Genomic DNA, 115343 nt, shown 5'->3' with positions numbered 1-115343 from the left:
AATAGCACTGCGCGTTCCGGTACTCCTTTTGCTCTTGCTGTTTTAATATAATCTTGTTCCTCCTCTTCCTCCATCGTCTGGCATGTATACCTTGCAATAACAAAGGCTGGATACATACTTAAGAAAAAGATTGCAAGCAAAACATTGGAAAGCTTATCATCTCCGTACATATCAATTCTTGGCAATCCATGCCGCATTCCAATAAACAGCAATGTCTGTACTAAGAAAATGAGAAAGAAATCCGGCACAGATTGCCCTAACCATGTCGCTCCTCTCCAAAAAAAGCGACCGATTTTTCCACGATACTTATAATCCAGGATACCTTTACATATCCCCATAACAATACTTAGCAACAATGCCGGAAACAAAATAATAATGCTTTTTTTGAAGTAGAACTTCAGTTCCGTTTCTACACGCTGATCCCGATCTGTTTTGCCTAAACCTTTATATTTCTCCACAGTATGCAAATAATTCTTAATATTTTCTTTATAATTTTCCCATTTAAACTGATAATACATGACGTCCCGATAACTATCATCTCGATACGTACCTGTATCTCTAGGAAATAATATTATTAATATGAGAATAATAGAGATGCAGCACCAAAGTAATAAACTTCCTAGCAGTCGAATCATTAGTCTCAACATTTTTACCTCCTCCCTAATCAATCATTATGACATTAAACCTATCGTTACCATAACCAAACCAGTAAGTAGGGAGCATAGAGAGTGCAGCAAAAAGCACCATAAACCAAGTTTCTGTCCTTCTCTTATTGGAAAACGAATATAAAACTCCTTGGGCTGATTGGATATGAACTGCCCTTTCAGCGAGAAATATAACACCCAATACTCCCGCAAAAACTGGTATTAAACCTGTAGCTAAAAAGAACCAAATTCTTCTCCCTTATTTATTCATGCGAAGGATTGCGATCGTTAATCCTATTAAAAGAAGCAGCAATAAAATAAGTAAGCACCATTTAAACCATCTCTCCGTGTTTCTCTTATTTGAAAGTGAATGGATGATCCCCTGTGCAGGTTGTATTCTTACTGCTTTTTCAGCAGGAATAAACGCTCCTAGGAATCCAGCTATGACAGGGATAATTCCTGTTAAAAGTAGAAAAGTTAGATTCTGGGTAGGAAGTTGTCTATACATCCCCCACATTATCAAAAAGGCTAGCCCTATACCTAGAATTCCAGCAATGATACCATTGAATAAACCTTCCCAATAGATCAAAATTCTTATCCAATGGTTTTGCCAACCTACTGCTCTTAATAGTGCTATTTCAGGTTTCCGTTCAGTGATGTTTTGCCACATCAATTCAGCAGTTGTTAAAATGGCAATCGCAAAAGCTACTCCCATCGCAATATAATGGGATGGACCTACTTGCATTGCGACGAAATCTCCTAGTAAAGAAGTATATAGTACCCCTTGCAATTTAAATGTGATACACAAAAATAAACTAAGCAAGGCTGTTGGTAATGCCATGGCAACTATTGATAAAACGGAGCGTTTCCAATGTCCTAAAAAATGATTTACAGCCATCGTAAAACTGCCCCTGGATTGAATAAAGCGATGGGCTTCTGCAGTAATTTCACCAGTTCTCATTGCCTCATATGGTTTTATTCTGCGTGTTAAATAGGCTGGTCCAATCGCACCGAGCCAATAAATAACGAGACCGAATAATCCAGAGAATAGAAAACGTACGAAACTGGTCTCCTCCCCTTTCATCACTAACAGCCACCCTAAGATTAGCCATGAAATAATTGCTACAAAACTTCCTATAATAGTAGATTCTAAAAATAGTAGCTTGGAAATTTGGTTAGGTCTCCAACCAATTGCTAATAATACGGCGAACTCTTTACGTCTTGCATAGAGAGTTACTAAGCCAGAAGCTAAAACATAGACAACAGCGACAGCCATCACACTAGCGATTATCCCTGAAAAACCTACTTGAGTTTCATGATAAATCGTAAATGCCGCCCCAATGTTCACCCAAGGTTGTTCCATCCACCCCAGCTCTTTTTGGTTATTAATTGCCGGTACGTGAGTCAATACTGTTTGTGGTGATGACCCTAATGTGATATCAGTAATTAAACCTGTTTTCTCATGAATTTCCTTTGCTATCCTTTCGAGCTTTTGTTGACTGGTATTATTTAAAGACTTTACACCTGCAACTTTAATTCGTATAGCTGAAATAGGCTTCTTTCCGACAATTTTTTCTGCGGCTTCAATCGTTGTTAATATGGATGGCGGCTGGCTCAAAAGATCATTTGTACCATCGCTAGGAAGAATTTTTTCTGGTGGATTCACTGGTTTTTTATCAGGATATAGAACAAGTTTTGCAGACGCCGGCCGATAGGTTTCCATGGGAAGTTCAGTAAGTGGATCCAGTGGAACATTCAATTTACTAGGATCATACGTTCCTACCCACTTTGGAATAACCCACGGAGATTTCCAATTTATCTCACTTTGCTTCGAATATGTTAGATATGGACGAAATATTTCTTTTCCATTATCCGGATCATTGAATAGTTTTATATTGTATGCATACGGCCATTTTGTTTTATATGGGCTCTTGCTTTTTTGATAGTGAAGCGGACTCGGTTTATTGATTATGACAGTCATATCATTATTTGCATTTCCTATTTCCGCCTCCCCTGTATCTATGTCAATACCTGCGATTTGCTTCATCATCGTTTTATAAACCTGTTTACTTGAAAACGTATACGTATATTTTTTACTTTTCTCATCAACTTGCATTTCATTTAATAATTTACCGTCTGAATTTATTACTTTCTGCATGGTATTTTTTGCTTCTTCTTTTGTATTAAAAGGCACATTAAGTTTTTGAATCGTATAGGTTACACTTTTATCGACCCAAGGCTGATTACTAACGATCATCGGAAAAGTTGTAATGACTCTTGTACGATTATACAACTTCTCATATTCACTGGTTCCCGTATCGATGGCGGCAAAGTATCGACTATTTCCTTTTTCAACCATTGCTTTATCTAATCCTACAAGTTTCGCTTCTTGTACAAAATCGATCCCAGCAAACATAACGGTTGTAAAAAGCCATAATTTCCCTTCATGTTCAACAAACCCAGGTATATCTTTTTCTACCTTTTGTCCTGGACTATAAGTATGTCCTGCACTATAAGTCCCAATAGGAAAAAACGAGGGTGGAGTTTTCTGTACTATTTTCTTAACACCAATATTTGTTGTTGTTTTCTCATCAAATCGGTATAAGCCGTTTTCCTTCACAATAGCTTTTTTTGATAATACAATATTAAAGGGTAAATAACCGATCATTGCAATTGGGGCAGCTATATCAACCCCTTCAATGGCTTTTATCTTTTTATATTGATCAATACTTATTCCCCCAGCTATTCCACTTAAATAGTTCGGTTCTAGTAAATGATTAACTTCTGTTGTGTTTCGGGAATCAGGCGGTCGAACTACAATGTCATAAGAAGCTGACCAATGTCTAGCTAATGTTTGCTCCACCGTTCCTTTGTTTGACTGGGAGAGCCCGACAAGATAACTTAAACCGGAACTAACGATTAACGCACCAACTATTAGTAAAATAAAGCGTTCTTTATGGCGCCACCAATTTTGCCAAATGAAACGAAGCATCGTATACCTCCTGCACCTTAAAAATCTTTGAATTTATGATTTTTCGAGTAGTATCTATTATATGTTTAATTGGAAAATTTTTTTATAGAATGATTGATGTGGTTTACTATTGAGGACTATTTCTAAGGAGCTTTTTATAACCGATAATAAATTTATTCGATTATGTGACTCACCTCCTACTTTTATATAAAATTCCTAATATGACCATTTTATTACAATTTATTTCATCATTGCAAGTTTATTTTAAATATTATTACTTTTGTTACAATTTAATCACCCTTTCTAACAATCTGGGACAGAACCAAAAAAAACAAGCCGGAGTTATCCGGCTTGTTCACTAACTAATATAGGCTACGATGCCTTCCCCTTCATGCAAATCAAATTGTACACCTACAGAAAAGGGATCCATATTATATTCTAGGTCCATCCAATTTCTTAATGCTTCTACCAATTTAGCTTCCGAAATTATTTCCTTTCGGTTATTTACTTCTAATTCAGCAGAATATCCTTCGTCATCATCAAATAGTAATTCAACATAAACAGATTCAGGGGATATCCCGTTCTTATTTGCCATATACACACATACCGCGTTGACAATTTCTTGTTCATCTATTTTTATTATTTCCATAAACTAGTACCTTCTTGGTCTTATCAAAAATTTAAATACTCTCCAGATTACCATCAAAATTAATATAAAGAAGATGATATTTAATACTGGTGCTAGGACTGAACCCAAAGCTCCAAATGTTGAGCCGAACATGTGACCCATTAAAAATCCGCCTAATCCACCTAATAGCATTCCTTTCACGAAGCTTCCCTTGCTGCCATTTGAGTAGGACTTATTCGAGAAAAAGGATTTTGTATTATTATTTTTAGTTGTGGAGTTATACGAATTACTTTGGCTATTGTTTGGCTTTTGATATTGATGTGTCGGCGGTGTATAGGATCTCTTTATGGATCGATATCCTTTCGCTGAAGCATCATGTGAAAAGCCTAATCCTAAAATCGTAAAGACAAAAGTGAAGGCTGTTACAATTGCGATCAATTTTTTTAACATTTACATTCTTCTCCTTTAATTCATCACTCAGATAGAAATCTATCATAAGAATAGTTCCTATGAACTTATTATATGAACTTTTTAGTTAAAAATCAAGTAGAATTTCTTTGTTCCTTTCTGTAATTGACTTTTTTCACCATAAATCATAAGATAAGTTCATAAGAACTTACTGAACTGGAGATAACAAATGGATACTTTTCACCTTACAAGAAAAGAAATGGCAGAACTTTTACTTTGCTTAAAAGGCTGGAATGAAAAAAAGCCTTTAAAAATTTTACAGGAAGGCTGGATTAGATCTAAGAAAAATTCTGTAAATGATGGAGGAACCGTTAACACACTTGTTTCCACTTACTTGCCACCAATTTTTGATAAAATATTAAAAGAAAATCAGATCGATATCGGGTTATCATTAAATGAAATTGTCGCACTAGGCAATCAAATCGAAAATACAAGTTTTTCCTCGACAGCCGTTCAAAATTGGGTAAAGCGTGATATAAAAGAAATGATTGTTGCTCCACAAAAAGGAAAAAAATACTCTTTAGAGCAAACAGCATTGTTGTTTTTAGTAGAAGATCTTAAATCCTCTCTTGATTTTGAATCAATTCGCCGCTTATTAAAACTAATTATTAATGATCCTGAAGATAACGAGGATGATCTCATAAATCCTATTCACTTGTATGCAACCTATTCCATCTTATTCGATGAATTGAACATGAGCGGCATACAATTAAATGAAAAAGAGTTAAATATACATACGGTAACAACAATGGAGAAGATCATCGAGGGGAAAGCGGAGAACATTGTGGCAGGATATCATAATATCCATCATAATCAACGTGAAGCAATCAAGAATATTATTGTAATCGCAACTTTATCTGTGTACACAGCCTATTATCAAATGCTTGCAAAACGGTATTTAAAAGCTGCATTATTCGCACAGGATATTGAGGAATCTTATCAAGAAAAGTAGGAGAGAATTTTGAAGGACATTCTAGGCTAAAAATAGTAATTAAATGTTCTTCATTAACCATTTGAAAGACAATCCGAATTAAACAAAGTGACTCAGTGTCTTTCATTAATTTTCTCACTTAAACCTCAACACGACCTGAAAGAAAAAAATTACTTTCAGGTCGTGTTGCAAATCTATATAAAGAACTACCAATTTTCAATAACCTGTCGATCCCCTTTACTATTCCCCTTTTTCGTAAACCGTTTTGCAAGCTCTTCTTCCACATCGTGAAGAGAAATATTCTGATTCGCTAACAGAACAAAACTATGAAAAAGGAGATCGCTGCACTCATTGATAACTTCTTCCTTGCTTTGATTTTTTGCAGCAATAACGATTTCTCCTGCTTCTTCAATCACTTTTTTTCCTATCTTATCAATACCCTTATCATATAAATAATTGGTATAAGAATTTTCCACTTTTACTTTTTTCCTGTCTTCAATTTCCTCCATCACCTGATGAAAAATGTTTCCGGAAATAGAGGTATCTTCATTCGATTTAATAGACCGATAGAAACAAGATTTTTCTCCTGTATGACAAGCAGGTCCTTTTGCGTCTACTCGAATTAATAGGGAATCGTTATCACAATCTATTGTAATGGACTTAACCATTTGTTTATGCCCAGAGGTTGCCCCTTTATTCCAAAGGCATTCCCGCGAACGTGAGTAAAACCATGTCTCATTTGTTTCCAACGTCTTGTTGTAAGATTCTTCGTTCATATATGCAAGCATGATAACTTCATTCGTTTTTTCTTCCACGATGATGGCAGGTATTAATCCTTTCGTAAAATCAGGCTTCACGTATATTCACTCCATTTTCTTGACAGATTTGTTTCACTTCTTGGATAGAATAGGTGCCTTCGTGAAAAATAGATGCAGCCAATGCTGCGGATGCATCTGTTTCCAAAAACACATCTGGAAAATGTTCCCTCTTTCCGCAGCCACCGGATGCAATGACTGGGATTCTTACTTCGGAAATAATCGCTTTAGTTAAGGGAATGTCAAATCCTTCCTTCACTCCATCACAATCTACACTTGTTAATAAAATTTCTCCTGCACCAAGCTGCTCCACTGTTTTAGCCCATTCGACCGCATCAATCCCTGTGTCTTTACGGCCGCCATGAGTCATAACATGCCATCCATTTGAAAATTTCTTCGCATCAATTGCGACTACAATACACTGTGAACCAAATCGGTCAGCAGCTTCTTTTATAAGAGTAGAATTCTGTACAGCTGCAGAATTAATCCCTACCTTATCTGCACCGGCTTTTAAAAGCTGTGTCACATCATCAATGGTTCTTACCCCACCGCCAACGGTAAAAGGGACAAAGATATTTTCTGCAGTTCTTTTTACCATTTCTATAACCGTTTTTCTTCCTTCGTTCGTTGCAGAAATATCCAGAAAAATAATTTCATCTGCTCCGTTTTCGGAGTAGTATGTAGCCATTTCAACTGGGTCACCCATTTCCCGCAAGTGAATGAAGTTTGTTCCCTTTACAACCTTGCCGTCTTTTACGTCCAAACATGGGATAATTCTTTTTGCAATCATCTTGAAACAACTCCCGACAGCTTTATCATCCCATCATATAATGCTTTGCCGACAATAGCCTCCGCCACTCCAATTACATCTAAAGCTTCTAAATCATGTTGATTTCGAATTCCACCGGAAGCAATGATGTGACATTGAACTGCTTCATTTAAACGGTGCAGCTGTTCAAGATTGGGACCAGTTAAAGTACCATCTCGCGAAATATCGGTAAAAATAATGGTTTTCGCACCTAATTCCTCTATGTTTTTTGCAAAATCGATATAGTTTACATCGACAACGGTTTCCCAACCTCTAGTCGCAACCTTTTCGTTTTTAGCATCGATACCAACAGCAACCTGGTCGCTAAAATTCTTTAAAACACCTTTTAAGAAAGCTTCATCCTCCATTGCAGCTGTACCAAGTACGAGTCGTGATACACCCGCTTTAATATATTTTTCGATTGTTTCTATAGATCGAATTCCACCGCCAACCTGAATGGGCACAGAAGAAATTTTAGCTAAGTTACTTATCAATTCAAATTGTTTAGGAGCACCCAATCTCGCACCATCTAAATCTACAATATGGATTAATCCGGCACCATCTTCGATAAATTTTTGCAATTGAATTTCAGGATCATTTCCCATAACAGTTGATTTATTAAAGTCACCTTGAAATAATCGAACACATTTTCCATCGATTAAATCAATGGCTGGTATAACTTTTGTCATGCTTCATGTTCACCCCTAAGAACATTTTTATTAATTCCAGTCCTACTTTCCCGCTTTTTTCAGGATGAAATTGCATCCCAAAGACATTATCCTTTTGAACAATTGCGGGGATCTCAGTGCCATAATCTGTCGTAGCAACAATATATGTTGCATCGGTCTGCACTTGATAAGAATGTACAAAATATACATGCTCTCCTTCAAAATCACGGAATCCATTTCCCTCGTTTTGAATATGGAGCTGATTCCACCCAATATGAGGTAATATATAATCCGTTTTTATTCTTTTTATTTGACCGGGAATTAAGTCCAACCCCTCTTTCCTTCCGCCTTCAAACCCTTCCGAAAATAAAAGCTGCATTCCAAGGCACACGCCTAAAATAGGTTTCTTTCTTGCCAAGTCTTGAATGACACCCTTTAATCCGCGTTGTTCTATTTCATCGATTGATGCATGAAAAGAACCTACACCAGGTAAAATGATATGAGAGGCTTGTTCTAACATTTCCGCTTGATCGGATACAATCGTTTGAACACAAAGCTTGGATAACGTATTTCGAACACTTGCAATATTCCCCATTCCATAATCGACAATCCCTATCATTCTATTATCCCCTTCGTTGAATTAACCCCTTTTATTCGAGGATCAATCATAATAGCTTGAGATAATGCCCGTCCTAATGCTTTAAATAACGACTCAATCTTATGATGCGTGTTTTCCCCATATAACACTCTTGCATGAAGAGTAATCCCTGACTGAAAAGCAAAAGCTTGGAAAAATTCTTTTACTAATTCCGTATCAAAATTGCCCAGTTTTGGATTTTGCAAATCAGCATCAAAATGTAAAAATGGCCTTCCACTAATATCTAAAGCTACGAAACCAAGCGTTTCGTCCATTGGTACATAGGCAGAACCATAGCGTACTATTCCTTCCTTAGAACCTAAAGCCTCCTTCACTACCTGGCCAAAAACAATTCCTACATCTTCCACGGTATGGTGGCTATCGATATATAAATCTCCCTCGGCTTTTACTACAAGACTAATCCGTCCGTGCCTTGCAAATAACTCTAGCATGTGGTCAAAAAAGCCTACCCCTGTATTAATTTCTACCTCAGAAGAATCATCTAAATGGCACGTTACTTGAATAAACGTTTCATTTGTTTTTCTTTCTTTCGAAGCTGTTCTCATGATTATCGTTCCCTCCATCATATTTGCATTCTTATTTGAACCGCCCGGGCATGACCTGTTAATTTCTCTTCATTCGCGATTGTCATAATATGCTCTGCAGCATTCCCTAACGCTTTTTCAGAGTAATAAAGATAGGTTGTTTTTTTGATAAAATCATCGACAGATAAACCGGAAGAAAACCTTGCATTACCCGAAGTAGGCAATACATGATTTGGGCCTCCAAAATAATCTCCTACCGCTTCAGGGGTATTCTCTCCTAAGAAAACAGAACCTGCATTTTTAACCAAACCTAGCCATGATAATGGATTTTCCAAAACTATTTCCAAGTGTTCTGGAGCCAACTGATTAACAAGCCTAAAAGCTGTATATAGATTATCCACAACTACTGCAGCACTATTATTTAAAAGAGAAGGGGTTGCAATTTCCTTTCTAGGTAATTCAGCAAGTTGTTTATTTATTTCTATAGAAACCTCGTCTACTAAAGTGCTCGATGTAGAAAAAAGAAAAGTCCTTGCGTCTTGGTCGTGCTCTGCCTGTGCAAGTAAATCTGCCGCAATATAGGCAGGATTTGCATTTTTATCTGCTATAATGGCCACTTCGGATGGACCCGCAATCATGTCAATTCCTACATCTCCGTAAACAATGGATTTTGCCGCAGCAACATATGCATTTCCCGGTCCAACAATTTTGTCTACTTTTGGAATAGTGGATGTCCCATAGGCCAAAGCAGCAATCGCTTGTATGCCGCCAATTTGATAGATTTTGTTGACTCCGGCAATATCAGCTGCCACTAATAGTACAGGCGATATCCCATGCTCGCTGCGAACTGGGGTAACCATGATAATCTCATCTACCCCAGCGATTGCAGCTGGAATAGCATTCATCAATACCGTCGAAGGGTAACTGGCAGTTCCACCTGGCACATAGACACCTACCCTCTCAATTGGTCGAAACAACTGACCGGAAATAATATCATCTGTCATTTCCATTATCCTGGATTGTGTAAGCTGCTTACGGTGAAAGGATCTGATATTAGCGGCCGCTTTCTGAAGAGAATCAATAACGTTTGGGGAAATGTTATTCCACGCCTGCTTCCGCTCCTCCTCTGAAACCTCCCAGTCCTCGGGGATAAATCCATCAAACTTCTCAGCATATTTTTCTAATGCTTTATCTCCATTCAAACGAACATCTTTGATAACGTTCAGGGCGGTTTCGATGATTTCTGTATTCATTGATATTTTTCTATTTCCGTTTATAAATCGTTTCATATATTCATCATTCGATAGTTTCGGGATCAACTTAATACCTCCTGTCCCTGAAGTGCATCAATAAATGGTGTAATGAATGCTTTTTTTATTTTTAGGGAGGAACGGTTTGCGATACATCTGGCACTTAACGGATGAAATTCTTCTTTGATGATAAGGCCATTTTCAGCTAGCGTTGTTCCGGTTTCCACTATATCGACAATCGCGTCAGATAGTCCCAGTACTGGAGCTAATTCAACAGATCCTTCAAGTTTGACAATGTCAACAGATTCTCCCGTATTTCTAAAATAATCATTCGTGATGTTTGGGTACTTCGTAGCGATTTTTCTTTTTGTCAAGGAAGGTTTTTTATTAGCAGCTTCCGCAAGAGCAAATCGACATTCGCCAAATGGCAATGGAAATAGATCAAATACATCCGGCTGATACTCTAGTAAAATATCTTCTCCAATAATGCCGAGATCTGCAATGCCATGCTCTACATATGTACCTACATCTGCCCCTTTTGCAAAAATGAATTGAAGATTCCCTGCCTCTACGCATAGCTTTCTTCCTTTATTGATTAAAGGTTCAATATCAAATGAAAGGGACTCGAGATATTGCAAAAATTGGTCCTCCAACCGCCCTTTTGTTAATGCAACACAAACCTTCATGCTTTCACCACCTCTAATTTATCATTATTATTTTTCACATAGAGCACCTTATCATATGAAACAAATGGATTAATCTCATAAACAATATCCACAATCCCATGCTTATACTCTTTTCTATATTTTTCAGCAAAAGCAAGAGTATCATCTGTTGCTACAATACAAACCCTTTCTTTTTTCGAGGAAATCTCCATTTTATTTGCCAGATTATCTACATCAAAGGCTAACCCAACAGCTGATACCTTCGTATCAAACTGGTCGTATAACTTATCGTATCTCCCGCCTGAAAAACATAAATCACCATTGTCAGAGGAATAACCCCGAAACATTATTCCCGAATAATAGGGCAAGTTTTTCACTCTCCCTAAATCCACCATGATGTCACCTATATTTACCTCTTTTAAAATGGCAATGATCCTATTTAAATGATGAATGATAGCTGACATGCTCTCTTTTTTGGACCATCTTTTCTCATAGTCTTTTAAAATATCTACAGAACCATATGCATCTATAAGTAAGGCTAATTCATCCGCAATATTTTTATCACCATACTGAGCGGCAATAGCGTATACTTCATCTTTCCGTTTATTATGCATGGCGACACGAAGTCTTTCTTTTTCCGCTTCCTTTAATTCCATCGTTTTGGTAAGTTCCTCAAAAATGTCCGTGTGGCCAAGTTCCACCGCATATTCATGAATGTTTAATTTTTCCAACAATTCCTTCGCTAAGAAAAGGCACTCACTTTCCCCTAGAAGCTTTGGAGTTTGAATTATTTCGATTCCAATTTGCCTTTTTTCAATACCTGGTTGGTCTTCACGAAATACAGATCCTTGATAAGCCCATTTCGTCTGTTTTGACTTTAATCGCACTAAAGCTCTTGCAATTGCTGATGTCCAATCAGGTCGCAATACTTCAATTTCTCCATTTCGGTTAAACCATTTCAGCAAATTTTGTAATTCCATTCCTACATATTTATTTGTAAATGTAGATGCATACTCGACCAGGGGTGTAGATATTTCCACGAACCCTCTATCTTCAATAATTTCCCTAAATACTTCACAAACCATATTCCGGTTCCTGACCACATTCCCGAATTCGTCTTGACTTCCGCTCGGTAAAAACATAATTTCACTTCCTAACCATTATCCTTTATCTTATTATCACTCTACCAAACTAAAGGATTTTGTTTTAGAATATAACAAATAAAAACATTCGTCAATCGAAATTTTTGATAGACTTAAATACTTAAGTAATGTTAATCTAATTAATTATTTATCATTTCAAATGAATTCTTCATATATTGAATTAATTATCATCACATCTGGTAGGTACTACCATCTAAGAGTTATAATGGGAATTAATCCTGACTGTGGACAATATTTTACGTAAAAAGATATTAATGGTGGTTTATATAATACGGAGGAATATTGGGTTAGCTGGAGAAATGTTCATAGGAAAAGTAAACAACTTTCTCCTTTAACATGTATTGAAAGTAGGGAATTTTATGTTTAAGTACCTCTATGTAATAAGTACAATACTATCTATGATTCTATTTTTTCTTTGTAACTATTTGACAGAACCTTTAGTTAAAAAAAGTGAATTAGGTGTGGCAAGTGGTGGTAATGGGAATCCCGGCTTGTTCCCTTGGTTTATTCTTTTTCCCTTCTTTTTAATTTTTTTATATGGTACTTTTAAATATTTGACCAATTTTATACTTAAGAAAAATATGAAATTCATTCTGATTGTTATTTTTTCTTCAAGTTTATTATCATTGATCATAGTATTATTTACAAACATTGAAGCAAATAAGATTAGGGAAAAAATTGTTGAAGTCAGTCCATCCTTTACAAGTGTTAAACAATTATCATTGCTAAATACGTGGTCTAACTCCATATTCTTTAATCATTACACTTTTATTCTTGTTTTCCTTTTAGTTCTCCTTGCTAGTTCAATTTATGCCGCCATAAAAATTTCGACCTCTTTGAAAGAAACATAAAACTCTCCCGCTGCATTCAAATTCTACCTTAATGTGGACTGATTAGCTAAAAGTCCTGCAGCCACCACCTCTAGCAGCCACACTTTCAAAGCTAAGTTATAGCTGAAACCGCGCACACTTAAAAAGGAGTACAGGGATCAATGATTCTGTACTCCTTTTACATTATTTTTGATTAAGGACTTTATCAATTATCCCATAATCCTTTGCTTCCTCTGCGGAAAGAAAGTAATCCCGTTCCGTATCGGCTTTCACCTTTTCAAGCGGCTGTCCAGTTAAATCAGCAATCATTCCATTAATTTGATCCTTTAATTTTAAAATTCTTCTTGCTGATATATCAATTTCTGTAGCTTGACCACGTGCACCGCCTAAAGGCTGGTGAATCATTATTTCACTATTCGGCAACGCGAACCGTTTTCCCTTTGTCCCCGCCATTAAAAGCATTGCTCCAAAAGAAGCTGCTAAACCTAAACAAATTGTTTGAACATCTGGCTTTATATATTGCATCGTATCGAGAATCGAGAATCCTGCAGTGGTCGATCCACCTGGACTGTTGATATAGATGGAAATATCCTTTTCCGGATCGTCTGCTGCTAAGAAAAGCAATTGTGCGACTACCGTATTGGCTATTTGATCATTTATTTCATCACCGATCATTATAATACGGTCTTTTAGTAACCTTGAATAAATATCATAAGATCTTTCTCCTCGTGAGGACTGCTCAATAACATATGGAATTGCATTCATTTTATTGCCTCCCTAATATTATGCCGCTGCAAGTAAAGAGAGGTTGTTTGAACCTTTGCACATAGGGATTTGTTGCTGGAATAATTTTTTGTATTGCTTGATAAGGATATTCGGCTGTTCGTGCTGTATGGATTGAATGATGGATTCATAAAACAACCGCATTTGCCTATTCTCGATTTTTTTTGTATTTATCTCATTATCCTCATCGATAACCTTCCTTAAATGCTGGCGGGTTCTGAATAAAGAAGCTTTAATTGCTCCCTCTGTTAAATTCAATTGTTTTCCTATTTCACTCATTTCGTATTGAAAAATATCTTTTAACAAAAATATGACCGTTTGTTGAGGAGTTAAATGTTTTACTAATAACTCGCTTATCGAATATACTTCCGGTAATATTTTCATTGGATCCACAGATGGTTCAGACTTCATGGTGCCCTGTTCCTTTGAACGTTTCCGAAATTGATCAATCCAATGGTTATAAGCAATCTTATATAATAATGCAGGCGTGATTTTACCTTGATTTGCATTTTGATTTACATATTTGTGATACATTTTTTCAATCGCCTCATGTGCCAGGTCCTCCGCATCCCAACCATTTCTGGTCAGAAATTGGCAATACCTCTTTAATGCAGGATACATACTCGTTATGGTTGTCGTAACATTTTCTTCTTGAATAGAAGATTCAGTACCAAGCTTGGTTTTCAAAGTGATCACTCCTTTTGAACCTCTATATATTGAACGGATACGAAAGCTAAAAAGTTACGGGTAAAAAATAATTTACTCCATTTTTTGTTCCAATAATGGTTCATACATCATAATCGCATGATTTTCAACGATAAATTCATCATCTATCAACTGCTTTTTGCGATTATATATTTTTCGATTTAAAATATTATGCCTAACATATCCTCCCCAATATGCAGGCGTGATTTGATGCTCTTTTTCATATATTTCATAACTGTATAAAGATGGATTTAATGCCCTCCATTCCCCAACTAAATGTGTATCTGTTAACGATAAATGCAATTGATACGGTTCGTTCGTATTATTTTTTATTTGTAAATCCAGGTAGTTATATGCACAGGTTGCTCCGCTCCCAAATGGCTGTGTTCTGTTGGAGTCCGGAAATACATCATAACTATGACGATTTCTTTCTGTAATCGTTAAAGGAGTATGTAATGTCATCCAGTAAAGTAAATTGGAAAGCTGACAAAGCCCACCGCCAATTCCTTTTTTAAAAGTACCATAATAAAGAACCATACCGTCAACATAGCCTTTTTTCTTCTTTGGTTTGCCAATAAGCTTCCAATAGGAAAAGGTTTCCCCAGGATGTATGACAACCCCGTTTAATTGTTTAATAGCGATTTCTAAATTCTTAATTTTATTATACTGGTACCACATATCTACCCCGCGTAATGGTCTTAATAACATGGTTTGATGCTTATAAATGATATGCGGAAACCACTCAAGCTGTTTCTCTTTCGCATATATATTTTTGTCAAAAATCCAAGCCAAATAACGCTTAAAGATAAAATAATGTTTTCCAATGAATATCCTAATACGAGATCTTTTTTTCGGGCGCAGCTTTGTGATATCCACATTATTCCCCCTTGCAAAGAGCATCCTTTTAGTTTCAGATTAACAGGTCTTTCCAATTGCATCAACAATATTTCTTAATTTTAAGATTTTTACGAATAACAGTTGACTCATATTACGCATATACTGTATCATAACAGAATAAAAATAAATAAACTGTATTATAGTAGATGATAAAGGAGGAATAACTAGATGTTAGGAAACCCAGTTGAATTTTTCCGTAATTTGTCTAAAAAAGTTTGTCCGGAATGCGGGGAGCATATCCATGAGGAACAAGCAGAGTCCTATATTATGGAGTGTGAACGCTGTCTTGCAAAGAGAGAGGAGTAGTACTCCTCTTTTTTGTCATCCTTTCCATTGCTCCTACTACCATCTATAATAAAAGGATAAATGAATATAGAGAGGAAGGAAGCATTTGACTGAAAAATTGTTTTATAGTGAACCAAAAACGTTTGAATGGTCTACTGAAATTACGAGTATACATGAAAGGGATAATAAAATTATCGTAACGTTGGCTAAAACAGCTTTTTACCCTACTGGAGGGGGACAGCCACATGATGTAGGGTATATTGATTCGATAAGAGTACTGGATGTTTTTGAGGAAAATGATGAAATCTATCATACACTTGAAACAAAACCAGTTAATAAAAAGATTCAATGCAAAATAGATAAGCATCGGCGTGTAGATCATACTCAACACCATACCGGACAACATCTGTTATCAGCAGTTTGTATCGAATTATTTGATGCACATACTATCAGTTTTCATCTTGGGGAAGTAACGGTGACGATCGATTTGGAAGTGCCGGATCTTACGGATAAACAATTAAAAGCTATAGAAGCAAGGGCCAATCAATACATATATGAAAATAGAAAAGTAAAAACATATATTGTTCCAGAAGAAGAATTATCCAATATCCCGTTAAGAAAAATTCCCGATGTGACTGGTGACATTCGAATTGTCGAAATTGAAGGATTAGATTACTCTGCATGCTGCGGTACTCATGTGGAGGGAACTCTGGAAATCGGATTAATAAAGCTGATAAAAACAGAAAAACAACGCAGGAATACTAGACTTCACTTTTTATGCGGATTTAGGGCCATTCAGGATTACCAGGAGAAACATGATATTCTTGCAGCTCTTACAAAAAATTTATCTACATCAAAAGAGGAAATCCACGGTCGTATCGAGAAAATGGAAAATGAAAAAAGGGAAATGCAGCGAAAGCTAGATGCAGCATTAAATGAAAATGCTACATACTTAGCAGATGAACTATTGAAGTCGAACCGAGAACCAATACTAGTTAAATCATTTTCTGATAAGTCTGTACAAGATTTACAAGTCCTTGCGAGACAGTTAATTGCTAACACGGATAAAATTATTATTTTAGCTTCCGTTCCTGATAAAAGATGTTTAATCCAGCATAATGGGGAAAATGATTTTCAATGTGGAGCATTTGTAAAAGAAAACATCTCTTCTTTTAATGGAAAAGGCGGAGGTTCTAAAAACACTGCACAAGTAACATTCACAAGTGATGAGGAAATGGTTTCCTTTTTGGATTTCATTAAAAATGCACTAATAGCAAAATCCCCACAAGTGTAAGTGGGGATTTTGCATCTTATAATTTCTCTAATTTAGAAACTACCAATTCACAAATTTTATGTGTTGCCAATGCATCCTTTGTGGAAATTTTAGGAGAAGAATCCCCTTTTAATGCTTGAATAAAATCATCCACAATCTGATAAAAGCCACGTTTATGAAGGGTTGGCTCCCAATCGCTTCCTACAAGTTTTAATTCATTACGATCTTGATAAATGGTGACATCGGCAACATTTGTAGCTACTCTTTTTTCATTGGGACTCATGACTTCCAGCTTTTCTTCAGAAGTACCGCTATCACGGTTCATGATTCCGATGGCAGTACATTCCTTTGCAATAAACTGAACGACTGCATGATAGAGGTTTTTGCCCTCTTTTCTGCCGTTAACAATTATATTTTCAATTGGTGTAGGCAATAAATATTTTATCGTATCCAGCACATGAATAAAATCATCGTATACAAAAGTCCTTATATCATTTGGCAATCCCTTTCGATTTTTCTGCATCAGAATCATATTAGGGTTTTGCAATTCTTTTAGTTTTTGATAAGAAGGTGCATATCGACGATTAAAACCAACCATTAATAATAATTGATTTTTCTCCGCTAATTCAACCAATTGCTTTGCAGAATCATAATCATAGGAAATTGGCTTATCCACGTAAACATGGATATGGTTCGATAAAAGTTTATGTACAATATCAAAATGTGATTCCGTCGATGAATGCACAAAAGCCCCTTCAATCCCGCTATCTATTAATGAGTCAATACTTTCATGTACGTTTTCAAACCGATATTGCTTAGAAATACTTGAAAGTCGTTGTTTGTTTCTCGTAAAAAGATGAAATTCAACATCGTCTCTTTGCCCATATACGGGTAAGTATGCCTTTGCAGCAATGTCGCCTAAACCAATAATACCTATTTTTAACATTGTATCCCCCCGTTTCTTTTGCTCATTCGAACAATGACTTTTTGACTTAACCTTATTTCTAATCGTACAAAATGAACTTATCCTCCAAAAAAGAAATCCAACACATTGGATGCAGTAGAGGATTGTTTATTATAGAACTCCGAGTATCCGCAGTTTTTACAATACACAACGGTAAATTGATTGTGCTGAATATCAAACATTTTGGATAATCCCGTACCTGTCATGGCAACGTCTTTTTGAGCTGCGTCGGTACTTCCGCATTTTATACAGCCTTTCTTTTCAGTCATGCAACTATCACTCCTTTTTATCCTTATATAACCTATTACGAATGAACACCTCTTTTTGTTTCACTCGCTTAAATATGTGGTATAAATAAAAAAGAGGCAAATCTATTAAAATAGATTAAACCTCTTAATCCTGCTATTCAATAATTTTTACTTCTACGTTACGTACACCCCATTGCTTCGCTTTCGAAAGTGATGGGATAAATATATCAATTTTATGTCCTTTTATTGCTCCTCCAGTATCCGCTGCAATCGCATATCCATAGCCTTCCACATACACTTTTGAGCCAAGTGGAATAACGTTTGGATCTACTGAAATAACTTTTTTCTCTGGATGATCTTTGATATTGACCCCAGTAGCTGTGATACCGGAACATTTTTCACAATTTGCCGTATACGCGGTCGCTCTCATTTGAATAACCTTTTTAACATTATCAGTTGTGTTTTTTGCTGCCTGTTCTTTTTCAGGTTGTTTTTTGGTTACGGGCTTTGCTGCCACACTAGCATTCTTTACAGAAGAAGATTCAACCTTTTTCGATTCGTTATCATCTTTGGATGCCTTTTTCGTATCTTCTTCTGGATAGACTACTAATTCATCATTTGGGTGGATTAAATCAGCCGTTAGGTTGTTCCATTGCTTTAATTGATCTACTGTTACATTGTAGTTATTTGCAATATCCCAAATGGTATCTCCATTTTTTACAACATAAGTTTCTTTATTTAAAATGGTTAGTTTTTGATCTGGATAAATTAAGTCGTTCGATAAGTGATTCCATTTCATTAATGAATCAACATTTGTATGATGTTCATTGGATATCTTCCAAAGTGAATCACCTAATTTAACATTGTATTCGGCAGCAAAAGTATTTCCAGTTACGACTCCGGTCAGCGTAAACGCTGCTGCTATAGCTGTAAATGCTTTTTTCATTTTTTTACCTCCCTTTGCTAGCAAACCAATTTTGCTAACTGAGCCAATACTAACACACGAAAATAACAATACAATGTCAACAACATGTTCGTTTCATTACGCTCCCGTTTCAACTAATGTAACAATCTGTCACATTGTAATATATTGAAATAGCGATAAATTTCAAAATATAAAAAGTCTACTCCATTAGGAGCAGACTCAAATCTTATTCTTCTGCTATTTTCTCCAATGGGCTTTCGGCAGGTCCTTCTATTACATCTCCTTGAATAGAGAATCTTGAACCATGACAAGGACAGTCCCATGTGCGATCTCCTGAGTTCCACTCGACCTCACAGCCAAGATGCGTACATGTAGTATCAACGACATAAACCTTTCCATCCTTATCCCGATAAGCTCCGGCTCGCCTTCCATTTACATTAACAACAGAACCTTGGTCAGGTTCCAATTCATCGATACGCATTAAAGGATATTCCAATTTTCCTTCTATTAAATGTTTTGCTACATCTATATTCGTTGAAAGAAAGGATTTCATACTTGTATCGCCAAACCTGGATGGAGTATATAAATCACGATATGGATTTTCTTTTTCCATTATAAGATCCTTCAATAAATTTGCAGCAACCGTACTATTTGTCATCCCCCATTTTCGAAAACCTGTAGCGACAAAAATATTAGGGTGACCACCGGTTATTTGTCCTATGTAAGGGACTTTATCCAAAGTTGTTAAATCCTGCGCTGACCATCTAAATAAATACTCTTTAATGCCAAAGGTCTCTTCTGCAAAATTCTCTAGAGCTTGATAATGTAAAATCGTAGAAATACCTTGTCCTGTTTTATGATTCTCTCCGCCAATTAACAGCAATTCTTCATCACCAAGCATAGCAGTACGTAAGGAACGCGTTGGCTGCTCCGCATTTATGTACATCCCACCATTAAACTCCTTCTCTGGTTTTATGGCAATAATATAGGATCTTTCCGCATACATCCTTGTAGGATAGAAGCCAAGCCCATCATAAAAAGGAAAATGGGAGCATGCACAAACATATCTACAGATTACAGACGGTCCACCGCTAGTCCTTACCTTTAATTTTTCCTCTGTATCTACATCTGTAGCGGTTGTTTTTTCAAAAATAACCCCACCGTTAGAAACAATGTATTCCACTAATGGTTTCAAATATTTCAATGGGTGAAAATGCGCCTGATTACTCATTTTAAGAGCTGCTTTAACTGAAAAATCTGCTGGTACTCTGTCTGAGATTTCCCCTTTTATGCCTAATTTTTCGTATGCAATCATCTCATTTTTCAGCTTATTTATATAATCATCTGAATTAGTATAAATAAACGCATCTTCATTTGTAAAATCACATTCTATATTATGTTCCTTTACCATATCGCGAATAAATGTAATTGCATTGTTATTTGCTTCATAATATAATCTAGCACTTTCACCACCAATTGTTTGGATTAGTTCATCATAGATTAACCCATGCTGAGCTGTTATTTTTGCAGTAGTATGTCCTGTTGTTCCATTCAACAGATTTCCCGCTTCAATTAAAGCAACCTTAAACCCTTCCTTCACTAACAAATAAGCTGTTGTAATACCCGTAATTCCTCCTCCAACAACCGTTACATCCACTTCGATATCTTCATTAAGCTGCGAAAATTTTGGAAAATCTATCTTATCTCTCCATAATGGTTCAGGAAATTGCGGTATTTGTTTGCGGGCAGATTCCTCATTTACCATTCTTTATATCCTCCTATTTGTAGACTTTTCTTCAGTTTTCCCATTCATGACCAAAGTAATGTAGAAAAGTCGCGAAATAAGAAACTATTGTAAACAACGAATAGATTTTAATGGATTAGAAATGCTTTTAATATGGTTCTTTTCTTAAAATATCGATTAATAATAATTAGCATCATAAAAAAACATGCCTCGAATCTAAGTCTACAATAGGATTTTAGTTATTATTCAAAAAAAGCATGAATATAATCAAACCTAGAAAACGGAGATGGTCAAATGAAAGATAAACACGATAAAATTCTGACAAATGCGCCTGAAAGACCAGCTATTACTATTAATACAGCTGGTGATAATATAACAGGCACGAAATATGCACCTGGCGATTCGGTTAATGAGTTTGAGCATTTGAAGGATGCAAATACAATCCTTGCTAAAGATGAAATCCAACAACAAAATGAAAATTTATAAAAACTTTAAAAAGCTAAAATCCCGCTGGTGATTTTAGCTTTATTTATTTATGAAAAAAAATAATATAGCACTTTATAACCTTATCACTTAAATTATCACCTCCAGTGAAAGGAGCCGTCAGGAAGCTGATTTCTACGTCTCCTCTACGCCGGTAAAGCATCAGGTGAAAATGGAAGTGCTATTTTCAAATTGGTGAAATTTGAAGTGCATTTTCACTAGCTCCTGAGGTACTTCTATTTGTTTCCTTTGGTTTCGGTGAAGACACTTATAAACCGTACGCCTATAGGCAAGGCGCTTTCCATTTGAATTAAAGATGCCTTTTACATTTATTCCATGATATAATCAAACAGATATTATATGTGGAGGTCGTAATGATTTGATTACAGTAAACAAAGTAGGTTTACGTTATGGAGAACGTAAACTATTCGAAGATATTAATATTAAATTTACTCCAGGCAATTGCTATGGCCTTATTGGTGCCAACGGTGCAGGAAAATCAACTTTTTTGAAAATTTTGGCTGGCGATTTAGAACCGCAATCGGGTGACGTGCATATTACACCTGGAGAAAGACTGGCGGTATTAAAGCAAAATCATTTTGAATATGAAGAACATGAGGTATTGAAAGTCGTAATAATGGGGCATACACGCTTGTATGAAGTGATGCAAGAAAAGGATGCCATTTATATGAAGGCTGATTTTACTGATGAAGATGGAATGAAAGCTGCTGAACTTGAAGGAGAGTTTGCCGAACTAAACGGTTGGGAGGCTGAATCAGAAGCAGCCATTTTATTAAAAGGATTAGGGATTGGGGAAGAACTTCATACAAAGAAAATGGAAGAACTCACTGGTGCCGAAAAAGTAAAAGTACTCCTTGCACAAGCATTATTCGGAAAACCGGATATTCTGTTATTGGATGAGCCAACGAACCATTTGGATTTAAAAGCAATCCAATGGTTGGAGGAATTCCTCATTAACTTCGAAAATACTGTCATTGTTGTTTCCCATGACCGTCATTTCTTAAACAAAGTATGTACTCATATTGCTGATTTAGATTTCGGCAAAATTCAGCTTTATGTCGGTAATTATGATTTCTGGTATGAATCCAGTCAGCTAGCACAAAAAATGATGCAGGAAGCGAATAAGAAAAAAGAAGAACAAATTAAAGAGCTTCAAGCATTTATTGCAAGATTTAGCGCCAATGCTTCAAAGTCAAAACAAGCAACATCACGGAAAAAATTATTGGATAAAATTACATTAGATGATATCAGGCCTTCTTCCCGAAAATACCCATACGTACATTTTACTCCTGAACGCGAAATAGGAAATGATTTATTACGTGTGGAAGGTTTAACGAAAACCATTGACGGTGTCAAAGTATTGGATAATGTAAGCTTTATTATGAATAAAGACGACAAGATTGCATTAGTAGGCCAAAATGAAATTGCAAAAACGACCCTTTTCAAAATCTTGTCTGGTGAAATGGAACCAGACAGCGGCTCCTATAAATGGGGTGTTACTACTTCACAAGCCTATTTTCCAAAGGATAATAGCGAGTACTTTGAAAATGGCGAGTTAAACTTAGTTGATTGGTTGCGTCAATATTCACCTCTTGACCAAAGTGAAAGCTTTTTAAGAGGCTTCCTTGGCAGAATGCTATTTTCCGGTGAAGAGGTAATGAAAAAAGCAAATGTGTTATCCGGTGGAGAAAAAGTACGTTGTATGCTTTCAAAAATGATGCTAAGCGGATCCAATGTCCTGCTGCTTGATGAACCAACAAACCATTTAGATCTTGAATCGATTACTGCATTGAATAACGGGTTAATTCGCTTTAAAGGTTCTTTAATCTTTGCTTCACATGATCATCAGTTTATCCAAACGATTGCAAATCGTATTATTGAATTAACTCCAAATGGCATGATTGATAAAGTCATGACGTATGATGAGTATTTAGAGAACGACGATATTCAGGCCCAATTGACTAAATTATATGCTTAACTAGAAAAGTGCAAGTACCTTGCCCATTGGCGTAGTATTTCATAGTAAGGATACGTTGAAATCCTCCTGCCGATGGCTGCCGCTTGCGCTAGACAAAAACAACACCATTAAAACAATGAAATTAGTAAAAAAATTTACCAATAATGAAGGAATCAACATTTACGTTGATTCCTTTTTTTGATCATTTCATATCATATAAATATATTCTTTAAGGGTGTGAAGCTTTTTATGACAATATCAGGAAGTGAATATATTAAAAGAATTGATGCTTTAAACAATGAGGTTTGGGTGAATGGACAGAAAATAACCGGGAATATTTCAGAACATCCAGCATTTAAAGGCATTATGAAGAGCAAGGCACACTTATTTGATTTGCAAAACAATGAAGATCATAAAGAACTTTTAACCTTTAAAACATCATCCAAAAAGGAAGTTGGATTTTCTTTTCAACAGCCTACAACGTTAAAAGAGTTAGAAAAGCGGAGGATTGCTACTGCATTTTGGTCCAGAACAAATGCTGGCATGCTTGGAAGGTCGCCTGATTACGTGAATACCGCGATAATGTCATTAGGTACTGCTCATAATTTATTCGGGAAAAATGATCCAAATTTCGGCTCTAATATCCTTCATATATATCAAAAAGCTATGGAAAAAGATCTTACTTTTACACACACGTTTATCAATCCGCAAGTGAATCGATCCACAAGTTATATGGAGGAAGATTCCAATATCATCGCAGCAAAAATCATCAAGGAAAATACAGATGGAATTGTTATTAAGGGGGCACGTTTACTATCCACTCAAGGAGGTATAACAGACGAACTTTTAGTAATTCCGGCAGGAGGAAACTTTATTGATGAATCTTATATTTATGCATTTACAATCCCCTCTAATACACCAGGCTTAAAATTTCTTTGCCGAGAATCTTTTGTATTAAGTGATTCCCCTTTTGATCATCCACTTGGCTCCCGCTTCGAAGAAATGGATACGGTTGTTGTGTTTGATGAGGTACTTGTGCCTTGGGAGAATGTATTTTTATATAAGGATTACGACATAGCTTTTTCTATGTTTCAAGAAACAAATTTTAATACATTATTACTATATCAGGCTTTAACGAGAATGATCGTGAAGACAGAATTTATCCTTGGACTTGCGGAAAGTTTAATAGATGCCATTAATATTGGAGAATATCAGCATGTCAAAGATAAAGTCAGTGAAGTTATTGTAACGTTGGAAATCTTAAAAGGCCTTCAATTCTCTGCAGAAATACAAGCAAAAAAAAATAATTGTGGAACTTTGGTGCCAGATGCGAAACCGTTGAATGCGGCAATTTATTATTATCCGCGGATGTACCCAAGATTAGTGGAAATTATCCAGTTATTAAGCGGAAGCAGTTTGATTACACTTCCTACGGATAAAGATTTTCATTCACCGGTACGTAACTATATTGATCAATATCTTCAAGGAGCCAATTCCACCGCAGAAGACAAAGTAAAACTATTTCGGTTGGCATGGGATTTATGTATGAGTCCATTCGGAACTAGACAAACTCACTTTGAACGCTTTTTTTTCGGTGACCCTGTTAAGTTATCCATGGGCCTATACAATGGATATAATAAAAATGAATATGTTGATTATATTAAGCAATTTTTATCGTAATGGGACAGAGGGACAGGTCAGGTCCCTCGTTCCTACCTTTGGTTTTTCACGCTATGAAAGGCTTCCATCATTTCCTGATAGCTAGTGCATCTGCAAATATTAGATTCCATCCAATCTTGAATAGTCTCGTCATCTGCATCTGGAAATAGGGATAATAAAGAATGTGCATTCATAATAAATCCCGGTGTACAAAACCCGCATTGAAACGCATTTTTTTCAACATATGCCTGTTGAATCGGAGTGAATTTTAACCCTTCTATTGTTAGGATTTCTTTATCCAATGCTTCGATTGCGAGCATAAGACAGGACTTTTGGGGCCATCCATCTACATTAACAGTACATGCTCCACAATCCCCGTTTCCACAGCCATATTTAGTTCCTGTTAATCCAAGTTCCTCCCGAATAACCGTTAATAAGGTATCTGCTGCACGAAAATGTACTTCTCTTTCTTCTCCATTTACATGTAAGTAACTATTGAAATATTTGGAGCCCGCCACCTACTCCACCTCCAGCTTCTGAAAAATTTCAAGTAAGTTTTTTTCTAATAAATACTTTTTATAATCAGCAGAACCCTGAATATCATCAATAATTGGCTTTGGCCATGCATCAATTGCTTCTTTTATTCTATCTTTGTAAGCCAATTGTCGATTGTTTAATCGATTGTCAATGGTTTCCTCATGGATTGGGAGTAATGATATTCCGCTAACAGCTATTTTTAATCTTCCATTTATCTTAATAGCATTAATAGATATAACAGGATATCCGACCGTTCCTATAGTTCTTATCTTTTTTGCATAATAAGGAGCATTTATATACTCTTCATCTACTACTAATTGAACAAGTAAAGTTCCGGCAGGCAGTTGATATTCCTCATTAAATGCATCTTTAATAGGGATTTCTCTAATCCCTCCTTCGTTTGCTATGACAACATTGCTATCCGTTATCAAAAATGGAAGAATTCCTTCTTTAAAGCGAATATTACTGCAAATATTTCCACCTAAAGAAATTTTATTTCTGGCTGTTTGGTCTGCAATTTCAATAGCCGTTTTACTTAATAATGGAAAGCTATCTTGGTAGACTGATTGAGTTAAAGAAATGCAAGATCCTAGAATCAATTTTTGTTCTCTCTCCAAAAGAATATTACACTCTGGTATCCCATTTATATCAATAACTGCATCCGTAAATAAACTGCTCGTTCTTCCTAGGGTAATGATTTCAGTACCGCCTCCAAAATACATTGGCGTTTTCCCGCTTAATAGAAAATGCTGATATAAACTGACAGCCTCCTGAATGGTATAGACTTTCATGTATTCAAAATTAAAAGGTATCATGATTGTACTCCATTCTTGATCCGCCATAAATTTTCCGGGGTTAATGGAAGAATCATTAATTCTTTTTCCATCGCATTGGAAAGACTGTTTGCTAATGCTGCAGGAATGCCTATGATGCCATGCTCCCCTATTCCGCGAATCCCATATGGAGAATCTAAGAACGGAGTTTCGACAAAATCAACAATATATTCAGGATTCTCGCCATATCTTAACATATGATAAGTCCTAAGCTGAGGATTTAATACTTCCCCTTTATTAGAAAAATCAAATTTCTCTCTAGTAGCAAAACTTAGACCCATATGGGCTGCCCCCATTACTTGCCCCTTTGCAAGTAGTGGATTAATTAACCTTCCACAATCAATGACAGCAAAAACTCTTTTAAGCTCATATGTGAAATTTTCCTCATCATATTCTACTTCGACCGCTTCAGCACCAACTGTCCATTCCGGCCCTGGAACCCCCTTTCCTGTTTCCGGATCAATGGGGACAATATTTCGCAAAATATATTTTCCTCTTCCAATAATTTCTCCGCCAATCGCACTTCCCTTGGGATATTTATATCCATGAGCAAGCTCCGCCATTGGAATGCTCCTAACTGGATTTGCTCTTAGGTAAACTTTCCCTTCCCCTACCTCTAAATCTTCTTCTTCCACTAAAAAAATTTTGGCGGCAACATGCTTAAATTGTGCAATTGCATCATTACATGCATCCATTACAGCCCTGCCGACCATAAATGTGCCTCTGCTCGCTACTGTTTTCCAATGCTCGGGAGTTATTTCCGTATCCACCGACATTTTTACATGTACCATATCTACATCCATTTTGAAACGCTCTGCAATGATTTGCGTTAAAGCTGTTTTGGTGCCTTGACCAAGTTCTACCAACCCGCAGTTTAGGTTCATGCTCCCATCATTATTAAAGGTAATGATTGCACCAGACCCTGCATCCGAATCAATATTGGAGGTTTTCCACAGACCGCTTATTCCAAGTGATCGAATTTTACCATTACCAATTTTTTGCCGGTAATTGATATTGGGACCTATAAGCTCTTTTAGCCTTTTTAAGCATTTTGTCATGTTTCCTATATTACTTTTAGTTAATGGTGTTTGTGTTGGGGTAGTATCTCCTTCCTTAATGGCATTTATTAGCCGAAAATCAATGGGATCCATATTTAGTTCCTTAGCTAAAATATCCATGGTTCGATCAGCAGCAAACGTTAGTTCCGAGTGGCTAAAGCCGCGAAATGAAGTAGAATAAGGGTGATTTGTATACATACAATAGGAATCACACCAAACATTTTCTATATTATAAGGTCCGGTGCAATCAATTCCTGCTGATTTACTCATATCAACTCCCTTATCTGAATAAGCACCTCCGTCAAACAAATAAGTGTATTTCGCAGCTTGAATCTTACCATCTGATGTACATCCGATTTTAACAGTAGCGGTAAGTCCAATGTGAACTGGTGACATAATAAGATCCTCTTCTCTAGAATTCAACACTTTAACGGGTTTTCCGCCGACAGCCCTTGAAGCAATATATGCAAGGTATTCCAGTTGTATTGCTGCCTTTCCCCCATATGCTCCACCAACAAGGGGTGTATGAACATCGACTTTTCCTTCCTCGATGTTAAAAATACTGGATATGGATTTTTTTATTAAATATGGCGCTTGTGAGGATGAGTGAATAATAACAATGCCAGAGGGAGTAATTTCAGCAGTTGCACATCTTGTTTCCATTGCTGCATGGTCGGCTTGTGTAAAGGAGTAGCTTTTTTCTACAATAACATCACATTTTGAAAATCCAGCGTCAATATTGCCTTTTCTAATTTTCGTATGGTTTGCAATGTTGGTACTGGGTACAGGATATATACCTTTCATCACTTCATATTTCCCTAGATTTTCATGGACTAGAGGTGAATTTTGCTGCATTGCCTCTAGTGGTGAATTAACGACTGGAAGGGGGGAGTAGTTAACTTTGATAAAATTCGCGGCTTGTTTTGCCTGATATTTTTTTTCCGCTACAATCATAACGACAGGCTCACCATAATGGCGTACTTTATCATAGGCAAGAGGTGGATGGTCCAAAATATCTTCTCCAGTCATCGGAAGATTTTCACCAGTTATAATGGCTCTAACACCATGAATTCTTTTAGCCTGTGATATATCTATAGAAAGAATTTTCGCATGTGCATGAGGGCTGCGAACAAATGCAGTTTCCAATATGTGTGAAAAGGCGATATCATTAGTATATCTTGCATTTCCTGTTACTTTATTAAGGGCTTCCTTTCTTATGATGCTTTTGCCCAACCCAGACATAAGAATATAACCTCCTGAACAGAAAAATTGTACCTTTTATTTCTATATGCACTAAATTATTTATATATGTAATATCAACCTTTATAAAAATAAAAACTCGCCATATTTGACGAGTATGAGTGATATTAGTACTTCAAAATTCACCTATTCGTTAAGTAAATATTCTACACGTTTTATCATGTGAGCTAAGCGTTCTGCATTCTTTTTATACATTTGCTGTGCTTCCTTTGATTCAGTTGCAAGGGTGAAAAGCTCCATATCTGCTTGACATTTTTTTATAGTAGCAAGTAACAAAGCTCTTTCCTGAGATTTTGGAATTTGAATTTTATCATCAAATATATCAACAGTTAATTTTCCGTACGAATCGATTTGTCCGACCACTATATTATCCAAAGCAACATTTAGTTTTTGCAGCTCCGCTTCCAGCCATGCGCGATTATATCCTGTTAGTCCCAATGGTTCATCTAAAATTTTTCCTTCCATAATAACTGTCTGCGGTTCTTTTTCTGATGGGACTTTCATTTGTATATCTTTTGGTGTTAACGGTTGACTTTCTTTTTTCATCAATACACTTAAATCGCCGCTTGGTTCTAAAACGGCAAATTCGACGTCCGCAATATTAAAGGCATTTTTCTGCCGAAGAAGCTCCATGATATTATCTATACTGTATTTTTCCTTATTTAAGGTATCCTCTTGTATTTTTCCGTCTTTTATAACAACTGTTGCTTTACCTTCAAGTACTTCACGAACCTTTTTATTTTTTAACGTACTAAAACTGATAATAAGAGGAATAACCGTCCATACAAGCAAACTGCTTACACCGTAAAAAAAATTTGATTTTACACCAACTGAAGTCTCTGCTGAAATATCGCCAATCGTTATTCCAATAATATATTCAAAGAGGGAGAGTTGTGATATTTGTTTTTTACCTCGAATTTTTGTCAGAATAAACAAAACAATAAGTATGGATAAGGACCTAATTATAACTTCTAACCATCCTGGCAAGTTCATTACACACTCTCCTTTCTCTATCCCTTATATTGGGGTTCTTCTCTTTCCAAAGAATAAACACGACTTTGCAGATCTTGAATGATCTCTTCCGTTTCCATCATACATTCATGAAATATCCGTTTTGCTTCATCATCTCTTGATACAAGAGCCAAATGACTAAAATTATTTTTTGCCCCTTGAAGACTTGCTATACAATTTTTCACATCCGATGCAACCGTCACATTGAATCCCCCTTTTGCAAATGATTAATTACCGGCGGTTATGCGGATAAGACCGCCGGTAAAACAAACGCAGTTATTGTTGTTTATATTGTGGTTCTTCTTGTTCAACCTCATTCATTCTTGGTGTTAAAGTATCGATAATTGTTTGTGTTTGTTGTGCACATGTTTGATAAAGCTGTTTAGCTTGTTGGTTATCCGTTGCTAAAGCAAAGCTTTCTAAGTTAGCCTGTGCACTTTTTAGGCCAGAAACAGTTTGTTTAATATTATTAATTACTGTCATATTAACTCCCTCCATTGTTTTCGAGCGTAATTTGTTCATATTGAACGAAATTATTTTGTGAAAAAGCTCGTTCTTTTATGATTTGAAATAATTCCCTACTAAAATCCTTCCAATTATAGCAATTTACCATATTCAAATTTTTCAAATTAATATATAATAAAATTTGTTAGGGATACGAAATGTTCCCATTATTCATATTTTTAAAGGAGGAATCAATATGCAGAAAACCGTTGAAAAAAGATTAACGCGTTCAGAGGTTCCTGTAGAAAATACATGGAATTTAAAGGATTTATTTGCTTCTGATGATCTTTGGGAAGCAGAGCTTAAATCAATTGAAACTGATATTTCAAGTGTAAGTCAGTTTAAAGGGAAACTTCATACAGGTGCGAAAGTTTTATTAAAATGTCTATACGCAGAGGAGCAGTTACACATCCGTGTCGTTAGAGTTGCTACTTACGCTAGCTTAAAATCCTCTGAAGATGGGTCTAATCCAGTTAATCAAGGAAATTCCTCCTTAGTTGCAGGAATGCTTGCAAAATTAGGTGCAGCTTTATCATTTATTGAGACAGAAATATTATCTCTTTCTGAAGGAACGGTTGAGAGATATTTACAAGAAGAGGCAGAGTTAGAAGTTTATAAAAATAAATTAAATGATTTATTAGAGAAAAAGAAATATATCCTTTCTCCGGAAGTCGAAGAGCTTTTAGCATCTTTGAGCGAAATACATAATTCACCATATACTATTTATCAGCTTGGCAAGTCTTCTGATATGCAATTTGACTCAATCCATGAAGGCGACAATGAATTGCCAATGTCCTTTGCCTTGTATGAAGACCGTTATGAATTGTCCACAAATACAGAGGTCCGAAGAAAAGCATATGATTCATTCATTAAAACTTTGGAACAATATAAAAACACTTTTGCAGCAACATATGCAACCGAAGTGAAGAAACAAGTTGCTATCTCGCGTGCCCGCAATTATTCTTCTGTTACTGAAATGCTTTTACACCCGCAAAAAGTAACAGAGGAAATGTATAATAATCAATTGGACATTATTCAGACGGAACTTGCACCTCATATGCAGCGTTTTGCAAATTTGAAAAAACGTGAATTAGGCTTAGAAAAATGTTGTTCTGTGATTTAAAGGCTCCTTTAGACCCAGACTTCAATCCAAAAACAACCTTTGGGGAAGCAGCCAATATGATCCTCGATGCACTTGAAGTAATGGGTCCTGAATACAGCCAAATTATGAAAACAGCATTATCTCAAAGATGGGTAGATTTAGCAGATAATATTGGTAAGTCAACAGGTGCATTTTGCTCCAGTCCATATGGTGTGCATCCATATATTTTGATTACATGGACAGATACGATGCGCGGCGCCTTTGTCTTAGCTCACGAATTAGGTCATGCAGGTCACTTCTATCTTGCCGGGAAAAATCAAAGAATAGTTAATACCCGTCCATCCATGTATTTTGTTGAAGCACCATCTACGATGAATGAACTTTTGCTTGCCAATCATATTCTTTCAAAAACGAATGATAAGCGCATGAAGCGTTGGGTTATCTCTAGTCTTTTAGGAACGTACTATCATAATTTTGTCACCCATCTTCTTGAAGGAGAATTCCAAAGACGAGTTTACAGTCTTGCGGAAGCTGGTAAACCATTAACAGCAAAAGCACTTTGTGAACAAAAATATGAAACAATTTCTAATTTCTGGGGAGATGCTGTTGAACTAGATGAAGGTGCAAGCTTAACTTGGATGCGTCAACCACATTATTATATGGGACTGTATCCATATACGTATTCTGCCGGTTTAACTGTATCTACTGCAGTTTCCCAAATGATTCAAGAAGAAGGTCAACCAGCAGTTGATCGTTGGTTAGACGTGTTAAAATCCGGAGGTACTTTAAAACCTCTTGATTTAATTAAAAAAGCCGGTGTCGATATGTCAAAACCAGATGCGATTAAAAAAGCGGTTGCATATGTCGGTTATTTAGTAGATGAATTAGAAAAAAGTTACGAATAAGGAAAGCGAAAAATAAAACAAAAAACGCCCTAGCCGATTATTAATCGGTTTTCGGGCGTTTTTTTGCTATTAGAAGCGCTACTTGAAACATTGTTAATGGAAGTGAAGTCTTTTTCCGATACGCCATGTATTTTGGTTCCCATGTATCGGCGTACTTTTCTTTAAAATTTTTCAATCCTTTAAAATGATAGATGAAACTGCCATGTAAATAGATTTGCGATGCTAGCTTTTCTCCTAAAAACGAATATTTGGACAAACCGACATTTGCTAAAGGTGCCATTCCAATATTAAACTGACTATATCCATTTTGACCTGCCCATTCAAATAGATGAATAAACATAAAATCCATAATCCCAGGCGGTATATCAGACAATTGACGCATAAGGTCCAAAGATAGTGTTTTATGATCATCATATTTTGGCATTAACGATGTAAAAGCAATAGGAACACCTTCTTCATTTTTCACAACAGCAATTGGTCCTAAATTTAAATAATCTTTGTCAAAAAAACCTAGTGAAAAACCTTTTTCCAATCTCCCTTGCAGCCATTGCTCCGAAATAAACTGTAAACGTGTTAGTAATTCGTCTGAGAAAGGAGGTTCCAGTACGTTACATGAAAAGCCCTCTCTCTCCAGTTTATTTTTCACGGCTCTTAAATTTTTCATTTTTTTCCCAGACAAAGAAAATTCCTCAACATTAACAAATGCTTCCTCACCTAATTTAAAGAAGTCATAGCCATTTTCATGCAGCATCGGAAGCATTTCTTTCGTAACCTCGTAATATACGGGAGTATATCCATACAAGTTAGCAACATCATGAAATTCTTCAATACAATCATGAAATTCTCGGTGATCTCCTACCGGATTACCTAGTACAACAAGCTTGTCCGCATATTTTTGAAAAGCAAACAGAACATTGCCTGATCTGCTCCAATAAATCATTTTGTCATGCAAAAATATTAAATGGGATAAAACAGTACCCCCATATTTTTGCAAATGTTCCATAATTTTCTCCGTCTCATTAATGGAGGATTGAAATTGTGCCTCATATGGTTTTTTCAGCCAGTACACAAAGTAAATGACGATTAATGCAATAATTAATCCTAAAACGGCACTTTTAAATAAATCACCAGGATCCAAAATCATGTATTTTCGTATAAAATGGGGAATTTTCATTTTCTCGCTATGTTGCGGTAAATTCATATACCCAATGAAAAAATACAATATGATAAAGAAAAGGATCCCCAGAAAATCGAATGCAGCTCTTCCCCATGTTACAACAAAGTTAATGCGATAAAAGCTTTTTTTCGATAACCATAAGATAAACGCAACGATGATTAAAAAAATTGCCTGTTCATAATTTAAGTTTTTTGTAATTGATAAGATAGCTGCAAAAATAAGCATGAACATGGTGAAATAATAAGCCCATTTCACTCTGTATTCAATTCCTCTTGATAAAAACAGCAATAATAAACCTGCTGCAACCGACAATTGATGAGAAAGGTTCATTATGGGAAAAGAAAGAAATTCCCTTAAGAATTTAACCCTTTCCAATACTCCAGGAAGAGATGCGGAAATTAACAAAATAATCCCGGAGAAAAATACTAAAATGGTGATAATCCAATGGCTAATATTTCGCGCCAAAAAATGAATGACCTGTCTGTACGGTTCATCTAAATCATTCCATAGCTTTTTCACAAACAAAATGGTACCGAGAATGAACGGAATAATATAATAACTAATCCGATAAAAAAGCAGAATCAACAAGATTTTTTCCGTAGGTACATGGAGACTTTCAAACCCTAGTAGCATAATTAAGTCAAAGGAACCGATACCTCCAGGAATCATACTGACAATTCCTGCACAGGACGCAACAATAAATATTGGGAATAACTCCCTCAGCGTAATATGAATATGAAGAATATTGGCGATAGTTAAAAACAACAAAATGGCAAACATCCATTCAAAAATGGATATCAATGCAAGCTCTAAAATATAGATGGTTTTAAAATGCTCCCCTTGATCCTTTCGTTCTCTTAATTTTGTTAAAAGAATTAGAATAGGTGCATATAGGCTTATCCCCCATACAGCTAGCTTTATCCATTTCATTCCCGCTAAAAAACTTGTTTGCATTATCCCTAGAGACACAATCCAACTTAAAATGGAAAGCCCCGCCAAATAAAATAGCGATATTTGAGCGATATTTTTTACCAACTTCCCGCGATCTTTGAATTTACCTTTAAAAAAGTAAGTTCTTAAACTTAATCCAGCTACTCCCCCAAAACCAATAAAATTAGAATATGTATTGATGGTTAACGAATATTTTGCCATTTCCAATTTTGGTATCCCAAGATTAAGAATTCGATTTAACACTAGATCGTAAAATAACATTGGAGTAACAGCAATAATTCCTAGTATGATAATAATAATGATATTGTGAACATTTAATTGATCTAGATGATTTTTGATTAAATTTATATCAAAATTCTTTATCATTTTTCTTGATTCTAAAAAAATAAATAATAGAAGAAGAACTGGGAATAAGAATTTCAAAGTATTTAATACCTTCTTATTCAGTTTCAAAAAATTGCACCCGCTTTCCATTCAACCTATCCACTAGTATATACTAAAACTTTCCTATTTTAAAACTAAATATTTTATGAAATGGATAATGCAGGGAAAAAATTTTTGTATAAAAAAAGGTAGCAACCGCTACCTTTTTTACATTTTCACTGTGTTTTCTTCTTCTATTCTTTTTAATCTTTCTTCTACTTCCTCTTGTGTTAAACCGTGCTCTTTCACATAAAGATTTCTTGGATGTACACGGCATTCGTGTGTACAACCGCGCAAATATTTATGTTCATTTTCTTCTGAGCATAGAATTTGTTTATTACACTCAGGGTTTGCACAATTCACATAACGTTCACAAGGTTCACCAGTAAAATAGTCCTTCCCTACAATGACATGCTCTTTATGGTTGATAGGAACAGCAATACGCTCATCGAATACATAGCATTGACCATCCCATAATTCACCCTTTACCTCCGGGTCCTTACCGTACGAAACGATTCCACCATGAAGCTGTGCTACATCTTCAAATCCTTCGCGTACTAGCCATCCTGAAAACTTTTCACAGCGGATCCCACCTGTGCAATAGGTTAGGATTTTTTTACCCTCTAATTTATCTTTATTAGCCCGAACCCAATCTGGTAATTCCCTGAACGTTTCAATATCAGGCTTGATAGCACCTCTAAAGTGTCCAAGTTCATATTCATAGTCATTCCTTGCATCCAAAACGACCGTATTTTCATCTTGCATCGCTTCAAAAAACTCTTTTGGACTATAATATTTACCAGTCAGTTCATTTGGATTAATATCATCTTCTAATCGTAAAGTAACAAGCTCTTTACGCGGTCTAACATGCATTTTCTTAAATGCATGACCATCCGCTTCATCTACTTTAAAAACAATCCCTTTAAAACGAGGATCATTTTTCATCATGTTCATATATTCCTCTGTTTTTTCAACTGTTCCTGAGAGTGTTCCGTTAATTCCTTCATGCGCAACAAGAATTCTTCCTTTTAAGCCTTGCTCTTTACAATATTTTAAGTGCTCTGCTGCAAATTCCTCAGGATTTTCAATATCAGTATAATAATAATACAGTAATACTCTATAAGGTTTTGTTTCTGACATGTTATTACCACCTATCGATTTATATTTGCAAGATATAAATGTATTTAGGTTGTATATGATATACACTTTTCTCTTACAAGAAATTATTGTATAAAAATATATCTAATTGTGCAAGGGAGAATTTGTGTACATTCGCCCATAATTCACCTAAACATCCATTTATCACTTTAAAAAATGGAAAAGTTAGTCGAATTTTATGCCCTTTAATGCCTCTGCAAATGCATTATTTATAGGTTCTTCGTTTTTATTTTGTTGCTTAAGATATTTTTGCACAGAACGTTTATCCATTTTCCCACCAGACTCTTTTTTGCGTCGTGCCTCAAAAGCTGATAATTTTTCACGATATCCGCATTTACAAGCGAAAATTTGACCTTCACCTTCCCCACGAAGTTCCAATTTCTTCTTACATTGAGGGCAGCGTGCGTTTGTTACACGTGCTACGTTTTTTCTGTAACCACATTCACGATCCTGGCAAACAAGCATTTTCCCTTTTTTGCCGTTTACTTCTAACATTGGTTTGCCACAGTCTGGGCAAGATTTGGTTGAAATATTATCATGTTTATATTTTTTATTGCTCGCTTTAATTTCTGCCACTATTTCTTTCGTATGTTCCTTCATTTCATTGATAAATACACTTTTTTTCAGTTTCCCTTTAGCAATTAGTTCAAGCTTTTGTTCCCATTCAGCTGTAGTGGCCGGAGACTTTAATTCATCCGGAACTAAATCTAAAAGCTGACGTCCTTTGGAAGTGATATAGATTTCTTTCCCACCGCGTTTTTCAATTAAGAATGAATTAAATAATTTATCAATGATATCAGCTCGAGTTGCAACTGTACCAAGACCACCAGTTGACTTTAACGTTTCTGCGAGCTTTTTATTATTTGTTTCCAAATACTTAGTCGGGTTTTCCATTGCAGATAATAGCGTTGCCTCTGTAAAGCGTGCTGGTGGCTTCGTTTGACCAGATGTTAGAGCAATTATTTCTGTCCTTAATACCTCTCCTTTTTCAAGACGAGGTAATAGTTGCTCTTTTACATCATCTGTTGTTTCTTCATCATCAAAACGATTTTCGTATACTTCTTTCCAGCCAGAGTTGATGACAGATTTTCCCCGTGCTATAAACTTCTCATCGCCAATTGTTGCATGTATGGTTAATTGTTCATATTCAAACGCAGGGAATAATACTGCTAAAAATCGTTTTACAACAAGATCATATATTTTGCGTTCTTTATCTGAAAAAGCAGAGAAATTTACAAAGCCTTCCGTTGGAATGATGGCATGGTGATCACTTACCTTGCTATCATCTACAAATGCTTTTGTAGCTTTAATAGGCTTCATTAAAATCTTATTTGCAAGAGTACGATATTCCCCTACGCTACATGCTTTTAACCGTTCTGGAAGCGTACTAACGATGTCTGTCGATAGAAAACGAGAGTCTGTACGAGGATATGTCAATACTTTATGTTGCTCATACAATTTTTGCATAATATTCAATGTTTCTTTGGCGGAATAGCCAAAAATTTTATTGGCATCACGTTGTAATTCTGTTAAATCATATAGAGCGGGTGCGAATTTTTTCTTTACTTGTCGGTCAATGGAAACAATTTTGCCATCTTTATGTCCAATAGAGTGAATGATTTTTTCTATTTTTTCTTTATTAAAGCTTCGGGTATTCCCATTCACATCTTGCCATGTTAATTTAATTTTATCTGTCTGGGCTTCAATGCCAAAATAATTTAGTGGTTTGAAATTCTTGATTTCTTCTTCACGTGCGGCAACCATCGCAACTGTTGGTGTCTGTACACGGCCACAGTTTAACTGGGCATTAAATTTAGTTGTTAGCGCACGTGTTGCATTTAAACCTATATACCAATCTGCCTCAGAACGTGCTACTGCCGATGCATATAAATTTTCATATGCTTTTCCTGGTTTTAAGTTATTAAATCCGTCTTTAATCGCTTTATCGGTTACAGAGGAAATCCATAGACGTTTGATTGGCTTATGAATTTTTGCTTTCTCAATAATCCAACGTGCAACTAATTCTCCTTCTCTCCCTGCATCAGTAGCCACAATTATTTCCGTTACATCCTTGCGGTTTAACTGGGCTTTTACGGAATTAAACTGCTTTCCAGTTTGTTTTATCACAACTAATTTCATTCGTTCTGGAAGCATCGGAAGATCTTCTAAATTCCATGATTTATATTTATTATCATAAGCTTCAGGGTCCGCTAAAGTTACTAAATGCCCTAATGCCCAAGTAACTACGTATTTATCACCTTCTAAAAATCCATTTCCTTTCTTAGAACACTTCAAAACTCTTGCTATGTCACGTGCGACGGAAGGCTTCTCAGCAATTACTACACTTTTTCCCATTTTCCGAACTCCTTTACTGACTTTGTAAGGTCTAATATACCATAGTTTTTCACAAATAGTCTTGTAAAGGCACCTAATACAGTAACAGTTAAAAAAAGAGAAAATTCTGGCCAAATTAAGATGTTTTTTCTTTTTTTAGCACTTATAATGGAATCATACCTGCAAAAAGGAGATGACTAAAATGTCAAAAAGCAAAGCTAAAAAAAGACGTGAGAAACTTGTAAGAGAAGGGAAAAGAAATCCTTCGGAGAACAGAGGAGTGTATGCATTAACTGATATGAGGACTCGAAAAACTAAAACAAAAAAAGAAGTTCTTTCACAAGTTAAACATAAAAGTCGATTATCTTACGAAAGTATAGAAGATAAATCGACTTTTTATTTTGTCTTAAAGGAAAACGAACTAATGGAAATATAAAAACCATAAGCAAATTATTTCTAATCTTCCTATTTTTATTATAAGATATTAAAAGATAGACATTTAATGTTAATCACTTTTAAAACCTCTGGTAACAATAATCATTCCCCTTTTCCATTCATTTTCAAATCTTTATGATTGTTATTTTTTTCAACAACTGTATATGTTCATAATTAGTAAAATCTAAATAAATGCATATTTGAAGGGAGAGAATCGATGTTAGCTACAAAAGAATTATTCGGATTTAATAAACACAAACAGTTATCACGACTTGCATTAGTAAGAAGGATTTTTTTCATTACCTTAGGATCCATTATTATGGGGGTAGCATTAGAATTATTCCTCGTTCCAAATGCAATACTGGATGGTGGCATAACAGGTATTTCCATTATCCTTTCCCACTTTACAAATCTTCAGCTTGGTTTGTTTATTTTCATCTTAAATATTCCTTTTTTCTTTATTGGATATAAACAAATAGGGAAAACCTTTGCAATATCCACACTGTATGGCATTGCAGTCATGTCTCTAACTACTTATTTTTTACATCCCGTACCTGGTTTTACGGACGAATTGTTTCTGGTTACAATCTTTGGAGGGATTATTTTAGGCATCGGGGTAGGAATTGTTATTCGCTTTGGAGGCTCGCTTGATGGTACAGAGCTCCTATCCATCTTATTAAATAGGAAACTGCCCTTTAGTGTTGGCGAGGTCATTATGTTTTTTAACATCATTATTTTTACATGTGCCGGATTTGTCTTTGGGTGGAATCGGGCTATGTACTCTGTGATCACGTATTTTATCGCGGCAAAAACGATTGATATTGTCATTCAAGGTCTTGATGAATCGAAATCTGCGTGGATCATCAGTGATAATACCACCGAAATCGGTAACGCTATTCTTGCCCGTCTTGGAAGAGGTGTCACCTATTTAAACGGAGAAGGCGCCTTTACCGGCTCGGACAAAAAAGTGATATTTTGTGTTATTACTAGATTAGAAGAGGCAAAATTAAAATCAATCGTGGAAGAGTTTGACCCGCACGCATTCCTTGCCGTCGGAAATATTTCAGAAGTGCGAGGTGGAAGATTTAAGAAAAAAGATATCCATTAATGCTGAATTTAAAAAATAGAATCCGATGGGGATTCTTTTTTACTCCGCATTCAATTCTCTAACTTTATCATCTGTTGGTAAAAATATTGAAAGCAGTCCAAGCAATGGTAAAAAGCTGCAGAAAATCATCACAAACATTTGCTCCTCTCTCTTCCCTTTTATATTTTTTTAGTTTTCCGAAATAAACGGATAAGATGATTATACCTTGTTTTTTTGATAAAAAATAAAAATTTTCTATTTAAACCATAATACATACTTCGCCCTATCATTTGGAAAAATGATAGGGGAGGTGAAAAAATGGCGAATCGAAAAAAGGACCCGTCAAAGGCAGGCTTAAATTCACCGCAAGTTAAAGGGCAAGGAACGACAACGGAAGAAACTGGAACAATCAAAGCGGATGCTTCCCGAAAGAAACACGGAAGATAACGGTGATATTTAAAACGATGTGAATGAATAATTTTCCATTATTAAGGAAGCATATAGGGTTAAGAGGAGGTGTTGGAAATGGCGAAAATCGGTGTAGAACAATCATTATCAAATGTATCGCAGGTCCTCCGCGAAAAAGGATATGATGTTGTTGAACTGAAAAACGAACAGGATGCAAAGGGCTGTGATTGCTGTGTTGTCACAGGCGGTGATGAAAATGTAATGGGTATTCAAAATGTAATTATCCAAGGCTCTGTAATCGATGCGAGAGGAATGTCAGCTGAAGAAGTTTGTCAAGAGGTTGAAAGCAGAATTCAATAAATATACTTTAAATTTATCATCTAAATAGCCCCTTCATCTCTAATGGATAAAGGGGTTATTTTATTTTTTTCTGAAAAATTCACTTGAAGAAAAGTGATGTTGTGGAAATAAAAATGGAAAAAACCACGCAATAAATCGAGATTTCTCTTCTATTGAGAAGACCGGAAACGGTACAGTTTCTTTCAATGGTATCCATGATAAAACTACCTGAATATTCGTTAATTCCTTTAACAAATAAAGATCGTTCTGATTTCTAATAATCACTGCTTTCGATATGGGGGCATATTTATATCCTTCAATCAATATTAAATCTAAAGATAAACGATGATAATAATCTATGATCTCATCCAGTGACCAATATTGTGTTTGTTTTTTTATTACTAGTTCACCATTGCCCTCGACCGCAGCATAAACCGCACCTGCATTAAGATGCTTTTCACTGTCCTTTTCCATATTTTCCTTTGATGGAGTACCTCCATGACCATGATGTTTAATGGTTCCACTTTTTAAACCCAATTTATCTCCATATCTGATTATTTCCTGAACAAGAGTTGTCTTTCCACTATTTTGAAACCCCACTATCTGGAAGATTTCTGTCTTTCTTTCCACGATTCATCACTTCCAGCTTGATCCTCTAATAATAGAATATCTACTAAATCACCCGTTTTATAGCCTTTTGTACCTCCAGGTAATACCATTAAACAATCAGCCCAAGCAATGGATGTCACTACATTCGGTTTGTCCAAACCAACAGGCTCCACAAAAAGACTGCCATTATCATAACCCAACTTACTCCGAACAAAGCGAGTAAATGGATTCGGTTTTGGGAAATCCTTTATTAATGTCGCAGTTGTTTTCCGTAAAAATGGCTTATTTGAATACAGCCAATAACGAATAATCGGACGAACGTATAATTCAAAACCTACATAGCATGAAGATGGATTGCCGGATAGCCCATATAATAATTTATTGTCACATTGTGCTACCGTAGTAACACTTCCCGGACGCATTGCAATCTTGTTAAATAATACTTCTGCACCGATTTTTATATATATTTCTGGTAAATAATCAAAATCACCGACCGAAACGCCGCCGGTAGTTATGATAATGTCACATTCCTTTAAGGCAGACTTAACGGTAGTAAGTAATGATTCTAAGTTATCTGCACAATTTTCATACTTTTTAATAGACGCTCCGGCACGGATAATTTGCGACTCAATCATATATCCATTACTATTACGGATTTTTCCTGGCACAAGTGGTTCATCCACTCTTAATAACTCACTACCTGTTGCAATTACTCCAATTACTGGTTTCTTCGCCACCGGCACCTTATGATATCCAAATGTCGCCAAAAGCGCCTTTACACCTGGATTAATTATCGTTCCCTGTTCTAACAATACTTCCCCTTTTTTTGTATCTTCCCCTTGGAAGGATATGTTTTCTCTAGCATTTACTTTTCTTTTTATCGTTATGATTTTTTTATCAAAGGAGGTTTCCTCTTTCACAAGTTCAAGCATAATAACGGAATCCGCTCCTTTTGGAATAGCCGCTCCGGTCATAATTCGAATTGCCTGGAATTCTTGTAATTGTTTTATACTTACTTGACCTGCACCGATTTCGTCCACTACTTCAAATTGTACTGGATTTTTACTTGATGCCAACAAAGTATCGCAAGACCTAATTGCAAACCCATCATATGGGGATCGATCAAACGGCGGGACATCATGATCAGCAATTAATGGTTCTGCCAAAAATCTGCTATCACAATCATCAATTGATACCCACTCTATCTCCCCGCGTTTTTTCCATTCCATTATTTTCTCGGTAGCTTCTTTCACCCAAATGGGCTTTCTCCGTTCTACCATATTACATCCCCCTTAATGTTTCTATCATTCTAATCGTAATTTCCTTACCCAACTTGTTATTTTTGATAACTTCATTGTCATTCTTTAAGTGTAGCTTTTCCAACAAAAAAAGTAGTATTGTCTATACCACTTTTCAAGGATGTTAAAATCTTATCCGCCAATGTAAGACATTTCAATCTTTTTCTTTGAAGGATGATGGTTATTTCTTTCATCTGAATACCTATCTGCACGCTTGTTCCAAATAGAGGTGATTTCGTTTTTAATTGTCTCATCTGTAGAACCATCTCGAAGAAGCACTCTTAAATCATGACCATTGCCAGCAAAAAGGCATGTGTATAGCTTTCCGTCCGCAGAAATTCTTGCCCTCGTACAACTGGAGCAAAAAGACTCTGAAACAGAGGTAATAAATCCCAGTTCAGCATTACTGCCCTTAAAACGATATCGTTTTGCCACTTCACCAAAATAGGCAGCATCAACAGGTTCTATTTCAAAATGGGAAGATAAAATTTCGTACATTTCTTTTTTCGTGATAACCTTTTCCATATTCCAGCCATTTGAATTTCCCACATCCATAAATTCAATAAATCTTAGCGTTATTCCTTTATTACGGAAATATTCAGCCATCGGGATAATTTCATGATCATTTACCCCTTTTTGTACAACCATATTTACTTTAATGTGGAATCCTAATTCACACGCCTTATCAATTCCTTCCATAACTGCTTTAGAAGAAACTCCTCTGCCATTAAGCTTTTTAAAAAGATTTTCATCTAATGCGTCAAGACTAATATTTAATCTGTGAAGTCCTGCATCAAACAATTCTTTGGCTAGCCTGGTTAGCAGTACACCATTTGTAGTCAGCCCCATATCAGTAATTCCTTCTATAAGAGTAAGTTTCCTGATTAATTCGGGAAGTCCTCTCCTAAGTAAAGGCTCACCTCCTGTTAACCTTATTTTTTTCACACCCAATTGAGCAAATAGTTTAGCAAGTCTTTCAATCTCTTCAAATGTTAAAACTTCATTTTTAGGCAAGAACGGAAAATCAGGACCAAAAATTTCAGCAGGCATACAGTATTGGCATCGAAAATTACAACGATCCGTAACGGAAATTCGCAAATCATGGAGCGGCCTGTTAAACCCGTCTGTAATCAAAGCATTCAAAATAACATCTCCTTTGATGAGATACAACTTTCATATAAAAAAATTATGTTTAGAGTAGCTTAATATTATTAATATTATAATAAATAACTTTTACTTGTTGGTCTATTCTATTTTATTTACGAAAAATCATACATTTTCTCTGAATTGACATCGTTTACAGTAATAAATAAAATCGATCTGCACCAAAATTCAATTAAAAAAGGGTGCATATATCTCACCCTTTTTTGCGATATTTAATCCTATTAATGGACCAGCTCACTCCTAATCCAACGATTACAAGCGGTATCATAAACAGCCATGGACTTTGTTTTTGATTATTTGACTCTTTTTCACTAAGATGCGATTCGGCGGCAATTACTTTCTGTTCTGTAAGCTGAAACGAATTTAATATCACACCTGTTTTATCCAAAATCTCCAAAATACCGTCCTTTGAAATCTTTTCCGAAACACTCGAATGAAGTGGAGCAGTATAAAGTAGATTTTCCTTTGTTTTAAATGTTTTGTTTCCATTTTGATAAATTGAATCCTTTGGCAAAGAAGCTGTCTTAAAATTCTCAAATCCATAATCAAGAAGCTTCTTAGTATCTAGGTATTCATCTTTTTTTGATTTTGCATCCATTGTAATAACTGTTAAATGAATATTTTGATTTTCTGCTGTAGTTGCCAAAGTTTGACCTGATTGATCAACATATCCAGTCTTTCCACCTGTTATTCCTTTATAAGGAATTTCCCCTTTGAGCATTAGATGATGAGTTATAAGGATTGTATGCCAACCCTCACCATCCCATTTTAACTCCTTTGTTCCGAAAATTTCACGAAAAGTTGGATTTTTCAAAGCATAATCCGTAATCTTTGCTAAATCGCTCGCTGTTGTATAATGCTTTTTATCAAATAAGCCATGTGGGTTCACAAAATGAGTATGATGAACACCAACCTTTTCCTTCAGAAAAGCATTTAGCTTATTGGCAAAGCTTGGAACATCTCCTGCTAAATATTCAGCAATGGCAACCCCTGCATCATTTCCAGAGTTAATTAAAAGACCTTGTAATAAATGCTTTAATGGGACCTTTTCACCCTCGACAAGATATACCCTTGTTCCGTCCGTTTGTTCAGCATGTTTACTAACTGTGACAATATCATTTATGTTGCCGTTTTCTATCGCGTAAATAGCTGTAGCTATTTTGGTTAGGCTTGCCGGATATAATTTTTTATTTGGATTTTTTGCATATAAAATTTGACCGCTGTTACTATCTGCTAGAACAGCTGCCTCACTTGCGATTTTTAAAGTTGGCTTTTCCGCTGCATTTGCGTTATCTACTACGAAAAAAGTAAATAGTATGGTTAAAATGAAAAAAAATATCCGCTTTATCATAAATAGCCTCTTCCAATCCATTAATTTCTACATAATTTTATCAAAAGAACAAAAATTCTTATATCTTTTTTCCTAATTTGTAACACAAATGAAAAATTTGTCGAAATAAACCGAACAATCTCTACCTTCATTCTGGGTCAAGTGAAATTCACAACATATCAGGATTTTCTTCACTCTTTTAGTATTCATTTTACGTTTCTTCAGTCCATCTTCCTTTTCCAGATAATACCTTTGTATCTTTATACCTCAATACAAAAGCCCTAAACAGTAAAAAGGTGTATCATTTCTGATACACCTTCTTTTCTTAAGAAATTTTAAATTGTCCACATCCAGCGCAAAGAGCATCGCCTAGCGGATTTCTACTTTCCTCCCTGCAGTTGCAGTTAAAGGCATAAAGTGAAAGAAAATGATGTGCTATTTTCACTTATCCGTAAGCAGAGCTGTGGCGCTTGCACATTTGTTCATAAAAAAGTTATTTTATATACTTTTCAGAAGTAACTTTCTAAGCAACGGAAAAAGCACATTTGGAAGCTCACTAACATCTGATAAAATAATGCTGAAATTCCCGTATATATTCCGGAGCAAATTTCTTTGTCCTTCCGACACTTGGCTATTAGAAAGAAAAATATTGATAACCTCTATTCCTCTTTTCCTCGCTTCTAAAACCGCTTCATGTGTATCTACAATCCCATTTTGTTCATAGCCAAATGCTGCAGGTTCTCCATCGGAAAAAACCAATAAGAATTTTTGCTTCTCATTTCTTTTTATTAGCTTCTTAGTCATATGCCGGATAGCATAACCATCGCGATTATCCTCTTCCGGCTGTAACTGCATAATTTCCGCACCTATTTTTTTATTAAGGGAGGACCTAAAATCGATAACCGTTTTAAAATAATTAGGCTGCTTTAATTTAGTTGCTTCACTCGTATCTTCCCAAAATCCAACTACTTCGTGTGCAACATGCACGGATTTTAGTGCTTCATGAAATAATGTAATTCCTTGTTTCGTTTCGGACATTTTATCCGCCATCGAAGCGGAACAGTCGACTAATAAAGTGAATACCGCGTCAATTTCTTTTGAGTATTCTTGTTTTTTATAAAACAATCTTGGATTCTCATCTATAAAAAATGGAAGAAGCTTTTTACTGAGTCTACCATATTGCATATTCGCATGTGGAAATGACCTTTTATGCTCTAATATTTTTTCTATTATTTTCTGCAGCTTCTTTTGATGATTACTTATATTCGTTTTTAATTTTTCATAAACATGGATTTCATCAAAGTTCGGTATAGATGGAGAAAGGAAAATCGGATATGCATTTCGGTTTTCATCTCCGTATTCCCATTCCCCTCCACCTTTTATTTTTCTTTCTTGTTCAAGAGCCTCCAGCTGCGAGTAATCATTCCGATTAGATTCCCGTGCGGAACCTTGGACAATACCAAGCGCTTGATCACCTGTCTCACTTTCCCTTACTCCCTCACCAAGTAAATCAGTTCCAGACCCTTGTTCAAGATCAAATTGAAGAAAGCTTTTACTCATGTCACTGGTTTCCCGATGCCATGTTTTCATTTCCTCTTTAAAAATTTCTTCCTCTCCTGTACTCTTCTTTTCTAAACGATCATTATTTTGCAAAGGATCTTTTCGCTTTAATTCGTTAAACGAAATTCCACCCTCCTCTAAATGCTCCATCATCTTTTCCGGAAGATGAAAGTATTCATTTAACATATCATCCTCTAACACTTCGTCTAATACTTCCATAAGATTTAAAGTAAATCGGGCTATATCGCTCGTTGATTTCGCATCAAAAAATTTCATTACCTGGTTTTGAATATAGGGAAAGGACAAATTTATTTCTTCTTTGAAAGAAGGAATTTCTAATAATGGGGACTCTGCAGTAAGCATTAAATAGATAGTATTGAATAAAGCATCTGTGTAAACACTTTTCACTACATTAACATTTTGCTGAGATTCAAAATAATCCCAGTAAATTTGTCTGCGTGTCCGAAATGCCTTTACTGTCCCTGCTCTTTCCCTCTTACAATTCTCTTCAATCCGTAAATCTTCACCTAATACAAATAATTGCTTGGCAAAGCTTTTTAATTTAATGGATTCCAGTTTTTTAAGAAAAGCAAACACATCATCATAATTGGTATAGTGAAAATTTCCGATTGCCCGTAAAAAAACATCACTTTTCAACCCATTTTTCATGATAGAGGGAGGCCGATGGTTCCAAAAATGCCGTACAAATACTTTATGTTCAGCAATATCTAAATAGGAGTGGACACCAAATTCCAGTTCATATTCCTTCTCTCTCATCAAGGTTTTTGCAAGATCGGAAAGTTCCATAAAAAGCATAGAATCTATTTGTTCATCATTAAATTGAATAAAGCGCTCCATATGATAACCCCCTATCCGAATATTGTTTCAGCAATATTACGAACGGCCGCTTTTTCACGAGCATCTTCTAATTTATCAATAATTCCTCTTTGAATCGCTCTTAAAGGGGATATATATACAGATAGATCACATGTATCAATCAGTGCTCTAATCGATGCGGCATCTTCCGAAATTTGTCCCATTTGCGCCTGAGCAATTAAATCACTGGATAATGCTACAAATTGATTAATAAGAGCAGCATCCTTCAACCTGCTTTGATTTTCCAATACGATTTTTAACGTTTCTGCCTGAATATATGGAACATCGATTATTACAAAACGGTTTTTTAATGCTTCATTTAATGGCACTGTTCCGATATACCCCTCATTTATGGCAGCAATTACACCAAAATTGCCTGTAGCGTTCACCACTTCTCCTGTAAAAGGATTATGAATCATTCTACGGTAATCAAGAACACCATTTAAGATAGGTAATGTTTCTGGTTTTGCCATATTAATTTCGTCAATATATAATAGATGTCCTTTTCTCATGGCTTGAACAACTGGACCTGGAACAAAATCAATAAAACTTTTTTCTCCGTCTTGATGAATGGTTTTAAATCCCAATAAACCTTCAGCATCTAAATCTACAGAACAATTTATACTTTGCATAGGCTGTCCAAAGATAGATGATATCGTTTCTGCAAGTTTCGTCTTACCCGAACCGGTTGGGCCCTTTAGCAATACATTCTTGCCTAATGATAATGCAATGATTGTATCAATTAAGATGGCATTATCTGCAGGAATATATCCCGGACTGCCAATCTTTTCGTTTTCATTTGCAAAATCCTGCTTTCTTTCTTGTAATATATCTATAATATCTTGAGGTAATAGTTGTAAAATTTGATCCATTTTTAAAATCCTTTCCTGTCAAAAACTTACCATTATTTTTTCTTCCATAAATATATATTTTATCATAAATTGATCATTTTTTAATGATTATATAAAGCTTTTAGAGATAGAGAAAAGACAATTTTCCCATAAATGAATAAATGATTGTAAATTACACCACTTTACGGTATAATTCGATTCTAATGAGTCTTTTAAAGTGAGTGAACAAATTTGATGGAATATTTAATTAATCTAACATATGATCCATTTATTTGCTCTGTTTCTGTAAGTCTTATCCTGACGATTGGACTAGCATGCATATGGAATAAATTTAGAATTCAATCCTGCTCGTATTTATCAGAAAAACCAACGGAAATTTTGATTAATCTCGATTATCCATTTGAATCAACAAATGATAAAATACAAAATCCGTTAATGACATGGATTATCAAATATGTTAGACGTAAAGAATCCTCAAAGGATGATTCGGATCATCATTTATCCATCATTCAACCAACATATTAAACTCTAGGAGGATAATTGATGAAACGTTATGTAAAAATGTCAGCGCTTTTAGTAGGATTGGTGATGCTACTTTCGGCATGTTCATCGTCTGCGAATGCAAAGGCACCAAAACAAACTGGATTTTTCCATACTTATTTTGTAGAGCCTTTTGCACAGGTAATTCATTTTACAGCACATTTATTTTCAGGTAATTACGGTATTGCTATCATCCTTATAACCATTCTAATAAGGTTAATCTTAATGCCGTTGATGTTAAACACCTACAAAAAGCAACAGGTAATGAAAGAAAAAATGGATGTTTTAAAGCCTGAAATGACAAAAATACAGGCTAAAATAAAACAAGCTAAAACAAAAGAAGAACAAGCAAAATTACAACAGGAAATGATGGGACTATATCAAAAACATGGTGTGAATCCATTGAATATGGGATGTCTTCCTCTAATTATTCAAATGCCAATTTTAATGGGATTTTATTATGCAATCCGCAGTTCTTCTGAAATTGCCGGCAGTTCATTCCTTTGGTTTAACCTTGGTCATAGAGACATTCCAATGGCGCTAATCGCAGGTGTAATCTATTTCTTCCAATCGAAAGTATCGATGATCGGTATGACTCCTGAACAGGAAAAACAAATGAAAATCATGGCATTGATCTCCCCTATTATGATTCTCTTTGTTTCCTTTAATGCACCTGCCGCATTGCCTTTATATTGGGCTGTGGGTGGAGCATTCTTAATCGGACAAACTTATTTATCGAAAAAGCTATATACTTCTCAAAAAGAAAAAGAAAAAGAAAGTAAAGCACCACAAAAATAAGGTTATGGCCTGCTCACTATAGTGAGCAGGTTTTTTGTATCTTTCGGAAACTATAAAATTTTTACTGCGGATAATCCTCTTATAAAATTGTCTACGTCAAGCGCAAACATCTATCGGCGTACGGATTTGATTTTTGTCGAACAAGCTAAAAAAATGATGAAAAATATTCTTAATTTTTCATAAATTTTAATTGAAATCATTGAAAATTATTAGTAGGATTGTAGTGTAAGCGCTATCTAAATGTAGCTTCATACAGCACGATCACACCCCTTAGAAAAACGATTCTGAAGGAGGATTTTTTTATGAGTCAAACTTTATTAAGTGTCGATGAAAGAGTAGAGAAATTTTTACAAGGTAAAAAGAAACTATTCATTAATGGTGAATTTGTCGAAAGTGCATCAGGAAAAACTTTCGATACGCCGAATCCTGCTACAGGAGAAACATTAGCAACAGTCTATGAAGGTGGTCCTGAAGATATTGATCGTGCCGTCAAAGCTGCAAGAAAAGCATTTGACGAAGGTCAATGGTCAAAAATGAGTGCAGCTACTAGAAGCAGATTAATGTATAAGCTTGCAGATTTAATGGAAGAGCATAAAGATGCACTGGCACAATTAGAAACACTAGATAATGGAAAACCAATCAGAGAGACATCTGGTGCGGATATACCATTAGCAATTGAACATATGCGCTATTATGCAGGCTGGTCTACTAAAATTACAGGGCAAACAATTCCTGTAAGTGGTCCTTTCTTTAACTATACTAGACATGAAGCTGTAGGCGTCGTTGGACAAATCATTCCATGGAATTTCCCACTTCTAATGGCAATGTGGAAAATGGGAGCCGCTCTCGCTACTGGATGTACAATTGTTCTTAAGCCTGCTGAGCAAACCCCGCTTTCAGCACTTTACTTAGCTGAATTAGTCAATGAAGCTGGATTCCCTCCAGGTGTGGTAAATATCATTCCTGGATTCGGTGAAACTGCAGGCCAGCCGCTTGTAGATCATCCTTTAGTAAATAAAATTGCATTCACTGGTTCTACAGAGGTTGGAAAGCAAATTATGTCTCGTGCTTCCGGGTCACTAAAACGTGTAACTCTTGAACTAGGTGGTAAATCTCCAAATATTATTCTGCCTGATGCGGACCTATCAAAGGCTATTCCTGGTGCACTAAATGGTGTTATGTTTAACCAAGGCCAAGTATGCTGTGCAGGTTCCCGTGTATTTATTCAGAAAAAACATTTTGATAATGTTGTAGCAGATATGGCCTCTCATGCAAAATCAATTAAGCAAGGTGCAGGGCTAGATAATGAAACACAAATGGGACCGTTAGTATCGATTGAACAACAAAATAGAGTGTTAAATTATATTGAAAAAGGACTTAGTGAAGGTGCTGAGCTTCTAGCAGGTGGTAAAAAGCCACGTGAGGAAGGCTATTTTGTAGAGCCAACCATTTTTGCTGATGTCAATGATGATATGACAATCGCAAAAGAAGAAATTTTTGGGCCAGTTATTTCTGCAATGCCATTTGAAGATTTGGATGAAGTAATTAAGCGGGCTAATAATAGTGATTATGGGCTAGCAGCTGGCTTGTGGACTCGTGATATCGCCAATGCTCATTATGTTGCAAGCAAGCTTCGCGCAGGAACCGTTTGGGTCAACTGCTACAATGCTTTTGATGCTGCATCACCATTTGGGGGATATAAGCAATCTGGTATCGGCCGTGAAATGGGGTCCTATGCATTAAATAACTATACAGAAGTGAAGAGTGTTTGGATATCTATGAAGTAAGAAAAGCGGAAGCGCCGCAGCTCTAGCGTACGGATTTCGTAGTCGCTCACCTCGAGATAAAGGAAACACAGTGAGGTAGTTCACGAACAAGTGAAAATAGCATTTCCATTTTCAACTATGTTGACTTATCGTAGGGTGGAAACGAAGAAATCCGCTAGCCGATATCTGCTTACGCTAGACATATTTCTTTTAAAAATATTACTGAGGCCAGGAAATTTGGCCTCTTCATTTATGATGATCGTTAACAGGTTGCGGCTCACTGAAAAATTGATTGAGTGCTTTAATATTCTTTTTATAATCCAGTTGCAGGACTGCTCCAGCATACGGAACATTTCGATTTGTAAATCCATTTTTCACTGGAATCCGCATTGTATCTAAATTATCTATACGCTGTAAAAATATCGTGGATGCTAAGGTTAGAATTTCATTCGTTTTTAAATCTGTATGAATGTATTTAATGGAGGAATCCAATAAAGACGGTATTTTGGCAAAACCATCCAAAGTATTCATTTCCTTTTGAAATTTATCCTTCATTTTTAATAAAACCTCTTGCTGTCTGTCTACTCTTCCAAAATCACTTCTTGCATCATGTCGGAACCGTACATATTTTAAAAGTTCTTCGCCGTGCAGATTATGTTCACCTGGTGGGACATTTAAAGCCATATCCTTTATAATGGCTTGATTTAAATCTACTTTTATTCCTTCAGGTGCAATTGTATCAATGACTTTTACAAAACCTTTGAAATCAATCGTAATAACATGGTCAATTTGAATACCAAAATTTCGTTCAATTGTTTTTTTTAATAAATCCTCTCCCCCTACATAATAAGCATGATTCAATTTATTGTAGACGCGATTATAACCGGGAATCTTAACAAAACTATCCCGCATAATGGACGCTAATTTGATAGAACGGTTCTGTGCATCATATTGACTTACTATAATGGAATCGGTTCTGGATTGCTCCCCTTCTCTGGTATCAATGCCAAGTAGCAGGAAATTTATCGGTTTTTCATTTAATTTCTTTTTAAAACTTTCTTCTAATGTTCCCGGATTGGTTTTATTCTTATGATGTAAAAACTTATTATCGCAAGATGCTAAAAAAACACAGGGAATAATGATGAGGTATAGAATAATTAAATTTTTCATAATAGGACTTCTCACCTCTTTTTCTTATAGTATGAACAAATTTCGATTGCACATACGATGAATAACATTCTAGCTCCTATTAAGTGTAAGAGGATTATTCGAGTTTTAAATGATAAATCGTTTTTATAATACGAAATTATTTAACTTTTTTCATAAAAGGGGTTCTCAAACAACTCATTAAAAGATAAAATAAAAGGAATCAAATTTAATAAATTCCACTAGGAGGTTGTGTCATGAAGATTATGAGTAATGAATTGTTGGTGGCAGCCTATCGAGACGCTAAAAAGAAAGGTCAAGATCAAGAGTGGATTGAATTATTAAAATCAGAGCTAAAAAAGCGTGGCTTAACGCCTATTACAATAAAATAAAAACAAATGCGTAAGTGCCTTGCTCATTTGCGTACGGATTTCGTAGTCGCTCACCTCGAGATAAAGGAAACACAGTGAGGTAGTTCACGAGCTGATGTTGAATTATCGTAGGGAGGAGACGGAGAAATCCGCTAGCCGATTGGCACTTGAGCTAGACGTAGATAATTTTTTAAACAGTTATTTACTTCTTTAAATTTTACAAATTCTTGATAAGAGAAAAATAGCGTGTGGAATTCCACACGCTATTATCATTTATATTACACTTTTTAGCCTTCATTTCTCGGCATTGCTGGATTACAATTAGGTATTTCTGTATTCGCAGATTCTGCAAGTTTAATTAAGTAATAACATTCTTCACGAAACATATGATCCGCCATTAAAACAGGGAAGGTGCCAAGAACTTCATTTGAAATTTCTAATTCAAAAATCTCATTTAAAAACACTTGAAACATTTCCATTTCTAATCTAACATCTTCATTCATTTTTCTTAAAGCGGGAAAGGTATCTAAACTTGTTCGTAGGTATCCAGTAAATTCCACTGCTTTTAAATAAAACTGTTGAAATTGCTGAACAAATTCCTTGCTTTCCTTTTTTATTTTGTGCTCGGTAGCATCCATCTCCGATTGGATCGCACCAGCATGACCAAAGGCATCCTGCAGCCACAATAAATGATGATGTAGTTCATGTAGAATAGGTGGTTGTTCACCACGTATTAAATATACTAGTATTCGTTCGTATTCCTCCAATTCATTTACCATATGGCTTAAAAAAGTAGGTGATAATTGAATTTTGACCTTACTGACAAGATGTCTCTCTATCAGAGTTAATTTAAGCTGTTTAAGTTTTTTTACCTCAGCATCTGCCTCATTTGCCAATAGGATTAGAGAGCCTTCATCATGTAAAGATCGTGCATTTAGCAATAGACTATCAAATTTGTTTTTAAAATAATTGGCCTCTTTAATAAAATCGGCTTCGGTTACACTTAAAGAATCTAGAATAAATCTAGAATGATCACCAAGGATTTGCAGCCAAAACTCATGTTCGAATTTTGCAGACTGTATAAAAGATTTCACACCATCCCCCCTTTTTTCCCATATTAAGTTTATTCCATGTTTGTCTTGTCTTATTCCTTTAGTGATTTGAGGTTCGCTGGAATTATTTTATGTCTATTAAAAAAGACAACCACATGAAGTGATTGCCTTTTCAATGTATTAAACTTCTAATAATAAATCTTCTGGGTTTTCAAGTAATTTCTTAACAGTTGCAAGGAAGCCAACTGCATCTTTTCCGTCGATAACACGGTGATCATAAGATAATGCTACATACATCATAGGACGGATTTCTATTTGGTCACCAACGGCAACTGGACGTTTTACGATGGAATGCATACCAAGGATACCTACTTGTGTACCATTGATAATTGGTGTAGAGAATAATGATCCAAATACACCACCATTAGTGATTGTAAATGTACCACCTTGTAAATCAGCTAAACCAAGCTTATTATCTCTAGCTTTTTTCGCAAATCCAGCAATATCTGCTTCGATTTCTGCAAAGTTTTTGCGGTCACAATCACGAACGACAGGAACAACAAGACCTTCTTCTGTAGAAACGGCAACACCGATATCGTAATACTTTTTGATTAATAATTCATTGCCTTGAATTTCTGAATTTACGTATGGATATTTTTTCAAGCCTGCAACTACTGCTTTTGTGAAGAATGACATAAAGCCAAGACGAGTCCCATCATGTTCTTCTTGGAATTTGTCTTTTTTACGCTTACGTAATTCCATAACTGCTGTCATATCAATTTCGTTAAAAGTAGTTAACATTGCTGTATTTTGTTTTACTTCTAACAGACGGTTAGCGATTGTTTGGCGACGGCGTGACATACGAACACGTTCAACTGGTTTGCCATCTTCTTGGCTAACAGCCGCAGGTGCATTTTTAGCAGGTGCGGGAGCTGCTTGTTGTTTTGGCTGATTGCTGTATACTTCAACATCTTGTTTGCGTACACGTCCTAGCGGATCTACAGTAGGAACTTGTCCTAATTCGATTCCTTTTTCACGAGCAAGCTTACGAGCTGCAGGAGATGCTATTGTACGACCTTTATCTTCCGTAGATTCTACGGCTGCCACTTGTGGGGCAGGAGCTGCTTCTTGTTTTGGTTGTTCCGCTTTTGTTTCCGCTGCAGGTGCACTTGGTGCAGGAGCCTCACCGCCAGCACTTACGATTGCGATTACTTGTCCTACTTGAACAGTGTCGCCTTCTTCTGCTTTTAATTCTTGAATAACGCCTGCTTCTTCAGAAATTACTTCCACATTTACTTTATCTGTTTCAAGCTCTACAATATATTCCCCTTTTTCCACATACTCTCCTGGTTTTTTCAACCATTGAGCAATTGTTCCTTCTGTAATTGATTCCGCTAATTCAGGCACTTTAATTTCAGCCACGATGATGTCCTCCTTAATAATCATTGCTATTTTCTAAATGTATTTTCACGTTTCAAGGCGTGCAAAATTCTAGATGCAGTGAATAAGGGAGAAAATTAGATTTTCAGCTAATTTTCTACATCCTTATTTCCTACATCTTTTAAAACTGTTATTTTGTAAATGCTTCATTAATAATACGATTTTGTTCTTTCTTATGAACCACTGGGTCTCCTTCTGATGGACTGGAACGTCTAGGACGACCAGCATATTTCACATCTACACCTTGTGGAGAAAGACCGCGTAAATATGGATCTACAAATGTCCAACCACCCATATTTTGAGGTTCTTCTTGCACCCAAACTATTTCTTTAAGATTTTTGTAACGAGAAAGAATTTCTTTTACTTGATTCTCAGGGAATGGATAAAGTTCTTCAATTCTTAAAATATGAAGCCATTCCGCATTTTCTTCCTCTTGTAAACGAGTTTCTAAATCAATAGCAATTTTTCCGCTGCAAAGTACAATTCTTTCCACTTTATCCGCATTTTGTCCTAAGCCAGCCTGTTCTAGAACAGGTTTAAATTCGCTATTTGTTAATTCAGAGCTATCAACAGATGCTAATGGATGACGTAATAAGCTTTTTGGTGTCATTAACACTAATGGACGAATTTCATCCTTTCCAAGCATTGCTGCTTGACGGCGTAAAATATGGAAATATTGACCTGCTGTTGAAAGATTAGCAACTGTCCAGTTATTCTCAGCAGCCATTTGCAAGTAACGTTCCATTCTTGCACTGGAATGCTCTGGTCCTTGGCCTTCATAACCATGAGGCAACAGCATTACAAGACCTGATTTTTGGCCCCATTTTGCACGCCCTGCAGATATAAATTGGTCAAACATCGTTTGCGCCATATTTGCAAAATCACCGAATTGTGCTTCCCAAAGCACTAACGTTTCAGGTGAAAGGACATTATATCCATACTCAAAACCAAGCACTGCTGTTTCTGTTAAAGGACTGTTGTATACAACAAATGAAGCATTTGTATCCTTTAAATGATGAAGCGGAATATATTCTTCGCCAGTTTTTTCATCATGTAATACTAAGTTACGCTGTGCAAATGTTCCGCGTTGGGAGTCCTGACCGGTCATACGGATAGGTGTTCCATCCTTTAAAATAGAAGCAAATGCAAGTGATTCTGCATGAGCCCAATCAATTTTTCCATCGCCATCAAACACATTTTCACGACGTTTTAAAATTTTGCCTAGTTTTTTAAATACATTAAAATCTTCCGGCCAATTTAATAATTGAGCATTTAGGTCTTTTAATTCTTCATTATCAACGGATGTTTTAACAGCTGGATATCCGCTCGCCACATATTCTGGAGGATTCATCACGATATCAGGGTTTTCATCCGCTCCAGGCACCTTATCATATGCTGCTTGTAATTTAGCGTTAACATTCTCTTCCAATTTCTGTACATCTTCTTTGCTAAGCAATCCTTCATTCACTAATTGTTCAGCATAAATAGTACGAACAGTAGGATGCTTGCGTACTATTTGATACATCATTGGGTTAGTTGTCATCGGTTCATCTGTTTCGTTATGACCGAATTTACGGTAGCCAATTAAGTCAATTAAGAAATCTTTTTTGAATAAGCGGCGATATTCAGCTGCAAAAATAGCAGCAGCAATACAGCTTTCCGGATCATCAGCATTAACATGAATGATTGGAATCTCATAACCTTTCGCCGCGTCTGATGAATATTTAGTTGAACGCGAATCGAAGCTTTCTGTCGTGAAACCAATCATATTATTGGAAATAATATGAATAGATCCACCTGTGTTATATCCTCTTAATCCGCTCATATTTAATGTTTCCGTTACAATACCTTCGCCAGGGAATGCAGCATCACCATGAACGATAATTGCCAAAGCCTCTTCAGGATTTTGCTCTGGATATCCACTTGTTTTTCTATTCTCTTGTGCAGCTCTTGTATAGCCCTCCACCACAGGTGCAGCAACTTCAAGGTGACTTGGGTTATTAGCTAATACAACTCGTACACTTTCCTTATTTACACGGTCAGCACCTAGATGATATTTCACATCTCCAGTCCATCCGTATGTGATTCCGATAGAACCTTCAGATGGAATTAAATCTTTATTAGGTGCATGTTGGAATTCAGCAAAAATTAACTCATATGGTTTTTCTAGAATATGAGCTAATACATTTAAGCGGCCTCTATGTGCCATACCAATATTTACTGTTTTGGCTCCATATTCAACTGAAGAGCTGATAATTTTATCCATTAAAGGAACCATCATATCTAGACCTTCAATAGAGAATCTCTTTTGACCTACAAAGATGCGGTGAGCAAACTTTTCAAATCCTTCAACTTCTGTTAATCTTTTTAAAATATTTAATTTCTCTTCTTTACTTAACTGAGGATAGATTTTACCTGACTCAACAGTTTTTTGAAGCCAGTTTTTCTCTTCCAAATTATGAACATGATGAAACTCATAAGCAATTTTTTTCGTATATACATCTTTTAAATAATTAATGGCATCAAGACCATTTTTAACCGTTGAAGGTGCATCCGGACAAATGAAAGAAACAGGAATTTGTCGCAAATCTTCTTCAGTAAGATTGTATTCTTTCAATTCGATTCGGCGTGTATCTTTGCTAGTATTATTTAATGGATTAATGTCGGCAGCTAAATGTCCATATGTTCGAATATTATCAGCTAGTTTAACCGCAGAAACGATTTTACTGAAAATAGTCGCATTTGTTGGCATTTGAAAGGAAACATCTGCTTGACCGCTTGTGGATAATACTTCATTCGAAACGGTAGGTGCTCCCCATTGCTCAAAAAGTTCCTTCATTTCCGGTTCAACACTTTCCGGATCATTTAGGTACTGCTCATAAACCTCCATCACATAACCAAGGTTTGGGCCTGAAAAACTCTCCCAAAAACCTCTTGATGCTTGATCATTCATCTTGATAAACCTCCAGCCTAAAGCCTTTTAAAATTTTTCGAAAAAATACTCCCATTCAATCATATGCTTGTAAGAATTGAATGGGACCCAGCATATGTAATAAATAATTGGAAAAGCTATCGCTTACAATCCCCATTTTATCACTGTAAAGTAATTAGATAAAGGCAAAAACCTATTTTTTTTAAAATTACTCGAAAGGTGCAAAACACGGTCTATTCATTTGTTAATAGCTTTCCAAGCTCCCAAAAATTTTTCCATATCCATCTTACTACTATTTGCAAGAAAATCAAATGTTTTTGCCATGAAAAAAAGAAAAAATGCTTCAATTTATTCTTTTACACTTTTGTTGGGCAAATGCATATATTACATTATACATTGGAGTTGGTGTCGTAAGAGTTTTGGAAGGAAGTGGGTGATGTCCTTGTTTCCGTGGAATATGTTCCCCTTTAATAGTGATATGACTAAATTATTCAAGCAAATGAACCCCCAAGAAATGGAAAAAGGTGTACAAAATATGATTGCCCAATTCATGCCAAAAGAGTGGCAAGGAATGTTTGATCATAATGATATGCTTTCAAGAGCATCCTCTCTTTTTCCGCAGAGTAATCAACAATCAAATAATCCATCACCAACAAACGTGCAAGCAAGTGTATTTGAAACCTTTGATGATGTTTATGTACGCATTCCGATTAATGAGGAAATGATTCATAATATAAAAATTTACCATACTTCTAATCAATTAATCATTGAAAACAGTTCCGATGGAAACAGAGATACCATCACTTTACCAGCACTTGTCAAGAAGAAAGGAACAACTGCCCAATATAAAGATGAAATCTTGGAAGTAAAAATGCCGAAGAGTGTCGATATGCAATATACTGAAGTAGATGTATCAGAGAGATTATAAGAAATTCTTTTGGCTTAAAGCGCCAGAATCAAACAAAAACAAAATTCTTTCGATAACTGAAAATTCTAAAAGGCCGATGAATGTTTCATCGGCCTTAAATATGATGTGGTAAAGTTAATGATATGCTGGTTCCTTCTCCTAGAGTGCTGGATGCACTAATCGTTCCAGAATATCCTTCCACTAAATTTTTGGCAATGGCTAGCCCTAAACCGTTTCCGCCTTTTGCGCGGCTGCGTGCTTTATCCACACGGTAAAAACGATGGAATATTTTCGGTAAATCCTTTTCAGGTATCCCTACTCCATAATCCTTCACCGTGATCTTAATATCTTCCTTGCTTTCTTCGACAATAATGTCGACTTTCTTAATTTGCTCAGAATACTTCACAGCATTGTCCAGCAAGATGATCATTATCTGTTCAAAATGATTTTCACTCATCCTAACAATGCCATTTTCCAGTTGATCATAATGAAGTAAAAAATCGAAATCCTCATGAATTAATTCAAAATTCTTCACAACCCTGTTTAAAGTCTTAATAACCACCGTATTTTGAAAAGCGGACTTGTTTTCAACTTGTTCCACTTTTGATAAATCTAAAAGCTCCTGAACTAAATTTTTCATTCTGCCAAGCTCCTGAAGAGAAGCTTGAAGGGATTCATTTAAAATATCCGGATCATTTTTTCCCCAACGATTTAATAGATTCAAATGTCCTTCCATGATTTGCACCGGCGTCCTTAATTCGTGAGAAGCATCCTCCACAAATTGTTTTTGCTGATTGAAGGATAGCTCAATCCGATCCATCATTTCGTTAAAGATATTGGTTAACTCTCCCATTTCATCCTGTGACTCGCTAGGTTCCATTCGTTCCTGAAAACCTTTTTTACGAATACTTTTCATCGTATCGGAAAGCTTTTTCATAGGCTTTAAAAAACTCTCCGCCATTAAAAAACCGACTAACCCACTTAACAATAAAGATACTGCACCTAAAATAGACATGATTAAAAATAAACTTGTCATCATTTGATGGTATCTTGTAAGTGGATCAACCACACCTATATATCCGCTAAAACCATTTGAAACAATTGGAGCACGTCCTACGTATATTTTCCTTCCATCTATCGTAGTAAGATCAACCGTTTTTTCTTTAACAGGCTCGTATTCGATAAGGGACTTTGGCTTTTTATTATCCGTTTTTGAAATTGCAAAACCTTGCAATTTCTGATTAAGAACATATAAAGTTTGATCCTTTTCAAGTAATTGTTTGATAATATCAGAATTGTTTTGAATATCTTCCATAGAGCTAAAAGGACGATTTTTATAAAAATTAATAATTTCACTTAATTCCTGGCTGATATTAGTGGCTTCTTCATGTAACATGACCTGCCTGATAACCGTATATTGAATAGAGCTAAAAATGAAAAAAGTAAAAAAAATGGCGGCACTTCCGCCAAGCGACCACTTAACCTTTAATGAACTTTTATGATACCAGCTTCGTAAGTAATTCATTCACGCATCACATACCCCGTACCACGTACTGTTTGTATATAGCTTTCTTCACCAGGGTCATCAATTTTATTCCGTAAATAACGTATATATACATCCACGACATTCGTCTCTACTTCTGTCTCATAGCCCCATACCTTATTCAGTAGAGCCTCGCGTGTCATGACGATATTTTTATTTTCGAGAAGGGTCAACAACAAATCATATTCTCGCTTTGTTACATCTATCACTTGATCTTTTTTCTTTACCATTCTGCTTTCTTTTTCCACATTTAAATCTCTATAATGATAACTGGTCATGTTCGAATGTGTTTCATGTGACTCGATTCTGCGAACAATCGCTCGCAGTCTTGCAAGCAATTCCTCGATGGCAAATGGTTTTATTATGTAATCATCTGCACCATGATCAAGACCGGAAACACGATCCATTACACTATCACGAGCTGTTATCATGATAATTGGGGTTTCTTTTTCCTGACGCACCCTTCTGCATACTTCCAAGCCATTTAAGCTAGGAAGCATCAAATCGAGCAAAATAACATCCCACTCGTCTTCCAAAGCAAATTGGAGCCCTTCCCTTCCGTCATAAGATACCTTCACTTGATACCCCTCATGCTTTAATTCGAGCTCAATAAAGCGTGATAAATTTTTTTCGTCTTCAATGAGTAAAATTTTCTTCATCTATTTCACCTACTAAAACTTCAAGTATTTACTTAAGTTTACTGTAAACAATTCGTTCATGACAAATTCATAGGTTATTTTCCCCAAAAAAAGAAATACTTCCTCCAAAACTAATCGGCGGAAGATTCTTTCCATAAAGGACGTTTTGCTAAAATCATGGATCATTATTTAATATTTGTCTTAGAAGAAATGAAGTTAATAAATGCATGAACAATTTCAATTGACTGAAAGGCAACTAGTGACACTGCTGTCAAACTAAAGAATACGATTGGGATAAAACGTACCCACATTTTATTCGCCTCCTTTATTGTTCAACCTTTACTTTATCAACTTATCATGAGAATAAGATTAAAATTTTATAAATTCTGGATAAAAATAAAAGCTGAAGCGCCTTGCTTATCGGCGTATGGATTTCGTAGTCGCTCACCTCGAGATAAAGGAAACACAGTAAGGTAGTTCACGAACAAATGAAAATAGCACTTCCATTTTCAACTGATGTTGACTTATCGTAGAGAGGAGTCGGAAATATCCACTAGCCGATAGGCGCTGATGCTAGACATAAAAAAACACCGGCTATTTTGCAAGCCGGATTTAAAGAAGGAACTTTATAATGAGTAAAATAATAAGGGGAGTCGAACCGACTCAACGATGATTTTACGAAAACTTTCCTATATTTTCATGAAAGGAAGATTAGAAAATCATGAGAAAATGAAATTTCCACCTAACTTTTAACGGAATGGATATCCGTTTCACCGATTAAATGATGAGATTTTAAAATATTGATTACTTCATCTGTTGCAATATTAATATTATCGCTAACCACTTTTTCCGATTTGCTAATATAGATGTCTTCTTTATGAAGATACTGCGGGTCATAATAGTCTCTCATTAAAAGTTCTACCAACTTCATAAAATTATTTTCTTCCAACGCTTTAAAGATTATGTGGCACCATTCGGATGACTTCATTCTTTTTCTTACATATTGTAACGCCGAACGAACATTTTCTTTAAATTCTTGGTTGTTTTTATTTGGCTGAACATATTCCGCATAAATTCTTTGGATTCTTGCTTCCTCGGAACCTGAAACATAAATATGCAAAGCATTATCCCTTAAAGCAAGTAAAGAATCAGGCTGCACAGCATGTCCAATTCTTTTGCTTTCCCCTTCCATTATTACGTAATGGGAATTCTGTAAGGAAAGCAGCTCTTCAAATAATAGACCGTCAAATGTTTTTTGATTATGGGGTTTTCTGCCATCAATGGCACCAAATAGAGATCCCTTATGGTTGGCCATTTGTTCGAGATCCAGAACGGGAAACCCGAGCTTTTTTAAATTTTGTAATATTTGTGTTTTCCCTGTTCCGGTCATACCATGTAAAATTACTGCTTTACCTGGAAGTAAATCTGGAATCAATTCTAAAGATTTTTTTCGATATGCACGATAACCGCCTTTTAATCTATAGACATGAAGTCCTGAAAAAGTAGCAAATTGTGCAACGGATCCACTGCGCATACCACCTCTCCAGCAATAGATTAAAGGCTTCTTTCCGGACTCTTCTATTTCCTTAATTTTCTTCATTAAATGCGGTATCTTTGGAGCAACAACCTCCATCGCCCTCCATTTTGCCGCATTTGCACCAACCTGTTTATATAAGGTCCCAATTTCTGCTCGTTCTTCATTTGAAAAGATGGGAATATTAATAGAATGGGGAATAGCACTCTCGGAAAATTCTAATGGTGAGCGAACATCCATTGTTACATATTTATCCTTTTCATCAAGCCACTCTTCTACTGTTATATCTTGTGACATAAATTCATTCCTCCAATACTCTTCCCTTTCATTTTATCATATCCAATTCCTTATTGTGTTTAAACAAGAGTATCAATTTATGGAATTCTTTTGCAAAATGATAGTTGTGAATTTACTTTTGATATGTTAATATAAAACACAATATATGCTAATTAAATTCATTTTCAAAACTATATATTGAAATTAACTTCATGTAAGGGTGTCCATAGATGGACTTAATAGGGAATTCGGTGAGAATCCGAAACTGTCCCCGCAACTGTAAGTGTGAACGAAAAAGGATAGACCACTGCATCCGCTCGATGCGGGAAGGTCCTTTAGTAGGCTGCACACAAGTCAGGAGACCTGCCTTCACATGATAAAGTTTCGATTCCTCGGGGATTGGGGAGATGAAACGATAGTTAAAACGTCTATGACTATGTATGTTCTTTTTTCCTATCGTTTGATCTGCTCATCCTTCGGGCAGATCTTATTTTTTTATAGGGGGAAAATAAATGGGAACTACGATTACAGAGATTGAAAATTGGAACCGTCATATCTTATCCATTCTAGTAGAAAAAGCAGAAGCAGACGAACGTTTCCACCCGGTTTATTCTTTCGCACAAAACTTATTAGAGCAAAAGCCTTGGATATCAGAGGACGAGTGGGTTCAGCAAATTATATTAGATTGCCTATCTCGATTAAATGAGGAAGAAATCTTCTGGACATACGATGCTGCTCACTTTTATATGGAATATCTTTATTACAAGGCAGCGCAAAATAGAGAATATTCCTATAAAGTCAGGTATGGTAATTTTTATGGTTTGTTAGAAACTTTAACAGAAGAAGGCATCTATAACCGCTGCCTGCTAGATTGCTATTCAGTAGACGAAATACATCAATTAGCCAGCAAAATGGATTATCACAAAGACCAACTCTTCACATACATAGGAATACGTACATTGGCAGACCGCTATTTAGCGACTGATCATCATAAAAATGTATTCGAGCTTCCACAGGAAAGATGGATGATTATTGCTATGCAATTAATGATCAATGAACCGAAAGAAAGCCGTTTAAAGCTTGTGGAAGAAGCCTATTGGGCACTAAGTAATCTTTATATGACGGTTGCCACCCCTACCCTTTCGAATGCAGGAAAAAACTATGGGCAATTATCGAGCTGCTTTATTGATACGGTAGAAGACAGTTTACAAGGAATCTTTGACAGCAACACTGATATTGCCAATCTATCAAAAAACGGCGGTGGAATCGGAGTCTATTTAGGTAAGATACGAAGCCGCGGAAGTGCGATTAAAGGATTTGTCGGAGCATCTTCCGGCGTTCTTCCTTGGATGAAACAATTAAATAATATTGCAGTGAGTGTCGATCAGCTCGGACAAAGAAAAGGTGCCATTTGTGTGTATCTGGATATATGGCATAAGGATATTTCTTCTTTTCTTGATGCCAAATTGAATAATGGGGATGAACGATATCGCACACATGATTTATTTACTGGTGTATGCCTTCCTGACTTATTTATGGAGCAGGTAGAAATACGCGGTGATTGGTACTTATTCGATCCGCATGAGATAAGACAAGTTATGGGGTATTCTCTTGAGGATTATTACGATGAAACAAGCGGAAGCGGCTCATTCCGTACTAAGTATTGGGAGTGTGTTCAACACGAAACCCTTTCTAAAACTGTCGTTCCAGCAATCGAAATCATGAAAAGTATTATGAAGAGCCAGTTAGAAACTGGCGGACCATTTGTCTTTTATCGGGACGAGGTTAATCGTAAAAATCCAAATAAACATCAAGGAATGATCTATTCAAGTAATCTATGTACAGAAATTATGCAAAATCAAAGTACAACGAATATCATTACTCAATATACACAAGATGGAAAAATCATAATTGAAAAACAGCCTGGTGATTTTGTAGTTTGTAATTTATCTTCTATCAATCTAGGGCTGGCTGTTCCCGCCAATATTTTAGAGAGATTAATTCCGATTCAAGTACGAATGTTGGACAATGTGATTGATTTAAATGACATTCCTGTTTTACAGGCAAAATTAACGAACCAAAAATACCGCGCGATTGGACTTGGAACATTTGGGTGGCATCATTTATTAGCATTGAAAAAAATAAAGTGGGAAAGCGAGGATGCAGTTCAATATGCTGATCGGCTATATGAAAAAATCGCCTTCCTTACTATCCAAGCAAGTATGGAATTAGCGAAAGAAAAAGGCTCCTATCCAGTCTTTAAAGGCTCCGAATGGGATACAGGTGAGTATTTCTTTCGAAAAGGATATTTAGAAAACAACTCTTCTTCCTGTGCTTGGGATAGATTGTACAAGGATATACAGCAATTTGGAATGAGAAACGGCTATTTAATGGCGGTCGCTCCCAATTCATCAACTTCCATTATTGCTGGAAGCAAAGCCAGTATCGATCCAATTTTCCATAAATTTTATGCAGAAGAAAAGAAAGACTATAAAATCCCTGTTACCGCTCCTGATTTAAGCCCAGCAACGACTTGGTATTATAAATCAGCCTATTTTATTGATCAAAAGTGGAGCATTCAGCAAAATGCAGCCCGTCAAAAGCATATTGATCAATCAATCTCATTTAATTTATATGTACAAAATACAATAAAAGCAAAGGATTTACTAGAGTTACATTTAACTGCATGGAAAAGTAAATTAAAAACAACTTATTACGTAAGGTCAACCTCTTCTATTCTGGAAGAATGCGATTCATGCTCGAGCTAAATTGGTTAGGAGATGAAAAAAATGAGTTCTGTTATGATTCAAAAGAGAAAATTAATGGATAAAACCGCACCAAACCGGTCCACTTCGATTATTAACGGGAAGTCTTCCAATATTCTTAATTGGGATGATGTACGCTTTTCTTGGGCATTCCCAAAATATAAACGAATGCTTGCTAATTTCTGGACTCCATTTGAAATTAATATGTCTCAGGATATTAAGCAGTTTCCAAATTTATCAGATGATGAACAAAATGCCTTTTTAAAAATTATCGGTTTACTTGCGCTATTGGATAGTGTTCAAACAGATTATGCAGGAAAAGTAGCTGATTATCTAACTGATTCCAGTTTAAATGCCCTTATGATTATCCTGGCACAACAGGAGGTTATTCATAATCATTCGTATTCCTATGTTTTATCAAGTATTGTTTCCAAGCAAACCCAAGATGAAGTATTTGAATTTTGGCGAACAGAACCTACTTTAATACAACGGAATGAATTTGTTACTAATGGATATGAAGCATTTGCAAATAATCCAACAATCGATAATTTTTTAAAATCCATCGTGTATGATGTAATTCTCGAAGGGTTATTTTTCTATTCTGGGTTTGCCTTTTTCTATAATCTTGCCAGAAACCAAAAGATGGTAGCTACCTCTACCATGATTAATTATATTAATCGGGATGAGCATTTACATGTTGATTTATTTGTTAAGATCTTCAAAGAAGTTTTACAAGAATATCCAGAATATGCAACAGATGAATTACGTCATTATGTGGAAGAAACTTTTACCAAAGCAGCAGAATTAGAAATAAATTGGGCAAGGCATATTATAGGAAATAAAATGGACGGGATTCTATTATCCGATTTGGAAGATTATATTAAATTCTACGCAAATGTCAGGTGCAATCAGTTAGGGTTTAACAGGCCATTCCCAAATATCCGCTCTAACCCTTTACGATGGATTAAAGCATATGAAGAAGTAGACTTCGGAAAATCTGATTTCTTCGAGCAAAAATCGAGACAATATACGAAAGTAAATATAGATAATGGATTTGATGAACTTTAAAAGGTATCAAAAAAAACAGCAAATAGAAACTTTGCTGTTTTTTATTGTCCTTACTTACGGATAATTTTTTGTAATGTCTGCGTCCAGCTATAGACGCCTATCTACTAACGGATAAATAAGACACTTACATATGTTATATTCCTATTAATTTTTCATTCTTGGATCTAAGGCATCCCTTAATCCGTCCCCCATTAAGTTAAAGCCTAATACCGTAAGCATTATAGCTATCCCTGGAAAGAAGACAGTCCAAGGTGCTTGAATAATAAAATCTTTTGAATCAGATAACATTTTACCCCACTCTGGGGTTGGGGGCTGTGCGCCTAATCCAAGGAAACCGAGTCCTGCCGCTTCAATAATGGCAGTCGCAATAGCTAACGATCCTTGAACAATAATAGGCGCCAAGCTATTTGGAAGAACATGGTGCAATAAAATCCGACTATCCTTCATTCCAATCGCCTTCGCTGCGGTAATATACTCTTCTTCTTTTACCGAAAGTACTCTTGCCCTTAAAAGTCTTCCGAACGTTGGTACATTAATAATTGCAATCGCAATCAAAGCATTTTGTAAAGATTGACCAAGCATAGCCACAATTGCGATAGCAAGTAAAATACTTGGAAATGCCAGTAATATATCAAATATCCTTGAAATAATGGCATCCAGCCATTTTCCATAATATCCCGCAATAATACCAAGAAAAGAACCAATGATTGCTGAGCCAACGACCGAGCCAAATCCAACAGATAAAGATATTCTTGCTCCAAAGATTACCCTACTAAATATATCTCGTCCAAAATCATCCGTACCAAACCAATGCTTAGCGGAAGGCGGTAAATGCTTGTCCTTAAATTGCTGTTCATTGAATCCATATGGTGCTATATAATTTGCAAGTATAGCTATTAAGATAAAGAATACGACAATGAATAACCCAATTAAGGCAACCTTATTTTTCTTAAAATTTTTCCAACCCTCTCGCCACGGAGATATCATTTGCTCTTCAACAAGAGGTTTCTGCTTAACAGTAGTTGATAATTCAGGCAATTAGATCTACCTCCCAATATTTAATATTTAATCCGTGGGTCGATGGCAGCATAGAGTAAATCTACAATTAAATTAATAAAGACAAAAATAAGTGCAACAACTAATATTCCAGATTGAATGACAGGGTAATCTCTAGATTGAATTGCATCATATATATATCCTCCGATTCCTGGCCATCCAAAGATGGTTTCCGTTAATATTGCTCCGCCCAATAATAATCCTGTTTGCAAGCCAATAACGGTTAAAACTGGAATAAAAGCATTTTTCAAAGAGTGCTTATATACAACCCAAAACATTCTTAACCCTTTCGCTCTCGCTGTTCGTATATAATCAGAGCGCATAACCTCCAGCATACTGGATCTTGTCATCCTTGCAATTATCGCCATTGGAATGGTAGCTAATGCCACACTTGGCAAAATTAAATGCTTGATAACTACAATAAACTGGTCAAACCTGCCTTCTAATAATGTATCTATTAAATATAGATTTGTAATAGCTTGAACAGGATCACGAATATCATCACGACCAGTTGTCGGCAATAAATTAAAATGGATGGAAAAAGTATATTGTTCCATTAAACCTAGCCAGAATATCGGCATGGATACTCCAACAAGTGCTAAGAGCATTGCAATATAATCAAACCATGAGTTTTGAAACCAGGCAGAAATAATTCCTGCATTCACTCCAACGATAATTGCTATTATCAATGCCACAACGGATAATTCAATCGTTGCACAAAGGTATGGCCAAATTTCTTGATTTATTGGTGTTTGTGTTTTTAATGAAGTTCCTAAATTACCACTAAGTAGATCCCGTATATAATGAAAAAATTGTAAATACAGGGGTTGATCAAGCCCGAGCTGTTTCGTCAATGCTGCTATAGATTCCTTAGTCGCATGTTGACCAAGGATCATTTGAGCAGGATTTCCTGGAATAGCATGGATTAACGAAAAGACAATGATCGCCATCCCAAAAAGGACTGGAATAAGCATAAATAATCGACGAATTGAATAGGCAACCATTATTACTTCTCCCTTCCATATTATGTATTGTCCCTACAACATAAACTTAGGTGCAGGCATGCTTTTATAACTAAAAAAAAGAAACTATTAAACTCCTATTTAAAAACGGGGAAGAGTAAACTCCTCCCCTATTCGGTTAGTCTATCGACACATCCGCAAAGCTTTGTGAACCTGTTGGGTGCGGGAAAAATCCTTTAATTGTACTTTTTCCAGCAAGCAAAGGTGTAGAATGCGCTATTGGAACCCATGGAGCATCCTGATGAATAATAACCTGAGCTTGTTTGTAAAGCTCATTTCGTTTATTTTCGTCTGTTTCTGTTTGCGCTTGAATTAACAATTTATGAACTTCGTCATTTGAATACTGTGAGTTGTTGTTGGAACCAATAGCATCTTTATCTAACAACGCATATAGGAAGTTATCTGCGTCTCCATTATCACCTGTCCAACCAACGATATATATAGGAGCTTCCCCTTTTGCAAGCTTTTCTAGATAAGTACCCCATTCCATAGTAACAATTTTCGCTTTTACACCAATTTTTGCAAAATCGGCTTGAATTGCTTCGGCTACTTTTTGACCATTTGGCATATATGGACGCACCACTGGCATTGTCCATAAATCTACACTAAATCCATCCTTATAACCTGCTTCAGCGAGTAATTTTTTCGCTTCATCTAAATTAAAGTCATAATCTTGAATGGCATCATTATATCCACTAACTGAAGGTGGAATTGGATTCTTTGCTGGAATTGCCGATCCACCGTAGAAGTTTTGAATCAGAGCTTCTTTGTTAACAGCATGGCTTAAAGCAATTCTTACTTTCGGATTATCAAAAGGCTTTTTCTTTACATTAAAACCAAGATAACCAAGGTTCATAGATGGGCGTTTAAATAATTGCAGATTTTTATCGGAACTAACTTTTTCAGCATCACTTGGATTTAAACCATCAATTAAATCCACATCGCCTTTAATTAAAGCATTCAATCTAGCGGAGTTATCTTTTATAACTTTCAGAATAACTTTATCTACTTTCGGCAATCCTTTTTGCCAATATTTATCATTTTTCACAACCGTAATAGCATCATCACGTTTCCAGCTTTCAAATTTAAAAGGTCCCGTACCAACAGGATGCTCAATGTATTTATCTCCCCACTTATCGATTGCAGCAGGACTTGAAATCGAAAATGGTGTCATCGCAAGATTTTTCAAAAATGGTGCTTGAGCACGGAAAAGAGTAAACTGAACTTTGTTCGTATCTAATGCCTTAACTTCTTTGATAACAGCAGCTGGCTCGCCTTTGTAACCGCCAAACTGTGATTGGTAATAAGGAAATTTATCCACGTTTCCATTTGCCCATCGATCAAAGTTTTTCACGACAGCATCTGCATTGAAATCTGTACCATCTTGGAATTTAACTCCTTGTTCGAGTTCAAACGTATATGTTTTTCCGTCTGGAGAGATTTCCCATGACTTGGCAAGTGAAGGTTCGATTTCTGTAGTTTCTTTATTGAATTTCACTAATGTTTCAAAAATTTGTTCTGCAACAATCAGAGATTCACCATCTGTTACTGCTGCTGGATCAAGCTTAACAGCATCTCCCCCTCTTGCATAAACCAATATTTTCTGTTTCCCAGTAGTTTTTCCACCACTTGTTTTGGAAGAGCCGCAACCCATCAAAGCAAGCGAAAGAATGAGGATTAATATGAAAACTCCCCACAATTTTTTCTTCATCTTTGTTCCCCCTTTTTTTGGTTTTACGTATTAATGGTATGTTCAATCTTCAATGAAGATGACATGCGGTAAAATGGCCTTTCTCGACCTCTTTAAAAACAGGTTTCTCACTTTGACATTTATCCATTGCATATGGACAGCGCGTATGAAATGCACACCCTTTAGGAGGGTTTGCCGGGCTTGGCACATCACCCTGTAGAATGATTCTTTCTTTTTGAAAATCGACATCTGGAATTGGAACGGCTGATAAAAGCGCTTCAGTATATGGGTGTTTAGGATTCGTGTATACATCTTCACTATCTGCAAGTTCTACTATTCTACCAAGATACATCACACCTACCCGGTCACTAATATGGCGAACAACCCCTAGATCATGTGCTATAAATAAATAAGTAAGGTCAAAGTTTTTTTGTAAATCTTTTAATAGATTTAATACCTGTGCCTGGATAGAAACATCCAAAGCAGATACTGGTTCATCCGCAATAATTAGTTTTGGATTAAGTATTAAAGCCCTAGCAATGCCAATTCTCTGTCTTTGCCCACCACTGAATTGATGCGGATAACGTTTTAAATGAGATTCGTTTAATCCTACTATTTCTAGTAATTCTTTTACTTTTCTTTTTCTTGCTTTCTTATCCTTCACACCATGAACGATTAATGGTTCTTCTAGTATTTTTTCTACTGTATGTCTAGGATTCAATGATGCAAACGGATCTTGAAAAATCATTTGCATCTGGCTCCGTATTTTTCGTAATTCCGTATGAGAAAAACTTGTAATATCTTTTCCCTCAAAACTGATTTTTCCACTGGTAGGTTCTAAAAGCCTTAAAATCATCCTGCCAGTCGTAGATTTGCCACACCCACTTTCCCCGACAAGCCCTAAAGTTTCGCCTTTTTGAATGAAAAATGATATATCATCAACGGCCTTTACCTCTCCTACTTTCTTTCCAAAAACTCCACCTTGGATTGGAAAAGATTTTTTAAGGTTCTCTATTTTAATCAGCGGTTCTATTGTCATTGTGCTACCTCCGTATCATCGTGAAGAAAACACCTAATTTTTTGTCCATTTGGCAAGCTTTTTAACTCCGGTGTTTCTGTTAGACAACGTTTAAAAGCATGAGGACATCTTGGTGCAAAATGACAGCCAAATTCTATCGAACCAGGTTTCGGCACATTGCCAGTTATCGAGTCTAATCGGTCTTTTTTCGTTCGCATATCTGGAATAGATTTAATTAATCCGACAGTATAAGGATGTTTTGGAGATTTGAAAAGGGTGCGAACATCCGCCTCTTCAACAATTTTCCCGCTATACATCACGATAATTCTTTCACACATTTGTGCTACAACACCAAGGTCATGTGTAATCATAATTATCGCGGTATCCGTCTCTTTATTTAATTTTTTCATTAAATCAAGAATTTGCGCCTGAATCGTCACATCCAAAGCAGTTGTTGGCTCATCGGCGATTAACAGCTTTGGTTCACAAAGCATTGCCATTGCAATCATTACCCTTTGTCTCATGCCTCCGGATAGTTGATGGGGATATTCCTTCATTAATTCTTCCGTCCTGGGCAGTCCAACTTTTTTTAGCATATCGATTGCATGTTCCTTTGCTTTTTTCTTTGGCCATTTTCTATGAATTTTTACTGCCTCTATTAATTGGTCGCCGATGGTAAAAACCGGGTTTAAACTTGTCATTGGCTCCTGGAAGATCATTGCAATTTCATTACCGCGTATACTGCGCATCCGTTTCTCAGAACTGTTTATTAAGTTCTCACCGTTAAAAACAATTTTCCCGTTCACTTTTCCATTTGACGTTGGTACGAGCCCCATGATGGATAAAGATGTTACACTTTTTCCACACCCTGACTCTCCCACAATACCAACAACCTCTCGTCGATTTACGACAAAATCAATATCATTTACAACAGGAATAACTCCATTATCTGTTACGAACGAAGTGTTTAACCCATGTACCTCTAAAACTGGATTCTCCACATTTAATGCCCCCTTCATCGGTGCTTTACTCTTGCAGAAAATAATTAGCTATTTTCACATATGCCTGTCTAAAAAAATATGTATGAATTAATAGGTTGTTTTTTAATAGTTTACATTTATTTTAATCATTTGAAAATACCTTTTATACTGAATATTATGTAATTAAATGTCGAAAACTTATATTTGTTATATTTTTTCATCTTTTCAATGAAGGATTTTTTAATTGATCTTGATTGATTTTTACATAAAAAAAGGAATTCCTCTTAAAGAAATAAGAGAAACTCCTAAATATTGTTTATAAATTTTGAATATATGCCATCATTATATTTTTAATTTCAAAAGCCTCTTGGAGAATTTATTTCGCATCGCTTCCGCCAATTCATTAACCTGTAGGATTTTCTTGATCCGCTCTTCTTCCAAGCAATGGAAAAAAGTTTCGATAGTAAATTTAACACTTACTTTTAAAGGATGTTCGTTTAATAAAATTATTTTTGAATCATTTGCAATCATCCCTTCTTTTAATACTCGTGCAAAATAACCTGTTCTGCAGGTCTCGATAATTCTTTGCAAAAAAACATCAATATTATTATGCTTAGATATCGTTGCACAAGGGATGCGACCTTGTATAATTTGAATGACTGCCTCGCCAATTTGAAAAATATCTCCAATGCAAATATTTTTTTCATCCATTCCGGAAACCGTTATATTTTCTCCAAATGAAGGAAAGGGTAATACACAATTAAATTCTTGTTCCCAATCTTTATAATGCTCAAAAACATAAAAGCAAACAGCCCGGTCTGGCCCGCCATGAAAATCTGTATTAGCAACCCCATCGTTTTCAAAACCGTTTTTCGATAACCAACCTCTTTGTATTGGCTTTTTATCGATACCTGTCATATACTGCTCTTGCCTAAACATTTGTGTTTTCGGCAATCCAATATTGAGACTCTTGATTTCCATACTTTTTCCCCCGCCCTTCAAATATGTATATATTTTACAATCAAAAAAAGTTGTACTTTTATTCCATCATAAAAAAAACAAAAATGTAAATATTAAAGATATAACATAAGAGAGGAATTTAATGATGGAACATGTAAATAATACTTTAAAAAACGATGCAAACCAAGATGAAATGCGCGATAAACGATGGGCAATTGTATCGATTGCATCCATTCCCCTCATCATGACATTAGGGAACTCTATGTTAATACCCATACTGCCTGTTATGGAAAAAAAGCTGGACATTTCAAAAGTACAGTCCAGTTTAATCATAACGGTTTATTCTATTGTTGCAATCTTTTTGATTCCAATTGCAGGCTATCTTTCGGATCGTTTTGGAAGAAAAGTAGTCATCATTCCATCCTTAATACTGGCAGGTATTGGAGGTGTAATCTCTGCGTGGGCTGCATGGAAAATGGGCAGTCCTTATTCAGTCATTTTATTTGGAAGAATTCTGCAAGGGGCAGGCGCAGCAGGTGCTGCTCCTATTGTCTTACCCTTAGTGGGTGACATGTTCCGTAGGGATAAAGATGTAAGTGCTACCTTAGGAGTCATCGAAACATCCAATACATTCGGTAAGGTATTAAGTCCGATATTAGGTTCGTTTTTGGCTGGGTTTATTTGGTTTTTACCTTTTGTTTCTATCCCGATCTTCTGCCTAATATCTGTCATTGCAATTTTCTTTTTGGTAAAAAAACCGAGAAATGATAAGAAAGGACCCGACTTTAAAACTTTTATTAAAAATACAAAAGAGGTTTTTCAGCAGCACAGCCGCTGGTTATTTGCTGTATTTGTCATTGGTGCGATCTTGATGTTTGTCCTATTTGCTGTTCTATTCTACCTATCCTCTGTGCTTGAGGATACATATAACTTCCATGGGGTAAAAAAAGGATTTATCCTTGCCATTCCATTGGCTTGCCTTTGTCTTGCATCCTTTATTGCAGGCAAAAAAATTAAAGATAATATGGTACTCATGAAATGGATTACTTTTATCGGGCTCGTCCTTGCCGGCGCGTCTGTTCTTGCAGTTAGTATATCAGATCAATTTATTTATTTAACCGTGGTCTTTCTAATTTGCGGTATTGGAATTGGTGCAGGACTTCCATGTCTGGATGCTCTCATTACTCAATCCATCGAAAAAAATGTACGCGGTACTATCACTTCTTTTTATAGCTCCATGCGCTATATTGGAGTTGCTGCAGGTCCTCCTGTGATGGCATATTTTATGAAGAATAACTTAATGATTATGTTTATAATATTAGCAGTATGCTGTCTTATTGCAGCTGTCATGGCTTTTGTCTCTATAAAACCAAATAAAGAAAATGAGCAAGAAAAAAATCCTGCTCATTCACCGATATAAGATAAGCGCAAGCACTGCAACTCTAGGATTTCTGTCTTCGACGAGACCAAAAGAAACACAGCGATTTAGGTCAATGCTTGCACAGGGACAGTCACCATAGTCAAAAAAATCTATATGTTAAAAACTATTTATTTATAATCTAAAAGAAGCAAATCAAAATGATTTGCTTCTTTTTACATTTGCTATTCGGACGGTTGATGCTGAAACGATAACATATGTAGCGAAAGACAGTACAATTGGAATGACTACTGTATGCATGCCAAACGGGTTTGGATAAAAGCGATCAAATAAAATATAACTAACCATACCCATTACCATTGAGGAGATAGCGCCATATTTATTGCCATTTTTCCAATATAGCCCCATTACAATCGGCCAAATAAATACTGCCTCCAGCCCGCCAAAAGAAAATAAATTAAGCCATATCAATAAATTAGGTGGATGAATGGCAAAAAAGAAAACTGCAATACCAACAATAGTTGTCGCCCATAAGCTTAAACTCTTTATTTTTTTCTCTTCCGGATTCTTATTGATATAGCCAATATAAATATCCTTTACAATAGCGGACGAAACAAGAATTAATACAGAATTAACGGTCGACATTATTGCAGCCATCGGAGCCGCTAATACAATTCCTGCAACCCATGCAGGCAATACCTTCATCGTCACAATAGGCATTACCGTATCTGCGTTTTGAATACCAGGTACAATCGCTCTGGCTAACACACCGATAAAATGCATACCAAACATAATAACACCGATGACAATAGTACCTATAATAATTGCTCTATGCATGGCTGTTGCATTTTTGTAAGACATTGCTCTGATTGCAATTTGTGGAAGTCCTACAACTCCAATACCAACTAGAATCCAGAATGATGATATGTATAAGGGTGTCAAGCTTCCATCAGATCCATAAGGACTTAGTAAATTAGGGTTATCTTTTCTTAAATCAGCCATTATGTTCTCAAGTCCGCCACCAGCCTTTATAGTAGCAACAAGAAGAATAATTGTTCCCAAAAGCATGACAATCCCTTGTATCGTATCTGTGAAAGCGACCGCACGAAATCCACCAATAATAACGTATAAAAGAACAGAAACTGCAAAGATAAATAAGGCAGTTGTATAAGATACACCTAATATTGATTCCATTAATCTTGCACCGCCAACCCACTGGGCAATCATCGACGAAAACAAAAATACTATAATGGCAATAGCGGCTAATATATTTACAAAATGGGAATCATAACGCGCTTTTAAAAAGTCAATTAATGTTATGGCATTATACTTCCTTGCCATAATAGCAAATTTTTTTCCCAATACCATTAATACAAAATAACCAGTAACCACCTGGCTCATTGCAAGGAGCACCCAAACAAGCCCATAATGATAGGCTGCCCCCGGACCACCGATAAAGCTGCTTCCGCTTCCGTACGTTGCTACCATCGTCATTGCTAAAATAAACCCACCGAATTGCCGGTTTCCTAAAAAATACTCCTGCACAAACGAATTCGAGTTATTCACGAATTTAACAGCAAACATACCTACGATAAAAAAGATAATAAGAAATAATATCAATGGGATAATTACTTGTATATTCATCACTGTTCCCCTTCTTCTTCAAAAGGAACTTCTTTAAATAAAAACTTTACCGTTAAAATTACCAATATTACAATCACGATAAATCCAAGAATACAGCTATAAAAAAACCATGCCGGTAAACCCCAAATATATGTATATTTTTCTACCTTAGATTTGCCTAATCCGTAAGCAAAACCGTACCACCAAACAAAATGAATAATTGCCAATGCAACTCCAATCCAAGCTTCCTTTTTTGCAATGGCAAAACGTAAATCATCTTTCAACTTATGAAGTCCCTCCTCCCAGTTAAATAATAAAAAAACTCCTCATATTTACATAATATTATTCCTGTTAACCAAATCGACTTTTTGAACAAATTGCTGAATAAGTGAATTTACTTTTTGATAATTCCTTGTTGGTAATTGGTGTCCTGCCCCAGACAGAAAGTGAATGTCCGTATCAATAATCTGCGGATATAACCGAACATGGTAATTAATATAATCAGATCTTGTCCCATATAAGAGCATAAGTGGAGTTTTTAGTTTAGCAATGCGATCCATACAATCAAAATACAAGGATTCTTTGTAAAATGCCGCCCAAATTTGCTGATTTGCTTTTAAAATATGCCTATACATTTCCTGCTGTAAATTCTTCTCCTGGAAATGGCTGATGGATAATATTTTTGCTAAAAATTTAGGGAAATGTTCTGTTAAGTAAATTCCAATCAAATGTTCAGTTTTTAGTATATCTGTGTCGATTTTTGGGTATCCACCAGATAATATAACACCTTTCACATAGTTTGGGAATTGAATTGCATATTCTTGAACAATAATACCTCCGGCTGAGTAACCGAAAAGAAATAACTGTTCGAGGTTTAATTCTTTTCTAATCGTATCTAATTCTTCTATATAGGTTTGAACAGAAATTTTATCTTCCGCACTTGGACTATCACCATGCCCGCTCAAATCTGGCAAGATAATCCTGAATTTGTCAGATAAAGAAATTTGCTTAACAAATGTCTTTCTTCCCATTCCGGGAGGATGGACAAAAAGGATCGGGGTACCTTTCCCAAAATCATCAAAAAATAAATTTTTATTTTGCATTTTTGCAATTGGCATTTTTTCCTCCATTATAAGAATAGATTGTTTGGATATAAGAAATCCGCTAGCCGATATCTGCTTTCGCTAGACATGATTAAACTTGTTAAATTATTTAGATGTTGAAAAATTTTATACTTTCCTATCATTAAATAAAGGTGAAGCTGTTAGCTTCACCTTTATTTTTAGGTTATCCTATTATTATTTTTTTATAAAATAAAGAACGATTTTATTCCTTACTACTTAATTCTTCCGATATTTAAATTGCACCGGCTTCAAATTTGAAGAAATAGCCTCCATTTTATAACCTTTTTGTTGAAAATATTTCAGTACTTGTTCCAGATAATTAACGGTTGTTGTTTTTTCATGCATTAAAACAACCAAAGACCTGTTCCCTGAAGAGTTTTCTACTTGTGTCTTTATTTTTTGAATGTATTCACCATGAGTCAATTCCCAATCATCTGAATCAATATCCCAATCCCACATGATAAAGCCTTCTAAATCACTTGCCTTACGAAATGCCGGTTTCATATACGGTACTGATCCATATGGAACACGTATAAGCTGAGTTTTTTCCCCTGTAATACTTTTCAATGTTTTTAAAGTTTGCGTCATTTCCTTTACAAAAGAATCAGGGGAACGATAAATCTTGTGAATATCATGCGTAACACCGTGCGAGCCAACGGAATTTCCATCCTTCACCATTTGTTTCACTGTACTCGAATATCTTTTAATATTTGGTTCAAGCATAAAGAATGTTGCTTTTGCATGATACTTCTTTAACAAAGCAAGTGTTTGTGCAGAGGATGCACTTGGTCCGTCATCAAATGTTAAATATACCACTTTTTGATTTTTCGAATTAGGTTCCTTTAACCTTAATTGTTTTGGAACATCAACTAACGGGTTTGTATTTTTTTCTCCCTTCCCCTTAGATGGTTGTTTATTTTTGATTTTTCCAGGTTCATTTTTCTTAGATTGTTTAATTGCTATTTTAATAGGACTTTCCTCTATTATTTCTTTTAAAAATTCCTCTTGCTTTATCTTTTCATTTCGAAGTTTTTCATTAAATACATAATTATGGATAAATAAATTCTGCGACACATCGTTATAAGTTCGGAGATTTTGATTTGGAGTTGATATAGTGGCAGTTGTAAATTTTTTTGCAAAAGCAGTGTCGCTTTTCGATATTTTACTATTGTAGAATAATAAAATAACTAAAAAAACAAATAATGTACCACTTATTAATTTCGCAATTAATTTAAGTTTGTTGTACTCAGATGACTGATTCACCTATTTCAATCCTTTCACACCTTATTATTTTGCCTTTCCGCCACCCCTTTCTTAAGCAACGAAACTCTCAATTTATTAGACTTGAAAATGAAAAAAACGTTACGTGTTTGTAATAATTATATAGGATTATATTACCTAATGGTAGGTCCTAATGATAAAAAAATAAAAAATCTCTCCTTAAAGAGAGATTTTATAAGTTCATGGATGTTTTCGCTTCTTCGACGTTGTATATGGGATTCTTACAGCTGTATTGCTCACATACATACAATGCAAAATCATGCTTCTCGTCTAGTTTATCCTTCCAGACTTGTAATTCCTTTGTATTTAATTTCTCCATATCTGCAATCATTAATATGTCAAATGGGTGATAATTACTTTGATATAAAGTCACAAATTCTTTTCTGTTATTATCATTAGTTCCTGAAACAACTACTTCTTTTCCACCTGCATACTTAGCCATAGCAGCCTGCAGCATATATAACATCCCATGAGGATATACACTTGCATCCTGTTCGAAGCTTGCCAGCAATTTATCCACCTTTTCTTGTAAGTCCATATCCTCTGTAAACTTGGCCAATCTCCACAATTGAAGTGCTGCCACACTGTTACCAGAAGGAAGCGCACCATCAAATCCTTGTTTTTCTCTATAAATCAATGTTTCCGCATCTGTGCTGGTGAAATAAAAACCACCACTTTTATCATCCCAAAATTCCTTGAACATCTTGTTTTTGATTTTAATCGCTTGTTGTATATCATTAAGCTTATGTTCCGCTTCATACATTTCTAAATATGCCCATAGCATAAATGCATAATCATCTAAATAAGCGTTGAATTTTACCTCTCCATCACGATAACGGGCATACAATTGCTCATTTTTCCAAAGCTTCTCATCGATAAAAGTTATGCCTTTACGTGCATAATCGAGAAATTGGGGTTCTTGAAATGCAATTCCTGCTTTCGCAAATGCCGCAACCATTAATGCATTCCAGGAAGTTAGTATCTTATCATCAAGATGAGGATAAATTCGTTTTTCGCGTTCTTTTAAAAGAATAGCCTTTGCTTCATCCAGCTTCTGCAAAACATCTTCCATGGACATTCCTTTATTATTAGCAACGTTCTCCAGATTTGTTTGAATCAGATTAGGAATGCTATATCCTTCAAAATTGCCTTCATCACTTATATCATACGCCTCACAAAAAAGCTCCCCTAAATCAAAATCAAGGATATTCAAAACTTCCGTCCGTGACCAAACATAATATTTCCCCTCAATCCCCTCACTATCCGCATCAATTGCAGAATAAAAGCCTCCATCAGCACTTGCCATCTCTCGCTTTAAAAATTCAAAAACTTCATAAGAAATGCGTTTCCAGTTTTCATTATGGGTCGCTTGATAACTTTCCGCAAGGACAAATAGAAGTAATGCATTATCATAGAGCATTTTTTCAAAATGGGGAACCAACCACATATTATCGGTAGAATATCTTGCAAATCCGCCACCAATATGATCATATATTCCACCCTTTTCCATGCCTTCTAATGTTTTTTCAACCATTGATAGGGCCATATCCGTTCCCGTCCAATGGAAATACCGAAGCAAAAACATAAGCTGATGTGGCATTGGAAATTTAGGAGCCTGACCAAATCCACCATAGATTCCATCAAAATTTTGAACAATTTCCTGATATGCCTTATGTATAACATTCTCTGAAATTTCCGTCCCAGCTTCAACGGTTGAACGTTCTTTTAAAGACATTGTGATCTTATCAGCTATATTCTCCATATTTTCTCGTTCCTGCTGATATTTTTCATGCAGCTGCGGTAGCACATCCATCATTCCAGGACGCCCATAATGACTTGTCTTCGGAAAATAAGTTCCTGCATAAAAAGGCTTTTGATCTGGAGTCAAAAATACATTTAATGGCCAACCACCTTGACCAGTCAACATTTGACATACAGTCATATAAATCGAATCAATATCCGGCCGCTCTTCCCTGTCCACTTTAATTGAAACAAAATATTTATTTAGTAAATCCGCCACTTCCTGATCCTCGAAGGATTCTCTTTCCATGACGTGACACCAATGACAAGTAAATCTTGTCTACCTCTTTTAACTAGGAATAACCTATAGACACAAAGATAGGCTTACCCTCCCGTTTTGCCTTTTGGAATGCTTCAGGTGACCACTCTAACCAATTGACCGGATTTGTTTTATGTTGTAATAAGTATGGCGATTTTGATTCAACTAACCAATTATACTTTGCAGAATGTCTATCTTTAGTTAAGTATTCTTTCAACGTATACACTTCCTTAATATTTAATAAATGATCACCGCTTGCATTGGGATGAACGGGTGTCTAATCCGTATGGTTTATATACAAGCAACTTTCATTTACTTCTATAATATCCTAATGTATATAATTTCAGCCAATAAAAAAAGACCCCTAAATGGAGTCAAGTAATATACTTATTATATCCCCTAAAGGGTAGTGATTATAACAGAATATAAGAATGTGAACTCTCGAAAATGTGTGCTAATGCTTCCTGTTCTAAGTTCAGTTTTTATTTTTCTAGTATTAGACCATCTTTTGTTAAATTATAAACAATGTCACTATGATCTGAAACCATTTTACTATGGGTAGCTAAAATAATAAGGATACCTTCCAATTTCAATGTATGAAAATAATCTAAAATATTGGAAGATGTTTCATCATCTAATGATCCAGTCGGTTCATCTGCAACTATGATAGATGGTTCGTTTACCAAAGAACGAATAATTCCCACTCTTTGAATTTCTCCTCCAGATAATTTGTTTACTTTTTTATGTAATAGGTCCTGTATTTCGAATAGTTTACTTAATTCCTCTATTCTTTTCATTCTAGAATCTGTTACATCATCGTTTTGCTTAATCAACAGGAGTGGGATACAGATATTTTCGAATGCCGTCAAGTTAGGAACCATTGGTGAGAATTGAGATATATAACCTATTTTTTCTCCTCTAATACGAGATAATTCATTAATATTTTTTTCCACCATATTGATATCATCAAGTTGATAACTCCCGGAAGTTGGAAGTTCCAAGCCTGCAATAATATTAAGAAGAGTACTTTTTCCAACCCCACTTTTCCCTCTTATAGCAATAATTTGTCCCGCTTCCCCTTTTAAATCAACATTTTTAAAAACAAATGACCCTTGAAATGATTTTGAGATGTTACATAGTTGAATTTGAGACATATTATCACCTCTTTAAATGTTGTACAATATCAATATTTGTGAATTCTTTATTTATATAGTATTTAATCAATTGGGATATCACTAGGATGCATCCTATACTAAAGAACAAATAAATTAGAAGGGTAGAAAATGACCACCCGGTTAAAATTAATAACGGGATGATTGGTATTATCGTACCTATTAAAGATAGTAATAAAAATTCATCTCTAACATATTTCTTAATATGCAACATATTCGCACCGCTGATTAACAATACAAGATACGAATCTATATTTTTCTTCATTTTTAAATGTAGTGTATATAGAAAAGTTATTAATGTAATAAAAAACAATAAAGTTATAGCAATAACTATAAGAGACATGTTTGTTTTTGTCATACTTACTAAAGCATTTATTGCTAAACTACTAGCTCCGATTAGTTGAAAATCACGGAACCCCGTTTTCGCCGCAATTTGATCTGTTTTTTTTCTGATTTTTACAGGTGACTGTTTAGTTAATAATATACTATCTGTACCAGCTAGTAGAGAAGCTTTTACAAATAATTCATCTTTGGGATTATGCATCAAATAATTTGATGGATTTTCACTAAATGTAATCGCAGGCAAAATCATATAATTATCTAAAATCAATTCTGGCTGATTAGCAGTCATTATTTTTTGATGCGATTCTAAAAAGCCAATAACTTTTCCTTTAAGTTCTTTGTTATATAGAAAAATATTTATCTTAGATCCGATTTGATATAAATCCCTATACTGGCCACCTAATAAAACGGGAATAGGTGAACTATTCTCTTTATACTTATATTCATCTTGAGTAAATTGTCTACCCATATCTATTTGTAGATTATTTATATCAAATACTGCTTTGTTAGCTTGAATAGCTAATACGAATGAATAAGTTTTATTATTTAATTCGTAAGTAGGAGTAGACTGACCGCTAATTTGGTAATTCGGGTCAAAAGAATGATTCCCTTTAAAACCTGCTACACCAATAGGTTGCCATGTAGCGGTATAATAAGTGAATTCATGTGAACGAGATAATTCATGGTTAAATTCATTCAACAGGTCGTATCCCTTCGTGTTTTTAAAAAAAGTCTTTTCCTTCTCTCCAATTAAGCTATCAGATACTTGATATATATTTTTTCCCTCAAAGTTCTTAGTGGTTTTTATTTCAATATTTGTCTGGTTAACATTAACTACAAAAACAAAAATAAGTGTAAAGAAAAGAATAGAGACTAGAATAGCCAATAAATTTAAAATTTTGTTTTGTTTAAAAAGGATTCCTAAAATTCTCAAAACCTTTTACCACCTTTTCCTGCTGTATAGAAGGTTACGATAAATAAACAATAAACACTCAGAAAGAGGAGAAATAAAATAAAAATATATGCAGTATCTGTCAACCATGTGTAAGACCAAAATTTACTTATAGACTTTTCAAAAGTAATAGCCATAAGTATTAATAAGAACGAGATGATACTATAGGGAAGAACCTTCCATTTCCAGATAAAAAAATAGATGGATAGGATAGGTTTGCCCGATAGATATAAAATCCGGATTAAATTTTTATCCTGTGACAACCAATTTGTACATATGTAAACAAAAAATGCGATTAAAAATATTAATACTATATATAATGCAATAATGATAGTTTGATTAGACTTAAGAGCATACGTTCCATAATCCTCACGATCTAGTATATTTATTGACTCTGTTTTAATAATCTTATTTAAAACAGACTTTGCATTTTGCTTTGGAGTGGAAAATATAAAAGAAGTACCATTTCCAGTATTAATAATTCGACTCTTAGATAAGATCCATACATCAGAATTTAGTTTATATGAATTTGGTGTATCAAAGTATCCAATAACTTTAACTGTTGATGGGATAGCATCTTTTTTCACTTGCTTCCCGATAACAGCAATACTTCTTTCTTCTGAAAATGTCTTTCCTTTATCCACATATTTAATAGGTGGAAGTTGTATGTCGCCGCTAATTAGAACGTGTTTAATAAAAGGGGAATAAGTATTAAACTGAAATAATATGTATTTATCCTTATTAACTGTAAAAGATGAATGAGATTTCTTAAGTGTAAAGGATATAGAATTGCTATTTATATATCCGTTATTGATCATATTTATATTATCCATATAAGCTAGTAGCCAGAATATAGAAAGACAAAAAAGATTAATAACAATAAGAGATATGAAATATTTAGGATATGAATTAAAGTATTTTAGTTTCATAATATATTATAAAGTAAGATATAAGATGGTCACAGGACCATCTTACTATCTATATTAGTCCTTTAATTTCCCCAGTATGTATGGGCTACTGTAAACGCAGGATCAACAAAACCACTGTATGCAACAGTTTTATCCATACCCCAAACTCTACCGCTATCTCCTTCGATACCTACCAATGAACTTTCAAATCTAGCTCTAGAATAGTGATACATACCTTTCCAATCCGTATGTGCTACTACTCGTTTAGCAAGGTAAGAACTCATATCTTTATAGTCGTAAGTTGCCCAGTGTTTATCTGGTTTAGATGAGGACATAATGGAAATGGAATTAGCAGTTGATGAACCTACCCAATTACCTTTAGCAGCTGATGATGCAATTGGTGATAAACTTGCTACAGATGCTGCAAACACTAAAGCCCCAACAAATTTTAGTAGTTTACCTTTCTTTTTTAATAACATATTTTTCTCGATCTCCCTTTTAATTGGTAATCACAAAAAAATAATATCGAATTTATCCTGGGGAGTGCAACCACTTTTTCATTTTTTACATTTTCCAACATAGCGAATAATGGTTTGGCTAAAAATAAATCTTTGAAATACATCAAATAATTATTTAAATTGATACTATTAACATAATATAGAAAGTATTTTTTTATTTTTAAATTATCTCAAATTGCGAGATAATGGGGGAGAAGTGTATGAAAAATAAAGCACTACAAAAAAATTGCTAAGATGCAAAAAAAATTGCAGGGGGAGTCTATCTAATTTTCAAACATAAGTATGGAAGAAGGTGTAATGGTGACAATATCCGAGGACGATAAGAAATTTATCAATATAACAAAAATTGACGATAGTATAATTGTTGATCTTAAATACGCTACTGCGGACAACTTTACCAAACAGAAAATATATGACTTTTCAATAGCTGTCGCTCGAGTAGGAACCGCAAAAAAATTAGGCATTGCGGCTAATATCCTGAAGAAACAGGGATTTCGCATAATCATTTGGGATGCCTATCGGCCATCCTATGCTCAGAAGAAAATGTTTGAGATTTATCCGGATCCGATTTGGGTAGCACCGCCTAATCCAAACCATAGCCATGAAAAAGGTGTTACCTTTGATTTGACACTGGCTGATATGGATGGAAAAGAAATAGAAATGCAAAGTAAATTCGATGATTTCAGTAACGCCGCAAAAAGAAATGCTATTCGCACCCCATTACAGGAGTACCATTATCAAGTTCTTCACAACGCTATGACAAGAGCTGGCTTTGAGGGTTATGAAAATGAATGGTGGGACTATCAAGATACAGACGCTTCATTTTACGGACCTATGCAAGTCAATCCAAACGATTACAAATAACGCAACGCTTCTAAATGAGGTTCATTTGATTTTTTGAAACATAAGTCGTCTTATCCTTAATTTAGAACAAGTCATATTTAAAATAAGCGGAGATTTTCCGGTTAAGCTGTAGAATAGAGCTAGGTTCGAGGGATATAAGCGGAAATTTTCCGATTATGCAAAGCAAAATTACCTATTTCTACGTTTTTCGGGTCAATAGTCGGAATTTTTCCGTCTATTTAAGCCGTTTTCAGTGCTATTTCCTCATTAAGGGAAATTTCTCCGCCTATTTATCAAACTTGCTTCAGCTTCAAATGAACTTGTACGCTACGGGTGTTATAGTGAATTAAAGAAAATTTAAAAAAGGCTTAGAGATATATGCATCTCTAGGCCTTTTCAACTATACGAATTGTGTTGTGAAATTTATGAGACTAGCTATATGTTTAGGTTTGTTATTTACCTTTTTGCACCTGACAAGTAAACACTTTATTAAATTTGCGGGAGGTTTCTTAATTTCTCTTAATCAGTATTTTTAAATAAACTTAATGTTATATTTGTAGAGATTGTTTCCTTCTACAACCTACTTGGCGAACAATTGAAAATTATTTTTCAGTGTTATTCCTATTATTTCACACCTGTTGAGCCATGCCCACCACGATTTTCATTACCTAGGTGGTCAACTTCTATTAATTCCACTTCAGGCATTTTCTCGAAAATTCTAAACTGACATATACGTTCACCGAAATCAATTTTCGTATCTCTCAGGGCATATGCCGGAAAAAACCATTGATCGTTATCCCCTTTATATGATTCATCCACAACTCCCATAGAGTTTGTTTCAATAATCCCAAAGTTTTTGAATGAACTTGAACGCGGAACAATATGTGCCTCATATCCTTCAGGTAACTCCATTGCAATTCCTAGAGGGATTAGTTTAAATTCATCTTTTTTTAATTCAATTGTTTGTGCAGCACGTAAATCAATCCAATCCCCTTGAGCTATCTTCTTAATTTTTGGTAAATCTGAATGAAAGTATTTGATTTTAATTTGTAATGTCATGATGTATGCTCCTTCTTTTCATTTATATGAACTAGATAAAAAAGACGGGGGTTAGATATATTATCTAACCCCTATACATGATTAATAATCGTAATCTGAATCTTTCATATCCTCAACTACAGAGAGTAAATAACCATTTCCTACAGTAGAAAAGAAGTCGTGATTCGTTGTACCTGTTGATAAACCATTTATCACTATAGGATTAACGTCATCAGCAGTATCAGGAAATAAAGGCGAGAGGCCGAGATTCATTAAAGCTTTATTTGCATTATATCGAAGAAATACTTTAACATCTTCTGTCCAACCAACTGCATCATATAGAGCTTCAGTATATTTAACTTCGTTTTCATAAAGTTTATATAAATAGGTGTATATCCATGATTTCATTTCTTCTTTTTCTGAATCGGACAGTTTGTCAAATCCTACTTTAAATTTATAGCCAATGTATGCCCCGTGCGCTGATTCGTCACGTATTATAAGTTTAATAACTTCTGCTACATTTATTAATTTCGCTTTTCCTAAATAATATAACGGTGTATAAAAGCCGGAATAAAATAAGAAGGATTCTAAGAATACACTTGCCACCTTCTTTTGCAGCGGAGTTCCATTCTTGTACACTTCATCGATCATGCGTGCTTTATTTTGCAGAAGATCGTTATCCCTTGCCCATCTAAATATTTCTTCAATCTCTCTCTTTGTGTTTAATGTACTAAAAATGGAAGAATAGCTTCTGGCATGTTCTGACTCCATAAACTGAATGTTATTCAAAACGGCGATTTCATGTTGGGTTTTTGCATCTTTTCTTAATGCATCAATTCCATTTTCTGATTGAAGAGTGTCTAACATGGTTAAACCGCCAAAAACTTTTTCTACCAACCGTTTTTCAACATCTGGGAGCTTTGTCCAATCCGATTTATCTTTTGATACAGGCATACGTGTAGATAACCAAAATTGTTCTGTAAGCTTTTCATAAGTTATTTTATCTAACATATCTTCGATAGCATTCCAGTTTATTGCATCGTAAAATTCCCAATCTGTGGTCATTCAAATCCTCCTCAAATACTACAGGATTCACAGTAGTTAGCTCCGACTTCATTTCCGTCATCTGTGAATGTTCTAATGTAATATACAGACTTAACCCCTTTTTTCCACGCATAGTTTCTTAAAATATTTAAATCACGAGTTGTTTTCTTTGTAGGAAATTCACTATTTTCTTTCCATTCATAAATCCCGCTTGGCAATTCTGATCTCATAAATAATGTCATACTTAACCCTTGATCCACATGTTTTTGAGCTGTTGCATATGTGTCAATAATTTTTCGTTGGTCAATATCATATGCAGATTCATAATAAGAGATTGTTTCATCTGATAAATATGGTGCCGGATAATAAACTTTTCCGCGTTTCCCTTCTGTACGTTCCTCAATACGTTGCGTAATTGGGTGGATTGAAGCTGTGGCTTCATTAACATATGAGATCGATCCGGTAGGTGCTGTAGCAAGTCTGTACGCGTTATATAATCCGTGTTTCATTACGGATTCTTTCAATCGAATCCAGTCCTCGTGATGCGGGATAAAAATTCCATTAAATAATTCTTTTACTTTATCAAATTTAAATGCAAAATCAGGTTCATTCAAGTACATATCGAAGTATTCACCTGTCGCATATTTGGATTTCTCAAAATCATAAAAAGTCTTGCCTGTTTCCATTGCAATATTATTGCTTTCAACCAAAGTCCAATAGTTTAATAGCATAAAATAGATATCCGTAAATTCCAATGCCTCAGGTGATCCGTAATGAATTTTATTTTTTGCAAGGAAACCATGTAAATTCATTGCACCTAGACCAACAGAATGGTACATATCATTCCCATTTCTAACGGAAGGAACAACATCAATCTGAGAATTATTTGTAACAAACGTTAAGGCACGCAGCATTGTTCTTACCGATTTTCCAAAGTCAGGAGAAGCCATTAAGTTCGTGACATTTGTAGAACCTAAATTACAGCTTACGTCATTTCCTAAAAATTCGTAAGTTTGATCATTGTTTATTACTGAATCTCTTTGTACTTGAAATATCTCTGTACAAAGATTAGACATAATGATTTTACCATCAATTGGGTTGCTGCGGTTCGCAGTATCAATGTTAATAATATAAGGATAGCCGCTTTCATTCTGAAGATTACTAATCTCCGTCTCTAAATCCCTGGCTTTAATTTTTGATTTTCGTATATTAGGATTTTCAACCATGTTTTCATATTCTTTCGTGATGTCAATAAAAGAAAATGGTTTACCATACGTTTTTTCTACATCATGTGGAGAAAATAAGTACATATAGTCATTCTTTTTAACTAACTCATAGAATTTATCTGGTACAACTAAGCCAAGCGACAGTGTTTTAATACGGACTTTTTCATCAGCATTTTCTTTTCGAACCGATAAGAAATCGACTACGTCTGGATGAAAAATATTGAGATATACTACTCCTGCTCCATCCCTTGCCCCTCCTTGATTTGCATACGAGAATGCATCTTCAAATAGCTTCATAACAGGCACTACACCATCGGCAAGTCCGTAAACACCTTTGATAGGATCGTTGTTCGCGCGAATGTTGCTTAAGCTAATTCCGACTCCCCCACCAAGCTTCGAAAGCTGTAGTGCTGAATTTATACTCCTGCCAATGGAGTTCATATCATCTGATACTGTTAACAGGAAGCAAGAAACCATTTCACCTGCACGTTTTTTCCCAATATTCAAGAATGTAGGTGTAGCTGGCTGATAGCGCTGATTAATTAATTCGTCTGCTAGGTCTAAAGCCAATTGTTCATTCCCATCGGCTAAGGCAAGTGCATTAAAAGCTAATCTATCTTCATATCTTTCTAAAAATCTATTACCGTCATCTGTTTTCATTGCATATTGGGAATAGAACTTATAGGCGCCCATAAATGTGCGAAAACGAAATTTCTTGCTATAGATTTCTTTGAATAATTTTTTAACGAATTTCCGATCATATTTATTTAAAAAATCTTCTTTTATATAATCATTCTCAATTAAATAATCCAGCTTTTCATCTAAAGTATGAAAAAACACCGTATTAGGGTTAACATATTCTAAGAAGTATGCCTTTACCGCTTCTTTATCTTTTCCAAGCTGAATTTTTCCGTCTTTTGGTAAATTCAAAAGGTTGTTAAGTGTAAAATAAGTATCCTCTTTTACTTTCTTACTTAGTGCAGGTGATTCCAAATTTCTTCACTTCCTTTTTAAATTTCAATACATCACTTTCTGTGCCGCTAGCTTCAAATGTAAATAGTAATGGTTTGTTATATTTCATTGATAAATCTTTTGCATTAAAGCAAAACTTATCATTATAATTCAAGCTACCACTGCCAACAAAACCAATTAAATGATTCATATTGTTTTTATAATCTATAAAAATACTAATAATTTCAGTAATATCATCATCATATGTTGGGACAATCACTACGAAGTCTTCAGTAACCTCTATAAGAGGATTCGTATAGTTAATTTCCAAAGAATCCATATCAATCCTCTTAATAAAGTTTCTAACGTTACCGGTTAATGAAAGATATACTATTAACATTTAACCGCTATTGCTTTTAATTTTTCTGGTTGGAATCCTGTAAATGGTTCTTGTCCCTCCACCAATACGACTGGCATTTGACGTAATTCAAGTGTATTTACAACATAATCAAACGCTTCTTGATCTTCTTCTACATTAAATACGTCATACTCAATTCCTTCGCCATTTAAAACGACTTTAGTCATTTCACATTGTGGACATCCATTTTTTGTATAAACTGTTACCTTCGACATTTTAAATACCACCATTCTACAAATTTCTTCTATCAACAGATTATAACAATTAGTTGTAATAATTTCATCCTTTTAATCTACAATTATTTCAACCATAAAAGGAAATATATTAATTAGATTCATTTATTTTATTGTTATTCTTTCTATATGTATTTGCTAATAAGCCCTACATTATTGCCTTATTAAATTTTTTTAAAAACAGTAATCAAATAAAAATACAAATTAAAAAATAGGAACAAACATCCAAATGCATGAATTTAAAAATGTGGAAAAATACGCATTCATGCTTTTTCGAAAAAAAAGAACCTGTCATTATCATAAAAAAATCACAAGAAAAATAAGAAGAAAAAAATGAATAATTCATTTTTTTCATAAATACTCTACAAAAATAAACAATATGGCAAATAGGCGTTCATATAATTTGATTATGAAGGATTTTATAAAAGTGTAGGGAATTCTGCTTTAATCTGATGAAGAGGCACCACAAAACTTTATAAAATTCCTCCAACTAAAATGCTCATAATAGTTGGGGCAGACCTAAAAGTCAACTATCAATTTCTTTTTAGTCTGCCCCTTTTGACGATATGTCAATATTATTTAAATGTTTAAAAAAACTAATCTTTAGTTAAAGTAGCAACCGATAAATTATTCCCGGCTAAAATCAGCGTCCTTTAATGGGACGATTTTAGACTTCATTATTACTTTATAACCTATATATCCAGCCAAGAATAAGGGAAGCCCAATATAGGAAACTAATATTCCATACCAGTCAATTTTTGAGCCAAGGAAAGCACTGTAATTGGTACCCAGAGTAGCAATCAAGCACATCACTGTTGCCAAGATTGGACCAAAAGGAAACCATTTTGCTACATATGGCAGATCCTTCATATTTTTCCCTTGTATCTTATAAGCTTTTCTGAATCGTAAATGCGTAATAGAAATACTTAACCACGAAATATAGCCTGCTAAACCGGCTGCATTCAATAACCAATTATAAACGGTTCCATCACCAAAAAGTGAAGTAAGGAAGCAGAGCATACCAATTACAGTAGTTGCCAAGATAGCATTATAAGGAACGCCGCCTTTATTAACTTTTTTCAAGAAAGCAGGTGCTTTTCTTTCTTCAGCCAGTGTCCATAGGACACGGGAGCCAACATATAATGAGGAGTTTCCAGCAGATAAAACGGACGTTAAAATAACTGAATTCATTGCAGCAGCAGCAAAGGCTAATCCAGCATGTTTAAATACAAGCGTGAATGGGCTGATAGCAATATTGGTAATGTCTGAGCTTAACAGGTTCGGGTCTTTATAGCTAATTAAACAACCAATAATAAAAATCGCTAACACATAGAATAAAAGTATCCGCCAAAAGACTTGTCGAATAGCTCTTGGCATATCTTTACTTGGGTTCTCACTTTCACCGGCAGCAACCCCAACCATTTCCGTTCCTTGGAAAGCAAAACCTACCACCATGAAAACGCTAAAGATAGACAGAATACCGCCTTTGAAAGGTGCTTCACCTTCCGTCAAGTTGGAAAATCCTCCTGCATGACCACTCATAATGCCGAATATCATTAATAAACCAATAACGATGAATATGATAATAGTTGCCACTTTGATAATCGAGAACCAAAATTCTGCTTCACCATACCCTTTTACTGATAAAATATTCAGCAAAAAAATAATGACAAGAAAGCTTGCACTCCAAATAATTCCCGGTACATGAGGAAACCAATATTTCATAATGAGTGAGGAGGCAGATAATTCAAGTGCTAGGATAATCGCATTGTTATACCAATAGTTCCAACCGACAGCAAACCCAAAAGCTGGGTCGACAAACCGGGATGAATAGGTACTAAATGAACCGGAAATTGGGATAAAAGCTGCCATTTCAGCAAGGCTCGCCATCAAGAAATAAACCATGATACCTGCGATAACATAAGCTGCAATTGCCCCACCAGGACCGGCGTCGTGAATAGTCGTACCACTGGCTAAAAAAAGACCAGTACCAATCGTTCCACCGATAGCAATCATTGAAAGGTGCCTTGTTTTTAATTTTCTTTCCAAGTGCTCATGTTGTTCCCCTTGTCTTGTTTCATGAATTTGTTTTTTTAATTCCGTATTTTGCATAAAACACCTCTATCTTTAGTCTTTTATCAATAGCTGCTTTACTAATCCATAAAAATGTAAGTGCTTTCAGTTGTCTATTTACTAAATACTTGGAATTCCGGTATAGCCAATCCCATTTACCTTTACTGTGTAATATTTATTTTAAAATATCTAATTGCCTTAGGAATTGCAGTTTCATTTTTTTAAGGCCATCAGCTGCTTTTTCAATATCTTTTGAGAATATTCGATCCTTAGTAATGGAAGGAACCATTTCTCTACCTTTATCATAGAGAAGCCTTGTTTTGCTTGCCATTTTTTCAACTCCACGGTATTCAACCGCTTGCATTGCACAAATTAGCTCAATGGCCAGTACTCTCCTTGTATTCTGAATAATTTGATATGCATGCCTTGAAGCGATTGTTCCCATGCTTACATGGTCTTCTTGATTAGCGGAAGATGGTATTGAATCAACGCTTGCTGGATGTGCCAGTGTTTTGTTTTCAGATACGAGTGATGCAGCAACATATTGCATTATCATAGCTCCTGATTGTAAACCTTGCTCAGGACTCAAAAATGGCGGTAAATCATTTAATTGGGGATTGATTAATCGCTCAATCCGTCTTTCAGATATATTTGCCATTTCTGCAACTGCAATTTTCATAAAATCCATCGCAAAAGCGATTGGCTGACCATGGAAGTTCCCACCAGAAATAACCGTATCACCATCATCAAAAATTAGTGGATTATCAGTTGCTGAATTCATCTCGATTTCTAATTTTTCTTTCACATAATCAAGGGCTTGCCAAGTAGCACCATGAACTTGTGGGATACAGCGGAGAGAATAAGCATCCTGTACTCTCAATTCCCCCTGGATTGTCGTCAATAAACTATCACTTAAATATTCTCGGATACGAGCTGCTGTTTCTATTTGCTGTTTATACCCTCTAGCGATATGTACCTCTTCAGTAAAGGCATCCATAATTCCATTTAATCCTTCAATGGTCATAGAGGAGATTAACTCACTTTGGAATGCAAGTTGTTCCGCCTCTAGATAGCCGACTACTCCCATCGCTGTCATTGCTTGGGTACCGTTAATAAGAGCAAGTCCTTCTTTTGCTTCAAGTGTTACAGGAAAAATTCCTTCTTGTTGAAATGCTTCAAGTGAATCTATTCGATATCCTTTATAAAATACTTCTCCTTCACCGATTAGCACTAAAGCTAAATGTGAAAGCGGTGCCAAATCCCCGCTTGCCCCAAGGGAGCCTTGCTGCGGAATGACAGGAATGATATTCTTGTTAACCAAATCTATTAATCTTTCGATAACAAGCGGCCTAATTCCGGAATAGCCTTTTAAAAGTGCATTGGCTCGGAGAAGTACCATTGCTTTTGCGACAATCTCCGGAAATGGTTCACCTACTCCACATGCGTGTGAACGAATTAGATTAAGCTGAAGATCCTGGACATTTTCTTTATCAATAAGAACATCACTAAATTTTCCAAATCCTGTGGTAATCCCATAGACTACTCTAGATTCTGAAACAATTTTTTCTACTGCTTCCCGACTTTTTGCGGCAGCCTTCATACTTGATAGAGATGCACTGACTTTCTGATTTTCGTATAAAACTTCTTTCATTTGTTCCAGTGTTAAATTTTGCCCTGTTAAAGTAATCATTTTATTCTCTCCTCTATCACTTTAGTAAAATAAAGAAAGAGGCTGGATTCCGATTCCCTTTTAGAATTGAAGTCCAACCTCTTTTATAAGCATACTTTTATTTTGATATATTATTTTACGCAGCCACATTCTCATCAGTATTCCAACCCTTCTAATAATTCCTAATATTATTTCTATAAAATTATTCTATTTTGTTTAATACATTTCTGTCAATATATTTTTCTGAATTTTACTACAATATTGTTTTAGCACAATAGCAAGTGAAAGTATCTAAAACTGTTTAACGTGATAATACAAATATTCACAATTACTATTGTGCAACATTCTTATAAGAGTTACTCCGAAGATACTTTGCAATCAGCAAACTGCACGATTGAATTAAAAGATGGAAAAGTGTCACGAAACCGCTTATAACGCTGCCTTTTTTCCTTTACAATTTTAAAAAAAGTAAAACACCCCTAAAAAAAGGGGATTTAAGTGGCATATAATCCTCAATGAAGGAAAATATGTACTAAAATTTTTGTTTGTATCTTTTACTTTTAAGATAACTTCTTCACTATTCTTTACTGGTTTCAAGTGAACCTGATACGATTTCTCCTTTGAACATCGTCGCTACTCGTTTTGATCTCCGAGCTATAGTTTCTGCTGAACACGAAGCATCCACAACAACAATACTCGCTTCATCTCCAACTTTCGGCCAAATTTGTTTTCCTTCAGAATTTAGCGGGGTTTTGCCTCCGGTAATAAAGTATAATGTTTGTGCTAGTGCCTTTTCATTACTCCATCCGGAAATTTCCGCTAAACGACTTACTCTTTCTAAAATATCTCCATTTCCAAACGGTGACCAAACATCAAAGATATTATCACATCCGACTGCTACGGAAACACCTTTTCTGTGTAATAAGCCAACAGGCGGAAACTTTCTTCCGAGAGATACACTGGTAATAATGGTAATCCCTGCATCCGCCAATATTTCTGCCATCGCTTCTGCTTGTACTTCAGAAATGTCGCCAAGACCAAACGCATGACTAATAGCAACCTTTCCTTGGAGACCCGCTTCTTTAGCTAATTTAGCCAAGCGTTTCATGGTGAAGATTCCTAAATGATCTGCATCATGCAAATGCAAGTCAATTCCCACATTTCCTTCCACCGCGAGCTCGACCATTTCTTGTAAGGAAGCTTCAATATCACCATCTACCGTTGCGGGATCGACACCTCCTACAAAATTCGCACCTTGGCGAATGGCTTCTCGCACTAAATCTTTGGCCTTCGAAAGTAATAAACCGTGTTGCGGGAATGCAACAATTTCATAGGATAACTTTCCTTCAAATGTTTGCAACGCTTTTTGAACTTCTTCTAAATTTTTCAATCCAACTTCAGGGTATAAGTCTACATGTGTACGTACATGAGTAACCCCGGACTTCAAATATATATCTAGTAATTTTTCTGCCCGTTCCTGTGTAGTTGTTTCTAAAGTTGGTAAAACCGTTTTTTCTATTTCAAATCGGCCAAAAATATTTTTTACAGGTGTTACAGCACGCCATCGGTCTCCAAGCAATGTTTTATCCAAATGACAATGCTTTTCAACAAATGATGGAAGAATCAAAAATTGTTTCACATCTTTTTTTGGTAAATCATCTGTAATTGTTTCGTCAGCAGAAATAATCTTCGAAATTATCCCATCTTTTATTAATAAATGGGAAATTTCAGTCTTTGTTCCTGTTATGATGCCATTATCGAATTGATAGCCAGTCTCTAATCTTGCGTTTGTTAACCAATAATTAGAACTCATTATTATCTATCCTTTCTTCTTCTATTATTTAAGTACTCCAGAAACAACATTTCCATTATAGAAAACAGCTTTTCTTTCTGCTCTTCTTGCAATAGCCTCACTAGAGCAGCTTGCATCTACAAGAACAAGATCCGCTTTATCCCCTTTATTTGGCCAAATTCGTTCTCCTTCTTTATTTAGTGGTGTTATGCCTCCCGTAATATACCCTAGGGTTTGTCCTAGCGAACGTTCATCACTTAAACCAAAACGCTCCGCTAATGTACCTGCTTTTTCCAAACTGTCTCCTTTACCGAAAGGTGACCAATGATCTGTAATACTATCATCCCCTAAAGAAATATTTACTCCTTTTTCATGTAAAAGAGGAATTGGTATCGTTCTTCCAATAGGAACAGATGATGTGATCGATATACCATTATGTGCTAATAACTCCGCAACTTCACTAACTTCTTTTGGAGAGATATCAGCAAATGCTAATGCATGGCTTATTGTTACTCTTCCTTGCCATCTTGCCTCTTCGGTTAGAGCTGCCAATCGCTTAAACGTAAAAATACCCAGATGTCCTGGATCATGGATATGAAGGTCGATATTGGCATCTGCCTCGACAGCCAGTTCCATTACCATTTGCAGTGATTTTTCTATATTTTCATCAACGGATGCAGGGTCAACACCACCAACTAATGAAGCTCCCATACGCAATGCTTCCCTAACGTAAGTGAATGAATTGCTTCGTAATAAACCATGCTGTGGAAATGCAACGATTTCGACAGAACATTTGTCTTTATAATCTTCCACTGCTCGTAAAACTGCTTCTAAATTTTTCAACTCAATGAAAGGATCAACATTGCAATGAGTTCGGATATGTGTGGTACCTGCACTCATCACCAAGTCTAGCAGTTTTTTCGCCCTTTCTTCTGCAACCGGTAATAGACTTGGAAGTAGTTCTTCCTCCTCCTGCAGCCTCGTAAGAATCCCTTTAGTAGGAATTGTTGGTGCTTTCCATGGCCCTCCATAATACGTTTTATCGATATGGATGTGCATATCTCTAAATGATGGAAGCAGCAAATAATTATTCGCATCTAGTCTAGGTAAATTGGTTTCTATCGGTTTATCCGCAGAGACTATTTCTATTATTTTTCCATCTTCAATTCTTAAATGAAATGCTTCTGTTTTTGTTCCTACAATCGTTCCATTTTCAGAGTGATAACCTGTTTCTAACCTGACATTCGTTAACCAGTATATTTTATCTGTCATTTTTTACCCACCCCATAATACTCGTTTGAGTATTTTTTCAAAGTATTGCATAGTATTCAAACTGACTTAATTTCTAAATAACCGCTTATTTTTTATTTAATTCGCTCCATCGTAGGTAAACTTTTATACTATCTTCATCTTTTATTTGGACCATAGGCAATCTGCGTTTTTCAATTGGTTTCTTGTATTCATCATAAAATGTTTCTAATTCAAAATACTTGCGATCGTCTTTGTAGTAAGGAGCATAATCCTCACGTGTTGTAATATAAATGACTTTTTTCGGACTGCAATAATAGAGGGATCCTAAACACATTGGACATGGGCTGGCAAGTATATAAATTTCACAATCTGTTAGATGTTCAGTTTGTAATGTTTTACAAGCTTCTCTAATTGCAAGAATTTCAGCATGTGCTGTGGGATCATGTGTTTGTGCAACTAAATTTGGACTTTCAGCTATAATTTCTCCATCCCGTACAATGACAGTAGCAAAAGGACGTCCCCCTTCTTCTACATTTTTAAGTGCTAATTCTATGGTGCGTTTTACAAAATCCAAAAAAATCACCTCAAATTAATGTTTAATTACGGTTAAAAACTTTTGAAAGATATCTAAACTTCAAGTTGAACCATCTGAATCGCTCGTTTTTCATGTGGTAAAGAAAGCTGATTAAATAAATAGTCTTGGCTAGAATTGCTGGAACTGGAAAACTATACTGTCCTTATTTTTGTATAGTAGCACTTAAACACATTGGACACGTTTCAGTGCTTGCATAGATCTCGCAATTCGAAAGATTAGTAGTGTTTAATTTCTGACAAGCTTGCCAAATTGCTTGAATTTCCGCATGGGTGGTCGGATCATTAGTTGCCAAAACTTCATTGACGCCTGTACCTACTATTTTACCTTCCTTAACAACTATAGCCCCGAATGGCGCACCATGGTTGTGGCGCTCATTTTCATCAGCCAACTGAATCGCTTTCTTCATAAATTCTTTTTGTTCCATTCAACTTACCCATCTTAACCAGGTGGTAAAATTAGACCCTTTGTGTCGTACTTACGCATCTTTTAATATCTTTTCTATTTTATGGTATCCGCTAGCTTGTGCATGTTCCAAAGGAGTCATTCCCTCACTATCACTAATATTGACATCAGCACCGTGTTCGACTAAAAGTTGTACAACTTTTTGATGCGTTTCTCCGCCATCACCTAGGATGATAGCTTCCAATAATGCTGTCCAATGTAAATTATTGATATGGTTGACATCAATATCTGAATTCGTGAGGAGTTCCCTAACCACTTCAACGTGTCCACGCTCTGAAGCTGGTATAAGCGCTGTTCCCCCAAACCGGTTGGTAAGTTTTGTATCAGTACTTATTTTATCTGCTGGCAAGTTTAACGATTCAACAAAACAATAAATAAAACTATGAAGAAACGATTCAACAGTATAGCTCCTTTTCCAATCATTACAAATATGCTAACATAGGATTAATCATATGAAAAATATAAAAAAAATAAGTTTTACTTAAGTTTTTCATATAATAAAAAAAGCAAAAGCGCCTTGCTCATCGGCTAGTAGAAATACGTTGGATATAGATAAGGACATGACTGATAAAAAAGCTTATATATGATTTAAAAGAGGAGATGGTTTCCGTATGGACATAAGACAATTGAGATATTTTATCGCGATAGTTGAGGAAAGGAAAATTTCCGCTGCCGCTGAAAGGCTGCATATTTCTCAACCGCCATTAAGCCAGCATTTAAAAACAATGGAAGAAGAACTAGGTTCAAAATTAGTAGAGAGAAGCGGTAAATATTTTGAGGTGACAGAGGCTGGAAAAGCATTATATAAATACGCTTTGCGTGTAACACAATTAATGGAAGAGGCAAAAATGGAAGTTAAGGAAGTTGGAGATGGAGTCAACGGAAGACTAACAATAGGGATCAATACGTTTTCCTTTGTCGAATTACCTGAATTATTGAATGAATTTAAAAAACTATACCCAAGAGTTACCTACAAAATTCAACAAAATGAATCCGCCCATCTTTGCAAATTAGTGAGAGATCGAATTGTAGAACTTGCGATTATTCGAATGCCACTTGAGTTAGATAATCTTTCTGTTCTGCATCTTCACTCTGAACCGTTTTACTTTATTACATCTAAAAAACAGAAACATTTAAACGATGAAATCTCCCTTGATGAAATACAAAAATATCCACTTATTTTACCTAGCACCGAAGGATTAGGTGTACATTATTTGATTAAGGAGGCTTTTTCACGATTCCAACTACACCCAAACATTGTTGGTGAATGTTCCGACATCACTCTCTTAATGGATCTAATTACATCGGACTTTGGTGCATCTATTGTTCCAGAGACGATACTTAAACGTCATAAGGGATATCCTATACATGCCTATAAAATTTCTAGTGATGCACTGACTGCGTCTGTTGCATTGATTTGGCTAAAAAATCATTACTTGTCTAAAACCGCTCAAAACTTCGTCGAACTAATAAGAGAAGTAGCAATGAAGTAATTTTATAAATTAAAAATACTATACAAATAGAATTTTTTTTATTTCAAAAAATTGTCTCTTATTCGGATTCCTTTACAAAAAACTAGCTTATTAAGCCCGTTATTATAAAATGTTGAATAAAGCTTTATTTGTCCATTCCCATGATAAATGATATAAAATCAACATTGATTATCGTTATCACTAGCCTTTATGCAAAAGCGGAGAAAAAGATGTACACTAATCTTCTTCCAATAATCTTGATGGATATCCTCTCTCTATGTACCCTAATATGACCATAAAAAGAAAAGCAGGGTTTGAAAACAAATTTTTCATGCCCTGCTATAATAAAAAAGGGAAATAAACCATTTTACATGACTACTCACTCTTGTTAACAGGTCCATCCTTTAAGGCTAAATAAAAGCCTAGTATAATGGAAACTGCCACGATAATGAACGGTGCATAAAACATCAGGAAATTCTCCATTTAAAGCTCCCCCTAAACATGGCCTTTTTCTTTTCCACGAACATAATCTTTATCAAATAAAAATAATCTAAACACTAAATAAAGTGATGGAATTAGTAGACAAAATCCTAATATAAAGGCAATCACTAGTGCGGTCGCCATTGCCTTGTTTGTAAAAGAATCATACAAAGTTAAATATGGATAGAGCAAATACGGATAGTGAGACACACCGTAAGCATAGAATGCGAATGCAAATTGACCTAGCAATAAAGCCAGTGCTATTCCATAATTTCGACGTATCCAAATAAATCTCACTGTAATAAGGAACATAATGGCTGAAATGACAAGCAAATACCATACATCTATCATTCGATCAAAATGTGCCGGATTATGCTTTCGCAGTTCAACCATTATACCAATAACAGAAATGGCTAATGGTCCTGCCCAAATTAACGCATATTTTCTAAGTAATTTTGTTGCACTTACATCTCCTGCTTTATTAGCATACCAAGTTAAGAAGACTGCAGATATAAATAGTACAGCTGATATTGCCAGGACAACGATACTCCAAGTGAAAGGACTTGTAAATAGAGCCCAGTAATCTAATACTGGCTGGCCTTTCTCAATTGAGATATAGCCACCTTCGGAAATCGTTAATACAACGGATAAAGCAGCAGGTATCAGTAAACCGGCAACACCATACATAAATGAATATCCTTTATGCCCCCGTGAACCATAAGATTCAAATGCATAATAGCTGCCCCGTATCGCCAGCAAAATAATCCCAATACTTACTGGTATAAGCAGAGTAGTTCCATAGTAAAAGGCTGTTTTCGGAAAGAAACCAACGATTCCCACAAAGAAGAATACTAAAAATACATTGGTTATCTCCCAAACTGGTGATAAATAGCGTTGAATAATATGTGTAAGAATATGTTGACGTCCTGTTAATAAACTATAGGCATTAAAAAATCCTGCACCAAAATCAATCGAAGCGATAATGACGTAGCCGAATAGGAACAGCCATAACACAGATATCCCAAGAATCTCCAAGTTCATGACATTCACCGCCCTTCTGCTTTCCGATCAGCAATTTCCTGCTCGATAGGGTTTTTAAGAAACATACGACGTAGTACAACCACACTGCCTATTCCAAGAATAAGATATAATATACAGAAAAGAATGAGCATTAAATTTACATGTTGACTTGTTGTCGCTGCATCCGCTACCTTCATATATTTATATAAAATCCAAGGCTGACGCCCAACTTCCGCAAGCCACCATCCAGCTTCAAGTGCAATGACCGTTAATGGCCCGCCTGCAACGATTAACCATTTGAACCACTTGGAGGAAATGAAGTTCCACCTTTTGTATTTACCAAATACATAAACAGCGGATAAAACAATCATAAACGTTCCGATAATGACCATCGTATCAAAAAGATAGTGAATATACAGTGGTGGTATTTCATCATTAGGGAATTCGTTTAACCCTGTCACCTTCGCAAATGGGTTATTATGAGCTAGAATACTTAAAGCATAAGGTACTTTTATGGCATATTTTACATTTTCACCGTCAGTTATTCCAAATAAAATGAGGCTAGCTCCTTTTGAAGATTCAAAATGCCATTCTGCAGCTGCTAATTTTTCCGGTTGGTATTTTACTAAATATTTTGCAGAAAAATCCCCTATCAATAAAGCTGCCAGGGAGAAAATCAAGCCTAGTTTCATAAATAAGAATAGTGATTTTTTATAGTACTGATGGGTGGATCCCTTTAAAATTCTAAATGCAGCAATGGCAGCTAAAATAAATGCAGATGTCATATATGCAGTAACAAGAACATGCCCAACTTTTGTAGGCATCGCCGGATTAAGCATTGCCAGTATAGGCTGAATATTAACTAATTGGCCATTTACAACATCAAAGCCTCTCGGAGCATTCATAAAAGCATTAACTATCGTAATAAAAACAGCTGACATAGATGCACCTATTGCCACAGGAATCAATAGCAGCAAATGCTTCTTCTGATTTTCAAAGCGATCCCAAGTGTATAAATAAATTCCTAAGAAAATTGCCTCAAAGAAAAATGCGAAGGTTTCCATGAAGAGTGGCAACGCTATCACATTTCCAGCTAATTGCATAAAGTTGGGCCATAACAATGACAATTGCAAACCGATGGCTGTTCCTGTTACAACTCCTACTGCAACGGTAATGACAAAACCTCTTGCCAATCGTCTTGCTAACAAAATATAATGTTCATCTTTTTTCTTTATTCCCACCCACTGTGAGATCATGATCATTAACGGAACCCCGACACCGATAGTAGCGTAGATGATGTGAAACGTTAATGTGACTTCCGTTAAGACACGACTGTAAAATACAGCATTTCCGCTGTCCATCTATAAATCCTCCTTAGCCTGCGAATATTCGTCCAATCAGCGACAAGAGCATAATCCCAGCTGCAATAAAGCTTACCCATATTAATTTCTTCTCCTGTCTTTTATACATCAAATCATCTCCTTTCCTATATAATACCCTCATAAAATTTATTTCTAACGATAATTAATGACGTTTTAACAACGTATTTCTGAGAAATATGTGATAAAAGAATGATCAAAATGTGAAATCTTTCACTAGCTGATTAACACATAGTACTGATGCATTATACATAGTATAATTAGACATCATTTATGATATGCAAACGAGCTTATCTTATTATTATTTCACCTCTATATAAACATAAAACCTCCTCTAAATTTAGAGGAGGTTTCTTTTTTGAGTTTTATTCAACTGCTAATTACACTGTACGTCTTGAAAAGTGGTTGTTCTCAGTTTGGATGATAAAATCTACACTAAAACAACTTGATTCACTAATTTAGTAGCTACTTCGGTTACACGACGTAATCCTTCGTCGATGATCTGTTCTGCTTTATCACGCATTGCATTATGACCTTCAATAATGACTTCGTCGATTATTTCCATACCAAAAACACCGCCAAATACATTACGCATATAATTAACAGACATTTCCATCTGTGAAGTTTCAGGTGTTGAATAAAAGCCACCGCGTGCGTTTAAGAAAATTGCTTTTTTATCTGTCATTAATTGAATCATTTTTCCATTCGCATCATATTTAAAAGCAAATCCAGCAGCATAGACATAATCAATAAAAGTTTGTAATTTAGCTGGGATCGTTAAATTCCAAAGTGGAAACGCAAATACTACAACATCTGCAGCAGTTAAAGCGTCCATCGCTTTTTGTTTAGCATTTAAGAGGCGTTGCTCAAGATCTGTTAATTTTTCGCCATTTTGCACTTTCCCAAATGCATTAAAGAGTTCTTGACCAAAATACGGTGTATCTTCTGCAAATACGTCATATACAGAAACGTTTAGATTTTTCGCATCTTTGATTGTCTCCATAAAAGTTTCATACATTTTACTGGAAACCCCTGCTTCAGCAGGACGGTTGTTTGCTTTTACTACTAATACATTCATCTATAATTTCCCCCGACTGTAATATTTACAAAATTGTAACGGCAATAGATTAGGCTTTTCTTCCCCCTTTTCCTTACCGAATAATTACTATATCACAATAGCTTGTAATTGTCTGATATCCTGCTTGTAAATCGTGAACATCAACAATAAGTCATCATAGCTCCTTTTCTCCCGTAAAAAAATGCTAATAAAAGGATGCCTCGCAACGCTGGGCATAAGTTGGATATTTAAAATTCGCTCGTTGTGAAAAAAGAAAAAAGAGAGCATAGACGATTAGCCTTATACGCTCTCTGCAAGTTTAATGATTTGTTTAGATAGCTTTTATACAACTTTATTAAGTGAGTTTCTGTCCGCAATTTGGACAAAAGTTTGGCTTTTGTTGAACTTCACCCTGCTGTTGTGATTGGACAGGAGAATGTTGTGATTCCGGATGCTGATTCTGATTCATTTTATTTAACATTTGATTAGCAATATTCATCCCCATCATCATTCCTGCCATATCGGAGGCTGTGCCCCCACCGCTCATTTTTCCGCTAGACATGCCATCTATCATAGATATTTCCTGATATTTATCAACATTTCCAACCATTCCATATGATGCGTTTTTGTTAATCATGTCCTGAATTTCTTTCGGATAGCTGAAGCTCATGATAGTAAACTCAGAAATTGTCATGCCATTTTCCATGATTTCCATGTCTAAATCTTCTTTAATTCCTTTGGAAATTTCAAATGAATTAGACTGAAGGTTAAACATATCCTTCCCTTCCCGTGAAATCCATTTCATTAATAACTGATCGAGGATGGACGTTATGCGGATTTTAACATCCTCCACTAGGTATTGGTCCTTCACTCCAGCAATTTTATCAATTAATGCAATATAATCATTCACTTTGAAATTAAAGGTTCCATTTGCTCTAATCGGCATCCCCCCTGGAAGACCCGGTGCGGGGATATTAATAGCGTTTTTTGTTCCCCATTTTACATTAAACTCCTTCGTGTTCACAAACAGTACTTCCACCCGCATGCCGCTGTTGAATCCAAATTTAAATCCTTTTAAAGTTGATAAGAAGGGGATGATTTGCGATTCAATATCATACTCTCCTTCATCTTTAAATACCCCTTCGATTTTTCCGTTATTTAAAAAGATTGCATCTTGCCCAGGGCGAATGATCAATTTACTGCCTTTTTTAATTTCACGATTATGCCACTTATAAAAAATCATATCATCCCGAAACTCTTGCCATTCTATTACATTTGCAAATTGATTTTTAAAAAAAGACATCTTCCCACTTCTCCTTCTATCTTTCTCAAAAAATTATTAACTTTAAAACTTTCCGCCGCTGCTTCCGCTATGGGTATACCCACCTCTCGTAATACCTCCACCGCCGCCGCTTTTATTATTATTGGAAGGCTTTCTTTGCTTGGTTACTGTTTGTCTAACGAACACATCACTCTCGCTAAGTACTTTTGATTTGTTACTATCCATATAAGTTCTGGCATTAACGGTTACTCTTCCGCCGGACCGATACGCCATAAGCGTTACAATAACGGCGCCTGCAGCTATCGCCACCACCAGCTGAAACCACCATTTAAATAAAATATTGTCGGGATTAACTCCCGGTTTATATCCCATGTAGTCATGTGATAGATGAATATAGGAAGAAAAAGCATCAAAATACTTTCCAGCCGATAAATTAGGGGTTATTTTATCTTGTATCAAATCCAATCGGTTATTATCTAGATATTTTTCCGCTTTTTGAAATCCAGCTAAATAGACATCTCTTTTTTCCATATCAATAAATAAGATAGCTGTATTCCCATGTGGTTTATCATAACCCGGTGCATGTTCATCATAGAAATCCCCTACATATTGAACATAACCTTTCCCATCCGTTCCGTTTACTGTAATAATCATAAAAGCAGTATTTCTATCTTTTCCCTGCTCACTAGCCAATGCTTCTAATTTCGCCACTTCTTTTTCCGTTAGCAGATTTGCACCATCATATACAAAGCGCTTCTGGTGTGAATACTCGGCACCTGCTTTCATTGCAAAAGGCATTAAGACAAAAAAAGTAATTAATAAAAATAAGAGGCCGCGTTTCATAAGCTTTGCACTCACCAAAAGCCACCACCCATCATTAAGGAAACACACTTCAGGGCTATGAAAACTCCAGTTGAAATTCCGCCAAACCACATCGCCACTTTGCTAGTACTGATAGGAGGTTTGCCAACTACTTTACCTGTCTGACCATTCATCGCGAATATATGCTCCGATCGATTAAAATCATAGCTAATCATCCAAACTGGGAGTAAAACATAGGAGCTTTTTACACTGCTCGTATTAATTCTCTTATTCTTAAAATGTACAGAATGATAGCCTGATAGGGTGGAATGAATATAGGAGTCAATATATTCGCTTACTTTATCCTTTGCCCTTGGCAGAAGATCATCGTCTGTATAATTATATTTTTCTGCAATATACCCAACCAAATACGGCGTTTTAAAATCTTTTAATTGCTCGTAAGGATACGGCTCTAATTTATCCATTAGCTCGTCATTCATTTTTTCTGACGCATCTACAGGGATTTTTATATAATCCAGGTTGATGTCTCGGAACGCATCATAATATTTTGTTTCTGTATAAATGTAATCCCCTCTAGTGTATGTTCTTACTTTCGTACATTCGGCATTAACTTGTACCTTGCTATTTAAATCAAATAACCAAAAAGGAACATACATCCCGGTCATACTTTTGATTCGGTCTGCTGACATAAATCCTTTTGGCGTAAGCAACCCTTTTCTGCACCACTTCTTGAAGGCTTGCGTTGCTTCTTCCTTACTAATGGTAAAAGGTATTACTTTTGCTGGCGCAAGATTGCCTGATAGTCGGTCTGCAATGACGACACCCGCTCCGCAAAAGCTGCAGTTGGTTGCAGCTGTTTCTGCCTCCGTAATTAAAACAGCTCCACAATTTTCACAATGGTATTCGTTCGCCTCATCTTCAGTAAAAATGGCTGATTTCAATTCTTCCGGATAGTTTTCGATTGACTCCTGTTTTCCGCAAGCTTCACAAGATAAAGCTCCCGAATCAGAATCAAAATGCATATCATTGCCGCAGCTTGGGCATTTATATTGAAATATCATGCATGAATCCCCTCTTTATATATGAAAATGATAGAGTTTAAAACACTTAGGGGTTCTAAAGCCATAGCAATGTGCTATAGCTTTAGATATGAAACTATCCATTATTCTTTAATTTTTCCTTCAAGGCACTTAACTCATCCTCAACCGCAATGTTAGTGTTATCATACTTTGCTGTTAAGTCTTCAATATCATCCTTTGGACCCGTATTTAATTCTGCCATGGCATTTGCTTCATCTAATGCCCGGTTCACCTTTTCTTCCATTCTTTCAAAGGCGGATATGGAGTTACCTGAACTGGAAGCAGATGCTCCTAGCTTGTTAATGCGTTCCTGTGTTTTCGCTACTGACCATTTTGCTTTAAGCATATTTCTTCGTGATTCTAATTCACCGATATCAGATACAAGCTTATCGTGCATTTGTTTCATTTGCAGCGCATTCGAGGATGCCAATTGGTATGCCGTTTGCAATTCGGATAGTTTTGCCGCTAAAGTAGCCTTTTTCTCAAGAAATTTCCGCGCATCTCCTTCATTGCCAGCTTCCAAAGCTTTCATTGCGTAACGTTCCATTTTCTCCATATCCGATTGACATTCGTTAAGTTCTCTCTTAGATCTTTGTTCTTCCGCCATCACCGATGCCGTTTCCGCCTTCACTTTTCCTAAATCCTTGTTTAAGTTTCTTAAATATTGATCAATCATTTTTTCAGGGTTTTCTGCTTTATCCAATAATGCATTAATATTGCTTGACATAATATCTTTAAATCTGGTAATAATGCTCATCTTTCTATTCCTCCTTTATTAATAAACCTGACTAAGTTCCAACCATCTTTATCGCCTCAAACTAAACGGTATCAATGCTAGTTTTTGCTATCATATACGATGTGGAAAAACTCAATATTACACTATACTGTTTTATAAGAAAAAAGTTTCATTAATTTTGAAGGCAAAAATACAATCCGCAAACTTTTTTACAAAAAATTTTTATAAGGAGCTCTACAACTTTCTAGAAATATTTTCATATGACCATTTTTTAAAGTACAAAGCTTGAATACAATTAAAAGTACTGATTAATGAGTTAATGAAAAAAACACGTGAAAATTTAATAAGGTAAATAAAAAAAGTATTACGATCAGTTTTCCTGATCGTAATACTCTCCTTCTTTTTTTACAAAATAATGTGTAAAATATCCATTCTTAATTTCTAAACAATTAAGTTGTTTACCATACACACATCCTCCATCAATTCCTATCTTCTTATTTCCATAAAATATATTTGAGTCGTTTTGCAAAATAAATGTTGGTGTATGACCATGAATGATTGTTTGGTCAAATGGATGATCGAAATGAAGAAAAGGATCTCTGATCCAAATAAATTCATGATTACTAGTATATTTCCAATCTTCATAATCAGGATTAATACCGGCATGAACAAAAATAAAGGAGTCCGTTTCATAATAAAAAGGCAAATTTTCAAGAAATTCAATCAGTTCTGGATTTGAATCTAAAATTGCTGTTGCCCAATTACGATATGTATTTTCATCTATTTCTTCTGCCAGTTCTTCTTCCACATTAAGAGATAAAAAAGATTGAATTGTCGCAAGACCACCATTTCGAAAATACCTTTCTAAAGTTTCAATAGGCTTTTTTATCCAATCACAAAACATTTGGTCATGATTTCCTCTTAAAGCAATGACACCGTTCGAGGCTACCAATTCTTTTACAAATTCAACAACTTCCTTACTGTTCCTCCCTCTATCTACATAATCACCTAAAAGTATTAATTGATCACTTTTAGGTTTATAGTCAGCAAGCTTTAGCAGTTCTTGAAATTCGTTTAAACAACCATGTATGTCACTAATGACTAATATTCGATTCTCTATTACACCCATCTCCACTTCTAGTCGTGTACATCCTTATAGTATTTTAATTATTTTAACATATATTCGTTTTTCTAAATATATTTTACTTTCTATTTTTTTACTTGTCTAATTGATCTATACTAGATTCATTTATCATTTTTGATCAAAATTCAGCCTTATTAAAAATAATGTGAATAACCTTTACGGTAACGAATATAAATTTTATATAAAATTTACAGAGGAGAAGCCATATGAACCATTTTGAGTTTCATAAAATACAGGAAATTTATGATTTAATAGAAAAAAATATTGAAGAACTAAATTTAGTCAGAAATAGAATTAAAAGAAGTATCAATGATTTGCGCAATAGCGAGTTTTCTGCGAAAACAAAGGAGCTTGAAAGCCTGCTCCATGACAATGACATAAAATTGATGACTTTAATATTATTAGAGGAGAAAGTGAAAGGAATAATAAGATTGAAATAATCTCCTGGCAACCCTTTAGCACTGTTAAAATGTTTACTGTTTAGAAAGATATTCATAAATGTCACATAAGGTTTTAAATCCTCTTTTTTGAATTTCCTCCATATATAAGCTCCAAAGCTTAGCTGTTAAGATGGCATCTCCTAATGCATGATGCCGGTTTTTTATTTCTATTTTATGAAATAAACAACATTCATCTAATGTCTTTAAGTCTAATTCTGGATATATCACACGGGATAAAAAAGATGTATCCATAATCCTATTGCGAAAAGGTGTCCGAAATAATTTCCAACTTTCATGTTGGAAAAATTTCCTTTCATGGGTAGAATGATGGGCGACAAGAGGTACATCTTGAATAAATGCAAAAAAGTCATGTAGTACTTGCTTTCGTGATGGTGCAAAAATTAAATCAGTTTCCGTTATTCTAGTTAATTTTAAAATATCCTCGGCAATTGGTATATTTGTATTGAGTAATGAATAGTAAGTTTGCTTCTCTAGTATATTGGCTCCCTTCATTTTAATAGCACCAATTGAAAAAATCACATCACCTTTTTCAGGAAAAAATCCTGTAGTTTCAATATCTACTATTGCCACAGTTAGCTCACTAAATGGAATCATTAATTGGTTTTTTGAGTCATCCTTTTCCATTTGCCGAATAAAAGCCTTTTGCTGAAAAGTTTGACCTCCGTGAAAAGCGCTAATAATATTTACATTTATTTTACCTTGAATATCCTTTAGATACTGAATAATGGACTCTAACCCCATTGTTATCCCCTTTTTCTAATTATCCTCTCAACAAATTCATATAGTTTTATAACGTCCTTCATCATTTGTTTGACCATTTTTTTCTCATCTCGTTTTAAATTTTTCACGTCAATGTAATACCTGGATTCATAAGGAGAATTTTTTGATAATCGAATTTTAATTTCTAACAGCTGTTCGAAATGATGTTTGTTTCTCACTATTTGACTCATCATCTGTTTGTCTTCCATTAATAAATCCATTCGTTGTAACGTTGATGTACTTATGATGTTATTTTTTATTGACAATAAGCGAATACAATTAATATAAGGCATATAGATAGTCTTTTTCATATCTATTCCTTTCACATTCCCAGACCTAATGTCAAAAATAAATTGACCAAACGGACCTAGACCTTTTGAAAAATGTTGAACATTTTCTAATAATCTAACTAACAATTGGGTATTTTTGTGAATATATTTTTGAACGCTTTGCTTTATATCCTTAAGAAAATCAATCTCTCCAACAATTACTCTAGCATCAAGAAAAATATGCAAATTTCTCAACGTTTCCAAATTTTCCTCTTCGATCCATTCAGAGAGCTGATTATTCCATTCTGTAATTGACTTACACCACTTAATATTAGAGCTCATCACAAACCCGTGACAATACGGATAACCTAATTGATTCATTCCATCAGCAATTTCTTTCCCTAAACACAAAAAATAATCCTTATTTACTTCATTATTCCATTCATAAATAATTCCATGATCTTGATCAGTTATAAGCCCTTGTTCAGAACGACCAGCACTTCCCATTACAAACCATGCAAAGCGACAAGGCAGCTCCCCTTTCACTGCCTTAATACGCTTGCAAGCTATTTTTAATATTTCCCTCATTATTGCATCATGAAAATTATTTATTGTAGATATGTCAGATGAATAATTTAATATATTTTCATTCTTCCATGTTATTAATTCATTATAAGAACAAAACACCTTATCCATAGACAATCCACCTTTTTCATAAAATATACTGGAAATACTTATGAGCTGATTTTCTTATTCCCTAAAAATTGTTCAGGATAACCATAAGTCCCGTGTTCGCTTACATCCAAACCGATAATTTCCTCTTCTTCCGACACTCTGAGTCCCTTCATCGCTTTTTTCATTATAAACAGAATGGAAAAAGAAACGATAAATGCGTAAAGCCCAGAAACAAAGACTCCCATAAACTGTACTCCTAATTGATGAAAGCCGCCTCCGTAAAATAAACCTGGCGAACCTACTGTCGCTAATTTTTTTGTTGCAAAAAAACCTGTTGATAATGTACCCCAAACACCTGCAGTTCCATGAACAGATAATGCAGAAATCGGATCGTCAATACGAAGCTTTTCAAAAAATCTCATACTATAGAAAACTAGTATACCTGCTATAAATCCTATAACTACTGCTGCCCAAGTTGTAACAAATGCACATGAAGCTGTAATAGCAACCAGCCCAGCTAAGGCACCATTTAAAATAACTGTTACGTCTGATTTTCCAAGTACACACCAGGAAATGATAAGGGCAGCCATTGCTCCTGCAGCTGCTGCGAGATTGGTGTTAAGTGCAACATATCCAAAGAAGCCTCCATCAACACTCAATGTACTACCAGCATTAAATCCAAACCACCCAACCCAAAGAAGTAACACAGAAAGTGCAGTATATACTTGATTATGACCATAAATATTATTGGGTGAGCCATCTTTATTGAATTTTCCAATTCGCGGTTTTAACAAAATAGTTGCAGCTAAAGCAGCCATTGCTCCTGTTAAATGAACAACGGTTGATCCGGCAAAATCTTGCTTTCCATGTTCCGCCAACCAGCCTCCACCCCATATCCAGTGAGCTATAACAGGATATACAAATATAGAGAAGAATATGGAGAAAACGACATATGTTGATAATTTAGCTCTTTCAGCAAATCCTCCAAATGCAATAGTTAATGCAATGGTGGCAAATGCAAGTTGGAACATAAAAAACACGGATGTAGATAGGTTCATTCCATTTATTTCATACCCTGAATAAAAGAAATGAGAAAGTCCAATAAAAAAATTTGCATGATTACCAAAAATAAAAGCAAAGCCCACCGCCCAAAAAACCAATGAGCCAATTCCGAAAGTAAAGATTGTTTTACCGGCAATATGACCGGCATTTTTCATTCGAGTGGATCCAGCCTCCAGTAATATGAACCCGCCTTGCATAAGAATCACTAAAATTGCTCCTAGAATAACCCAAATACTGTTCATCAAAGTCAATGTACTCATCATGATCCTCCTTTGATATTTTTTATACCTCGACATGTAAACTTTTCTTACATTTAATAAAATTTTATCTTGTTAAAGTTATTTGTCAATATGTTTTTTAAAAATTTTCAAAAACTATGTAAGAATTTCTTACATAGTTTTTTTTGTGTTATCTTTAATGAAATATCTTCCAAAAAATAAAAAAAAAAGGATGTTCCTTTAAGAACATCCTCTCTACTTACTATTTATTAACTGATTTAGAATTATTATTTACGCGTTGATCCGTTGAATAGTCATAATCATCCCGATTTACTGGTGTAAAACCATTTGGTGTATAAAAGCGAAGCAAATCATCATATACAACTTTATCTGATAGGCTTAACATCGTCTTAGCCTCTTTGTCACTCTCCTGACATTTGCTGCTTTCTACTTCCGCACCATCTGGATTACTATAGCACTTATTACCTACTTGGGTATATTCATTTGATACAAAGTCTCCATTACGGAATGGAATTAGTTGACGATGCTTTTCTGACAATAAATCCGATCCGAACGAAATATAATCTTTCGTATTAATTCCGAGCAAATGCATAACAGTTGGTCGAACATCTACTTCACCGCCATAAGTGTGATCGATATGACCTTTTACACCTGGTACATGAATGAATAATGGTACTCGCTGAAGTTGCGCATAATCATATGGAGTTATCTCTTTACCCATTACATTCGCCATTGCTTTATTGTGATTTTCTGAAATCCCATAATGATCTCCGTATAATACGATTACAGTATGGTCATATAGACCAGATGATTTTAATTCATTGAAAAATTGCTCTAGTGCCTGATCTAAATAATGGGCTGTTTGAAAATAATTATCGACATATTTATCACCGAAATTCCCCTTAGGAAAATCAGATCCTTCCCTCAGTTCAAAAGGAAAATGATTGGATAAGGTGATAAACTTTGTATAAAATGGTTGAGGAAGACTTGTTAAATATGGCATCGATTCGCTGAAATACGGTTTATCCTCCATGCCGTAATTAATCGTGTTTTCTTCACTCATGTCATAATAATTTGCATCAAAAAACTTTTGGTAACCTAAAGATTTATACATTTCATCGCGGTTCCAAAAGGTTTTATAATTCCCGTGAAATACCGCAGTAGTATATCCTAATTGATCAAAAATCGCAGGAGCTGCTTGGTACGTATTTTGCGCTTTTGTCGTAAATACTGCACCTTTTGGTAATGGATAGAGCGAATTTTCCATCATAAATTCCGCATCAGATGTCTTTCCCTGACCAGTTTGGTGGAAAAAGTTATCAAAATAAAACGTATTCGGATCATGTGTTAATTTGTTTAAAAATGGTGTAACCTCTTGACCATTAACCTTATAATTAATGACAAAGTTCTGAAGAGATTCCATGGATACATAAATCACATTCATCCCTTTTGCTACACCGAAGTACTTTGGATTCGGATCCGTATAATTCGCCTTTACATAATTTTGAACATCCACTATATCACTACTATCAGCAAATGCCCTCTGTGCTGATGATTTAGTTGTTTGAATCGCATCATAGATCGTGTAATTATATGCACCAAGATATTTAACAATATAGTTTCTATCGAAAGTCCGCGTTAAAAGTTCTGGCCGATCAGCTTCTGCAAGACCCAAATTCACGATAAAAAAAGCTACTGCAGCTGCGAAAAATCCATATATTGTTCTTCGATTGATTTTCTCATATGAGACTTTTACAGATTTAAACACTACTAAAAGAATAATAATGAAAGTATCCACAAAATACAAGATATCATGAGGTTTCATTAATGCGAGAGCACTTCCGCCCAAATCACCAAAGTTTTTGGTTTGATGGGTTATAACATCGATTGTAATAAAATCATTAAAGAATCGATAATAACAAACATTCGCATATAGCAATATCGAAAGTAATAAGTTGATGATGATTAAACTTATATAACGAATTCGACCTTTAAAAAACAACGAAATTGCAAAAAAGAATAGTGCGGAACTAATTGGATTAAAAAATAGCAAAAATTGCTGCATCCCATTTTGCAAATCTAAGTTAAATTCAGTCTTATACACTATATATGTCTTAAACCAAAAAAGTACAGTAGCAATAAAAAGCAAAGAAAACTTTTTATTTAATAAACTACGAACTTTTAAGCTAACATGTTGCATTACTATAAACCTCCTAATCGCCTTTACGATGATTTTAAGGTTGTAAATATAAATATACTATTTTACTTCAACCATTTTAATACTTTATAAAAAAAAATCAAGTGCTTTTACGAAAATAGTATATCTATCCCATTTCTGTTATTCCCGAAAACAATCAAATTTAAACATGTTTGCGGAATCTTTTGCAAATATTTATAAAAATTTGTCACTATTTAATAGGCTTTTTCCTTAAACTTTGTTGTTTAATCAAATTCCTATAAGAAAGGATGTTCGTATTTAAATCAATTACGAAAAAAAATTGCAGGAAAATAGCCTTTTGAAATAAAAAAACTGCCAATACTGGCAGCCAGATTGTAGACAAAAGGGGTTCGGAATGGTCACATTCCGAACCCCTTTTGATTTTGTTCTTACTTTTTTACCTTTTTGGGTGTATGCTGACCTCTCTCATCCTCATCTACTAGGCCATTTCCGGACCTTTCCATATCCAGTTGGCCATTTTCTTCAAATTCATGGCAGCGAAAGTAAGCATCGCCTGCATCGACAATTTTTTAAGTCCCCTTAACGTTGTCCAACGCA

General features: G+C 35.4%; 102 protein-coding genes, 3 pseudogenes and 1 riboswitch (1 of these 106 running past the window's edge). Of the genes and pseudogenes, 22 read left to right on the top strand and 83 right to left on the bottom strand.

The features are described 5' to 3' along the window. The 4 genes from AN964_RS10485 to AN964_RS10470 form a co-directional block, all read right to left on the bottom strand. Positions 1 to 647, bottom strand: the 5' portion of a protein-coding gene (locus AN964_RS10485; RefSeq protein WP_055739625.1) for an ABC transporter permease subunit. The gene continues 301 nt to the left of window position 1, outside the view; 647 of the gene's 948 nt are visible here — the first part of the coding sequence; its start codon is at positions 645 to 647; its stop codon lies beyond the left edge, outside the window. Positions 648 to 903: 256 nt separating this feature from the next. Continuing rightward, positions 904 to 3636, bottom strand: a complete 2733-nt coding sequence (locus tag AN964_RS10480; protein WP_055739624.1) for an ABC transporter permease — start codon at positions 3634 to 3636, stop codon at positions 904 to 906. 337 nt (positions 3637 to 3973) lie between these two features. Further along, positions 3974 to 4264: a DUF2653 family protein gene (locus AN964_RS10475; protein ID WP_055739623.1), complete on the bottom strand. Its 291-nt coding sequence runs from the start codon at positions 4262 to 4264 to the stop codon at positions 3974 to 3976. Positions 4265 to 4267: 3 nt separating this feature from the next. After that, the gene (locus tag AN964_RS10470; protein ID WP_055739622.1) at positions 4268 to 4693 is read right to left on the bottom strand and encodes a hypothetical protein; all 426 of its coding nucleotides are present in this window, start codon (positions 4691 to 4693) and stop codon (positions 4268 to 4270) included. A 187-nt stretch (positions 4694 to 4880) separates the two neighbouring features. Between AN964_RS10470 and AN964_RS10465 the strand changes: the two genes are divergently transcribed. Then, on the top strand, positions 4881 to 5663 hold the full coding sequence (locus AN964_RS10465) for a DUF1836 domain-containing protein (protein ID WP_055739621.1): 783 nt from the start codon (positions 4881 to 4883) through the stop codon (positions 5661 to 5663). Positions 5664 to 5848: 185 nt separating this feature from the next. Here the strand turns inward: AN964_RS10465 and hisIE are convergent, their stop codons facing one another. The 11 genes from hisIE to AN964_RS10405 all read right to left on the bottom strand — a co-directional run bounded on the left by hisIE (position 5849) and on the right by AN964_RS10405 (position 15387). Further along, the gene (gene hisIE / locus AN964_RS10460; RefSeq protein WP_055739620.1) at positions 5849 to 6499 is read right to left on the bottom strand and encodes a bifunctional phosphoribosyl-AMP cyclohydrolase/phosphoribosyl-ATP diphosphatase HisIE; all 651 of its coding nucleotides are present in this window, start codon (positions 6497 to 6499) and stop codon (positions 5849 to 5851) included. Continuing rightward, entirely contained in the window at positions 6489 to 7247 is a 759-nt protein-coding gene (gene hisF, locus AN964_RS10455; RefSeq protein ID WP_055739619.1) for an imidazole glycerol phosphate synthase subunit HisF, read from the bottom strand. Before hisF ends, hisIE begins: the two co-directional genes overlap by 11 nt. Further along, entirely contained in the window at positions 7244 to 7954 is a 711-nt protein-coding gene (gene hisA / locus AN964_RS10450) for a 1-(5-phosphoribosyl)-5-[(5-phosphoribosylamino)methylideneamino]imidazole-4-carboxamide isomerase (protein WP_055739618.1), read from the bottom strand. Before hisA ends, hisF begins: the two co-directional genes overlap by 4 nt. Then, entirely contained in the window at positions 7929 to 8552 is a 624-nt protein-coding gene (gene hisH / locus AN964_RS10445; protein ID WP_055739617.1) for an imidazole glycerol phosphate synthase subunit HisH, read from the bottom strand. Before hisH ends, hisA begins: the two co-directional genes overlap by 26 nt. Continuing rightward, entirely contained in the window at positions 8549 to 9136 is a 588-nt protein-coding gene (hisB, locus tag AN964_RS10440) for an imidazoleglycerol-phosphate dehydratase HisB (protein ID WP_055739616.1), read from the bottom strand. Before hisB ends, hisH begins: the two co-directional genes overlap by 4 nt. 17 nt (positions 9137 to 9153) lie before the next feature. Then, entirely contained in the window at positions 9154 to 10368 is a 1215-nt protein-coding gene (hisD, locus tag AN964_RS10435; RefSeq protein ID WP_235950446.1) for a histidinol dehydrogenase, read from the bottom strand. Between the two features lie 62 nt (positions 10369 to 10430). Further along, positions 10431 to 11051 (bottom strand): ATP phosphoribosyltransferase, encoded by a 621-nt coding sequence (hisG, locus tag AN964_RS10430; RefSeq protein ID WP_055739614.1) that lies wholly within the window; start codon positions 11049 to 11051, stop codon positions 10431 to 10433. Continuing rightward, a complete protein-coding gene (locus tag AN964_RS10425) occupies positions 11048 to 12172 on the bottom strand; it encodes an ATP phosphoribosyltransferase regulatory subunit (protein WP_055739613.1) in 1125 nt (374 codons plus the stop codon). The genes hisG and AN964_RS10425 overlap by 4 nt, the downstream gene beginning before the upstream one ends. Positions 12173 to 13206: 1034 nt before the next feature. Further along, a complete protein-coding gene (gene clpP, locus AN964_RS10415; RefSeq protein WP_055739611.1) occupies positions 13207 to 13788 on the bottom strand; it encodes an ATP-dependent Clp endopeptidase proteolytic subunit ClpP in 582 nt (193 codons plus the stop codon). Between the two features lie 18 nt (positions 13789 to 13806). Continuing rightward, the gene (locus AN964_RS10410) at positions 13807 to 14493 is read right to left on the bottom strand and encodes a sigma-70 family RNA polymerase sigma factor (protein ID WP_055739610.1); all 687 of its coding nucleotides are present in this window, start codon (positions 14491 to 14493) and stop codon (positions 13807 to 13809) included. Between the two features lie 72 nt (positions 14494 to 14565). Continuing rightward, complete coding sequence (locus tag AN964_RS10405; RefSeq protein ID WP_055739609.1) at positions 14566 to 15387, bottom strand: VanW family protein; 822 nt, start codon at positions 15385 to 15387, stop codon at positions 14566 to 14568. A 189-nt stretch (positions 15388 to 15576) separates the two neighbouring features. Between AN964_RS10405 and yhfH the strand changes: the two genes are divergently transcribed. Beyond that, positions 15577 to 15714 carry a protein YhfH gene (gene yhfH, locus AN964_RS25500; RefSeq protein ID WP_083489302.1) on the top strand — a complete coding sequence of 46 codons (138 nt, stop codon included), beginning with the start codon at positions 15577 to 15579 and terminating at the stop codon, positions 15712 to 15714. 85 nt (positions 15715 to 15799) lie between these two features. After that, entirely contained in the window at positions 15800 to 16987 is a 1188-nt protein-coding gene (locus tag AN964_RS10400; RefSeq protein ID WP_055739608.1) for an alanyl-tRNA editing protein, read from the top strand. A gap of 16 nt (positions 16988 to 17003) precedes the next feature. Here the strand turns inward: AN964_RS10400 and AN964_RS10395 are convergent, their stop codons facing one another. The 4 genes from AN964_RS10395 to AN964_RS10380 all read right to left on the bottom strand — a co-directional run bounded on the left by AN964_RS10395 (position 17004) and on the right by AN964_RS10380 (position 20868). Then, the gene (locus AN964_RS10395) at positions 17004 to 17912 is read right to left on the bottom strand and encodes a Gfo/Idh/MocA family protein (protein ID WP_055739607.1); all 909 of its coding nucleotides are present in this window, start codon (positions 17910 to 17912) and stop codon (positions 17004 to 17006) included. Positions 17913 to 17989: 77 nt separating this feature from the next. Continuing rightward, positions 17990 to 18199, bottom strand: coding sequence for a zinc ribbon domain-containing protein (locus tag AN964_RS10390; protein ID WP_055739606.1), 210 nt, complete (start codon positions 18197 to 18199; stop codon positions 17990 to 17992). A 133-nt stretch (positions 18200 to 18332) separates the two neighbouring features. Further along, complete coding sequence (locus tag AN964_RS10385; RefSeq protein WP_055739605.1) at positions 18333 to 19124, bottom strand: LysM peptidoglycan-binding and 3D domain-containing protein; 792 nt, start codon at positions 19122 to 19124, stop codon at positions 18333 to 18335. A 205-nt stretch (positions 19125 to 19329) separates the two neighbouring features. Beyond that, on the bottom strand, positions 19330 to 20868 hold the full coding sequence (locus AN964_RS10380; RefSeq protein WP_055739604.1) for an FAD-dependent oxidoreductase: 1539 nt from the start codon (positions 20866 to 20868) through the stop codon (positions 19330 to 19332). A 273-nt stretch (positions 20869 to 21141) separates the two neighbouring features. Here AN964_RS10380 and AN964_RS10375 point away from each other — a divergent pair, with 273 nt between their 5' ends. The 3 genes from AN964_RS10375 to hpaB all read left to right on the top strand — a co-directional run bounded on the left by AN964_RS10375 (position 21142) and on the right by hpaB (position 24988). Beyond that, a complete protein-coding gene (locus tag AN964_RS10375; protein WP_055739603.1) occupies positions 21142 to 21333 on the top strand; it encodes a hypothetical protein in 192 nt (63 codons plus the stop codon). A gap of 376 nt (positions 21334 to 21709) precedes the next feature. Continuing rightward, the gene (locus tag AN964_RS10370; protein WP_055739602.1) at positions 21710 to 23329 is read left to right on the top strand and encodes an ABC-F family ATP-binding cassette domain-containing protein; all 1620 of its coding nucleotides are present in this window, start codon (positions 21710 to 21712) and stop codon (positions 23327 to 23329) included. Positions 23330 to 23557: 228 nt separating this feature from the next. Next, positions 23558 to 24988: a 4-hydroxyphenylacetate 3-monooxygenase, oxygenase component gene (gene hpaB, locus AN964_RS10365; RefSeq protein ID WP_055739601.1), complete on the top strand. Its 1431-nt coding sequence runs from the start codon at positions 23558 to 23560 to the stop codon at positions 24986 to 24988. Positions 24989 to 25020: 32 nt separating this feature from the next. On the opposite strand, the gene AN964_RS10360 is transcribed toward hpaB, so the two are convergent. The 6 genes from AN964_RS10360 to AN964_RS10335 form a co-directional block, all read right to left on the bottom strand. Further along, on the bottom strand, positions 25021 to 25485 hold the full coding sequence (locus AN964_RS10360; protein ID WP_055739600.1) for a (2Fe-2S)-binding protein: 465 nt from the start codon (positions 25483 to 25485) through the stop codon (positions 25021 to 25023). Continuing rightward, positions 25486 to 26319, bottom strand: coding sequence for an FAD binding domain-containing protein (locus AN964_RS10355; protein ID WP_055739599.1), 834 nt, complete (start codon positions 26317 to 26319; stop codon positions 25486 to 25488). It lies immediately after the preceding gene. Continuing rightward, positions 26316 to 28637, bottom strand: coding sequence for a xanthine dehydrogenase family protein molybdopterin-binding subunit (locus AN964_RS10350; protein ID WP_055739598.1), 2322 nt, complete (start codon positions 28635 to 28637; stop codon positions 26316 to 26318). Before AN964_RS10350 ends, AN964_RS10355 begins: the two co-directional genes overlap by 4 nt. A gap of 144 nt (positions 28638 to 28781) precedes the next feature. After that, positions 28782 to 29648: a DUF421 domain-containing protein gene (locus AN964_RS10345; RefSeq protein WP_055739597.1), complete on the bottom strand. Its 867-nt coding sequence runs from the start codon at positions 29646 to 29648 to the stop codon at positions 28782 to 28784. Between the two features lie 17 nt (positions 29649 to 29665). Next, entirely contained in the window at positions 29666 to 29869 is a 204-nt protein-coding gene (locus tag AN964_RS10340; protein WP_055739596.1) for a DUF1657 domain-containing protein, read from the bottom strand. A gap of 73 nt (positions 29870 to 29942) precedes the next feature. Beyond that, the gene (locus AN964_RS10335; RefSeq protein WP_055739595.1) at positions 29943 to 30149 is read right to left on the bottom strand and encodes a DUF1657 domain-containing protein; all 207 of its coding nucleotides are present in this window, start codon (positions 30147 to 30149) and stop codon (positions 29943 to 29945) included. Between the two features lie 217 nt (positions 30150 to 30366). Here AN964_RS10335 and pepF point away from each other — a divergent pair. Further along, positions 30367 to 32177, top strand: a pseudogene (gene pepF / locus AN964_RS10330) (oligoendopeptidase F). Positions 32178 to 32217: 40 nt separating this feature from the next. Here pepF and mprF read toward each other — a convergent pair. The 3 genes from mprF to AN964_RS10315 form a co-directional block, all read right to left on the bottom strand. Next, positions 32218 to 34758 carry a bifunctional lysylphosphatidylglycerol flippase/synthetase MprF gene (mprF, locus tag AN964_RS10325; RefSeq protein WP_235950425.1) on the bottom strand — a complete coding sequence of 847 codons (2541 nt, stop codon included), beginning with the start codon at positions 34756 to 34758 and terminating at the stop codon, positions 32218 to 32220. A gap of 138 nt (positions 34759 to 34896) precedes the next feature. After that, positions 34897 to 35868 carry an oxygen-dependent tRNA uridine(34) hydroxylase TrhO gene (trhO, locus tag AN964_RS10320; RefSeq protein ID WP_055739593.1) on the bottom strand — a complete coding sequence of 324 codons (972 nt, stop codon included), beginning with the start codon at positions 35866 to 35868 and terminating at the stop codon, positions 34897 to 34899. A 183-nt stretch (positions 35869 to 36051) separates the two neighbouring features. After that, positions 36052 to 38241, bottom strand: a complete 2190-nt coding sequence (locus AN964_RS10315) for a DNA topoisomerase III (protein WP_055739592.1) — start codon at positions 38239 to 38241, stop codon at positions 36052 to 36054. 181 nt (positions 38242 to 38422) lie between these two features. On the opposite strand from AN964_RS10315, the gene brfA reads away from it, so the two are divergent. The 4 genes from brfA (at position 38423) to AN964_RS10300 (ending at position 40510) form a co-directional block, all read left to right on the top strand. Further along, positions 38423 to 38656, top strand: coding sequence for a ribosome rescue factor BrfA (brfA, locus tag AN964_RS10310; RefSeq protein WP_055739591.1), 234 nt, complete (start codon positions 38423 to 38425; stop codon positions 38654 to 38656). A gap of 216 nt (positions 38657 to 38872) precedes the next feature. Next, on the top strand, positions 38873 to 39763 hold the full coding sequence (locus tag AN964_RS10305) for a YitT family protein (protein WP_055739590.1): 891 nt from the start codon (positions 38873 to 38875) through the stop codon (positions 39761 to 39763). A 297-nt stretch (positions 39764 to 40060) separates the two neighbouring features. Continuing rightward, positions 40061 to 40189: a YuzL family protein gene (locus AN964_RS25495; RefSeq protein ID WP_083489300.1), complete on the top strand. Its 129-nt coding sequence runs from the start codon at positions 40061 to 40063 to the stop codon at positions 40187 to 40189. Between the two features lie 78 nt (positions 40190 to 40267). After that, positions 40268 to 40510: a YkuS family protein gene (locus tag AN964_RS10300; RefSeq protein ID WP_055739589.1), complete on the top strand. Its 243-nt coding sequence runs from the start codon at positions 40268 to 40270 to the stop codon at positions 40508 to 40510. Between the two features lie 60 nt (positions 40511 to 40570). On the opposite strand, the gene mobB is transcribed toward AN964_RS10300, so the two are convergent. The 6 genes from mobB to AN964_RS10270 form a co-directional block, all read right to left on the bottom strand. After that, positions 40571 to 41119, bottom strand: coding sequence for a molybdopterin-guanine dinucleotide biosynthesis protein B (gene mobB, locus AN964_RS10295; RefSeq protein WP_055739588.1), 549 nt, complete (start codon positions 41117 to 41119; stop codon positions 40571 to 40573). Further along, positions 41089 to 42378, bottom strand: a complete 1290-nt coding sequence (locus AN964_RS10290; RefSeq protein WP_055739587.1) for a molybdopterin molybdotransferase MoeA — start codon at positions 42376 to 42378, stop codon at positions 41089 to 41091. Before AN964_RS10290 ends, mobB begins: the two co-directional genes overlap by 31 nt. A 150-nt stretch (positions 42379 to 42528) precedes the next feature. Then, on the bottom strand, positions 42529 to 43542 hold the full coding sequence (gene moaA, locus AN964_RS10285) for a GTP 3',8-cyclase MoaA (protein ID WP_437177115.1): 1014 nt from the start codon (positions 43540 to 43542) through the stop codon (positions 42529 to 42531). A gap of 211 nt (positions 43543 to 43753) precedes the next feature. Then, positions 43754 to 44911: a D-alanyl-D-alanine carboxypeptidase family protein gene (locus AN964_RS10280; RefSeq protein ID WP_055739585.1), complete on the bottom strand. Its 1158-nt coding sequence runs from the start codon at positions 44909 to 44911 to the stop codon at positions 43754 to 43756. A 477-nt stretch (positions 44912 to 45388) separates the two neighbouring features. Next, positions 45389 to 47308 carry a vWA domain-containing protein gene (locus AN964_RS10275; protein ID WP_055739584.1) on the bottom strand — a complete coding sequence of 640 codons (1920 nt, stop codon included), beginning with the start codon at positions 47306 to 47308 and terminating at the stop codon, positions 45389 to 45391. Between the two features lie 11 nt (positions 47309 to 47319). Next, positions 47320 to 48198, bottom strand: coding sequence for an ATP-binding protein (locus AN964_RS10270; RefSeq protein WP_055739583.1), 879 nt, complete (start codon positions 48196 to 48198; stop codon positions 47320 to 47322). Between the two features lie 210 nt (positions 48199 to 48408). Between AN964_RS10270 and AN964_RS10265 the strand changes: the two genes are divergently transcribed. From AN964_RS10265 to AN964_RS10255, 3 genes are all read left to right on the top strand, one after another. Then, entirely contained in the window at positions 48409 to 48702 is a 294-nt protein-coding gene (locus AN964_RS10265) for a hypothetical protein (protein ID WP_126648758.1), read from the top strand. 18 nt (positions 48703 to 48720) lie between these two features. Then, positions 48721 to 49515, top strand: coding sequence for a membrane protein insertase YidC (gene yidC, locus AN964_RS10260; protein ID WP_055739581.1), 795 nt, complete (start codon positions 48721 to 48723; stop codon positions 49513 to 49515). A gap of 302 nt (positions 49516 to 49817) precedes the next feature. After that, on the top strand, positions 49818 to 51302 hold the full coding sequence (locus AN964_RS10255; protein ID WP_055739580.1) for an aldehyde dehydrogenase family protein: 1485 nt from the start codon (positions 49818 to 49820) through the stop codon (positions 51300 to 51302). A gap of 225 nt (positions 51303 to 51527) precedes the next feature. On the opposite strand, the gene AN964_RS10250 is transcribed toward AN964_RS10255, so the two are convergent. Beyond that, positions 51528 to 52451, bottom strand: coding sequence for an LCP family protein (locus tag AN964_RS10250; protein WP_055739579.1), 924 nt, complete (start codon positions 52449 to 52451; stop codon positions 51528 to 51530). Between the two features lie 233 nt (positions 52452 to 52684). On the opposite strand from AN964_RS10250, the gene sda reads away from it, so the two are divergent. Next, a complete protein-coding gene (gene sda, locus AN964_RS10245) occupies positions 52685 to 52819 on the top strand; it encodes a sporulation histidine kinase inhibitor Sda (RefSeq protein WP_055739578.1) in 135 nt (44 codons plus the stop codon). Between the two features lie 266 nt (positions 52820 to 53085). Here the strand turns inward: sda and AN964_RS10240 are convergent, their stop codons facing one another. From AN964_RS10240 to sucA, 3 genes are all read right to left on the bottom strand, one after another. Next, complete coding sequence (locus AN964_RS10240; RefSeq protein ID WP_055739577.1) at positions 53086 to 53892, bottom strand: DUF2935 domain-containing protein; 807 nt, start codon at positions 53890 to 53892, stop codon at positions 53086 to 53088. Between the two features lie 138 nt (positions 53893 to 54030). Further along, positions 54031 to 55272, bottom strand: coding sequence for a 2-oxoglutarate dehydrogenase complex dihydrolipoyllysine-residue succinyltransferase (gene odhB / locus AN964_RS10235; protein ID WP_055739576.1), 1242 nt, complete (start codon positions 55270 to 55272; stop codon positions 54031 to 54033). A gap of 148 nt (positions 55273 to 55420) precedes the next feature. Continuing rightward, positions 55421 to 58243, bottom strand: coding sequence for a 2-oxoglutarate dehydrogenase E1 component (sucA, locus tag AN964_RS10230; RefSeq protein ID WP_055739575.1), 2823 nt, complete (start codon positions 58241 to 58243; stop codon positions 55421 to 55423). 415 nt (positions 58244 to 58658) lie between these two features. Here sucA and AN964_RS10225 point away from each other — a divergent pair, with 415 nt between their 5' ends. Next, positions 58659 to 59150, top strand: a complete 492-nt coding sequence (locus tag AN964_RS10225; protein WP_055739574.1) for an Hsp20/alpha crystallin family protein — start codon at positions 58659 to 58661, stop codon at positions 59148 to 59150. 94 nt (positions 59151 to 59244) lie between these two features. Here AN964_RS10225 and AN964_RS10220 read toward each other — a convergent pair whose 3' ends face one another. The 4 genes from AN964_RS10220 to mnmH all read right to left on the bottom strand — a co-directional run bounded on the left by AN964_RS10220 (position 59245) and on the right by mnmH (position 63141). Continuing rightward, entirely contained in the window at positions 59245 to 60654 is a 1410-nt protein-coding gene (locus AN964_RS10220) for a HAMP domain-containing sensor histidine kinase (RefSeq protein WP_055739573.1), read from the bottom strand. Continuing rightward, complete coding sequence (locus tag AN964_RS10215; protein ID WP_055739572.1) at positions 60651 to 61331, bottom strand: response regulator transcription factor; 681 nt, start codon at positions 61329 to 61331, stop codon at positions 60651 to 60653. The genes AN964_RS10220 and AN964_RS10215 overlap by 4 nt, the downstream gene beginning before the upstream one ends. A 164-nt stretch (positions 61332 to 61495) precedes the next feature. Beyond that, the gene (locus AN964_RS27265; protein WP_268888298.1) at positions 61496 to 61621 is read right to left on the bottom strand and encodes a hypothetical protein; all 126 of its coding nucleotides are present in this window, start codon (positions 61619 to 61621) and stop codon (positions 61496 to 61498) included. A 431-nt stretch (positions 61622 to 62052) separates the two neighbouring features. Beyond that, complete coding sequence (gene mnmH / locus AN964_RS10210; protein ID WP_055739571.1) at positions 62053 to 63141, bottom strand: tRNA 2-selenouridine(34) synthase MnmH; 1089 nt, start codon at positions 63139 to 63141, stop codon at positions 62053 to 62055. A gap of 180 nt (positions 63142 to 63321) precedes the next feature. Beyond that, a riboswitch (cobalamin riboswitch) is annotated at positions 63322 to 63505 on the top strand. A 127-nt stretch (positions 63506 to 63632) separates the two neighbouring features. Here mnmH and AN964_RS10205 point away from each other — a divergent pair. Together AN964_RS10205 and AN964_RS10200 are read left to right on the top strand one after the other, a co-directional pair. Beyond that, positions 63633 to 65888 carry a ribonucleoside-diphosphate reductase subunit alpha gene (locus tag AN964_RS10205; protein WP_055739570.1) on the top strand — a complete coding sequence of 752 codons (2256 nt, stop codon included), beginning with the start codon at positions 63633 to 63635 and terminating at the stop codon, positions 65886 to 65888. 21 nt (positions 65889 to 65909) lie between these two features. Beyond that, positions 65910 to 66953 (top strand): ribonucleotide-diphosphate reductase subunit beta, encoded by a 1044-nt coding sequence (locus tag AN964_RS10200; RefSeq protein WP_055739569.1) that lies wholly within the window; start codon positions 65910 to 65912, stop codon positions 66951 to 66953. 144 nt (positions 66954 to 67097) lie between these two features. Here AN964_RS10200 and AN964_RS10195 read toward each other — a convergent pair whose 3' ends face one another. The 6 genes from AN964_RS10195 to AN964_RS10170 all read right to left on the bottom strand — a co-directional run bounded on the left by AN964_RS10195 (position 67098) and on the right by AN964_RS10170 (position 73700). Next, positions 67098 to 67940, bottom strand: a complete 843-nt coding sequence (locus tag AN964_RS10195) for an ABC transporter permease (protein ID WP_126650035.1) — start codon at positions 67938 to 67940, stop codon at positions 67098 to 67100. Between the two features lie 71 nt (positions 67941 to 68011). Continuing rightward, positions 68012 to 69013, bottom strand: a complete 1002-nt coding sequence (locus AN964_RS10190) for an ABC transporter permease (protein WP_055739567.1) — start codon at positions 69011 to 69013, stop codon at positions 68012 to 68014. A 136-nt stretch (positions 69014 to 69149) separates the two neighbouring features. Then, positions 69150 to 70742, bottom strand: a complete 1593-nt coding sequence (locus tag AN964_RS10185; RefSeq protein ID WP_055739566.1) for an ABC transporter substrate-binding protein — start codon at positions 70740 to 70742, stop codon at positions 69150 to 69152. Between the two features lie 49 nt (positions 70743 to 70791). Continuing rightward, the gene (locus AN964_RS10180) at positions 70792 to 71760 is read right to left on the bottom strand and encodes an ABC transporter ATP-binding protein (protein WP_055739565.1); all 969 of its coding nucleotides are present in this window, start codon (positions 71758 to 71760) and stop codon (positions 70792 to 70794) included. Beyond that, the gene (locus AN964_RS10175; RefSeq protein ID WP_280513052.1) at positions 71757 to 72740 is read right to left on the bottom strand and encodes an ABC transporter ATP-binding protein; all 984 of its coding nucleotides are present in this window, start codon (positions 72738 to 72740) and stop codon (positions 71757 to 71759) included. Before AN964_RS10175 ends, AN964_RS10180 begins: the two co-directional genes overlap by 4 nt. A 321-nt stretch (positions 72741 to 73061) precedes the next feature. Next, positions 73062 to 73700, bottom strand: a complete 639-nt coding sequence (locus AN964_RS10170) for an MOSC domain-containing protein (RefSeq protein ID WP_055739563.1) — start codon at positions 73698 to 73700, stop codon at positions 73062 to 73064. A gap of 124 nt (positions 73701 to 73824) precedes the next feature. Between AN964_RS10170 and bcbE the strand changes: the two genes are divergently transcribed. Then, positions 73825 to 75099, top strand: coding sequence for a bacillibactin exporter BcbE (gene bcbE, locus AN964_RS10165; RefSeq protein WP_055741213.1), 1275 nt, complete (start codon positions 73825 to 73827; stop codon positions 75097 to 75099). Positions 75100 to 75252: 153 nt separating this feature from the next. On the opposite strand, the gene panF is transcribed toward bcbE, so the two are convergent. From panF to AN964_RS10115, 9 genes and pseudogenes are all read right to left on the bottom strand, one after another. Then, positions 75253 to 76701 (bottom strand): sodium/pantothenate symporter, encoded by a 1449-nt coding sequence (gene panF / locus AN964_RS10160; protein ID WP_055739562.1) that lies wholly within the window; start codon positions 76699 to 76701, stop codon positions 75253 to 75255. Beyond that, complete coding sequence (locus tag AN964_RS10155) at positions 76701 to 76964, bottom strand: YhdT family protein (protein ID WP_055739561.1); 264 nt, start codon at positions 76962 to 76964, stop codon at positions 76701 to 76703. The genes panF and AN964_RS10155 overlap by 1 nt, the downstream gene beginning before the upstream one ends. A gap of 48 nt (positions 76965 to 77012) precedes the next feature. Then, positions 77013 to 77798, bottom strand: a complete 786-nt coding sequence (locus AN964_RS10150) for an alpha/beta fold hydrolase (RefSeq protein WP_055739560.1) — start codon at positions 77796 to 77798, stop codon at positions 77013 to 77015. Positions 77799 to 78020: 222 nt separating this feature from the next. Continuing rightward, positions 78021 to 79067 carry a polysaccharide deacetylase family protein gene (locus AN964_RS10145; protein WP_055739559.1) on the bottom strand — a complete coding sequence of 349 codons (1047 nt, stop codon included), beginning with the start codon at positions 79065 to 79067 and terminating at the stop codon, positions 78021 to 78023. Between the two features lie 190 nt (positions 79068 to 79257). Next, positions 79258 to 81370, bottom strand: a pseudogene (locus AN964_RS10140) (thioredoxin domain-containing protein). Positions 81371 to 81626: 256 nt separating this feature from the next. Then, positions 81627 to 82298 (bottom strand): ABC transporter ATP-binding protein, encoded by a 672-nt coding sequence (locus AN964_RS10130; protein WP_055739556.1) that lies wholly within the window; start codon positions 82296 to 82298, stop codon positions 81627 to 81629. Between the two features lie 4 nt (positions 82299 to 82302). Further along, entirely contained in the window at positions 82303 to 83592 is a 1290-nt protein-coding gene (locus tag AN964_RS10125) for an ABC transporter permease (protein WP_055739555.1), read from the bottom strand. Next, a complete protein-coding gene (locus AN964_RS10120) occupies positions 83589 to 84428 on the bottom strand; it encodes a hypothetical protein (protein ID WP_055739554.1) in 840 nt (279 codons plus the stop codon). Before AN964_RS10120 ends, AN964_RS10125 begins: the two co-directional genes overlap by 4 nt. A gap of 173 nt (positions 84429 to 84601) precedes the next feature. Next, complete coding sequence (locus AN964_RS10115; protein WP_055739553.1) at positions 84602 to 84997, bottom strand: hypothetical protein; 396 nt, start codon at positions 84995 to 84997, stop codon at positions 84602 to 84604. Positions 84998 to 85333: 336 nt separating this feature from the next. Between AN964_RS10115 and AN964_RS10110 the strand changes: the two genes are divergently transcribed. After that, a complete protein-coding gene (locus AN964_RS10110; protein WP_055741212.1) occupies positions 85334 to 85900 on the top strand; it encodes a M15 family metallopeptidase in 567 nt (188 codons plus the stop codon). Between the two features lie 603 nt (positions 85901 to 86503). On the opposite strand, the gene AN964_RS10105 is transcribed toward AN964_RS10110, so the two are convergent. From AN964_RS10105 to AN964_RS10050, 12 genes and pseudogenes are all read right to left on the bottom strand, one after another. Then, positions 86504 to 86938: a dUTP diphosphatase gene (locus AN964_RS10105; protein WP_055739552.1), complete on the bottom strand. Its 435-nt coding sequence runs from the start codon at positions 86936 to 86938 to the stop codon at positions 86504 to 86506. Between the two features lie 81 nt (positions 86939 to 87019). Next, entirely contained in the window at positions 87020 to 87982 is a 963-nt protein-coding gene (nrdF, locus tag AN964_RS10100; RefSeq protein ID WP_055739551.1) for a class 1b ribonucleoside-diphosphate reductase subunit beta, read from the bottom strand. A gap of 11 nt (positions 87983 to 87993) precedes the next feature. Continuing rightward, a complete protein-coding gene (gene nrdE, locus AN964_RS10095; RefSeq protein ID WP_055739550.1) occupies positions 87994 to 90180 on the bottom strand; it encodes a class 1b ribonucleoside-diphosphate reductase subunit alpha in 2187 nt (728 codons plus the stop codon). Next, positions 90158 to 90538: a class Ib ribonucleoside-diphosphate reductase assembly flavoprotein NrdI gene (nrdI, locus tag AN964_RS10090; protein ID WP_055739549.1), complete on the bottom strand. Its 381-nt coding sequence runs from the start codon at positions 90536 to 90538 to the stop codon at positions 90158 to 90160. The genes nrdE and nrdI overlap by 23 nt, the downstream gene beginning before the upstream one ends. After that, positions 90532 to 90771 carry a glutaredoxin domain-containing protein gene (locus tag AN964_RS10085; protein ID WP_055739548.1) on the bottom strand — a complete coding sequence of 80 codons (240 nt, stop codon included), beginning with the start codon at positions 90769 to 90771 and terminating at the stop codon, positions 90532 to 90534. The genes nrdI and AN964_RS10085 overlap by 7 nt, the downstream gene beginning before the upstream one ends. Positions 90772 to 91416: 645 nt before the next feature. After that, the gene (locus tag AN964_RS10080) at positions 91417 to 92901 is read right to left on the bottom strand and encodes an amino acid permease (RefSeq protein WP_083489295.1); all 1485 of its coding nucleotides are present in this window, start codon (positions 92899 to 92901) and stop codon (positions 91417 to 91419) included. A gap of 136 nt (positions 92902 to 93037) precedes the next feature. Next, the gene (gene hutH / locus AN964_RS10075; RefSeq protein WP_055739547.1) at positions 93038 to 94552 is read right to left on the bottom strand and encodes a histidine ammonia-lyase; all 1515 of its coding nucleotides are present in this window, start codon (positions 94550 to 94552) and stop codon (positions 93038 to 93040) included. A gap of 556 nt (positions 94553 to 95108) precedes the next feature. Further along, entirely contained in the window at positions 95109 to 96344 is a 1236-nt protein-coding gene (locus AN964_RS10070) for an amidohydrolase (RefSeq protein WP_055739546.1), read from the bottom strand. A gap of 24 nt (positions 96345 to 96368) precedes the next feature. Next, positions 96369 to 97595, bottom strand: a complete 1227-nt coding sequence (locus AN964_RS10065) for an amidohydrolase family protein (RefSeq protein WP_055739545.1) — start codon at positions 97593 to 97595, stop codon at positions 96369 to 96371. 85 nt (positions 97596 to 97680) lie between these two features. After that, on the bottom strand, positions 97681 to 98157 hold the full coding sequence (locus AN964_RS10060) for a nucleoside deaminase (RefSeq protein WP_244885866.1): 477 nt from the start codon (positions 98155 to 98157) through the stop codon (positions 97681 to 97683). Between the two features lie 154 nt (positions 98158 to 98311). After that, positions 98312 to 98593: a nucleoside deaminase gene (locus AN964_RS10055; RefSeq protein ID WP_235950432.1), complete on the bottom strand. Its 282-nt coding sequence runs from the start codon at positions 98591 to 98593 to the stop codon at positions 98312 to 98314. A 51-nt stretch (positions 98594 to 98644) separates the two neighbouring features. Then, positions 98645 to 98956: pseudogene (locus AN964_RS10050) on the bottom strand (ankyrin repeat domain-containing protein); the annotation flags it as partial. 286 nt (positions 98957 to 99242) lie between these two features. Here AN964_RS10050 and AN964_RS10045 point away from each other — a divergent pair. Continuing rightward, entirely contained in the window at positions 99243 to 100124 is an 882-nt protein-coding gene (locus tag AN964_RS10045; protein ID WP_055739543.1) for a LysR family transcriptional regulator, read from the top strand. 354 nt (positions 100125 to 100478) lie between these two features. Here AN964_RS10045 and cydS read toward each other — a convergent pair whose 3' ends face one another. The 9 genes from cydS to AN964_RS10005 all read right to left on the bottom strand — a co-directional run bounded on the left by cydS (position 100479) and on the right by AN964_RS10005 (position 109087). Beyond that, a complete protein-coding gene (cydS, locus tag AN964_RS27600) occupies positions 100479 to 100586 on the bottom strand; it encodes a cytochrome bd oxidase small subunit CydS family protein (protein ID WP_437177101.1) in 108 nt (35 codons plus the stop codon). A gap of 12 nt (positions 100587 to 100598) precedes the next feature. After that, positions 100599 to 101624: a cytochrome d ubiquinol oxidase subunit II gene (locus AN964_RS10040; RefSeq protein ID WP_055739542.1), complete on the bottom strand. Its 1026-nt coding sequence runs from the start codon at positions 101622 to 101624 to the stop codon at positions 100599 to 100601. 5 nt (positions 101625 to 101629) lie between these two features. Continuing rightward, positions 101630 to 102964, bottom strand: coding sequence for a cytochrome ubiquinol oxidase subunit I (locus tag AN964_RS10035; RefSeq protein ID WP_055739541.1), 1335 nt, complete (start codon positions 102962 to 102964; stop codon positions 101630 to 101632). A gap of 448 nt (positions 102965 to 103412) precedes the next feature. Then, positions 103413 to 104060 (bottom strand): FMN-dependent NADH-azoreductase, encoded by a 648-nt coding sequence (locus AN964_RS10030; protein WP_055739540.1) that lies wholly within the window; start codon positions 104058 to 104060, stop codon positions 103413 to 103415. Between the two features lie 334 nt (positions 104061 to 104394). Continuing rightward, entirely contained in the window at positions 104395 to 105342 is a 948-nt protein-coding gene (locus AN964_RS10025; protein ID WP_055739539.1) for an SPFH domain-containing protein, read from the bottom strand. A 42-nt stretch (positions 105343 to 105384) separates the two neighbouring features. After that, entirely contained in the window at positions 105385 to 106179 is a 795-nt protein-coding gene (locus AN964_RS10020) for a TPM domain-containing protein (RefSeq protein ID WP_244885865.1), read from the bottom strand. Continuing rightward, complete coding sequence (locus AN964_RS10015) at positions 106176 to 107204, bottom strand: hypothetical protein (protein WP_055739538.1); 1029 nt, start codon at positions 107202 to 107204, stop codon at positions 106176 to 106178. The genes AN964_RS10020 and AN964_RS10015 overlap by 4 nt, the downstream gene beginning before the upstream one ends. Before the next feature lie 94 nt (positions 107205 to 107298). After that, on the bottom strand, positions 107299 to 107979 hold the full coding sequence (locus AN964_RS10010; protein WP_055739537.1) for a PspA/IM30 family protein: 681 nt from the start codon (positions 107977 to 107979) through the stop codon (positions 107299 to 107301). 349 nt (positions 107980 to 108328) lie between these two features. After that, a complete protein-coding gene (locus AN964_RS10005; RefSeq protein ID WP_187356769.1) occupies positions 108329 to 109087 on the bottom strand; it encodes a metallophosphoesterase family protein in 759 nt (252 codons plus the stop codon). A 221-nt stretch (positions 109088 to 109308) separates the two neighbouring features. Here AN964_RS10005 and AN964_RS10000 point away from each other — a divergent pair, with 221 nt between their 5' ends. Further along, complete coding sequence (locus AN964_RS10000; RefSeq protein ID WP_055739536.1) at positions 109309 to 109542, top strand: hypothetical protein; 234 nt, start codon at positions 109309 to 109311, stop codon at positions 109540 to 109542. Positions 109543 to 109575: 33 nt separating this feature from the next. Here AN964_RS10000 and AN964_RS09995 read toward each other — a convergent pair whose 3' ends face one another. The 5 genes from AN964_RS09995 to AN964_RS26920 all read right to left on the bottom strand — a co-directional run. Next, entirely contained in the window at positions 109576 to 110304 is a 729-nt protein-coding gene (locus AN964_RS09995) for an exonuclease domain-containing protein (RefSeq protein ID WP_055739535.1), read from the bottom strand. 2 nt (positions 110305 to 110306) lie between these two features. Continuing rightward, positions 110307 to 111287 (bottom strand): DUF294 nucleotidyltransferase-like domain-containing protein, encoded by a 981-nt coding sequence (locus tag AN964_RS09990; RefSeq protein ID WP_055739534.1) that lies wholly within the window; start codon positions 111285 to 111287, stop codon positions 110307 to 110309. A gap of 38 nt (positions 111288 to 111325) precedes the next feature. After that, a complete protein-coding gene (locus AN964_RS09985; protein ID WP_055739533.1) occupies positions 111326 to 112588 on the bottom strand; it encodes an ammonium transporter in 1263 nt (420 codons plus the stop codon). A 220-nt stretch (positions 112589 to 112808) separates the two neighbouring features. Continuing rightward, positions 112809 to 114767, bottom strand: coding sequence for a lipoteichoic acid synthase (gene ltaS / locus AN964_RS09980; RefSeq protein ID WP_055739532.1), 1959 nt, complete (start codon positions 114765 to 114767; stop codon positions 112809 to 112811). A gap of 457 nt (positions 114768 to 115224) precedes the next feature. Then, positions 115225 to 115343: transposase (locus AN964_RS26920; RefSeq protein WP_220096210.1), on the bottom strand; the 119-nt coding region annotated here is incomplete at its 5' end.

It is taken from the genome of Heyndrickxia shackletonii, from assembly GCF_001420715.1.
In the GTDB taxonomy this organism is placed as follows: domain Bacteria; phylum Bacillota; class Bacilli; order Bacillales; family Bacillaceae_C; genus Margalitia; species Margalitia shackletonii.
Note: the sequence above shows the minus strand (reverse complement) of the source record. Positions and strands in the feature narration are given on the sequence as shown.

Coding starts and splice junctions, on each gene's coding strand:
- AN964_RS10480 (WP_055739624.1), bottom strand. CDS start 3,636: ATGCTTCGTTTCATTTGGCAAAATTGGTGGCGCCATAAAGAACGCTTT.
- AN964_RS10475 (WP_055739623.1), bottom strand. CDS start 4,264: ATGGAAATAATAAAAATAGATGAACAAGAAATTGTCAACGCGGTATGT.
- AN964_RS10470 (WP_055739622.1), bottom strand. CDS start 4,693: ATGTTAAAAAAATTGATCGCAATTGTAACAGCCTTCACTTTTGTCTTT.
- AN964_RS10465 (WP_055739621.1), top strand. CDS start 4,881: ATGGATACTTTTCACCTTACAAGAAAAGAAATGGCAGAACTTTTACTT.
- hisF (WP_055739619.1), bottom strand. CDS start 7,247: ATGATTGCAAAAAGAATTATCCCATGTTTGGACGTAAAAGACGGCAAG.
- hisA (WP_055739618.1), bottom strand. CDS start 7,954: ATGACAAAAGTTATACCAGCCATTGATTTAATCGATGGAAAATGTGTT.
- hisH (WP_055739617.1), bottom strand. CDS start 8,552: ATGATAGGGATTGTCGATTATGGAATGGGGAATATTGCAAGTGTTCGA.
- hisB (WP_055739616.1), bottom strand. CDS start 9,136: ATGAGAACAGCTTCGAAAGAAAGAAAAACAAATGAAACGTTTATTCAA.
- hisD (WP_235950446.1), bottom strand. CDS start 10,368: ATGAATACAGAAATCATCGAAACCGCCCTGAACGTTATCAAAGATGTT.
- hisG (WP_055739614.1), bottom strand. CDS start 11,051: ATGAAGGTTTGTGTTGCATTAACAAAAGGGCGGTTGGAGGACCAATTT.
- AN964_RS10425 (WP_055739613.1), bottom strand. CDS start 12,172: ATGTTTTTACCGAGCGGAAGTCAAGACGAATTCGGGAATGTGGTCAGG.
- clpP (WP_055739611.1), bottom strand. CDS start 13,788: ATGAATGCAATTCCATATGTTATTGAGCAGTCCTCACGAGGAGAAAGA.
- yhfH (WP_083489302.1), top strand. CDS start 15,577: ATGTTAGGAAACCCAGTTGAATTTTTCCGTAATTTGTCTAAAAAAGTT.
- AN964_RS10395 (WP_055739607.1), bottom strand. CDS start 17,912: ATGTTAAAAATAGGTATTATTGGTTTAGGCGACATTGCTGCAAAGGCA.
- AN964_RS10390 (WP_055739606.1), bottom strand. CDS start 18,199: ATGACTGAAAAGAAAGGCTGTATAAAATGCGGAAGTACCGACGCAGCT.
- AN964_RS10385 (WP_055739605.1), bottom strand. CDS start 19,124: ATGAAAAAAGCATTTACAGCTATAGCAGCAGCGTTTACGCTGACCGGA.
- AN964_RS10380 (WP_055739604.1), bottom strand. CDS start 20,868: ATGGTAAATGAGGAATCTGCCCGCAAACAAATACCGCAATTTCCTGAA.
- AN964_RS10375 (WP_055739603.1), top strand. CDS start 21,142: ATGAAAGATAAACACGATAAAATTCTGACAAATGCGCCTGAAAGACCA.
- hpaB (WP_055739601.1), top strand. CDS start 23,558: ATGACAATATCAGGAAGTGAATATATTAAAAGAATTGATGCTTTAAAC.
- AN964_RS10355 (WP_055739599.1), bottom strand. CDS start 26,319: ATGATACCTTTTAATTTTGAATACATGAAAGTCTATACCATTCAGGAG.
- AN964_RS10350 (WP_055739598.1), bottom strand. CDS start 28,637: ATGTCTGGGTTGGGCAAAAGCATCATAAGAAAGGAAGCCCTTAATAAA.
- AN964_RS10345 (WP_055739597.1), bottom strand. CDS start 29,648: ATGAACTTGCCAGGATGGTTAGAAGTTATAATTAGGTCCTTATCCATA.
- AN964_RS10335 (WP_055739595.1), bottom strand. CDS start 30,149: ATGACAGTAATTAATAATATTAAACAAACTGTTTCTGGCCTAAAAAGT.
- trhO (WP_055739593.1), bottom strand. CDS start 35,868: ATGTCAGAAACAAAACCTTATAGAGTATTACTGTATTATTATTATACT.
- AN964_RS10315 (WP_055739592.1), bottom strand. CDS start 38,241: ATGGGAAAAAGTGTAGTAATTGCTGAGAAGCCTTCCGTCGCACGTGAC.
- brfA (WP_055739591.1), top strand. CDS start 38,423: ATGTCAAAAAGCAAAGCTAAAAAAAGACGTGAGAAACTTGTAAGAGAA.
- AN964_RS10305 (WP_055739590.1), top strand. CDS start 38,873: ATGTTAGCTACAAAAGAATTATTCGGATTTAATAAACACAAACAGTTA.
- AN964_RS25495 (WP_083489300.1), top strand. CDS start 40,061: ATGGCGAATCGAAAAAAGGACCCGTCAAAGGCAGGCTTAAATTCACCG.
- AN964_RS10300 (WP_055739589.1), top strand. CDS start 40,268: ATGGCGAAAATCGGTGTAGAACAATCATTATCAAATGTATCGCAGGTC.
- AN964_RS10290 (WP_055739587.1), bottom strand. CDS start 42,378: ATGGTAGAACGGAGAAAGCCCATTTGGGTGAAAGAAGCTACCGAGAAA.
- AN964_RS10280 (WP_055739585.1), bottom strand. CDS start 44,911: ATGATAAAGCGGATATTTTTTTTCATTTTAACCATACTATTTACTTTT.
- AN964_RS10275 (WP_055739584.1), bottom strand. CDS start 47,308: ATGGAGCGCTTTATTCAATTTAATGATGAACAAATAGATTCTATGCTT.
- AN964_RS10270 (WP_055739583.1), bottom strand. CDS start 48,198: ATGGATCAAATTTTACAACTATTACCTCAAGATATTATAGATATATTA.
- yidC (WP_055739581.1), top strand. CDS start 48,721: ATGAAACGTTATGTAAAAATGTCAGCGCTTTTAGTAGGATTGGTGATG.
- AN964_RS10255 (WP_055739580.1), top strand. CDS start 49,818: ATGAGTCAAACTTTATTAAGTGTCGATGAAAGAGTAGAGAAATTTTTA.
- AN964_RS10250 (WP_055739579.1), bottom strand. CDS start 52,451: ATGAAAAATTTAATTATTCTATACCTCATCATTATTCCCTGTGTTTTT.
- sda (WP_055739578.1), top strand. CDS start 52,685: ATGAAGATTATGAGTAATGAATTGTTGGTGGCAGCCTATCGAGACGCT.
- sucA (WP_055739575.1), bottom strand. CDS start 58,243: ATGAATGATCAAGCATCAAGAGGTTTTTGGGAGAGTTTTTCAGGCCCA.
- AN964_RS10225 (WP_055739574.1), top strand. CDS start 58,659: ATGTCCTTGTTTCCGTGGAATATGTTCCCCTTTAATAGTGATATGACT.
- AN964_RS10220 (WP_055739573.1), bottom strand. CDS start 60,654: ATGAATTACTTACGAAGCTGGTATCATAAAAGTTCATTAAAGGTTAAG.
- AN964_RS10215 (WP_055739572.1), bottom strand. CDS start 61,331: ATGAAGAAAATTTTACTCATTGAAGACGAAAAAAATTTATCACGCTTT.
- AN964_RS27265 (WP_268888298.1), bottom strand. CDS start 61,621: ATGTGGGTACGTTTTATCCCAATCGTATTCTTTAGTTTGACAGCAGTG.
- mnmH (WP_055739571.1), bottom strand. CDS start 63,141: ATGTCACAAGATATAACAGTAGAAGAGTGGCTTGATGAAAAGGATAAA.
- AN964_RS10205 (WP_055739570.1), top strand. CDS start 63,633: ATGGGAACTACGATTACAGAGATTGAAAATTGGAACCGTCATATCTTA.
- AN964_RS10200 (WP_055739569.1), top strand. CDS start 65,910: ATGAGTTCTGTTATGATTCAAAAGAGAAAATTAATGGATAAAACCGCA.
- AN964_RS10195 (WP_126650035.1), bottom strand. CDS start 67,940: ATGATATCTCCGTGGCGAGAGGGTTGGAAAAATTTTAAGAAAAATAAG.
- AN964_RS10190 (WP_055739567.1), bottom strand. CDS start 69,013: ATGGTTGCCTATTCAATTCGTCGATTATTTATGCTTATTCCAGTCCTT.
- AN964_RS10185 (WP_055739566.1), bottom strand. CDS start 70,742: ATGAAGAAAAAATTGTGGGGAGTTTTCATATTAATCCTCATTCTTTCG.
- AN964_RS10180 (WP_055739565.1), bottom strand. CDS start 71,760: ATGACAATAGAACCGCTGATTAAAATAGAGAACCTTAAAAAATCTTTT.
- AN964_RS10170 (WP_055739563.1), bottom strand. CDS start 73,700: ATGGAAATCAAGAGTCTCAATATTGGATTGCCGAAAACACAAATGTTT.
- bcbE (WP_055741213.1), top strand. CDS start 73,825: ATGGAACATGTAAATAATACTTTAAAAAACGATGCAAACCAAGATGAA.
- panF (WP_055739562.1), bottom strand. CDS start 76,701: ATGAATATACAAGTAATTATCCCATTGATATTATTTCTTATTATCTTT.
- AN964_RS10150 (WP_055739560.1), bottom strand. CDS start 77,798: ATGCCAATTGCAAAAATGCAAAATAAAAATTTATTTTTTGATGATTTT.
- AN964_RS10130 (WP_055739556.1), bottom strand. CDS start 82,298: ATGTCTCAAATTCAACTATGTAACATCTCAAAATCATTTCAAGGGTCA.
- AN964_RS10120 (WP_055739554.1), bottom strand. CDS start 84,428: ATGATCAATAACGGATATATAAATAGCAATTCTATATCCTTTACACTT.
- AN964_RS10115 (WP_055739553.1), bottom strand. CDS start 84,997: ATGTTATTAAAAAAGAAAGGTAAACTACTAAAATTTGTTGGGGCTTTA.
- AN964_RS10110 (WP_055741212.1), top strand. CDS start 85,334: ATGGTGACAATATCCGAGGACGATAAGAAATTTATCAATATAACAAAA.
- AN964_RS10105 (WP_055739552.1), bottom strand. CDS start 86,938: ATGACATTACAAATTAAAATCAAATACTTTCATTCAGATTTACCAAAA.
- nrdF (WP_055739551.1), bottom strand. CDS start 87,982: ATGACCACAGATTGGGAATTTTACGATGCAATAAACTGGAATGCTATC.
- nrdI (WP_055739549.1), bottom strand. CDS start 90,538: ATGTTAATAGTATATCTTTCATTAACCGGTAACGTTAGAAACTTTATT.
- AN964_RS10085 (WP_055739548.1), bottom strand. CDS start 90,771: ATGTCGAAGGTAACAGTTTATACAAAAAATGGATGTCCACAATGTGAA.
- AN964_RS10080 (WP_083489295.1), bottom strand. CDS start 92,901: ATGCAAAATACGGAATTAAAAAAACAAATTCATGAAACAAGACAAGGG.
- hutH (WP_055739547.1), bottom strand. CDS start 94,552: ATGATTACTTTAACAGGGCAAAATTTAACACTGGAACAAATGAAAGAA.
- AN964_RS10070 (WP_055739546.1), bottom strand. CDS start 96,344: ATGAGTTCTAATTATTGGTTAACAAACGCAAGATTAGAGACTGGCTAT.
- AN964_RS10065 (WP_055739545.1), bottom strand. CDS start 97,595: ATGACAGATAAAATATACTGGTTAACGAATGTCAGGTTAGAAACAGGT.
- AN964_RS10055 (WP_235950432.1), bottom strand. CDS start 98,593: ATGGAACAAAAAGAATTTATGAAGAAAGCGATTCAGTTGGCTGATGAA.
- AN964_RS10045 (WP_055739543.1), top strand. CDS start 99,243: ATGGACATAAGACAATTGAGATATTTTATCGCGATAGTTGAGGAAAGG.
- cydS (WP_437177101.1), bottom strand. CDS start 100,586: ATGGAGAATTTCCTGATGTTTTATGCACCGTTCATTATCGTGGCAGTT.
- AN964_RS10040 (WP_055739542.1), bottom strand. CDS start 101,624: ATGAACTTGGAGATTCTTGGGATATCTGTGTTATGGCTGTTCCTATTC.
- AN964_RS10035 (WP_055739541.1), bottom strand. CDS start 102,964: ATGGACAGCGGAAATGCTGTATTTTACAGTCGTGTCTTAACGGAAGTC.
- AN964_RS10030 (WP_055739540.1), bottom strand. CDS start 104,060: ATGAATGTATTAGTAGTAAAAGCAAACAACCGTCCTGCTGAAGCAGGG.
- AN964_RS10025 (WP_055739539.1), bottom strand. CDS start 105,342: ATGTCTTTTTTTAAAAATCAATTTGCAAATGTAATAGAATGGCAAGAG.
- AN964_RS10015 (WP_055739538.1), bottom strand. CDS start 107,204: ATGATATTTCAATATAAATGCCCAAGCTGCGGCAATGATATGCATTTT.
- AN964_RS10010 (WP_055739537.1), bottom strand. CDS start 107,979: ATGAGCATTATTACCAGATTTAAAGATATTATGTCAAGCAATATTAAT.
- AN964_RS10005 (WP_187356769.1), bottom strand. CDS start 109,087: ATGGGTGTAATAGAGAATCGAATATTAGTCATTAGTGACATACATGGT.
- AN964_RS10000 (WP_055739536.1), top strand. CDS start 109,309: ATGAACCATTTTGAGTTTCATAAAATACAGGAAATTTATGATTTAATA.
- AN964_RS09995 (WP_055739535.1), bottom strand. CDS start 110,304: ATGGGGTTAGAGTCCATTATTCAGTATCTAAAGGATATTCAAGGTAAA.
- AN964_RS09990 (WP_055739534.1), bottom strand. CDS start 111,287: ATGGATAAGGTGTTTTGTTCTTATAATGAATTAATAACATGGAAGAAT.
- AN964_RS09985 (WP_055739533.1), bottom strand. CDS start 112,588: ATGAGTACATTGACTTTGATGAACAGTATTTGGGTTATTCTAGGAGCA.
- ltaS (WP_055739532.1), bottom strand. CDS start 114,767: ATGCAACATGTTAGCTTAAAAGTTCGTAGTTTATTAAATAAAAAGTTT.